The organism is Rhizobium sp. CBN3 (genome assembly GCF_030518245.1).
Lineage (GTDB): Bacteria > Pseudomonadota > Alphaproteobacteria > Rhizobiales > Rhizobiaceae > Rhizobium > Rhizobium aethiopicum_A.
Map to the genome: position 1 here is coordinate 171,888 of NZ_JAULSE010000004.1, position 110,237 is coordinate 282,124.

Sequence of the window (110,237 nt, forward strand, 5' to 3'; positions counted from 1 at the left end):
TGGCATATGTATTCCGGCGTGATCGTCCGCTGCATTATCGCAGCCTCGACCCTGGAAGCGGCAAGGAGAGGCGAAGAAGGTGATCGCCGCCGTCGCCGCGCATCGGGAGCAATTCGAATTCGATCGTCACGCCGGTGGCCCGAACATGGACGTCACGCCAAATCAGATCATTGAGCGTCTGGAGAGCTATAGCGGCGTGAAGCTGAAGGACGCCTTCGCAATCCCGGATCTCGACCGAGAGATCAAATGGCAGTGCAGATATGCCCGGCAAAACGGCGTCCATGTCTCGCCGACAAGCAGCGGCGATGAGGTCGATACCTGGGTGAAGAAGGTACTGAGCCAGTGACGCCGGCTATGGCGTCGGAAAACCATAAGCGCTGTTATTTCGGTGAAACTGGAGCGGGCGAAGGGATTCGAACCCTCGACCCCAACCTTGGCAAGGTTGTGCTCTACCCCTGAGCTACACCCGCTCAATCCGCATCGGTCCGGGGTAGTCGGTGGACCGTGGGCGCCGCCTCGTGGCGACGGGCGCTATATGGCCTAACGGATTTTCAAATGCAACAGGGAAATGACGGAGAAGCGAAGAAAAATTGCGATGTTCGCAGAAGCGGCGCGGAAAGGCGCAAAACTGGGGGCAGAGCGTCGGTTGCGAAGATTGCCAAACATTGTGGACGGACTTAATCAGGACGCCTCGATTTTCCCTCACACGCCGATGGATCGCCCAATGCCCGAAAATGCCCCCAAGACAAGAGAAGAATTGTTCGCCTTTCTCGACGGACTCGGGATCGCTTATAAGACGGTCGATCACGCGCCGGTCTTTACCGTGGCCGAATCGGTTGCGCTGCGCGATGAAATCCCCGGCGGCCACACCAAGAATCTGTTCATCAAGGACAAGAAGGACCGGTATTTTCTGCTGACGGTGGAGGAGAATGCCGAGGTCGACCTCAAGCAGGTTCACACCATCATCGGCGGGTCCGGCCGGGTCTCCTTCGGCAGGGCGGAGAAGTTGATGGAATATCTGGGTGTCATTCCGGGGGCGGTCACCGCCTTCGGCGCGATCAACGATACCGAATCAAAGGTCACCTTCGTGCTCGATGCCGATCTGATGGAAGAGAAGATCGTCAACTGCCATCCGCTCTCCAACGATGCGACGACATCGATTGCGAGCGGCGACCTCATCCGTTTCATGGAAGCGACCGGACATAAGCCGCTTGTCTTGAAAGTGACGTCCTGACATACGATTTTAGCGCTACAATGACGCCGGCAGGATCGGCGCGGCGGGAGATACCAATGAGCGGCAGCAACAACCCCTATAACGGTTCCTTCGGAAATCAGATGTCCGCAACGGCAAGCTTCGGCGCTCAGCCGGAAGCGGCGGCTGCGGCCGGCAGCTACATCAGCGACACGACGACTGCGAATTTCGGCAAGGACGTCATCGAGGCGTCGCGCAAACAGCCGGTGCTGGTCGATTTCTGGGCGCCCTGGTGCGGTCCCTGCAAGCAGCTGACGCCGGTGCTGGAGAAAGTGGTCAATGAGGCCAAGGGCCGCGTTCGTCTGGTCAAGATGAACATCGACGACCATCCCTCGATTGCCGGCCAACTCGGCATTCAGTCGATTCCTGCCGTCATTGCCTTCGTCAATGGCCGTCCGGCAGACGGCTTCATGGGTGCGGTGCCGGAAAGTCAGATCACTCAGTTCATCGACCGTATCGCCGGGCCTGCCGGTGCCGATGAGGCGGCCGAAATCGAAGCCGTGCTGACGGAGGCGGCGGAGCTGCTCGCTGCCGGCAACATCAACGAGGCGGCGCAGCTTTACGGCGCCGTCATGCAGGCCGATCCCGAGAATGCCAAGGCGCTTGCCGGAATGGCCGAATGCATGATCGCTGCAAACCAGCATCAGCGGGCGCGCGAAACGCTGACTGATCTGCCCGAGGAGCTGGCGAAGGACGCCGGCATCCAGGCGGTGCTGAAGAAGCTCGACCAGATCGAGGAGGCGCGCAAGCTTGGCGATCCCGTTGCGCTCGAGCGGGAACTTGCGACCAATCCCGACAACCACGAGGCGCGGCTGAAGCTCGCCAAGATCCTCAATGTCGAAGGCCGGCGCGAGGAAGCCGCCGAACATCTGCTTCTCATCATGCGCAAGGATCGCGCCTTCGACGATGACGGCGCCCGCCGGCAACTGCTGCAGTTCTTCGAGGTCTGGGGTTTCAAGGATCCGGCGACGGTTGCCGCGCGGCGCAAGCTTTCGGCGATGCTGTTCTCTTAAGATGAATATTCGCCCTTGCGTTTTTGGGCAGGGGCACCACATTCTCGTCAGGACGGGCATGCCCGTCTACCAGAATGCGGGACGGTTTCATGCAAGTCGGTAATGCCAGATACCTGAAGCCGGGCGATCTGCCTGATGCGATCGCCGTCTTCCCCCTGACCGGGGCCCTCCTCCTGCCCGCCGGGCAGCTTCCCCTCAACATCTTCGAGCCGCGTTATCTGGCGATGCTGGATGCAGCCCTTGCCGGAAACCGGCTGATCGGCATGGTCCAGCCGGCACTCGGCGAACATGAGGACAAGGGCGGCGAGCACAATCTTGCCGCCGTCGGCTGCCTCGGTCGCATCACCTCCTTTGCCGAGACCGGCGACGGGCGCTATATCGTGTCGCTGACCGGCGTCTGCCGCTTCCGGCTCCTGGAGGAGAAGGTGACCAGCGATCCCTTCCGCACCTTCCGCATCGCACCCTTCATTGCCGATCTCTCGGCTGAGAACGAGGAGGAGGCGGTCGACCGCATGTCGCTGCTGACCGCCTTCAAGGCCTATCTCGATGCCAATAAGCTGGAGGCCGACTGGGAGAGCGTCGAGCGGGCCAGCAACCTGACGCTCGTCAATTCACTTGCCATGATGTCGCCGTTCGGGCCGGCTGAAAAACAGGCGCTCCTGGAGGCGCCGGACCTGAAGACGCGGGCCGAGACGCTGATCGCCATTACCGAAATCGTGCTGGCGCGGGTCTTCGGTGACTCCGATACGGTTCTGCAGTAAACTGCGGTCATGGACGAAAAACTGAGCCGCGTCGATCCGAAACTGCTGGAACTCCTGGTCTGTCCGCTCTCCAAGGGCCGGCTTTCCTATGATCGCGAACATAATGAGCTCGTCTCGGAAAAGGCGCAGCTTGCCTATCCGATCCGCGACGGCATTCCGATCATGCTGGTGTCCGAGGCCCGCCGCCTCGACGAATAGCCTCTCCGAATTCGGCTAAATCGTCTGGCCGGCCAGCAGCCGCGGATTATCCTTTGCCGCTGTTCCGGCCGCCTGGCTGATGAAGAAGGATTTGAGGCGCGGCAGCCGGTCGACGATGCCGAGACCGACATCGCGGGCGATCCGGATCGGCATTGCGTCGTTGGAGAAGAGCCGGTTCAGCACGTCGGTCGTCACGCCCATGCGGAAGGTGTCGAAGCGCCGCCAAGTCTGGTAGCGCTCGAGGATGTTGATCGAGCCGATATCGAGACCGAGGCGGTCGGCCTCGACGATCGTTTCGGCGAGCGCCGCCACGTCCTTGAAGCCGAGATTGAGGCCCTGTCCCGAGATTGGATGGATGCCGTGCGCGGCGTCGCCGGCCAGCGCCAGACGCGGCGCGACGAAGGCGCGGGCAAGCGTCAGGCCGAGCGAAAAGGCGCGTTTGTCGCCGATGACCTTGAGCGCCCCGAGCTTGTGGCCGAAGCGGCGTTCCAGTTCCTCCTCGAAGATCAGATCGTCGGCGGCAACCAGCCTGTCGGCATCATGCGTGCGTTCCGTCCAGACGAGCGAGGAGCGGTTGTTCCGGAGCGGCAGGATGGCGAAGGGGCCGGCCGGCAGAAAATGCTCTTCGGCACAGCCGTCATGCGGCCGCTCATGTTCGACGGTCGCGACAATGCCGGACTGGCCGTAGTCCCAGGTGACGGTCCTGATGCCGGCGAGATCGCGCAGCCTCGAGCGCACGCCGTCGCAGGCAACCACCAGGCGGGATTCCAGCGTGCTGCCATCCGACAGCGTGACGCCGGCATGGCTGTCGTGGGTTTTGAGTTCGGTCGCGCTCAGTCCGTGGCGGATGTCGATACCGAGCCGTTCGCAGGCGCCGCGAAGTGCTCCGACCATCGCGACATTCGGAATCATGTGAGCGAAAGGCCGGCCTTCCGCCACTTCGCCATCGAAGGTGAGGAAAACCGGACGGACCGGATCGGATGCCCGGGAATCGGTCACGATCATCTTGGTGATTGGCTGAGCTTCCGGCTCGATCTCGGTCCAGATGCCAAAGATTTCAAGCATCTTTGCCGCCGCCGCGATGACGGCGGAAGCGCGCGTATCGTTTTTCCAGGCATGCTCGGGCGCGGCCTCGACGACCGTGACGTTCAGATGGGGCGCTGCCTGCTTGACCGCGACGGCCACGGAAAGGCCGACATAACCCCCGCCCACAACCAGCATATCCAGCATCACGCCGCTCCCGTACCTTGTGCCTCAGATGTGATCTATATAGATCATCGCAACTTCACTTCCTACCGCTGGGAGGCATACAAAATGACGCGCGAGACGACCGAACCTTCGGCGATGGAGAGGCTGCTTGCGACGCTCGATCTGGAGCCGATCGAGGTCGATATTTTCCGCGGCCGCAGTCCGCAGGCCGGCTGGCAGCGGGTCTTCGGCGGCCAGGTCATCGGCCAGGCGCTGATGGCGGCGCAGCGCACCATCGGGGCCGAGCGCTTCGTGCATTCGCTGCACGCTTATTTCATGCGCCCCGGCGATCCCTCGGTGCCGATCATCTACCAGGTGGAGCGCATCCGCGACGGATCGAGCTTCAACACCCGGCGCGTCGTCGCGATCCAGCACGGCAAGGCGATCTTCGCGCTGTCGGCTTCTTTCCAGGTGGAGGAAGCGGGCTTCGACCACCAGATCGCCATGCCCGACGTGGCAATGCCCGAAGAGTTGCTCGGCGAACAGCAGATCAAGGAGCAATATCTCGCGCACGCGCCGGAAGCGATCCGGAAGTACTGGGAGCGCGAGCGGCCGATCGAGATCCGCCCCGTCTCGCTGACCCATTATTTTTCCGACAGGAAGCTCGACCCGCGGCAGGACGTCTGGGTGCGCGCCACCGGGCCGGTTCCCGATGACCGGCTCTATCAGGCGGCGGTGCTTGCCTATCTCTCAGACATGACGCTGCTCGATACGTCGCTTTATGCCCACGGAACGTCCATCTTCGACCAGAGCCTGCAGGTGGCAAGTCTCGATCACTCCATGTGGTTTCACCGGCCGTGCAAGCTCGACGACTGGCTGCTCTATACGCAGGACAGCCCCTCGGCTTCGGGCGCCAGGGGATTGACTCGCGGGAGCCTGTTCACGCGAACGGGTGTGTTGATCGCATCCGTCGCGCAAGAAGGATTGATTCGGAAAAAGGCAAATGAATAAATAACAGGCATATTTGCAAATTTGCGCATTATTTGTGCGCTTATTGGTCGGTCAATTGCCTGTTTATTGGCACTCCCAATTATAACATTTATTTTTCAATAAGTTAACTTCGGCTTCGAATCTGGCACGTCCTTTGAATGTATATCGCCGGTCGCTGTTCGGGAACGTCAGCGGCAAGGAGAGTCGGCTCCGCGCCGAGGATAACGAAGGATGGGAAACCAGATGAAAATTGTGATGGCTATTATCAAGCCGTTCAAACTCGATGAGGTCCGCGAAGCCCTTACGGCGATCGGCATTCAGGGCCTGACCGTAACCGAAGTGAAGGGCTACGGGCGCCAGAAGGGACATACCGAAATTTATCGCGGCACCGAATATGCCGTCAGCTTCCTGCCGAAGCTCAAGATCGAAATCGCCGTCGCATCGGAACTCGTCGACAGGGCGGTCGAAGCCATCGCGGCGTCGGCCAAGACCGGCCAGATCGGTGACGGCAAGATTTTCGTCTATTCGATCGATCATGCCGTGCGTATCCGTACGGGCGAAACCGATTCAGAAGCGCTGTAAGCGGCGGTCCAAGGAGCTTTTTTCAATGTCGACTTCGAAGTTTTCTTCCCCCTTTGCGCTGATCGGCGTAGCAACGGCTGCGCTTCTGGCGCCGGTTGTCGCTTTCGCTCAGGAGGCTGCGCCGGCCGCCGCCACCACCGCTGCTGCCGCTCCTGCCTTCACCATGGATAAGGGGGACAATGCCTGGATGCTTATCTCCTCGGCACTCGTCCTGCTGATGACCATCCCCGGCCTTGCGCTGTTCTACGGCGGCCTCGTGCGCGCCAAGAACATGCTCTCCGTGCTGATGCAGGTGTTCATGATCACCGCCGTCGTGGCGCTGCTCTGGGTCACCTACGGCTATTCGCTCGCCTTCACCGACGGCGGCTCGCTGAACAGCTTCGTCGGCGGCTTCTCCAAGGCGTTCCTTGCCGGCGTCAACACATCGTCGCTCGCCGAAACCTTCTCGAAGGGCGTCGCCATTCCGGAATACACCTTCATCGTCTTCCAGATGACCTTCGCCTGCATCACGCCCGGCCTGATCGTCGGCGCCTTCGCCGAACGCGTCAAGTTCTCGGCCGTCATGCTCTTTGTCGTGCTGTGGGTCACCTTCATCTACTTCCCGATGGCGCACATGGTCTGGTTCTGGGGTGGTCCGAGCTCTTACACCTCGCCGGCCGGTCTGATCTTCTCCTATGGCGCAATCGACTTCGCCGGCGGCACGGTCGTTCACATCAATGCCGGTATTGCTGGTCTCGTCGGTGCGATCATGCTCGGCAAGCGCACGGGCTATAAGAAGGAAATCATGGCTCCGCATTCGATGACGCTGACCATGGTCGGCGCCTCGCTGCTGTGGGTCGGCTGGTTCGGCTTCAATGCCGGCTCCAACCTCGAAGCCAATGGCTATGCCTCGCTTGCCTTCATCAACACGTTCGTCGCGACGGCAGCTGCCGCCGTCTCCTGGTGCATTGTCGAAAGCCTCGCCCGCGGCAAGGCCTCGATGCTTGGCGGTGCTTCCGGTGCGGTTGCCGGTCTGGTCGCCATCACCCCGGCTGCAGGTTTTGCCGGCCCGATGGGCTCGATCGTTCTCGGTCTGATCGTCTCGCCGGTTTGCTACTTCTTCGTCGATGTCGTGAAGAACAAGTTCAACTACGACGACAGCCTCGACGTCTTCGGCGTCCACTGCGTCGGCGGCATCCTCGGCGCCCTCGGCACCGGTATCCTCGTCAACCCGGCGCTCGGCGGTGCAGGCATCGTCGATTATTCGACGGCCGATTTCGCTGCCTCCTATGCCGGCACGGCAACCCAGGTGCTGGCCCAGGCCAAGGGCGTGCTGACGACGCTGCTGTGGTCGGGCATCGGCTCGGCGATCCTCTACAAGATCGTGGACGTCGTCATCGGCCTGCGCGTCAGCGTCGAAGCTGAGCGCGAAGGTCTCGACCTTTCGACCCACGGCGAAGCTGCCTACCACTCTTCCTGATCACAGGGGATTGCGGCGCCCGGCAGAAGGGCGCCGCTTCACGGCCCGTCGCGGCCTATCTCGAGCTTGTCCGGGCTAGACCCGGAAATGCTCTAACCATAGACCGCATTTGGCCCGGACCTTTCAAGGTTCGGGCCTTTTTCATTTCCATGTCGGGAATGCATGTCCAGGCACGCATGGTTAACATCGCTTTAACCCGGCTCTGATTAGGTAGAGCGGACGCATTTGGCATGGCGAAGCTTCGGTGATTCGCATGCCCTCAGGCATTGGACGGGTTAGACACATGGCAAGAAGCACGTCGCCGGCAATGGATGGCCGTCCGGATCGGTTCTCCTTCTCGGCATTCATGCTGCGGCAGATCCAGGCACTCATCGGCTTTGCGATCTTTCTGCTGCTGGCTTTCTGCGTTGCGGCGCTGGCGACGTGGAACGTTGCCGATCCGAGCTATTCCTACGCCACCGCCAACCTGCCGACGAATATTCTCGGCTACAGCGGTGCTGCCTTTGCCGATATCGTCATGCAGTTCCTGGGGCTTGCCAGCGTCGTGGCGATGCTGCCGATCGTCGCCTGGGCGCTGACGATGATCTCCGGCCGTCGCTTCGACCGCATCCCCGCCCGCCTCGGCGCCTGGCTTGTCGGCTCGGTGCTTTCCTCCGCCGTTATCGGCTGTTTTCCGCCGCCGCTCACCTGGCCGATCCCGAACGGTATCGGCGGCGTCATCGGCGATATGATCCTGCGCTTTCCCGCACTCTTCGTCGGCGCTTATCCCACCGGCACCTTCGCCATGGTCGTCGGCTGCATCTTTGCCGTGCCGACCGCCTGGATGATGCTCTTCGCATCAGGCCTTGTCGGCCGCAGCGAGGCCGATGACGAAATCGAGGACGATTACGTCGAGACAACAAGCAAGGCGCGGGTGGTCGGAGAAGAGGATGAGGAAGAGGACGAATCGCGCTGGGTTGCGTTCAGCGGCGCCATGACGCATGCCTGGTTCATGAGCCAGGGCCGGTTGCGCCGGCTGTTCGGCATGGGACCGCGCAAGCGGCGCCAGGGCGATTTCGAATCGCCCTATGATTTCAACGACGATGAATTCGGCACGCTGAACGAACCGGTCCGCGCCAAAGCGCCGGTCGTCCGCGGCGAGCGCCTGGAACCATCGATGGAGCCATCAGTGGGGGCAAGGGCGGCTTCGCCCCGCCGCGTCGTCGCCGCGCCGTCGCTTTCCATCGACGATGAGGATGAGGACGACGGTCCGCCCTTCGATACCGACATGCCGCCGCGTCCGGCCGACATTTTGCCCGACGACGATGACGACGACTGGATGATCCGTGCGCCGGCAAAAGCCGCCGCCAAACCGGAACCTCGCGTCGTCCCGGCGATCACGCGTCCGAAGCCCGGCGCCCGTGTCGAGCGGGAAGCGCAGGGCTCGTTCATTCGTCCCGAAGGTTTCCAGCTTCCGTCGATGCATTTGCTCGCCGAGCCCAGGAACGTGGTGCGCGATTCGACACTGTCGGCCGATGCGCTGGAGCAGAATGCCCGCATGCTCGAGGGTGTGCTGGAGGATTTCGGCGTCAAGGGCGAAATCATTCACGTCCGTCCAGGTCCCGTCGTCACGCTGTACGAACTGGAGCCGGCGCCCGGCATCAAATCGTCACGCGTCATCGGTCTTGCCGACGATATCGCCCGTTCGATGAGCGCCATTGCCGCCCGCGTCGCCGTCGTGCCGGGCCGCAATGCGATCGGTATCGAATTGCCGAACCAGACGCGCGAGACCGTCTATCTCCGCGAATTGATCGCGTCGCGGGATTTCGACGGCAGCAAGGCCAAGCTCGCTATGGCGCTCGGCAAGACGATCGGCGGCGAAGCCGTCATCGCCGACCTCGCCAAGATGCCGCACCTGCTCGTTGCCGGCACCACCGGTTCGGGCAAATCGGTCGCCATCAACACGATGATCCTGTCGCTGCTCTACCGCATGACGCCGGAACAGTGCCGGCTGATCATGATCGACCCGAAGATGCTCGAGCTCTCCGTCTATGACGGCATTCCGCATCTGCTTTCGCCTGTCGTCACCGATCCGAAGAAGGCCGTCGTTGCGCTCAAATGGACAGTGCGCGAGATGGAAGAGCGCTACAAGAAGATGTCGAAGATCGGCGTGCGCAACATCGACGGCTTCAACACGCGCGTCGAACAGGCGCTCTCGAAGGGTGAGGTGATCTCGCGCACGGTGCAGACCGGCTTCGATCGCCATACCGGCGAAGCCATGTACGAGACCGAAGAATTCGACCTCAAGCCGATGCCCTATATCGTCGTCATCATCGACGAGATGGCCGATTTGATGATGGTCGCCGGCAAGGACATCGAAGGCGCGGTGCAACGCCTGGCGCAGATGGCGCGTGCGGCCGGCATCCACGTGATCATGGCGACCCAGCGTCCGTCGGTCGACGTCATCACCGGCACGATCAAGGCGAACTTCCCGACCCGCATTTCGTTCCAGGTCACCTCGAAGATCGACAGCCGCACCATTCTCGGCGAACAGGGCGCCGAACAGCTGCTCGGCATGGGCGACATGCTCTACATGGCGGGCGGCGGGCGCATTCAGCGCGTCCACGGCCCGTTCGTTTCGGATGTCGAGGTGGAAGAGATCGTCTCCTACCTGAAGACGCAGGGCTCGCCGCAATATCTCGATGCGATCACCGCCGATGACGACGAGGACGGCGATTATGGCGGCGGCGGTCCGGCCGGCACGTCGAACCTTTCGGATTCGGAAGATCCCTATGATCAGGCCGTCGCCATCGTGCTGCGCGACGGCAAGGCTTCGACTTCTTACGTCCAACGGCGGCTTGGTATCGGCTATAATAGAGCCGCCTCGCTGATCGAGCGCATGGAGAAGGAAGGCATCATCGGGCCGGCCAACCATGCCGGCAAACGAGAAATCCTCGTTCCGACCGAGGGCGATATCCTCGACCGCTGAGACAAGCGCCATATATTTCTGATGTGGCCGCTTTGGCGGAAACGCGGTGGCATCAACGCCGTTGCTTTTCGCGCGCCGATCGCAACGCCTTGAAGACGCCGCCTTTCGGCGGCATGCAGATCGCATTAAGGAGATTTAGATGCGTAACTCCGATTCCTTCCTCTCCGGCCTGGCGATGACGCGCCGCGATCTTCTCGGCGCTTTCGCCGTCGCTGCTATGGCGAGCGCCGTTCCTCTCAGCGCCATCGCGCAGGCGGCCGCGCCCGCCTCCGGCACGGCGCAGGCAATCGCCGATCATTTCTCCGGCGTCACGACGATGCAGGGTGAATTCGTCCAGTTCGGTCCACGCGGCGAACAGACCGGCGGCAAGTTCTTCATCCAGCGTCCCGGCAAGCTGCGTTTCAACTACGACGATCCGTCGCCGATGCGGGTGATCGCCGACGGCAAGAATGTCGCCATCGGCAATATGAAGCTCAAGACCTGGGATCTCTATCCGCTCTCGAAGACTCCGCTCAGCCTGCTCCTGGCGCAGCATATCGATCTTTCGGCCGGCATGGTGAAGGGCGTGAAGGAGGAGTCGGACCTGACGACGATCGCGCTCGGTAACAATACGGTGTTCGGAAACTCGACGATCACCATGATGTTCGATCCGAAGACCTATGATCTGCGCCAGTGGACGATCACCGACAACCAGGGCAAGGATACGTCGGTGATGATCTTCAACGTCAAGACGGGTGTGCAGTTCGACGACCGCGTCTTCCGTGTGCCTTACGAGAGCATTCCGGGTACGGCAGCTTCACGCGACTGAGGGTTTTCGGTTGATCGCCTGAAGCCTTTGCGCGCTGCCGGTTTCCTCCTGCCCGCCTTTGTTCTAAAGCCCTTTCATGAAAGTGTGAAAGGGCTTGGGCATGGGTTTTTCGATTACGACCTGGAATATCAATTCGGTGCGGCTGCGCATGCCGATCGTCGAGCAGCTCGTGCTCAAACAGAGGCCTGACATTCTCTGCCTGCAGGAGACCAAGGTGCCGAACGAGCTCTTCCCTGCAGCACCTTTGCGGGCGTTGGGCTACGATCACATCATCATCCATGGCCAGAAGGGGTATCACGGGGTCGCAATCGCCTCGCGAATTCCGCTGACGGAGGATCACCGGCAGGATTATTGCGGCGTCGGCGATGCCCGTCACATATCGGCGGTGTTCGAGCGCGGCAATCGCCGTGTGCGGCTGCACAATTTCTACGTCCCGGCCGGCGGCGACGAGCCGGATCGCACGATCAATCCGAAATTCGGCCACAAGCTCGATTTCATCGAGGAGATGAAGCTCTTGAAAGCCAATGGCGAGGCCAACACCTCCGCCATCCTGGTCGGCGACCTCAACATCGCACCGCTGGAGCACGATGTCTGGTCGCACAAGCAACTGCTGAAAATCGTCAGCCATACGCCCGTAGAAACCGACGGGCTGCTCGAGGTGATGAAGCGCGGCGCCTGGCTCGATCTCATGCGCCAGCACGTTCCGGCAAGCGAGAAGCTTTATACCTGGTGGAGCTACCGCGCCAAGGACTGGGAGGCGGCCGATCGCGGCCGCCGCCTCGACCACATCTGGTCGTCATCAGATCTCGGTCCGCATCTCCAGCGGATCGAGATCCTGAGGGAGGCGCGCGGCTGGGACCGGCCGTCGGACCACGTGCCGGTAACGGCGCATTTCAACTTCTGATGCAGTGGCTTCTTCAGCAGTTCGAAGACACCCAGAAGCTGGCCGAGGCGCTCGACCGGCTCGGTATCTCCTACACATGGCACAAGGTCGTCCCGTTCGTCGGCGAGCTCATCCCCGAGCCGGTCGTCCCCGATCCCGGCTGCGTGGTGATGTTCGGCTCCTATTCACTGTGGAAGAACGCCGAGGCGAACGGCTACTGGCCGGGCGTATTCAAGCTGCGTCCTTTCGTCCAGGAACAGGTTTGGCATCCCTACCTTCTCAACGGAGCCGACGCGCTGTTCCTGACGCTCCGAGACATCCCCAGGCGCCTGTGATAGGAGGGAATGGTTCCTGCGCCCCGTCGACGACAGCAAGGAAGAGCCCGGCAACGTGAAATCGACGGGCGAGATCATCCGGATGGCGGAGCGGGTGCTTGCGCTTGACGAGGAGGAAATCCCGGCAGGATCGCTTCGCCACGACACGCTGCTGATGCTCACCAAGCCTGTCCGCATCCTGCGCGAATGGCGTCTCTGGGCCGTCGATGATCGGATCGTCACCTATTCGCTCTACAAAGATGGATCGCGTGTCATCCACCGCTACGAGATCGATGACGATGTGCTGGAGTTCGGGCAGCGCATGGTGGACATCAACCCCGGCTACTCGCCGGCCTATGTCATCGACGTCTGCCGTACCGAAGAGGGATTGAAGCTGCTCGAGACGAACTGCATCAATGCCGCCGGGTTCTACGCGTCAGATCTCGTGAAGTTTGCGGCGGCGATCGACGGCCTCGCCCGCGGGTGAGCTTGCGCTCCTGGGCTGCGCTCCATCATTGCCCTGCGCTCTGACAAGATTCAGCTGAATCGATGGAACTGGCTTGCCGCCTTGGCCGCAAGTTCGGCGAGATTGTCGCGAATGCGGTTTTCGATCAGACGGGCCGCATCGGGATATTCCTCGAGCAGCCGATGGAAGAGGGCGCGGGTGATGCGGATGATGCTCGTGTCCTCGCGCGCGATCGCGGTGAACTTGCGCTCCACCAGGGTGACCAGCGCCAGCTCCGAAATCAGTGTTCCCGGTCCGGCGACCGCCTCCGCCCGCTGCATGCCGTCACTGCTCGTCGTGCTGAGTTCCAGCCTGCCGCTCAAGACGACATAGGCGCTCTCGGCCGGCGATCCTTGGCGGAACAGCATCTGGCCGGCGGCGATCATGCGCCGGTCGGCGCCGAAGGCGATCAGCCGCAGCTGGTCCTCGCTCATGTCCTTGAACAGCGGAAGCTGGGAAAGCAGATGAATGTCGTCGGTCAGAGCCATGCCGGCTTTACGCCTTAGAACAATTCCAGCAAAGGTGCCTGGCGGTTTTGCCAGGCAAAGCGTGAAACGCTTTTGCCAGAAACTACGTGAAAACAAAGAGATAGAGCATCTCTTGAGAAAACGGAAATGCTCTAGGGTATGATCTTGTAGCCGCCGTTTTCCGTCACCAGAATTTCGGCATTGGAGGGATCGCGCTCGATCTTCTGGCGCAGCCGGTAGACATGAGTTTCCAGCGTGTGCGTGGTTACACCGGAATTATAACCCCAGACCTCTTCGAGAAGCACGTCGCGGGTGACGACCTTCTGCTCGGCGCGGTAGAGGTAGCGGATGATCGCCGCTTCCTTTTCCGTCAGGCGAATCTTCTGGCCATTGTCGGTGGTGAGCAGTTTCTGGCTTGGCTTGAAGAGGTAGGGACCGACGGTGAAGGTCGCGTCTTCGCTCTGCTCGTGCTGGCGCAATTGCACGCGAATGCGCGCCAGCAGCACAGCGAAGCGGAAGGGCTTGGTGACATAATCGTTGGCGCCGGCTTCGAGGCCGAGGATCGTGTCCGAATCGGTATCGTGGCCGGTCAGCATGATGATCGGCGCCTTGAAGCCGCCCTTGCGCAGGAGCTTCACCGCTTCGCGGCCGTCCATATCGGGCAAGCCGACATCCATGATCAAGAGGTCGACCGGCGTCGAACGGGCAGTCGCAACACCTTTGCCGGCGTTGGCTTCCTGCAGAACCGTGAATTCCTCATATAGCGACAATTGCTCCGTCAGGGTCTGACGAAGGTCCTCGTCGTCATCCACCAGAAGAATGGTGCGTGCGGTCATGCCGTTGCGTCCTCAAAGTTACGTCCCCTAGTCCTACGCCAAATTGCAGCTTTGGCAAGGATCGGCCGGCGGGGCTGTTGCCGCGCAGGTTTTCATATGATTTCAATCAAGGCCTCAGGCAATGCAAGACATGCGAGAAAAATGGAAAAAGCAAGGCGGAGCCGGGGCATGCGGCCATCGACGATCATGGTGCGTCCCGCGCCAGGGAAGAAGAGCCGCGCCATCCTCCGATTCGGCGCAATCACCATCCCTGCCGCGATCGGCCGTTCGGGCCGCACCATCCTCAAACGCGAGGGCGACGGCGCCACGCCGATCGCCGCGATGCGGCTGATTTCCGGTTTCCGGCGCGGTGAACGGAACGGTCAACTCACCACCTCTCTTCCCATTCGCCGCATCCGCGCGGACATGCTCTGGTGCGACCAGCCCGGCAACGCCAACTACAACCGCCTCGTGCGGGCGCCGTTCGGGGCAAGTCATGAGGAGATGCGGCGCAGCGACGGCCTCTACGATATCTGCCTTGTCATGGACTGGAATATTTCCTCGCGGACGCGCAACCGCGGTTCGGCGATCTTCTTCCATCTCATCAGGCCGGGCTACGAGCCGACGGGCGGCTGCGTGGCCGTAAGTCTCCGTGACATGCGCCGCCTTCTACCCTACCTTCGAAGGGGCACGATTGTCCGGGTCCTCTGATTGTCTTCAAGCTGCCGCCACCTATATGGTTCCGGTGACCGGACGCTCCGGCTGAAATGCGTTCCGGGACGTCCGCAGGCGCGGGCGCAATCCATGCCTCGTCCAATTCTTCAAACTCCCGGAGATATATTGTGACCGCTCAACTCATCATCACTTTCCATGACGGACATTCCATTCCCCAGGTCGGTCTCGGCGTCTGGCAGACGCCGCAGGAGATCGCCGCGCCAACGGTACGCACTGCCATTGCCGCCGGCTATCGGCATATCGATACGGCTTCTGGTTACGACAATGAAGAGGGTGTCGGCGAAGGCATCCGCTCGTCCGGCCTCGACCGCAAGGATATCTTCGTCACCACCAAGCTCAGGAATACCGACCAGGGCTACGACAATGCGTTGCGCGCCTTCGACGGCAGCCTGAAGAAGCTCGGCTCCGACTATGTCGACCTCTATCTCATTCACTGGCCGTCGCCGCATCGCGGCCTCTACACCGAGACATGGAAGGCGTTCGTGCGCATCCGCGAAGAGGGCCGCGCCCGCTCGATCGGCGTGTCGAATTTCTATCCCGAACATCTCGAGCGCATCATCGGCGAGACCGGCGTCGTTCCGGTCATCAATCAGATCGAGCTGCACCCCGATTTCCAGCAGAGGGCGGCGCAGGAAGTTCACAAGAAACTGAATATCGTCACCGAATCCTGGAGCCCGCTCGGCCAGGGCAAGTTCATTTCGAACCCCGCCATCGGCGAGATCGCCAGGAAGCATGGCAAGACGCCGGCTCAGGTCATCATTCGCTGGCACATCGATACCGGCCTCGTCGTCATCCCGAAATCGGTCACGCCGTCGCGCATCGAGGAGAACTTCCAGGTGTTTGATTTCAAGCTCGATGCCGATGACATGGCCGCGATCGCCAAGCTCGACAATGCCGGCGCCCGCATGGGACCGGATCCGATGACGGCGGCTTTCTGATCGCCGTTGCTCAATGCCGTCGATCGGTTGTCGGCGCTCCAATATAGAAACCGCCCGATGCGCTGAGACGCATCGGGTGGCTTTATCGTTCATTTCGACGGACGAGTCAGTTCCATTCGCGGATATCGACGAAGTGCCCGGCGATCGCGGCGGCTGCGGCCATGGTCGGGGAGACGAGATGCGTGCGGCCCTTGAAGCCCTGACGGCCTTCGAAATTGCGGTTCGAGGTCGAGGCGCAACGCTCGCCCGGCTTCAGGCGGTCGTCGTTCATGGCGAGGCACATGGAGCATCCCGGCTCGCGCCAGTCGAAGCCGGCGGCCTTGAAGATCTTGTCGAGGCCTTCGGCTTCCGCCTGTTCCTTGACGAGGCCGGAGCCCGGAACGATCATCGCGTTGACGGTTGCGGCGACGGTCTTGCCCTCGACGACCTTGGCGGCGGCGCGCAGGTCTTCGATGCGGCCGTTGGTGCACGAGCCGATGAAGACGCGATCGACAGCGATGTCGGTCATCTTCGTGCCCGGCTTCAGGCCCATATAGTCAAGCGCACGCCACTTGGAGGCACGCTTCGTTTCGTCCTGGATTTCATCCGGGTTCGGCACGATGCCCTGGACGGAGACGACGTCCTCAGGAGAAGAACCCCAGGAGACGATCGGCGGCAGTTCGGCGGCGTTCAGCTTGACGACGCGGTCAAAATGAGCGCCTTCGTCTGATTTCAGCGTCTTCCAATAGGCGATCGCCTGTTCCAGCGCTTCACCCTTCGGCGCGCGCGGCTTGCCCTTGATATATTCGAAGGTGATTTCGTCAGGAGCGATGAGGCCGGCGCGGGCGCCGCCTTCGATCGACATGTTGCAGATCGTCATGCGGCCTTCCATCGACAGCGCTCGGATCGCTTCGCCGGCATATTCGATGACGTAGCCGGTGCCGCCTGCGGTGCCGATCTCGCCGATGATCGCCAGAACGATATCCTTGGCGGTGACGCCTGCCGGCAGCTGGCCGTCGACCTGCACCAGCATGTTCTTGGCCTTTTTCTGGATCAGCGTCTGGGTGGCGAGAACGTGCTCGACTTCAGACGTGCCGATGCCGTGGGCGAGAGAGCCGAAGGCGCCATGGGTGGAGGTGTGGCTGTCGCCGCAGACGATCGTCATGCCCGGCAGGGTGAAGCCCTGTTCCGGCCCGATGATGTGAACGATGCCCTGGCGCTTATCGTTTTCCGAATAATATTCGACGTTGAACTCGGCGGCATTCTTGGCGAGCTGCTCGACCTGAATGCGGCTTTCCTCGTTCTTGATGCCGAGATGGCGATCGGCCGAGGTCGGAACGTTGTGGTCGACGACGGCGAGCGTCTTTTCCGGGGCGCGAACCTTGCGGCCGGACATGCGCAGGCCCTCGAAAGCCTGCGGCGAGGTGACTTCGTGGACCAGGTGGCGGTCGATGTAGAGAAGACAGGTGCCGTCTGCCTGCTCGTCGACCAGGTGGTCGTCCCAGATCTTGTCGTAGAGGGTACGCGGTGCGCTCATGGCGGTAAGTCCGTTTTTGGAAGCTTTGGAAAATCGGAAAAAGCGGATCAGGCTCCGCCGGCCGTCATTCGATCAACGAAGTCGGCTGTTGAGCGCACCGGAGACGCATGCAAAGAACCGCGCCGGCAGGCGATAATGATCCTGCAGCACGAAAATATGCGCGCCAATGCAACTGAACTTGGATTCCATGGCCTGCATATATCAACTTTCCAACGCCTGAGCAATGTTCTGCAAAGTCACAGGGGCCAGTGGATAAGGGGGACTGAACCGAATATTCCTTAGGCGAACTGTCGGCCTCAATTCCAATTACAGATTAGTTCGTCTTGAAAGCAACGATAGCCGACATTGCCTGCCAAGCAGCGTAGGAGTGGTCGATACGATCCCGGGCCTAAAGTGCGGCAGTAGGCAAATGATTTTTCCGAGACGATCGCCCAGTGATCAGCGAGCCTTTTCTTTGCGTCGGCTTCATCCTGAAGGCACTTGTTTGTCTCGGCATTTTTTTCATCCGCATTCAGCATCTTTGAGGTTAGCTGGACACAGTATGAGCCGTCATATTCAGGCAACTCTGCTGCTTCCACAGAATACGGTTCTGCAATAGCGGTTACTAAAAGAAGCGTGGCGGCCGAAAATTCTAGCAATGATATCGTCATAGCGCTTTTCCGCGACAAGTCAGTGTTCCCGAATAACATTTTTGACCAACGAACTCTGAAAGGCATCCCACGAGCTGCTGATAGGACTTAATCTCATTCATGGTTCCCTTAGATTTCATACAGAATTTCATGTCATCGTCGGTGACCAGGAACCAATGTTTCTGCAATTGCTCCTTAAAGCGATTTTCGGAGCGATTGCACTGAATAAGAGCGAGGAAACGGTCGGCGGGCTTTATCGGCCGCTTTGCGATTTCCGTACAAAATTCCCCTTGAAACGCGGGAAATTCGGTGGCTTCCGCCGGAAATGATATTGTGGTGGCAAAAACAAAGATCGCCAGGAAAAGCCGGATAGGCGCGGTCATTTGAAAGACTCCAGGACGTTGTTCACAGCGACTTCATCCATTTTTCCGTCCGCCGCAGCGCCAGCGACAGGCCGATCGTCAGGATCAGATAGATATAGGTGACGATCGAATAGGTCTCGAAAAAGCGGAAGGAGCCGGAGGCATAGACCTTGCCCATCTGCGTGATGTCGGCGACACCGAGGACGGAGACGAGGGATGAATCCTTCACCATCGAGACGAAATCGTTGGAGAGCGGCGGGAGGATGACCCGGATCGCCTGCGGGAAGACGACGAGCCGGAAGCGGCGGTAGCGCGACAGGCCGAGCGACTTGGCCGCCTCGATCTGGCCGATATCGACGGACTGGAAACCGGCGCGGAAGATTTCCGCGATGAAGGAGGAGTAGCCGATCATCAGCGCGAAGATCGCACGCCACATCAGCGACAGGTCGCGCACCAGGATCGGTTCCGTAACACCTGATTTCACCAGGGGTGTGATCATGAAGTTATAGGCCATGACGAAACCGGGCGCACCGACGAAGGCGACGTAAAAGAGCAGCACCAGCATCGGGATGCCGCGGATGATCTCGATGTAGAAGCGGGCGATCTGGCGCAGCGCGACACTGTCCGCCAGGCCGAGCAGCGCGATGCCGAGGCCAAGCACCGTTGCCAGGGCAAAGGCGACGAGCGTCACGAACACGGTGACGCCGACGCCATTCACCACGGTGCGGAAGACCTGGGTGTAAATGTCGTTGGTGATGATGACGACGGCGAGAACGATGCCGATCAGAATGAGGACGGCCAGCCACCACGGGCGGTCGTCCTTCTCCTGTCGCGGGGATGGTTGTGGCGCCATCTGCGATCGCTCGAGGGATTATTCGCCCATCTTGTAGTCGAGGAACCACTTCTTGTTCAGCGCATCGAAGGTGCCGTCGGCCTTCAGCGCTGCGATGGCGGCATTGACGGGAGCGATGAGATCGGAACCCTTCGGGAAGATGAAGCCGAAATCTTCGGTGCCGAGCGGTTCGCCGACCACCTTCAGGGCGCCGTTCGAGGAATCGACATAACCTTTGGCGGCGACGCTGTCGGTAAGGACGAGGTCGACGTCGCCCGTCTTCAAGGCCTGCACGGTTGCACCGAAGGTTTCGAAGAGCTTGATGCGCGGGTTCTGTTCGTTGCCGTCGAGGATTTCATAGACGGCGGTGTAGAAAGGCGAGGTGCCGGGCTGAGCGCCGATCAGGCCGTCCTTGAATTCACCGAAGGACTTTGCGTCGGTGAAGCGCTTCTCATCGCCGCGTACCAGCATGAATTGCTGCGAGCGCATATAGGGATCGGAGAAGTCGACCTTCTGCTTGCGGTCGTCCTTGATGGTGATGCCGGTCATGCCGATGTTGTACTGGCCATCGGAAACCGCCTGGATCATCGCGTCCCAGCTGGTGTTCTGATATTCGACCTTGAAGTTCAGCCGCTTGGCAATCTCGTTCATCGCATCATATTCCCAGCCGATCGCCTTGCCGGATTTCGGGTCGACGAACTGCAGCGGCGGATAGGCATTCTCGGTGACGACGACGACGCTCTTGCCGCCGAGGTCCGGCAGTTCGGCGGCCGATGCGGCTATAGGTGCAAGCACAAGCGCGGCGAAGCTTGCGAGAACGGTGCGACGAAACAGCATAGAACGGCTCCAAAATTGAACGGCAAAAATTGTCACGGATGACCCGCCTAAGGCAAGGCCGTCATCTGCACGGGCACGCAAAAAATAGAAAAGGCGATCCGAAGACCGCCTTTCCAGAAACAGAATTTTGCGCAGATCTTATTCTGCGGCCTTCTCGGCTTCGGCTGCAGCAGCTGCTTCGGCAGCGGCCTTGGCTTCCGCAGCTTCTGCTGCTGCCTTTTCGGCGGCGAGCGCCTGGGCGGCTGCAACCTTCTCGGCTTCGATACGGGCCTTTTCCTCGGCGACGGCAGCGCGCTCGGCGTCGTTGAGCTTGCGGGCGCGAACGCCGGTGTCTTCAACGATACGAGCCGACTTGCCGCGACGGTCGCGGAGGTAATAGAGCTTGGCGCGACGGACCTTACCGCGGCGAACGACGTCGACGCTTTCGATCATCGGCGAGTAGACCGGGAATACGCGCTCGACGCCTTCGCCGTAGGAGATCTTGCGAACCGTGAAGTTTTCCTGCAGGCCGCCGCCGGAGCGGGCGATGCAGACGCCTTCATAGGCCTGAACGCGGGTACGGTTGCCTTCCGTAACCTTCACGTTGACGCGGACGGTGTCGCCCGGGGAGAACTCGGGGAGGGTGCGCTTGGCTTCGATCTTGGCGGCCTGTTCGGCCTCAAGCTGCTGGATGATGTTCATCGTCTTAACCTTTGGTTCTTCTGAAACGGCCAGAGCGCTCGACACTGATCCTTTGGGTTAGCCTCAGGATTTTGCCCTTGCGGGCGGGAGCGGATTCGCCATTCTTTGTTTGCTGGCAGACGGGGCTAACCCCATTTCCGCGTGCGCCAATACACGAAAGGCCGGGGCTTGTCATCCCTCGCACGACATTTTTGTGAAAAGGCCGGCGAAATCAGCCGTTTTTCTCGGTTTTAACGCTATCGAGCAAGTCCGGCCGCCGTTCCCGCGTCAGTCGCACCGCTTCCTGGTGGCGCCATTTCTCGATGGCCCCGTGGTTGCCGGACGTCAAGACGGAGGGAATTTCCCGGCCTTCCCACTCTTGGGGGCGGGTATAATGGGGATGTTCCAGCAACCCGCCCTCGAAGCTTTCGTGCAGGCCGGAAAGATCGTTGCCCATGACGCCGGGCAGGATTCGGATGATCGCATCGAGCAGGATCAGCGCCGCCGGCTCGCCGCCGGACAGCACGTAATCGCCGATCGAGACTTCTTCCAGTCCGCGCGCCTCGATCACCCGCTGGTCGACACCCTCGAAGCGGCCGCAGACGATGATGACGCCGTCACCCGCCGCAAGCTCGCGCACGCGCTGCTGCGTCAGCGGCCGGCCGCGCGGGCTCATCAGCAGGCGCGGCCGGGGATCATTCTCACCGCCGCTGTCGATCGCGCGAGCAAGAACGTCAGCCTTCAGCACCATGCCGGCGCCGCCGCCGGCCGGCGTGTCGTCGACGGTGCGGTGTCTGTCGGTGGCGAAATCGCGAATCTGCACCAGATCCAGCGACCATTGCCCACGCTCCATCGCCTTGCCGGCGAGCGAGAAGCCAAGATGCCCCGGAAACATTTCCGGATAAAGTGTCAGTACGCGCGCCCGGAAAGCCATTACTTCTTCTTTTTCGGCTTGTCCGCGGTGAACTGCGAAAGCTCGGGGTCGTCGACCAGTCCCGCCGCCAGCGGATCGATCAGCAGCGTACCGGCTTCGAGATCGATTTCCAGCACAGAGGCTTCCGAGAATGGAATGAGAACCGGGCGTTTGCCCGGGCCCTTGAGCTCCAGGAGATCGCCGGCGCCGAAATCGAAAACGCCGGTGACCGTTCCGTAGCTGACGCCCTTGTCATCAAGCGCTTCGAGCCCTTCGAGATCGGCATAGTAGAATTCGTCGTCCTCGAGCTCCTCGTCCGGCAGGTTGTCTCGCTCGATATAGAGTTCAAGTCCGTTCAGCGCTTCGGCGGCGTTGCGGTCGTTAATGCCGCGGAAACGGACAACGACGACGTTCTTCATCTCGCGGATTTCGAGGATTTCGAAGCTGCGTCCGTCCATGCTGTGCAGAAGGCCATAATCGCCGAGCGCGGTCGGATCGGCCGTGTAGGCCTTGGCGCGCACCTCGCCCCTGAGGCCCTGTGCGCCGCCGATCGTAGCCATCAAAACCGGGTTTTCAAGCTTTGTCATGGGTTCCTTCATGTGAAGCCGAAAGACAGGTTTCTCATAAACGAAGTGCGGGCGATTGGAAACGAAAACGGGCGGCATGTCGCCATGCCGCCCGCTCGAAAAGGGGATGTCCGGATTATTCCGCGGCGTCAGCAGCAGCAGCTGCGGCGTCGGCGATCTTCTGGGCCTTTTCTGCGGCGCGTTCCTGAGCGCGCTTGCCGGGCTTTGCCTTGACCGGGTTGTTCTTGGCTTCGCGCTTGGCAACGCCGGCTTCGTCGAGGAAGCGCAGAACGCGATCAGTCGGCTGGGCACCGTTGTCGAGCCAATGCTTGATACGCTCGGCATTCAGCTGAACGCGCTTCTCGTCATCCTTGGCGAGCATCGGGTTCCAGGAACCGAGGTTTTCGAGGAAGCGGCCGTCACGCGGGCTGCGCGCATCGGCGAGCACGACGTGGTAATACGGACGCTTCTTGGAGCCACCGCGGGCGAGACGAATTTTCAGTGCCATGTTCTTTACTCCTTAGGCTGTTCTTGACCGCTTCGTAGGGCGGTAGGGTTATCGGGCTGCGGCGCTCTGTTCAGCGTGGTCCGCAGCGATCTGCTCATGATGCCGGATGACTTCCTTGATGACGAAGTTCAGGAACTTCTCGGCGAAATCCGGGTCCAGATTGGCGGCTTTCGCCAGCTGGCGAAGGCGTTCGATCTGGTATTCCTCGCGTGCCGGATCGGCCGGCGGCAAATTGTATTTGGCCTTCAGCACGCCGACTTCTTTGGTGCAGCGGAAGCGTTCGGCCAGCATGTGCACGAGAGCGGCATCGATATTGTCGATCGACTGACGATAGCTCGCGAGCTGGTCTTTGACGTTTGGATCAATCATGGGGCAAGCGATCCTTTCACTTCTTCTTCGGCAAGCCGGGCAAGCCCGGGAAACCACCGCCAAGGCCCGGCAGCTTGGCGCCGCCGAGGCCCGGCAAACCACCCGGCAGACCGCCGAGACCGGGCATACCCCCACCCGGTTTTCCAAGCCCCGCCGCTTCGGCCTGCTTCTGCAAGGCCTCGAGCTGTCGGGGATCGATATTCGAGAGATCGGGCATGCCGCCCATGCCGCCGCCGCCAAGCCCCATCTTGCCCGCAAGGCCGCCCATCATCTGCTTCATCAGGCCGCCTTTGCCCTTGCCGCCCATCATCTTCATCATATCAGCCATCTGGCGGTGCATCTTCAGAAGCTTGTTGATGTCGGCGGCATCGGTGCCGGAGCCCGCGGCGATGCGCTTCTTGCGCGAATGCTTGAGCAACTCGGGATTGGCGCGTTCGGCCTTGGTCATCGACTGGATGATGGCGATCTGGCGGCCGAAAAGCTTGTCGTTGAGACCGGCGGCGGCCATCTTGTCCTTCATGCCGGCCATGCCGGGCATCATACCCATGATGCCGCCCATGCCGCCCATCTTCTGCATCTGGCGCAGCTGATCGGCGAGGTCGTCGAGGTCGAACTTGCCCTTGGCCATCTTGGCGGCCATGGCGGCCGCCTTCTCCGCGTCGATGTTTTCAGCCGCGCGCTCGACGAGCGAAACGATGTCGCCCATACCGAGGATGCGGTCGGCGATGCGGCGGGGATGGAACTCCTCGAGCTCGCTCATCTTTTCGCCGACGCCGATCAGCTTGATCGGCTTGCCGGTGACGGCGCGCATCGAAAGCGCTGCACCGCCACGGCCGTCGCCGTCCATGCGGGTCAGCACGAGGCCGGTGATGCCGACGCGTTCGTCGAAGTTACGGGCGAGGTTGACGGCATCCTGACCGGTGAGACTGTCGGCGACCAGGAGGATCTCATGCGGGTTCGACTTCTTCTTGATATCGGCCATCTCGACCATCAAGGGCTCGTCGATATGGGTGCGGCCGGCGGTGTCGAGAATGACGACGTCATGGCCGCCGAGTCTCGCCGCCTGCACGGCGCGGGCGGCGATATCGGTCGGCGACTGACCTGCGATAACAGGCAGCGTGTCGATACTGGCCTGGGCGCCGAGCTGGCGAAGCTGCTCCTGGGCTGCCGGGCGGCGCGTGTCGAGCGACGCCATCAGCACCTTTTTCTTCTCGCGCGTCGCCAGACGATTGGCGATCTTGGCGGTCGTCGTCGTCTTGCCCGAGCCCTGCAGGCCGACCATCATGACAACGACGGGGGCGGCCGCATGCAGGTCGATGCCAACACCTTCGCCGCCCAGCATCTCGATCAGTTCGTCATGGACGATCTTGACGACCATCTGGCCGGGCTTGATCGACTTCAGGATCTCGGCGCCGACAGCCTTCTCACGCACGCGGTCGGTGAAGGAGCGCACGACTTCGAGCGCGACGTCTGCCTCCAGCAGCGCACGGCGAACCTCGCGCAGCGCTGCAGAAACATCGGCTTCCGAAAGCGCGCCACGGCCTGTCAGTCCATTCAGAATGGATCCAAGACGGTCCTGGAGGTTTTCAAACATCGGCTCTTCCTTGATACGTTTCGGGCGGGTTGATCTGCCCGGAAACGTCGTGCTTTTCCTTGACGAAAACAAGACGCAAAGCCAAAAAGCACCCGAGGGCGCATCGCGCTGTCGGGTGTTGACCTCCGGGATCTCGAAGTCCCGGTCGGCGGCTCGGAGTCATCTGGCTCGTCGCGGATTGGGCGCGATAAACAGGAAAGCGGCGGGAAAGTCAAGGCGAATGCGGGCAGATGACCGCATGGTTGCGGACAGATGACCGCATGGTTGCGGACAGATGACCGCGTGGCGGGCTTTTCGGATGCCGCATATTGTGGCTGCGAGCGGTTAAAATCGCAGCGGGCAGTCCAAATTCGCCATTTGGGCCAGTTGCAAAATGTTCTGCTTGTGATTCTACTTTCTACTTAAGTGCGTCCTGTAAAATGATTCGTGAATATCCTTGATGCCGGATGATCCGGCGGAGATATCGAATGATCAATGCTGATATTGAAAGTTGGGCGCTGGCACGGGCCCATCATATTGTTCTCAACGAAGGCCTTAGTCTTGCAAAAGCGGCACAGGATCTGGATCGCAAACGATCCCGCTCGCTGGTCTACGAGCTGAGGAAGGTCATCACCGCCGCTATCGTCGAGGCGCATGCGGCGTCCTTCGAGGCCGGCGGCGGGCAGCGGTAGAAGACGGAGGGTCCGGCCTCAGTCGGCTGCAAGGCCTGCATGGCACTCACCCACTGGTAATTCCCTCGCGTTTCCGCCATATACAGCGGAAAGACGGACGGAATGATATCATGAGCGCAACGGTCGAATTCGCGAGGATGAACGGGCTTGGCAACAAGATCCTGGTCGTCGACATGCGCGGACGGCCGGACAGGGTGACGCCCGCGGCGGCGGTCGCGCTCAATGCCGATCCGCAGACCGAGTTCGACCAGATCATGGCGATCCATGATCCGAAGGCCGAAGCCACCGACGCCTTCATCGATATTCTGAATTCCGACGGCTCGAAGGCGCAGGCTTGCGGCAACGGCACGCGCTGCGTCGTGCAGGCGCTTGCCGCCGAGACCGGTCGGAAGGCCTTCACCTTCCAGACCGTCGCCGGGATCCTCAACGCCGTCGAGCATGAAGACGGGACGATCTCCGTTGATATGGGAAAGCCGGTCTTCGATTGGGACAGGATTCCGCTGGCGGAGGAATTTCACGACACCAGCCGTATCGAGCTGCAGATCGGCCCGATCGACAATCCGGTGTTGCATTCGCCTTCCGCCATGTCGATGGGCAATCCGCATGCGATCTTCTGGGTGGACAAGGACGTGATGTCCTATGATCTTGCCCGCTTCGGGCCGCTGCTCGAAAACCATCCGATGTTTCCCGAGCGTGCCAATATCACCCTGGCGCAGGTGACGTCGCCGACATCCTTGACGACGCGCACCTGGGAGCGCGGCGCCGGGTTGACGCTCGCCTGTGGCTCGGCCGCCTGTTCCGCCGCCGTCAGCGCGGCGCGCACCGGCCGCACCGGTCGCAGGGTGACGATCAATGTGGCAAGCGCCAAGCCGCCGGCGACACTCTCCATCGAATGGCGCGAGCGTGACGATCACGTCATCATGACGGGACCGGCGGAATGGGAATGGTCGGGCCGGGTCGATCCTTCGACCGGCCTCTGGTCGCGCGATGGTACCCGAGAGGTCGAGGCGCAGTGAGCGGCATCGAGGTCATTACCTTCGGCTGCCGCCTCAACACATATGAATCCGAAGTGATGAAGGCGCAGGCCGAGAAGGCCGGGCTCAACAACGCCATCCTGGTGAACACCTGCGCCGTGACCGGCGAGGCCGTGCGCCAGGCCCGCCAGGCGATCCGTCGGGCGCGGCGCGACAATCCGCATGCCCGCATCATCGTCACCGGCTGTGCCGCGCAGACGGAAAAACAGACCTTCGCCGCCATGTCGGAGGTCGATGCGGTGCTCGGCAACGAAGAGAAGCTTTCTAGCGCCTCTTATCGCAGCCTGCCGGATTTCGGCGTTTCGGCCGAGGAGAAGCTCCGCGTCAACGACATCATGAGCGTGAAGGCGACGGCGCCGCAGATGGTCAGGCATATCGACGGCCATGTGCGCGCCTTCATCCAGGTTCAGAACGGCTGCGATCACCGCTGCACCTTCTGCATCATCCCCTATGGCCGCGGCAATTCCCGCTCGGTGCCGATGGGCGCGGTCGTCGACCAGGCCCGCAGGCTCGCCGACAGCGGTTATCGGGAGATCGTGCTGACCGGTGTCGACGCCACCAGCTATGGCGACGATTTGCCGGGCGCACCGACGCTCGGGCTTTTGGCAAAGACGCTCTTGAAGCAGCTTCCGGATATCCGCCGGCTCAGGCTTTCCTCGATCGACAGCATCGAGGCCGACGCCCATCTGATGGACCTCATCGCCGACGAGCCGCGCTTCATGCCGCATCTGCATCTGTCGCTGCAGCATGGCGACGACATGATCCTGAAGCGGATGAAACGGCGGCATTCGCGCGCCGATGCGCTGCGTTTCATCGAGGACGCGCGCCGTCTTCGCCCCGAAATGAGCTTCGGCGCCGATATGATCGCCGGTTTCCCGACGGAAACGGAAGAGATGTTCGCCAATGCCTTGCGGCTGGCCGAAGAGGCCGGCATCGCGCATCTGCATGTTTTCCCCTACAGCCCGCGTCACGGCACGCCCGCCGCCCGCATGCCGCAGCTCGACCGGTCGCTGGTCAAGGATCGCGCCGCACGGCTGCGCGCCACTGGACATAGGCTGCATCAATCCCATCTCGATGGCATGGTCGGAACCCGGCAGTGGCTGCTTGTCGAAAACAACGGCCTTGCGCATACGGAAAACTTCACGCTGGTGGCAGCCGCCGGGCTTCGTCCCGGCGAACTTGTGCCGGCCACGATCACCGGCCACAATGGCAAGCATCTCGACATGCAATTGACGGCCGCAGCGGCCTGACTTTCACGGAATCCCCATGGCGCTCAGTTTCATCAAAAAGGTCTTCACTTTCGGCAAGCCGGCTGAAGAACCCGTGCCCGAGGCTGTGGAACGGGAGCTCGAGCCGCGTTCGCGCGGCGAAGACCTGCCGATCGCGGAAGATCCGGTTCTTGCCGAGGAGATGGAGACGGCCGGCGGACCGGCTGCGGATGTCGTGCAGGATGCCGAGGAAGAGCGTGACGACGCCGAGCCCGCGATCCTGCCGGCTCCGGACCAGCTGAGCGATATGGGCGTCGTACCATTGTCGCTGCTGGAGGCCGAGGCGGAAGCGGAGGAAGATACCCCCCCTACCCTGCCGGGCGTCCCCCCCACAGGTGGGGGGACTAGGAGTGCGGAAACCGATCGCCAGACAATCGATGGCGAAGATCGCCCTGCTGCCGCCTTGCCGGATTCGGTAGATGCGACGCAAGACATCGCCGCGAGTTTCCCCCCACCTGTGGGGGGGATGCCCGGCAGGGTAGGGGGGGAGGCCGCGGACCTCGACATTTCGGTCGAAACGCCCCTGCCGTCACCGGCGTCAATGGAATCGGCGCCGGCTGTTGAGCCGATTCTCCCCAAAGGCTTCGCCACCGGCCCGAAAGTCGCCGAACCCGAACCCATTGCCCCGCAGCCGAAACTCAGCTGGTTCCAGCGCCTGCGCAACGGTCTCGCGCGTACCTCCTCGCAGCTGACCGGCCAGATCGCCGCGCTCTTCACCAAGCGCAAGCTCGACGACGAGACGCTGCAGGATCTCGAAGATCTGCTGATCCAAGCCGATCTCGGCGTCGAGACGGCGCTGCGCGTCACCGATACGCTCGCTTCCGAGCGCTACGGCAAGGATGTGACCGGCGAGGATGTCAGCCGGATTATGGCGTCTGAAATCGCCAAGGTGCTGAAGCCGGTCGCCAAGCCGCTGCAGCTCGACCTCTCGCACAAGCCGCACGTCATTCTCGTCGTCGGCGTCAACGGCACCGGCAAGACGACGACGATCGGCAAGCTGGCGGCGAAGCTCTCCGGCGCCGGTCTGAAGGTGATGCTGGCCGCCGGCGACACGTTCCGCGCAGCGGCGATCGAGCAGCTGAAGATCTGGGCTGAGCGGACCAATTCCGAATTCATCGGCACCAAGCTCGGCGCCGATGCCGCCGGTCTTGCCTATGACGCCTTCGAACAGGCCAAGGCAAAAAAATGCGATGTGCTGATCGTCGATACCGCCGGCCGGCTGCAGAACAAGGCCGAGCTGATGGCCGAACTCGAGAAGATCGTGCGTGTGCTCGGCAAGCTCGATCCCGATGCGCCGCACACCGTGCTGCAGACGCTCGACGCCACAACGGGACAGAATGCGCTGAGCCAGGTCGAGATCTTCCGCAACGTCGCCGGTGTCAACGGGCTGATCATGACCAAGCTCGACGGCACGGCGCGGGGCGGCATTCTCGTCGCGATCTCCGCCAAGCACAAGCTGCCGGTCTATTTCATCGGCATCGGCGAGAGTGTGGACGATCTGGAGCCCTTTGAGGCTGAGGATTTCGCCCACGCCATTGCCGGGCTTGGGCAATGATGCCACAGATATGCCGCCGAAAGCCTGCAAGGGACGGCCGGGAAACAGGTTTTCAGCAATAGCAGGTTCGAAGAACGCATGACCACCGAAAGCGATATCACCCCGTCCGCGGCCGACCGCCATCATCCGATGCTGAAACTGGCGTTGGAACTCGGGCCGCTGATGATCTTCTTCTTTGCCAATCTGCGTGGCCAATGGCTGGTGGAAAGATTTCCCGCCCTTTCCGAACTGGGCGGGCCGCTGTTCGTCGCAACCGGGCTTTTCATGGCGGCGACGGTGATTTCGCTCGTGGTTTCGAAGATCGTGCTCGGCCATCTGCCGATCATGCCCTTCGTGTCGGGCATCGTCGTCGTCATCTTCGGCTCTCTGTCGATCTGGCTGCAGAACGAGACCTTCATCAAGATGAAGCCGACCATCGTCAACACGCTCTTCGGGGTGGCGCTGCTCGGCGGGCTCGCTTTCGGAAGGTCGCTGCTCGGCTATGTCTTCAACGCCGCCTTCCAGCTTGATGCCCAGGGTTGGCGCAAGCTTACCATCCGCTGGGGCGTCTTCTTCCTCTTCCTCGCCGTCCTGAACGAAGTCGTCTGGCGCAATTTTTCCGACGATACCTGGGTCGCGTTTAAGGTCTGGGGCACGATGCCGATCACCATCATCTTCACGCTGGCGCAGATGCCGCTGGTGCTCAAACACAGCATCAACCTGGAACCGGATGGCGAGAAGTGAGCGCTGCAGACGCTGAATATCGGGTCAGGCACCAGAGCTTCTGGTTCGTCGCGTGCCTTGCCGTCCTGGTCGCCCAGGTCGTCGCCGAGCATCTGATGGGGCGCGTGCCAATCTGCTCCTGCGGCTATGTCAAGCTATGGGAGGGCGGGGTCAATACCAGCGGCAATTCGCAGCATCTGTCGGATTGGTACACGCCATCGCACATCATCCACGGGTTCCTATTCTACGGACTGAGCTATCTGCTCCTGCGCCGCAAGCCGCTGATGGCGCGTCTGCTCCTGGCGCTCGTCATCGAGTCCGGCTGGGAATTGCTGGAAAACTCCCCTCTCATCATCGACCGCTACCGCACCGCGACGATCGCGCTCGATTATTACGGCGACAGCATCCTGAATTCGGCGATGGACACCGTGTTCATGTGCCTCGGCTTCTTCTTCGCCTGGCGCGCACCGGTGGCGCTGACGGTGGCGATCGCCATCTTCTTCGAGATTTTCACCGGCTATGTGATCCGCGACAACCTGACGCTCAATGTGGTGATGTTGATCTGGCCGGTCGAGGCGATCAAGGTCTGGCAGGGCGGGGTTTAGGGTTAAAGAAGGCCCCTCCCCAACCCCTCCCCACAAGGGGGAGGGGTTTGGATGCCGAGCCCGCGTGTTCCACTTCACCGGTTCATCCGCAGGCAGGCCGCCGTTTGGCGCTATGCAGTGCGCCGGATTAGTCCCTCCCCCTTGTGGGGAGGGGTTGGGGAGGGGTCTTTCTTGGGTTACGAGGCCGGCTTGCCCAGCGCCTTTTCCATCGCCGGATACAGGCCTTCCTTCAGGCTGATGTCGTCGAAGGGGCCGACGCGCTTGTAGAGGATGGTGCCGTCGGGGCCGACGAGGTAGCTTTCCGGGATGCCGTAGACGCCCCAGTCGATCGCCGCCTTGCCGTTTGGATCGATGCCGATCGCTTGATAGGGGTTGCCGAGTTCGCCGAGGAAGCGCAGGGCGTTCTCGTTCTTGTCCTTGTAATTGATGGCGACGATGTTCAGCCGGCCGTCTTTCGCGAGTTCTTTGAGAATAGGGTGTTCGTCGCGGCAGGGAATGCACCAGGAGGCGAAGACGTTGACGAGGGTCAGCTTGCCTTTGACCGCCGCGTCGGTCAGCGCCGGCAGGCTGGCGCCTTCGAGCGGTGAAAGGTTCAGCGCCGGCGCCTTGGTGCCGATCAGGGCGGAAGGGATTTCGGCGATGTTCTTGCCGTGGAAATCCTGGTCGTAGAGCATCTTCGCGGCCGTCGCGGCAATACCGCCGAACACGATCAGCGGCAGAAGCGCCAGTGCATAGCGGCCAAATCCGCGTGGCTTGGCTGTGTTGGTGTCGGGCGTCTCGCTCATTCGCCATCCTTTGGCCGCGCCGAGCGGCGGCGAATACCGGCGGCTTCGAGGCTCGCAAGCTCGCGGCGGCGCGCCCGGCCGTCGGCCCAGGTCCACAGGACGATGGCGATCGTCACCAATGCGGCGATGCCATAGGATGCATAGACATAGAAGGCGTGCGTCACGGCCTATTCCTCCCGGCTGGCCATGCGGGCGGCGAGACGGCGCTGGGCGGCGACACGGCGGCGCCAGATCTCGTTCCTGATCGCCGTGATGTGCAGCGTGAAGAACAGCAGCGTGAAGGCGATCGCCATGACGAAGAGCGGGCGCAGGAATTCCGGATCGATCGCCGGGCCGTCGAGGCGCATCACGCTTGCCGGCTGATGCAGCGTGTTCCACCAGTCGACGGAAAACTTGATGATCGGGATGTTGACGAAGCCGACCAGGATGAGCACGGCGCAGACGCGCGCCGCCCTCGAGGGATCGTCGATGGCGCGGCTCAGCGCAATGAGGCCGAGATACATCAGGAAGAGGATGAAGACGGAGGTCAGCCTGGCATCCCAGACCCACCAGGTGCCCCACATCGGCTTGCCCCAGAGCGAACCGGTGACCAGCGCAATCAGGGTGAAGGCGGCGCCGAGCGGAGCTGCTGATTTGGCGGAGACATCGGCGAGCGGGTGGCGCCACACCAGCGTGCCGATCGCCGAGAGGCTCATGATCGTGTAACACATCATCGACAGCCAGGCGGCGGGCACATGGATATACATGATGCGCACGGTCTCGCCCTGCTGGTAATCGCCTTCTGTCGCAAAGCTCAGATAAAGGCCGACCGCAAAACAGAGGGTAGTGATGCCGGCCAACCAGGGAATGACGCGCGCGGCCAGCGCCAGAAACCGCGTCGGGTTGGCGAGATCGCTGATTTTGCTGATGGCAAGGCTGGTTTGGCTCATGAGCGCTTTCCTTACCTTGATCCGGCTTTTCCCGCAATCGAAAGGCATTCAATCCGCCGTGTATCGCAGCGCCAAGGCGGCGGCGGCCGGGCCGATGACCGCGAAGAAGAGCGTCAGTGCGATCAATATGAGGAAGGGCGGCAAGAATGGCGCCGGTTCTTCGACCGCAGCATAGGTGGCGCTGACGCCGAAGATCAGCACGGGGATGGTCAGCGGCAGCACGAGGATCGAGACCAGCAGACCGCCGCGGGGCAGGGCTACGGCGACGGCAGCGCCGACGGCGCCGATGAAGGTGATCGCCGGCGATCCGACGAAGAGCGTCAGCATGGTGGCGCCAATCGCCGTCTCGTCCATGTTCATGAACAGGCCGAGCAGCGGCGAGGCGATGACCAGCGGCAGGCTGGTCGCGGTCCAGTGGGCGAAGCATTTGAGGAGCACCGTGAGCACAAGCGGCGTTTCCTGCATCAGCATCAGATCGAGCGATCCGTCATCGCGCTCCGCCTGGAACAGCCGGTCGAGGCCGAGAAGGGCGGCGAGCAGCGCGCCGATCCAGACGATGGCGGGGCCGATGCGGGAGAGAAGCTTGAGGTCAGGGCCGACGCCGAAGGGGATAACGGCCACGACAGTCAGGAAGAACAACACGCCGATCAGCGCGCCGCCGCCGGCCCGGATCGAGAGTTTGAGATCACGGAGGAAGAGGGCAGTCATGCGGGGTACTTTTCGCTTGTCGGTAAGGAAAACCCCTCCCCAACCCCTCCCCACAAGGGGGAGGGGCTAAACCGCGGTCTCCCGTGGCGACCGAAAGCAGCTAATGCGGGTGCTGTTGTCGTTTCGCTGATTGCGACAATGCGATTGGTATGGAGCGGTGCGGCACAATAGCCCCTCCCCCTTGTGGGGAGGGGTTGGGGAGGGGTGTTCCCATAACGTCCTTGCAAACAACCGCAAACCATCATCCCCATACTCCCTGATCCACGCCGGCACAACCCGTCATCTTCAATTCCTGCGCATTCTTCAGCCCCAGCGGCTGATGCGTCGCCGCGAGCACGATGCCGCCCTTGGCCAGGTGCGCCTCGATCAATCCGGTAAAGAGTCGGTCGGCGCTCGCATCCAGTGCCGCCGTGGGTTCATCGAGGATCCAGATGGGGCGGTGGGCGACGAGAAGCTTGGCGAAGGCGAAGCGGCGCTGCTGGCCGGCGGAGAGATAACCGAAGGGAAGGTGGGTGATCCCTAAGAGGCCGACGGCTTCGGCGGCGTCTTCGACAGGGAGGCCGGCGGTGCCCGGGCTGCTGAGGAAGGACTGCCAGAAATCCAAATTTTCTGCAACCGTAAGTTCATTTTTCATCGCATTGCGGTGGCCAAGGTAGTGGCTGACCTCGCTCGGATGGCGGCCTTGCGGGCTCTCTTTATCGCGGAAGATGACGGTTCCCTTTTCGGGCTTGAGAAGACCGGCGGCAACGCGCAGCAAAGTGGATTTTCCCGATCCATTTTTGCCGGTCAGGACAAGGGCTTCTCCTGCCGTCAAGTGAAAGGAAATGTTTACGAAAATGAGATCCTCACCGCGCCTTGCAGCCAGATTCTCGGCGGTGAGTTGCATGCGTCGGCTCTTTCTTCGTTGCGGCTTGCGGAAGGCTCAAAAAATGTCTGGTTTTGGCAATGCTCGGGTATGGCAAGTTTTTAGGAAATTATCTATAAGACCGGCAACCACGCCAGCGGTCGGCGTGAATTTCATCCTTGCGCCGAACTTGGAGCATCTGCTCCACGTGCGGACAGCGGAAATGGCCGTACCCGCATCCTGATGTGCATTAAGTGCATAGGCGTTCGCACGACTGTGTTGGCTATCAGAACGGGGTCTCTCGTGTCTAAATCTCTTGACAGTTTCAATTGTCGTTCCACGCTTTCCGTGAACGGGAAGGACTATGTCTATTACAGCCTGCCCAAGGCTGAGGCAAACGGTCTGGCCGGCGTATCGAAGCTTCCCTATTCGATGAAGGTGCTGCTTGAAAACCTGCTGCGCTTCGAAGACGGCCAGTCGGTCACCAAGGAGCACATCCTCGCCGTTGCCGCGTGGCTGAACAACAAGGGCGCGGTCGAAAACGAAATCGCCTATCGCCCGGCGCGCGTGCTGATGCAGGACTTCACCGGCGTTCCCGCCGTCGTCGACCTTGCCGCGATGCGCGACGCGATGGTGTCGCTCGGAGGCGATCCCGAGAAGATCAACCCGCTCGTTCCCGTCGACCTCGTCATCGACCACTCCGTCATCGTCGACGAATTCGGCACGCCGCAGGCCTTCGCTAAGAATGTCGAGCTGGAATATCAGCGCAACGGCGAACGCTACCGCTTCCTGAAGTGGGGCCAGCAGGCGTTCAAGAATTTCCGCGTCGTTCCTCCGGGCACCGGCATCTGTCACCAGGTCAATCTCGAATATCTCGGCCAGACCGTCTGGACCAAGGAAGAGGACGGCGAGACGATCGCCTATCCCGACACCTGCGTCGGCACCGACAGCCACACGACGATGATCAACGGTCTCGGCGTTCTCGGCTGGGGCGTGGGCGGTATCGAGGCGGAAGCGGCCATGCTCGGCCAGCCGGTTTCAATGCTTCTGCCCGAAGTCATCGGCTTCAAGCTGACCGGCAAGCTCAAGGAAGGCGTCACCGCGACCGACCTCGTGCTGACCGTCGTGCAGATGCTGCGCAAGAAGGGCGTCGTTTCCAAGTTCGTCGAATTCTTCGGCCCCGGCATGGACAACATGCCGCTCGCCGACCGCGCGACGATCGGCAACATGGGTCCGGAATACGGCGCGACCTGCGGCTTCTTCCCGGTCGACGGCGAAACCATCAACTACCTCACCATGTCCGGCCGTACGCATGACCGGATCGCACTCGTCGAAGCCTATTCGAAGGCCCAGGGCATGTGGCGCGAAGGCGATGGTTCCGATCTCGTCTTCACCGATACGCTGGAGCTCGACCTCGGCGACGTCGTGCCGTCGATGGCAGGCCCCAAGCGTCCGGAAGGCCGCATCGCGCTTGAAAACATCGCTTCCGGTTTCGCGACGTCGATGGAAGCCGACTACAAGAAGCCCGGGCAGCTCAACAACCGCTATGCAGTCGAAGGCACCGATTTCGATCTCGGCCATGGTGACGTCGCGATTGCCGCCATCACCTCCTGCACCAACACCTCCAACCCGTCGGTGCTGATCGCTGCCGGCCTTCTCGCCCGCAACGCCGTTGCCAAGGGGCTGAAGACCAAGCCGTGGGTCAAGACGTCGCTGGCGCCCGGATCGCAGGTCGTCGGCGAATATCTCGCCAAGTCAGGCCTGCAGGCCGATCTCGACAAGCTCGGCTTCAACCTCGTCGGCTTCGGCTGCACCACCTGCATCGGCAATTCCGGCCCGCTGCCGGCGCCGATCTCCAAGACGATCAATGACAAGGGTCTGATTGTTTCCGGCGTGCTCTCCGGCAACCGCAACTTCGAAGGCCGCATCTCGCCCGACGTCCAGGCGAACTATCTCGCGTCGCCGCCGCTCGTCGTCGCCTACGCTCTTGCCGGCACGGTGCAGAAGGACCTGACCAAGGAGCCGATCGGCGAAGACCAGAACGGCAAGCCCGTCTACCTCAGGGACATCTGGCCGACCTCGCACGAGGTGCAGGAGTTCATCCAGAAGTACGTCACCCGCGAGCTTTACGAAAGCAAATATGCCGATGTCTTCAAGGGCGATGTCAACTGGCAGGCTGTTCAGGTTCCTCCGGGCCAGACCTATGCCTGGGACGACAACTCGACCTATGTCCAGAACCCGCCCTACTTCGTCGGCATGGGCAAGAAGGGCACCGGCGTCGCCGACATCAGGGGCGCGCGCGTCCTCGGCCTATTCGGCGACAAGATCACCACCGACCACATCTCTCCGGCCGGTTCGATCAAGGCGGCTTCGCCCGCAGGCGCCTACCTCATTGGCCACGACGTCGCGGTTGCCGACTTCAACCAGTACGGCACGCGCCGCGGCAACCATGAAGTGATGATGCGCGGCACCTTCGCCAATATCCGCATCCGCAATCACATGCTTGGCCCGAACGGCAAGGAAGGCGGCTACACGATCCACTATCCGTCGAAGGAAGAGACATCGATCTACGACGCCGCCATGCAGTACAAGGCCGAAGGCGTGCCGCTCGTCATCTTCGCCGGCGTCGAATACGGCAACGGCTCGTCGCGCGACTGGGCTGCCAAGGGCACCAACCTGCTCGGCGTCAAGGCCGTCATCGCCCAATCCTTCGAGCGCATCCATCGCTCGAACCTGGTCGGCATGGGCGTCATCCCCTTCGTCTTCGAGGAGGGCACGACCTGGCAGAGTCTCGGCCTCAAGGGCGACGAGCTCGTCACCATCGAGGGTCTGGACAAGATCAAGCCGCGCGAGAGGAAGATCGCCCAGATCGCCTATGGCGACGGCACGGTGAAGGAAGTTCCGCTGCTGTCGCGCGTCGATACGCTCGACGAGGTGATCTACCTCAACAATGGCGGCATCCTGCAGACGGTTCTGCGCGATCTCGCTGCCTGATCGTTAAGAGCGTTGATTGATAATGGCCGCCGGAGAGCAGTTTCCGGCGGCTTTTCTTTGCGGCGACAGTCTTTGCCGGCGGCTCACGATGATTTGTTTCAGCTGCGTTCCGGCCGAGCTGCGGTCTCACCCGTTCGTGATTTTTCGTTTGGACCCGGAAGGATTATTCGTACGTTCATATCTCAGAGCCTTCGGTTCCAAAACGCCGCCGGCCCTGAAAAAGAGGTGCAGGTGAATGTCCCCCCGTTTCTTGATTTCGCTGATCGCCGGCGTTGCTTTTGCAGGCTCGCTGCAGGCCGAAGACGGCAAGCCCAAAGGCGTCGTCGAGCTTTTCACGTCGCAAGGCTGCTCCTCCTGTCCTCCCGCTGATGCCGCCTTCCGCAAGCTGGTGAACCAGGGCGACGTCATCGCGCTCGCCTACCACATCGATTACTGGAACTATCTCGGCTGGGCCGATACGCTGAGCTCCAAGGAAAATACCGAGCGACAGTATGGCTATGCCAGGACGATGGGTCGCAGCAACGTCTATACGCCGCAGGCGATCGTCAACGGACGCGGCCATTTGGCCGGCGCCGATCTCACCGGCATCAACAGCAAGATCGACACCTACAGCAGTGAAGGCAATGGGCTGACCGTTCCCATCAGCGCGGCGATGCGCGGCGATGAGCTGGAGATCAAAATCGGCGCCGGGCAGGGCAAGGCCAATGTCGTCATGGTCTATTTCGACAAGGAAAAAACGATCGACGTCGAAAAAGGCGAAAACAGCGGCAAGAAGATCTCTTATCTGCACAGCGTCACCAACGTCGAAACCGTCGGCATGTGGGACGGCAAGGCGACCAGTCTGACGCTGCCGGCGAGCGTCCTGCAGCGGCCGCAGCTCGAGGGCTGCGCGATCCTGCTGCAGTCGGCGACGGCCGACGGCGATCCGGCAGCAATTCTCGGCGCAACCGTGGTGATGGCGGGAAAAAATATCTGATATTTCACCTGTTTACGGGTGAAATGCCGGGCGGCCCGGCCGAGCGTATTCGGGGCTGGGGTTAAGGTCGATACGCTCCGCCGGGCCCTTTGGCGCGCTGGCGCCAAACCGGGATGCATAAATCCCCTGCAAATGAGGCGCTGTTTTGACTGAAATGCGGCACGGGGGAGAAAGCATTGCTTGGTCCCCAGCGAAGGTGCCTGGACGTGCGGCGCTGCGGCACTACCGAATGTGAGGGGCCGCGCTCTTGCAATTTGCGGCAGCTCGGGCAAACTGTCACTCTCCTGTCACAAGCGGAGGCCTTGGAGACCTGATGACAGATCAGCCGGATTTGCGACACGGCGAAAGCCGCTCCGTCGACAATAGTTCCTCGGTCGTCGTCGATCTCAGGGAGTACAAACAAAGCAAGGACTCGCTTCCGGTGACCTTCCACCGGCGCGAGCTGGACGCGATCCTCTGGATCTACGGCCGCATGGTCGGCGAGGGGGAATGGCGCGATTACGCCATCGACCACCTGAAGGACAGAGCAGTCTTTTCCGTCTTCAAGCGCTCCGGCGAGATGCCGCTCTTCCGGATCGAAAAGAACCCGAAGCTTGCCGCCAAGCAGGGCGCCTATTCTGTCATCAACGTCAACGGCATGATCCTGAAGCGCGGGCACGAGTTGAATCAGGTCCTCAAGGTGTTCGACAAGGCCTTGAAACTCGTCGATAAATAATTCTCATCAGCCCGCAAACAGCGTACCGGGATAGGTGGAGGGATCCGGATCGGTCGTCATGCCCTCGCCGAGGCTGCGCTGCATGAGCATCGTGTCCAGCCAGCGGCCGTGTTTGTAGCCGGTACCCTTCATCAGTCCGACCTCCACAAAACCTGCCTTGAGATGAAGCGCGATCGAGGCCGGGCTCGCGCCGCCGATGACGGCTACCATCTGACGAAAGCCAAGCGCGGTGCAGCGGTCGATCAGCACGGCCATCAGGGCCTTGCCGATTCCACGGCCGCGGGCTTCGGGCGCCAGATAGATCGAATCCTCCACCATCCAGCGATAGGCGGGGCGGGTGCGGAAGGCCGACGCATAAGCGTAGCCCAAGAGTTTCCCGTCAGCATCGGCTGCGGCGATATAGGGGTATTGCTGGCTGACGATCGCGGAAAAACGCTGGGCCATTTCGGCCTCGGAGGGCGGCGCGATCTCGTAGCTTGCAACGCCGTTCAGGACCGAGTCGCGATAGATCTCCGTAATGGCGGGGATGTCGGCTTGGGAGGCGTCGCGCAGGAGGAAGGACATCGGGCGGCAGGTCCATCGGAAGAGCAGGCTCCTCTAAAACCACCCCTGCGAAACCGGCGCAACAAAAAAGGCGGCCGAAGCCGCCTTTTCGATCTCAATGCGCCTGTTATCTGCGGTTGCCCATGAACTGCAGCAGGAACATGAAGAGGTTGAGGAAGTCGAGATAGAGCGTCAGTGCGCCCATGATCGCCTTGCGACCGGCGACAGCGACGTCATCGGCTTCGAAGTAGAGTTCCTTGATCCGCTGCGTGTCGTAGGCGGTGAGGCCTGCGAAGATCAGCACGCCGATCACCGAGATCGCGAACTGCAGCGCGGATGATGCCAGGAAGATGTTGACGAGCGAGGCGATGATCAGGCCGAAGAGACCCATGATCAGGAACGAACCCATCGCCGACAGGTCACGCTTCGCCGTATAGCCGTAAAGCGACAGCGCGCCAAAGGAGGCGGCGGTGACGAAGAAGGTCTGAACGACGCTCTGGCCCGTATAGACCAGGAAGATTGACGAGAGCGACAGCCCTACCAGGGCGGCGTAGATCCAGAAGGTGGTCTGGGCGGCGGACACGCTCATCTGATGAATGCGGAAGCTCAGGAAGAAGACGACCGCAAGGGGGGCAAGGATCACGACCCAGCGCAACGGCGACTGGAACAGAAGCGCGCCAAACTGGGTGAGCTGGCCGTCCTGGACCGCGAAGTTGAATCCGAGATATGCGGCCACGCCGGTGATCGCCAGGCCCAGCGCCATCAGGTTATAGACCTTGAGCATATATGCGCGCAGGCCTTGATCAATCATCTCGCCGGTCTGGACGCGGCTTTGATAGTTACGAAGATCAGCCATAGTTTCCTCTTACAAGCTCCGAAGGAGATACGGTGTCGGGGTTCTCGACCCGGGCGCCGCTGCGGAGCTCCAGCATGCCTGCAGACAATATGAGGCTTTCGCCCTTGGCAAACAAGGGCCTTGCAAAGGAGCGGCCGGTTAAATCGCCGTAAGGTGAAGGCTTTGGGGCGGCGCCAGAGCGGTTCAGCTTTTCACGGAAACGCAGAAGCGCTCTAACCTTTTGGATATATGCAATCCCGCAAAAGCGCTTCGCGCTTTGCCTGGGACAACCGCTTCGCACTTTTCCTGGAATTGCTCTCAAAGCTCGCGCAGCACGGGCGCGGCCTTCTGGCCGAGGATGCGCCAGGTGCCGATGAGGCCGATGCCGACTGTGAGCACGAGTGCCGTCACCAGCGTCAGTCCTGCCACATCAGGCAGGAAAGCAGACGGCAGTCGCATGATGCGGGCGACGATGAACCAGGCGGCGATACCGCCGGCAAAGAGTGCGAAGATCGCGGTTGCCAACCCGAGGATCAGATATTCGTAGCTGAAGGCACGAATCAGCATGGCGCGCGTGGCGCCGAGCGTCTTCAGCACCACCGCGTCGTGGGTGCGGGCCCTGTTGCCGGCGGCGAGCGCCCCGGCAAGAACAAGAATCGAGGCGATGAGCGCCACCGATGCTGCTGCTCGGATCGCGGTCGCAAGCTGGGCGACGAGCTGGTTGACGATGTCGATCGCGTCCTTGACGCGCACGCTGGTGATCGTCGGATAGGTATTGGTGACGGATTTGAGGATTGCCGCATCTTCGGCCGGCGTCGAGGAGGGATCGGTCAGCGTCGCCAGCCAGGCATGCGGGGCGCCGCGGAAGGTGTTCGGCGAGAAGACCATGACGAAATTGATCGACAGCGATTCCCACTGAACGCGGCGCAGATTGGCGATCTTGGCCGTGATATTGCGTCCCAGCACGTTGACTGTGACGCTATCGCCGATCTTCAGGCCGAGCTCGTGCGCCTCTTCGGAGGAGAAGGAGACGAGCGGCTCGCCGCTGTAATCCTTGTCCCACCAGCTGCCTTCAGTGAGCGCTGCATTTTCCGGCAGCGTGTCGGCGTAAGTGATGCCGCGATCGCCGTTCAGCACCCAGCGGCCGGCGGCCGGCACATTCATCTTGGCGACGTCCTCGCCGTTGAAGGCGACGATCCGGCCACGCAGCATCGGCACTTCCATCAGCTTGCCCTTCGGCGCCTGTGCCTGGACAAGATTGCGGAAGGCGTCGACCTCGGCACTCTGGATATCGACGAAGAAGAAGTTCGGTGCACCCTCGTTCATGCGGCCGGTCAGCTGCTGGCGCAGGTTGCCGTCGATCAAGGTCAGGGTCACCAGCAATGCCAGGCCGAGGCCGAGCGAGAGCACCACTGATGGCGTCAGCGCGCCCGGGCGGTGGATGTTGCCGATCGCGAGCCTCAGCGCCGGCGAGTGAACGCGCGGGCTGCGGCGCGCGAGCCAGGCGATCAAGGCGGCGACGAGGCGCAGGACGACGAAGGCGAAGACGATTGCGCCGACGAAGACGACGGCGATGAAGCGATCATAGGCGGCGAGGATGGCAAGGCCGGCAAGCGCTGCCATGAAGAGGGCGGCAAGCAGGATATAGGGCCAGGACGGCAGACGGCGGGCCTCGAAGCCCTGCTCGCGGAAGAGTGCGGTCGCTGGCACTTCGCGGGCATGGCCGAGCGGCAGAATGGCGAAGGCGAGCGTCGTCAGGATGCCGAAGAGCGTCGCAAGCAGCAGCGCGCCGGGATAGAGTGTCGGCGCCGTTGAGACCGGCAGGAATTGCACCAGGAACTGCGCCGCAAAGATCGGCGACAGGGCGCCGATGGCGAGGCCGGTCATAATGCCGCCAAGGGCGATGATGGCGATCTGAAAGAGATAGATCAGAACGACGACGGCGGCCGGAGCGCCGAGGCATTTGAAGGTGGCGATTGTGGTGCGCTTGGAATCGAGGAAAGCACGCACGGCATTGGCGACGCCGACGCCACCGACGATCAGCGCAGTCAGGCCGACCAGCGTCAGGAATTGCGAGAAACGGATGATGTTCTCGGTGAGCGAGGGTGCTGCGCGGTCGCTGGTGCGGATCGCCCAGCCGGCGGAGGGAAACTCCTTGGAGGCGCGCGCCTGGATGCCAGACATGGCGCGCTTGTCTTCCAATCGGATCTTATAGGCGTGTTCGACCAGGCTTCCGGTCTGGATCAGCCCCGAGGCTTTGAGCGCCTGGCGGCTGACGAGCAGACGCGGCGCAAAACCAAAGCCTTCCGACAGCGCGTCCGGCTCGGTTTTGACAGTGCCGGTAATGCTGAGCTTGACATTGCCGAGCAGCAATTCGTCGCCGACCGCAAGGCCAAGCCGATCGAGAAGCAGCGGGGCGGCGACCGCGCCATAGGTGCCGCCTTGGCCGGAGAGCAGGGCTGCAAGCGGATAGTCCGGTTCGGCGACGAACCTGCCGTAGAGCGGATAGGCGTCGTCGACGGCCTTGACCTCGACCAGCGCCTGATCGGAACCGTCGGGCTTGCGGGCCATCGAGCGCAGCCCCGTTGAAGCCGAAACGGTTCCCAGGCCCTGAAGGAAGCTCATTTCCTGAGGTGTCGCCTGGCGATTGTTGAGTTCGAAGCGGACGTCGCCCGCCAGCAACTCCTGCCCCTGCGAGGCGATCGTGTCGGTGATCGACTGCGAAACGGAATTGACGGCAGCGATCGCCCCCGTGCCGAGCGCGATGCACGCCAGGAAGATGTAGAAGCCGCGGATGCCACCGCGTAGCTCGCGGAGCGCCAGGCGAAAAGCGAGCGCGACGCGTGGCGTGACCATGCTCATGCGATTGCCGCCTCGCTGCGGCGGGCGGCGCTGTCGCCCTCGATCCTGCCGGAACGGACGCGGATCTGGCGCGAGCAGCGGTTTGCAAGCGAGACGTCGTGGGTGACGAGAAGCAGGGTCATGCCGCGCTCGGCCTGCTTGGCGAAGAGAAGGTCGGCGATCTGTCGGCCCGTCTCGGTATCGAGATTGCCTGTGGGCTCGTCGGCGATCAGCAAGGCGGGCGAGGGAGCGAGCGCCCTGGCAATCGCCACGCGCTGCTGCTCGCCGCCGGAAAGCTGGCCGGGATAGTGGTTCAGCCGTTCGCCGAGGCCGACCGAACTCAGTTCGCGATGGGCGATTTCGAAGGCGTTGCTGATATTGGCGAGCTCCAGCGGCACCGCGACGTTTTCCAGCGCCGTCATGTTGGCGATCAGATGGAAGGACTGGAAGACGATGCCGATGTTGCGGCCGCGGAAATCGGCGACCTCATCCTCACTCAGGGCGTGGAGCGGCGTGTCGTTGATATTGATTTCGCCGCTGTCGAGCTTTTCCAGTCCGGCAAGCACCATCAGCAGAGTGGATTTGCCGGAACCGGAAGGGCCGACGATGCCGACGGATTCGCCGGCGGCGATATCGAGATCGATGCCCTTCAGAACATGGACGGAGGCGGCCGCACTGCCAAGGGTGAGATCGGCACCCTTCAACTCGATGATGGTTTTTGCCAACAGAAATCGCCCTATATTAATCTCTAACGCAATGGCCGCATAACGGCACTTCGCCAATCTAGGGAAGCCAGAATGAGATTTAAAGTTGCCGCGCTTCAATTCACCGTCATCGCGGTGTCGCTGATCTTTGCCGTTGGAGCGAATGCGCGGACGATCAACCTCGTCGGGTTCGGGGACAGCCTGATGGCGGGTTATCAACTGCCACCCGGCGAGGGCTTTCCGGAAAAGCTGCAGGCGGCGTTGAAGGCCAAGGGGCTCGACGTTTCCATTGCCAATGCCGGGGTCTCGGGCGATACCACGACAGGTGGGCTTGCCCGGATCGACTGGTCGGTCCCCGACGGCACCGATGGCGTTATCCTCGAGCTTGGTGCCAACGATGCGCTGCGCGGTATTCCGCCGGAAGAGAGCGAGAAAAACCTCGACCAGATGCTCGCCCGGCTGAAGGAGCGCGGCATTGCCGTGCTGCTTGTCGGCATGATGGCCCCACCCAATATGGGGGCAGACTATGCCGCACGCTTCAATCCGATTTATCGGAAACTTTCGGAGAAATACGGAGTTCGGCTTTACGACTTCTTCCTTGACGGCGTGGTGCTCGATGCAGGGCTCAAACTCAGCGACGGCATGCATCCGAATGCGAAGGGCGTGGATGTCATGGTTCAGAAGATGGAAGCTGATGTCACAAATTTCATCGATACGATTTCTTCTGTGAAGAATTAGGGGCTTGCACGGCAATTGATTGCGTGATTCCGTGTAAGCACCTGCAAAAGATTCGGGGAGTGCTCGTTATGCCGAGACTGTTTACCGCCCTCGAAATTCCGCGCAATGCGGCAATGAGCCTTTCATTGCTGCGCGGTGGCCTCCCCGGAGCACGATGGATCGATGTGGAGAATTACCACATCACGTTGCGCTTCATCGGTGATGTCGACGGCCGCACGGCCGATGAAGTCGTTGAACGCCTCGACCGGATCGATCGGCCGGAATTTCAGTTCCGGCTCGAAGGCATCGGGTCCTTCGGTTCGAAGAAGCCGCATTCGGTCTGGGCAGGCGTTTCTCACTCGCCTGAGATGTACGCCCTGCAGGCCGAGATCGAACGGATCTGCCAGCGCATCGGCCTGCCGCCGGACCCGCGCAAGTTCACGCCGCATGTGACGCTGGCCCGGCTGAAATCCTCGCGGCTCGACGATGTCGTGCAATATCTGAGTGGGCGCGGCAACTTCCACACCGCGACCTTCACGGCGCCGCGTTTCGTGCTGCTTTCATCGCGCGAATCGGTCGGCGGCGGACCCTATCTCACCGAGGAAGTGTTCCCGCTGCACGAAGTACGTTCGGCGACCAGCGTTTCGAGCAGGCTGCTGCAGCCGGTCAAGAGCCTGGTATAGAGCAGCTCGAAACCTTCCGGACCGCCATAATAGGGGTCGGCAATGTCCTCCCCCGTTCCCAGCGCGACATCGCCGAACAGCTGGATATTCGCCTCGGGAGAGGCGATCCTGTTGAGTTCCGCCATGTTGTCGCGGTCCATGGCGACGATCAGATCGGCACTGACGAAATCGATCGAACGGATGCGCCGGGCACGTTGCCCTGCTATGTCGATGCCATGGTTGCGGGCAACAGCGATCGAACGGCGGTCGGGCGGTTCGCCTTCATGCCAGCCGCCGGTGCCGGCGGAATCGATCGTGAAACGATCGGTCAGCCTCGCCTCGGCGACAAGGTGGGTAAAAATTCCCTCCGCAAGCGGAGAACGGCATATATTGCCCATGCAAACGAAGAGGATGCTGATGTCTTTTATCGGTAACCTGCTGACAGATGAGAGGACCATGGCATGAAACAGGAAAGAGTGGAACGGGCCGCGGCCGAGGCACGAATGGCCGAGCTTTCAGGCTGGGCGCTCAACGATGCGGCCTCTTCGATCTCGAAAACGTTCAAGTTTTCAAATTTCATCGAGGCCTTCGGTTTCATGACGCAGGCAGCGATTACGGCCGAGAAACTCAACCACCATCCCGAATGGTTCAACGTCTATTCCCGGGTGGATGTGACGCTGAACACGCATGATGCCGGCGGACTGACGGAACTGGATTTCAAGCTCGCCAGGGCGATGGACAAGGCGGCAGCACGCGGTGCCGTTTGAAAACGAGCGCTGATTGAAAGCCGAAGCGCCATCACCATATGTTCGCATGGACGAAAGGATGTCAGGGATGGACGAGGTCAAATTCGGGGAAATCCTGCTGCCGGGCGATGAGGACACCCAGAGCCGGCGGGAGGAAACCGTACGGCAGAAGTTCTGGCCAACCTTCCGCCGGGCCGTGCGGCAGATTCCCTTCTCGCGCGACGTCGTCGCCGGTTTCTACTGTGCGCTCGATCCGCAGACGCCGACCAAGGTGCGGGGCGTGCTGCTTGCAGCGCTCGCCTATTTCGTCATGCCGGTCGACATGATCCCGGATATTTTCGCCGTCATCGGCTTTTCTGACGACATCGCCGTGCTTTCCGCCGCCTTCGCCATGGTGCGCGGTCATATTCGGCCGAGCCATTACGACGCGGCGGACCGCGTCCTTGCCGACCGGCCCGTGGACACGATGAAAACGATTTGAAGGCCGCGGCGCGGTTCACACCCGAGTTCCTGTTCGGCCTCGCCGGATGTCATCTTCTGGCGCATCAGCCAGCTCTTCACGCGCGGCGCGAAATAGTCGAACAGAATGGAAAAGGCCTGCTGGTCGCGATCGTCCGCGACGGCTTTTGCGAGGGCAGCGAAACGCTGTCTTTCCCAGGCATCCATGTCGTCTCACCAGCCCCCTGCGGCGAAAATTTCGTCCCGGATTTCCAAAGTCTTAATGAGGTACGGCGGATTTTTGAAAGGTCAAACTCTTGCCTGAATCTTTGTGTCTTAAGTTCAGCCGAACGGCCAGCCGTGCCATTGGTGCACCGGCATCGCAGCCGATTTCGGCAAGGGGCAAAAGTGGTAGTCGAGCTGAAATGACACAGGCACATACAAATCGCAGCTATTGTTGACCATTTGGTAACCTGAATTAAGTCAAAATAAAGCAGATCGTGATTATGCGGCGCCCGCTATGATCGCTTCGGGCCTTGAATCGCAAGAACCGGCAGGAATCCATGTTTGTAAGAAGTATCGTATCCGCCCTCGCCCTTACCCTGACAATGGCCGGAGTGGCGGCAGCGCAGCAGGCCGCGCCGACCCGCATTCAGCAGTTCCAGGCATGGGGCGCCTATTCCTATAAGTCGGGCAACAGCACCGTGTGCTACGTGCTGTCGGTTCCAACGGCAAAGCAGCCGGCAAGCGTCGACCACGGTGACAATTTCTTCATCGTTTCGCAGCGTCCGGGCCAGAACATCTCCTATGAGCCGCAGGCGATGATGGGCTATACGGTGAAGGAAAATTCGAAGATCAACGTCGTGATCGACAACAAGACCTTTGTCATGTTCACCAAGGACAAGGCCGGCTGGGTCGAGAATGCTGCCCAGGAGCCGGCCCTCGTCGCGGCGATGAAAACCGGCCATTCGATGACCGTGAATGCGGTTTCGCGCAAAGGCACCGGCACGTCCTACAGCTACTCGCTCTCGGGCATCTCGGCGGCGCTCAAGCAGATCGAAAGCTGCAAGTAAGCGGTTTTGTTGAGAGAGTTCAAAAGGCCGGCCTTGCGCCGGCCTTTGTTATTTCCATCTATAGTGACGCGCAGCCAAAATGATGCTAAAGGCCGCGTAAACAGCGGACAGTTCGCGATATCAGTCGCCGTCCGCGATCAATTTCTGCCAATGTGCCGTCATGCGCCCGCAAGTCTTCCGGATCACACCGTGAAGTCAGCGGCTTGCGGAACGGTTACGTGTTGAATTCGGGTGAAAGACTATGTCCGTCATGGATGCGATCGTCGTCAACAAACCTCAGGCCGAGCGCCCGTCTTCCGGCGCCGAGAAGCCGTCGTTGATCGGGCTCTCCCGGGAAGAGATGGCGGCGGCGCTCCGGGAAAAAGGTGTACCCGAAAAGCAGGTCAAGATGCGCGTCTCGCAGCTCTGGAACTGGATCTATGTGCGCGGCGTCTCCGATTTCGACCATATGACCAATGTCGCCAAGGATATGCGTGAAATGCTGAAGACGCATTTCACCATCGCGCGTCCGGAAATCGTCGAGGAGCAGGTATCGAACGACGGCACGCGCAAATGGCTGCTGCGTTTTCCCGCGCGGGGCGCAGGCCGCCCAGTCGAGATCGAGGCCGTCTACATTCCGGAAGAGGGCCGCGGCACGCTCTGCATCTCAAGCCAGGTCGGCTGCACGCTGACCTGTTCATTCTGTCATACCGGGACACAGCGCCTGGTGCGCAACCTGACGGCGGAGGAAATTCTGTCGCAGCTGTTGCTCGCCCGCGACCGGCTCGGCGACTTCCCGGATCGTGAAGCGCCGCAAGGCACGATCATGCCTGCCGAGGGCCGCAAGGTCAGCAATATCGTCATGATGGGCATGGGCGAGCCGCTCTATAATTTCGACAGCGTCAAGCAGGCGCTGCTGATCGCCACGGATGGCGACGGCCTGTCGCTGTCCAAGCGCCGCGTGACGCTTTCCACCTCCGGCGTCGTGCCGGAGATCTTCCGCACCGGCGAGGAGATCGGCGTCATGCTGGCGATTTCGCTGCATGCGGTGCGTGACGATCTGCGCGATATTCTGGTGCCGATTAACAAGAAGTATCCGCTGAAGGAGCTGATCGACGCGTGCAAGGCCTATCCAGGCCTCTCCAACGCGCGGCGCATCACCTTCGAATATGTGATGCTGAAGGATGTCAACGATAGCCTGGAGGACGCCAAGGGGTTGATCAAGCTCCTGAAAGGCGTGCCGGCGAAGATCAACCTCATTCCGTTCAATCCCTGGCCCGGCACCAATTACCAGTGTTCGGATTGGGAGCAGATCGAGAAATTCGCCGATTTCATCAATTCGGCGGGTTACGCTTCGCCGATCCGTACACCGCGCGGGCGCGACATCCTTGCCGCCTGCGGCCAGCTGAAATCGGAATCCGAACGCATGCGCAAGACCGAGCGCCTGGCCTTCGAGGCGATGATGATCGCCAATCACGGCGCCGACGACTGATCAGCAAGTTTGATCCTCGCTACAATTCTCCTGCATTGATTTAAGCATGCGCTTTTCCTAATAGTGCCGCCAAAATCATTCAGGAGGACACCCATGCGCTCGATTCTGCTCGCTCTTGCCGCCACTTTGGCGCTTTCCCTGCCCGCCAAGGCCGATAATGTGACCGTTGCCGTGACGGCGATCGTCGAGCATCCCGCGCTCGATGCCGCCCGCAAGGGCGTTCTCGACGTGCTGACAGCGGCCGGCTATAAGGAAGGCGAGAACCTGAAATTCGTGTTCGAATCGGCGCAGGGCAATCCGGCGACGGCAGCCCAGATTGCCCGTCAGTTCGCCGGCGACGAGCCCAACGTCATCGTGCCGATCTCCACGCCGTCGGCCCAGGCCGTCGTCTCGGCGACGCGCGACATCCCCGTCGTCTTCACCGCCGTTTCCGATCCGCTCGGCGCCCAGCTCGTCAAGAACATGGAGAAGCCCGGCGGCAATGTCACCGGCCTTTCCGACATGTCTCCCGTCGCCGAACATTTGGCGCTGATCAAGGAGATCGTGCCCAGGGTTAAAACGATCGGTTATCTCTACAATTCTGGTGAGGCGAATTCCGTTTCGCTGCTCGCAGTGTTGAAGGCCGAAGCCGAGAAGGCCGGCTTGACGGTCGTGGAATCGGCGGCCACCAAGTCGGCCGAGGTTCAGGGTGCGGCGCGCGCCATCGTCGGCCGTGCCGATGCGATCTATGTTCCGACCGATAACACCATCATTTCCGCGCTCGAAGGCGCCGTCGCGGTTGCCGAAGAGAGCAAGCTGCCGCTCTTCACCGCCGATACGGATTCGGTATCGCGCGGTTCGATCGCCGCCCTTGGCTTCAACTATTACGATGTCGGCAAGCAGACGGGCGAGATCGTCGTTCGTGTGCTGAAGGGCGAGAACCCGGGCGACATCGCGGTCAAGACCGCTGCCGGCAGCGATCTGGTGGTCAACAAGGCCGCCGCGGCCAAGATGGGCGTCACTTTGCCCGAGAGCGTACTTTCGCGCGCCAACAAAGTCATCGAATAAGCGCTCGTCGTTCCTTCGACCATTCACATTCAGCCGCTCCCGTTTGCACGGGGGCGGCTGAAGTATTAAAAGGCTGCGGTTTCGCGACGGGCGGAACGGAAACAAAAGGGGCTGAAAGCCTTGAGCCAAATCGCATTCTGGGGGGCCGTCGAGCTCGGCCTGGTCTATTCCTTCGTCGCTCTCGGCGTCTATCTCGCCTTCCGCGTCCTCGATTTTCCCGACCTGACGGTGGACGGTTCCTTTCCGCTCGGCGCGGCGGTGACCGCGGTGCTGATCATTGCCGGCGTCAATGCCTGGTTCGCGGCGCTGATCGCGATGGCGGCGGGTGCGGCGGCCGGCATGGTGACGGCGCTGCTCAACGTGCGCTTCAAGATCCTCAACCTGCTGGCCTCGATCCTGACGATGATCGCGCTGTTTTCCGTCAACCTCAGAGTGATGGGAAAACCCAACGTCGCCCTCATCAACGCCGATACGATGATCAGCCCGTTCTTCGGCCATGGCCTGCGCGATTTCTACGTGCGGCCGCTCTTCGTCGGCGTTCTCGTCATCGTCGCGCTGATCCTGGTCTGGCGCTTCCTGGAAAGCGATGCGGGGCTTGCCATGCGCGCGACCGGCGCCAATGCGCGCATGGCCCGCGCCCAGGGCGTCGACACCAGCCGGCAGATCTATCTCGGCATGGCGATTTCCAACGCGCTGGTGGCGTTCGGCGGCGCCTTGTTTGCCCAGACCAACGGCTTTGCCGACGTCACTTCGGGCGTCGGCACGATCGTTGTCGGGCTTGCCGCCGTCATCATCGGCGAGACGCTGCTCGGACGCCGGGGTCTACTGATCGCGCTTGTCGGGTGTGTGCTCGGCTCGATCCTCTATCGCATCGCCATCCAGCTGGCGCTGTCGAGCGACGTCATCGGCCTGCAGGCCTCCGACCTCAATTTCGTGACGGCAGTGCTGGTGACCTTCGCACTCATTCTTCCCCGTCTTCGCCGAGGTGCCGCATCGTGATCAGCGTTAGGGATATCAAGGTCGTCTTCGGACGCGGCACACCGCTGCAGAAGCAGGCGCTGAACGGCGTCAGCCTGACTATCGAACAAGGCTCCTTCGTCACCGTCATCGGCTCCAACGGCGCCGGCAAATCGACGCTGCTCGGCGTGCTCGCCGGTGACGTCATCCCGAGCGAAGGACAGGTGCTGATCGGCAAGAGCGACGTGACGCGCAAATCAACGGCGGCGCGCGCCGGCCTGGTGGCACGCGTCTTCCAGGATCCGCTGACCGGCAGCTGCGGCTCGTTGTCGATCGAAGAGAATCTTGCTCTGGCTGCCAGGCGCGGCGAAAAGCGCGGGCTTGTGCCGGCGCTTGGCGGCAAACGTCGGGACTATTTCAAGGAGCGGATCGCCGAGCTCAATCTCGGGCTGGAAAACCGGCTGAAGGATCGCATGGATCTGCTCTCGGGCGGGCAGCGGCAGGCGGTGTCGCTCGTCATGGCGACACTTGCCGGCTCCGAAGTGCTGCTGCTCGACGAACATACGGCGGCCCTCGATCCCGGCATGGCCGAGTTCGTGATGAACCTCACGCAGAAGATCGTTGCCGAGCGTAGGCTGACGACGATGATGGTCACGCATTCCATGCGTCAGGCGCTTGATTACGGCCACCGCACGATCATGCTGCATGGCGGCGAGATCGTTCTCGACGTGGCGGGTGACAGCAGGAAAGACCTGCAGGTCGAAGATCTGATCGCCATGTTCCGCAAGATGCGTGGCCAGACGCTCGACGATGATGCTTTGCTGATCGGCTGAGCCGACAGCGTGCTGATTGGCTGAGCCGACCGCGTGCCGATCGGCGAAGCCGATAGCGGCCTATCGCGCTTGGGTGAGCAGGATTTTGGCGGCGAAGACCGAGAAGACGCCGGCGAAGGTATAGTCCATGCCGCGCAGAACCTTCTTGTTGTTCTGCAGCCAGGACGCCAGCCAGTCGGCGGCAAAGACGACCGCGGCATTGACGGGCATGCCGATCAGGATGAAGCAAAAGCCGAGAAACAGCAGTTTCTGCGTGACGGCGGGATCGCCGGCGCTGACGAATTGCGGCAGGAAGGTCATGAAGAAGATGATGACCTTGGGGTTCAGGAGATTGACCCAGAAGCCGGATGAGATGTTGGCAAGAGCGGTGCCCTTCTGCGTCTCGGCCTTGGTGACGATCAGCTTCGAGCCGAAGCGGATGGCCTGCACTGCGAGCCAGAACAGATAGGCCGCGCCGCCGGTCTTCAGGATCAGGAAAGCAGTCGGCGAGGCAGTGATCAGCGCCGAAATGCCGAAGGCGACCAGCATGGTGTGGACGACGATGCCGAGGCTGGTGCCGACGACGACGAAGAGGGCAGACTTCTTGCCTTGGGCGAGCGAACGACTGATCGACAGCGTCATATCAGGACCCGGAGTCGCCGCAAGCAGCAGCGTCGCGGCGGCAAAGGCGAGAAGGGTCGGCAGGCTCGGCAGGAAATCCATGGCACGCTCTGAAAGCTGGAAAGTCAGGGTGATTTCTTATCCGGCCTTCAGAAAATTACCAATCAAACCTTCTCATGCGCGTCGCACTAAACTTGATTCATACGACGCGCATTCGCTGTTTGTTTTGTGCATGTCGTTATCCCGGGACCGCTGCACACTTCCGGGCGACATGCAGTGCCACCGATTACTTCTCTTCGAGGAAGGCCTTGAACTTGTCGGCGTAATCCTTGTGCCAGCGCGACAGCGGCGGGCGGTTCTCGATGATGTCGCCGGCCGCCCAGGCCATACGGCGCTCGTCGAGGGGACGGGCGACGTCGTTGTCGGGGCAGAGGATATAGAAATCGCCGCGTTCCAGGCTTTCGACCATGAAGTCGACCGTCTGTTCCGGTGTCCAGGCGCCGGCCGGCTTTTCCGCGCGGTCGCCCTTGGTGAGACCGGTGAAGACGAAGCCGGGGATCAGCAGATGCGCGGAGATCTTCGCGTCTTTGGTGTTGCGAAGCTCATGCTCGAGCGCTTCGGTAAAGACTTTCACGCCAGCCTTGGAGATGTTGTAGGCGGGGTTGCCCGGCGGCGTGGTGATGCCCTGCTTGGAACCGGTGTTGATGATTACACCAGGCTCGCCGTGGGACAGCATCTTCGGCCCGAAGACGCGCGTGCCGTTGACGACGCCCATCAGGTTGACGGCAAGGATATGGTCCCAATTGGCCTGCGCGCTAAAGATCGAGGTCTCCGGACCGATCCCGGCATTGTTCATCAGCACATGCACACGGCCAAAACGCTGGAGCACGGCGCGTTCGAGCGCCTCCAGGGAGTCGCGGCTGGCGACGTCGGTCTCAACCGCCATCACATCCTCTTCGCCGGCAATGGCTTTGAGCTCCTCGGCTGATTTGGCCAGCCGATCGCCGCCGAGATCGGCGATGACGACGCTCATGCCGCGTCCGGCAAAATATTTCGCCGCCGCAAGCCCGATGCCGGAAGCGCCGCCGGTGATGACGGCAACATTGGACTTCTTGAAAATATCTTGAATATTCGTCACGGCTCAGCCTCTCCTGGGAGCATTGTTCGGACGTTGCCGAATATGGTAGTTTCAAAGTGCAAGTCAAACCTGCGAGGTACCCGTACGTGGCCAAGGTCGTGTCCATCAGAATCGATGAACAGATGGAGGAATTTATCGGCAATCAGCTCGATCAGGGAACCTATGGCTCCGCAGACGAGGTGACCGACGCTGGCTTGAGACTTCTGCAGCGCGAGGCAGAGCTTGCGGCAGTCGAGGCGGCCATTATCGAAGGTGAGAAATCCGGCAAGCCACGGCCTTTTGATTTTGATGCTTTTATCCAGAGCAAGCGAGCCCGACACGGCCGCCAATGAAAGTGCTCGTTTTCTCGCCAGCTGCTGTCGATGATATCGACAGGATTTATGACTATACCGAAGAGAAATGGGGCCAAGGTCAAGCGGAGGACTATATCCTCGCGCTCCGGGATGATTGCGAGGCGCTTGCAGCGCAGACAAAGCGGGCCGCCAAATCATTCGCTTGAGAAACGGATACACCGCCCTGTCATTTCGCTCGCATTTCATCATTTACGCAGAGACGGAAGATGTGTTGACGGTTATTCGCATTCTGCATCGGCGCATGAATATTGCTGCCCATCTTTAAACTAGGCTTGCGGTACCCGGCTTGCCCTTGCGTCACGCGCCAATCTCGCTAAAAGTGCCGCGACACCGGGTTTTCGCCGGCCTTTATGCAACGGACCTCATCATCATGGCATCATACAAAGACGTGAAGAAAGTCGTGCTCGCCTATTCCGGCGGCCTCGACACCTCGATCATCCTGAAGTGGCTGCAGACGGAACTCGGCGCCGAAGTCGTCACCTTCACCGCCGATCTCGGCCAGGGCGAGGAGCTGGAGCCGGCGCGCAAGAAGGCCGAAATGCTCGGCATCAAGGAGATCTACATCGAGGACGTCCGCGAGGAATTCGTGCGCGACTTCGTCTTTCCGATGTTCCGCGCCAATGCCGTCTACGAGGGCGTCTACCTGCTCGGCACCTCGATCGCCCGTCCGCTGATCTCCAAGCATCTGATCGATATCGCCCGCAAGACCGGCGCCGATGCGATCGCCCACGGCGCAACCGGCAAGGGCAACGACCAGGTTCGCTTCGAGCTCTCCGCCTATGCCCTGAACCCCGACATCAAGATCATCGCGCCCTGGCGCGATTGGGCGTTCAAGAGCCGCACGGAGCTGCTCGCCTTTGCCGAACAGCACCAGATCCCGGTCGCCAAGGACAAGAAGGGCGAGGCTCCCTTCTCCGTCGACGCCAACCTTCTGCATTCCTCTTCCGAGGGCAAGGTTCTCGAAGACCCTGCTCAGGAGGCGCCGGAATATGTGCATATGCGCACGATCTCGCCGGAAGCCGCGCCCGACAAGGCGACGGTGATCAAGGTTGGCTTCCGCAAGGGCGATGCCGTCTCCATCAATGGTGTCGAGATGTCGCCGGCGACGCTGCTCGCGACGCTCAACACCTACGGCCGCGACAACGGCATCGGCCGTCTCGATCTCGTCGAGAACCGCTTCGTCGGCATGAAGTCGCGCGGTGTTTACGAAACGCCCGGCGGCACGATCCTGCTCTCGGCGCATCGCGCCATCGAATCGATCACGCTCGACCGGGGTGCGGCCCATCTCAAGGACGAGATCATGCCGCGTTACGCGGAGCTGATCTATTACGGCTTCTGGTTCTCGCCGGAGCGCGAGATGCTGCAGGCGCTGATCGACAAGAGCCAGGAGCATGTCGAAGGCGAAGTGACGCTGAAGCTCTACAAGGGCAACGTCATGGTCATCGGCCGCGAGAGCGAAAAGTCGCTCTATTCCGACAAGCTCGTCACGTTCGAGGACGACCAGGGCGCCTACGATCAGAAGGACGCGGCCGGCTTTATCAAGCTCAATGCGCTGCGCCTGCGCACGCTCGGCAAGCGCAACCTCGCGAAGTAATCGCGAATTCGTCTTCGGACGGACATCAGCCCGCCGGCATTGCCGCGCGGGCTTTTTTATGGAATGCGTGGCAAGCGCGCCAATACCTCTCGGGGCATTCAAGATGACCGGATTGCGCCAACAACGGTCATCATCGACTGAATCGCTGTTCCCGCGCCATTCGCCTGCGTCCGGGCTTTGCCGACACCCTCTCCGCGAACGGTCAACAATCCCAGTTGACACGATCGTAAAATAGTGTCACTGACAGAGACATTAATGCATTGTGAGAGACATAATGTCCCAACAGTCGCCCACACGAAAATACAGCTCTCCCTTGCGGGAGTCGCAGGCCCAGGAAACACGGGAGCGCATCCTGCGCGCCACCTCAGATCTTCTCAACGGCAATGCGTTCGCGGACATTTCCATGGACGATGTCGCGCGGTCTGCCGGGGTAGAGAGGCGAACGGTGTTCCGACATTTCGCAACGAAGGAAGCGCTGTTCGACGCGTTCTGGGTCCACATTAATCAAAGCATGAATGCGGCGACCCTTCCGACGACCCTGGAGGAGCTTCTTCGCTCGCCCCTCGACGCCTTTTCGCAGTTCGACAAGAACGAAGGTATCATTCGCGCCAGCCTTCATACGCCCACGGGTCACGCCATGCGGATGCGGACGGTCAAGACACGGCGCATCGCGTTCCGGACGTGCCTTGAAGAGGCTAATCTGGATGTAAATTCCAAGAACGCCCGCAAGGTCGAGGCGCTCTTCCACCTTCTCTACAGCGCCAGCGCCTGGGAAACGCTTAAGGACTACGGCGGATTGACGGGGAAGGACGCGGGACAGGTCGCGTCTTGGGCGATGCAGGCGCTGTTGAAGGCGGTCGAGACCGACGAGAACTGATCACACACATGCCGGCGAGAGCCGGCCTAACGATGGAGACGATGATGGATCAAGCATTCAAGACACGAGACACTGCGGACGCCCTTTGGGTCATTCGCGACAAGGTGCAGTTCATGGGCGAAGTGCCGGAGAAGGGCTTGTCCATCCTGGAGGTGACCGTGCCCCCCGGTTCCGGTACACCGCCGCACAAGCACGAATCCGTGGAGATATTCCGGGTCCTGAGCGGCGAGATCACCTTCACGGTGTTCGACAGCGTACCTCCCTCGCAAATGGTCGCGCGGCCCGGCGACGTTCTCACCCTGCGCTCCTTCCAGCCGCACAATTATGCCAATACCGGAAGCCTCCCCGCGCAGATGATCGCCGTCGTGGAAAACTCGATGAGCCACTTCTTCCGCGACGTCGGCCAGAGCGAAGTCCCGCCAGACGGCCCCCCTTCGGCGGAGGAAATCGGCGCGGTATTGGCGGCGTGCCAGAGGCACGGTATTGAGGTCCTGGGCAGCTGATGGATGGCCGGGCGACGGCACATCCGCCGCCCTTCCAATCGACAACGACCCGTTGCGGAAGCGCCCCGGACGCGGCGGCGGGCTCGAGCCCGGCCGACGCCAACCGGAAGGTGTTGACGACATGCAGATTGCGAATTGGAGCGGTTCAGCTTTTCACGGACGCGCACAACCGCTCCGACCCTTTCATGGCCGTGTCACCGCCCTTGACGGATGCCTGCCATCGCTTAATTTGCTCCGGTTATTCTTCGGAGCATTTCCATGACGCAGTCCCTGCTTTTCGGCGCCTTTCTGGCGGCGCTGTTCTACGTGCTCATACCAGGCCCCGCCTTTCTGCAGCTGCTCGGCATCGGCGCCGGGCAGGGGCGAAAGGCCGGCGCCTTGTTCATGATGGGGCATCTGGTCGGGGATCTCATCTGGTCGTCGCTGGCGCTGATTGCGATCGTCGGGGCAAAGACGATCGGGACCTTCGTCTTCGATCTGCTCGGGCTCGCCTGCGGCTTCTACCTCGCCTGGATCGGCTGGGGCGCCGTCAACGCCAAGCCGAAAGCGGATGGGCAGGCGCTTGTCGTGATCGAGCGGCCGTTCCGGCGTGGCCTGATTTTCGGCGTCACCAACCCGAAGGGTTATCCGGTTGCTCTCGCCACCTTCACCGCGCTGGTCGCAGGCTCGGCCGGCGCGCTCGATTTCGAGGCGCTGCCGGTGCTTCTCGTTGCGTCCTTTCTGGGGTTCGTGACCGCCGACATCATCCTGATCGGCGTCATCGGCGCGGGTGCGGTGCGGCGCTTCTATCGCGCACATGAGCGGCTGATCGTGCGCTCGTCCGGTGTGCTGTTCATGGGCTTTGCCGCCCAGGCGCTATGGCACGCAACGCCAGGCCTCATCGGTTGGCGCAAGGCCTGACTTAGAACCAGATGATCATCCTGTTCTAAACTAGATAATGAGAGCATGATGTCGTCCGAAAATCGCTCAGACTTTTCGGCATCATGCTTTGATCAGCCATCCAGAAAGTTTACGATTGATTTCAGCGTCTGAACCTCATGAGGATCGCCGATCGACATGGCGACTTGCAGCTGGTTCTTATAATAATCGAGGAAATTGAAACTCGTGCCGTCGGTGACGCTGGAGAGATCAATGATATTGCCCAGTGGATCGATCGCATGCATCGGCAACGGTTCGGAGATCGCGGCGTAAGTGTTTTGATCGATCAGGCCGCTATCGAAGCTTTGGCGGGCGTAGTTGCGCAGCTCGCCAGGGCTGACGGCGGTGAAATCCGGCCCCTCGTCGAGATTATCTTCGATGTAGAACGAAACCGGGGCCGGAGCCTTGGTCTCGATTTGAATATCGGCAGTCTTCGAATTTCTTGCGTTATTAGGATTGTTTTTAAATAGCAAACTCTGAGAAGACCGCAGGGAAAAAATTTCCATGGCGCATGTCCCCTGGCAGGAAGATCACCGGAAAACTAGCGCCTGTGCCTGATTCGCGTCAATCGTTAACAAATGGTTAATTTTCAACTGTCAAATCTTGTCAACCGGCTTTGGTTGACGTGCGTCAGATCGCCGAACGAGGCAAAAGGCCCCTTGCGACGACATACCAATTCCGTGATGGCTCTCCTATATTGACCATCCCCGCATACCAAAAGGAATTCTCCGATGGCTTCTCCCCATGATTTCAATCCGGCGCTCGTCAACTGGGACGCTCTCCACGGCCTGCCACGGTTCGATGCCGTTGCTGACGGTGACTTCGCCGCCGCCTTCGACGCGGCGCTCGCCGCGCATGAACAGGAGATCGACGAGATTGCCGGAAACAGCGATGCGCCGACCTTCGACAATACGGTGGTGGCGCTGGAGATTGCCGGCGATGCACTCTCGCGCGTTTCGGCGCTGTTCTGGAACAAGGCGGGCGCACATACCAACGAAGTCATCCAGGCGCTGGAGCGCGAGATCTCGCCGAAAATGTCACGCCACTATTCAAAGATCGGGATGAACGCCGCGCTCTTTGCCCGCATCGACACGCTTTGGGAGACGCGCGAGAGCCTGGGGCTGACGCTGGAGCAGACGCGGGTGCTGGAACGCCATTGGAAGGGTTTTGTCAAATCCGGCGCCAAGCTCGAAAAGCCCGAGCAGGAGAAACTTGCGGCGATCAATGAAAGGCTCGCGGGCCTCGGAACACAGTTCGGTCAGAACGTGCTGGCCGATGAGAAGGCCTGGGCGCTCATTCTTTCCGAGGGCGCGGAACTCGACGGACTGCCGGAATTCCTGCGCGACGCGATGGCGGCGGCGGCGCGCGAACGCGGTGAGGAGGGCAAATATGCGGTGACGCTGTCGCGCTCGATCATCGAGCCGTTCCTGACCTTTTCGGAGCGCCGGGATCTGCGCGAACAGGCTTTCAATGCGTGGGTGGCGCGCGGCGCAAACGGCGGGGAAACCGACAACCGCGCCGTCATCAAGGAAACGCTGGCGCTGCGCCATCAGGTGGCGAAGCTGCTCGGCTACGGCAATTTTGCCGAGCTGAAACTCGACAACACGATGGCGAAGACGGCGGATGCGGTGAACGGCCTGCTGCGGGCGGTCTGGGCGCGGGCGGTGAAACGCGCCGGCGAGGAAGAGGTCGACATCGCGGCGCTGATCGCCGAGGAGGGCCGGAACCACGAGGTAATGCCCTGGGACTGGCGCCACTACGCTGAAAAGATCCGAGCCCGGAAGTTCGATTTTTCCGAGGCCGAGCTCAAGCCCTATCTGCAGCTCGAAAAGATCATCGACGCCTGCTTTGACGCGGCCGGCCGGCTGTTCGGCATCCGCGCCGTCGAGAAGAAGGGTGTCGCGGCCTATCATCCCGACGTCAGGGTGTTCGAAATCCGGGATCGGGACGACAGGCTGGTCGCCCTCTTCCTCGGCGATTATTTCGCCCGCAGCTCGAAACGCTCAGGCGCCTGGATGAGCTCGCTGCAATCGCAGCACAAGCTGCAACTGAAAAACGGCCGCCGTGGCGAGTTGCCGATCATCTACAATGTCTGCAACTTCGCCAAACCCGCTGAAGGCAAGCCCGCGCTGCTGTCGCTCGACGATGCCCGCACGCTGTTTCATGAATTTGGCCATGCACTGCACGGCATGCTTTCAAACGTCACCTATCCCTCGGTTTCGGGCACCAGCGTCTCGCGCGATTTCGTCGAGCTGCCTTCGCAGCTTTACGAGCACTGGCTGACGGTTCCCGCCATCCTCAAGGAATATGCCGTGCATTTCGAGACAGGCGAGCCGATGCCGCAGGTGCTGCTCGACAAGGTGCTGGCGGCTCGCACCTTCAATGCCGGTTTCAACACCGTCGAATTCACCTCGTCGGCGCTGGTCGATATGGCGTTTCATACGCGCGAAGCCGTCGATGACCCGATGGCGGTACAGGCGGAGGTGCTGGCCGAGATCGGCATGCCGAAGTCGATCGTCATGCGCCATGCCACACCGCACTTCCAGCACATCTTCTCCGGCGGCTATTCGGCCGGCTATTACTCCTACATGTGGTCGGAAGTTCTCGATGCCGATGCCTTTGCCGCCTTCGAGGAGACCGGGGATGCCTTCAACGGCGAGATGGCGCGCAAGCTCAAGGAGAATATCTATTCCACCGGCGGCTCGCTCGACCCCGAAGATGCCTACAAGGCCTTCCGCGGCAAGCTGCCGAGGCCGGATGCGATGCTCGTCAAAAAGGGACTTGCGACCTTCGAGGAATTGACAGGCAGCGACGCATAAGACAGTTTGATAACACGTTTCGATGCAGCATGGCGGCAGCCATGCCGCAGCTTTTGCGCGTTCCCCTCTTTCGCAAACGCAAAAAAAACTGTATGGACGCGCCAAACCAATAGGCGCGTCCTCAAGAGCGTGCGCCGCAGCCTCAGAGATTTCACATATGGCACTCCGCAATATCGCGATCATCGCGCACGTTGACCATGGCAAGACGACCCTGGTGGATGAGCTTCTCAAGCAGTCCGGCTCGTTCCGCGAAAACCAGCGCGTTGCCGAACGCGTGATGGACTCGAACGATCTCGAAAAAGAACGCGGCATCACCATTCTCGCCAAGGCGACCTCGGTCGAGTGGAAGGGTGTCCGGATCAACATCGTCGATACACCCGGCCACGCCGACTTCGGCGGTGAGGTCGAGCGCATTCTCTCGATGGTGGATGGCGCCATAGTTCTCGTCGACTCCTCCGAAGGACCGATGCCGCAGACCAAATTCGTCGTCTCCAAGGCGCTGAAGGTCGGTCTTCGCCCGATCGTCGCGATCAACAAGATCGACCGTCCCGATGGCCGCCACGAAGAAGTCATCAACGAAGTCTTCGATCTTTTCGCCAATCTCGACGCGACCGACGAGCAGCTCGACTTCCCGATCCTCTACGGGTCGGGCCGCGACGGCTGGATGAACGTCAATCCGGAAGGGCCGAAGGACGAGGGTCTTGCACCGCTTCTCGACCTGGTGCTCAAGCATGTTCCAGAGCCGACGGTCGAAGAAGGCCCGTTCCGCATGATCGGCACCATCCTCGAAGCCAACCCCTTCCTCGGCCGCATCATCACCGGCCGTATCGCATCGGGCTCGATTAAGCCGAACCAGGCCGTCAAGGTTCTCGGCCAGGATGGCAAGCTGATCGAAACCGGCCGAATCTCCAAGATCCTCGCCTTCCGAGGCATCGAGCGCACGGCGATCGACGAAGCGCACGCCGGCGACATCGTCGCGATCGCCGGCCTCTCCAAGGGCACCGTCGCCGACACTTTCTGCGATCCGGCCGTCTCGGAAGCCATGAAGGCGCAGCCGATCGATCCGCCGACGGTTACCATGTCCTTTATCGTCAACGACAGCCCGCTCGCGGGCACCGAAGGCGACAAGGTGACGAGCCGCGTCATCCGCGACCGTCTCTTCAAGGAAGCCGAAGGCAACGTCGCCCTGAAGATCGAAGAAGCCGAAGGCAAGGATTCGTTCTACGTGTCCGGCCGCGGCGAACTTCAGCTCGCCGTTCTCATCGAAACCATGCGTCGCGAAGGCTTCGAGCTTGCCGTGTCGCGTCCGCGCGTCGTGATGCACAAGGATGAAAGCGGTCAGCTTCTGGAGCCGATCGAAGAAGTCGTGATCGACGTCGATGAAGAACATTCCGGTGTCGTCGTGCAGAAGATGTCCGAGCGCAAGGCCGAAATGGTCGAGCTGCGTCCGTCGGGCGGCAACCGTCTTCGACTGCGCTTCTACGCACCGACCCGTGGCCTGATCGGCTATCAGTCGGAGCTGCTGACGGATACGCGCGGCACGGCGATCATGAACCGCCTGTTCCACGACTACCAGCCCTACAAGGGTGTGATCGGTGGCCGCGTCAACGGTGTGCTGCTCGCCAACGCCTCCGGCGAAGCCGTCGCCTATGCGATGTTCAACCTGGAAGATCGCGGCCCGATGATCATCGAGCCGGGTGAAAAGGTCTATGCCGGCATGATCATCGGCATCCATTCGCGCGACAACGACCTCGAAGTGAACGTGCTGAAGGGCAAGCAGCTCACCAACATCCGCGCCGCCGGCAAAGACGAAGCGGTAAAGCTGACGCCGCCGATCCGCATGACGCTTGATCGCGCGCTCTCCTGGATCCAGGACGACGAACTGATGGAAGTGACGCCGAAGAACATTCGTCTGCGCAAGATGTATCTCGACGCCAACGACCGCAAGCGTTTCGAAAAGTCGAAAGCTGCCCTCTGAGGGCTCGCAAATATGCTTTGAAAACCCCGGCCTTCGAGCCGGGGTTTTTTATTGTGCGCTGCGCTGATTCCGACTTGTGACAATCGTTAAAAAAGCGTTAAATTTTATCCGTCGTCCACATATCAAGTCTGTGGGCAATCGATCACGATGCGCTCGCCGCATATGGTTAATTGCCCGCGGCGGGACCAGAGTAAACGTTATGAAGACGTTGTCGATCGATGTCCGGCGGGCCGAACCGCACGATGCCCGAGCCATTTCGGAAACGCACAGGCTCGCCTGGCAACACACCTATGCGGGCATCATTCCGCATCGCGCGCTGACGCAGATGATCGAGCGGCGCGGCGAAAACTGGTGGCGCAAGGCAACACGCGGACCCGCGACATTGTTGGTTCTCGATGTCGCGGGGACGGTCGCCGGCTATGCGACGCTCGGTCTCAATCGTGCCCGCGCGCTTCCGCAGGAAGGCGAAATCTACGAGCTTTATCTTCGCCCCGAATATCAGGGCATCGGTCTCGGCCACATGCTGTTCGGCGAGGCGCGCCGGCTGTTGAAGTCGCTTGGCTGCAACGGGCTGGTCGTCTGGTGCCTTGAAGAAAACGAGGCCGCCAGCCGCTTCTACCGCCATCATGGCGGGACCGATTTCTGCGAAGGCATGGAAAATTTCGACCACAAGCAGTTGAAGAAGATCGGTTTCATCTGGAACTGATCGGCCTGCTCGATCGTCGCACACCTCTCCTCTAACGTTTTTTGCGGCATCGCGCCGATGTCATCACGCATCGGTGATCTGCCGTGTTGCGTTGCGAGATGAAACTGATTATCTGGCTTCGAGCAATTCAACCCCGCGGGAGTATCCTATGCGCATCGACGCCATTTCAATCGGTAATAATCCACCTGAAGACGTCAACGTTATCGTCGAGGTTCCTGTTGGCGGTCATCCGATCAAGTATGAAATGGACAAGGAGGCCGGCACGCTGGTCGTCGATCGTTTCCTCTACACGCCGATGACCTATCCGGGCAATTACGGTTTCGTACCGCACACCCTGTCTGAAGACGGCGACCCGATCGACGTGCTGATCGCCAGCACCCGGCCGCTGGTTCCGGGCTGCGTCATCAACGTGCGCCCGATCGGCGTCCTGAAGATGGAAGACAATTCCGGCAAGGACGAGAAGATCATTGCCGTGCCGTCGCCGAAGCTGACGCTGCGTTACGAGAAGGTAAAGGACTTTACCGATCTTCCGGAAATCACACTGAAGCAGATCGAGCATTTCTTCGAACACTACAAGGATCTGGAGCCCGGCAAGTGGGTGAAGATCTTCGGCTGGGGCGATTCCAAGGAAGCCGGCCAGCTCATCATCGAAGCCGTCGAGCGGGCCAAGAAGGCGAAGGGCTGAACCCTCAGCCTAATAACGCTTCGAGCTTTTTTATCAAATCCTCCGGGTCGCCTTCGATCCGGAGGATTTTTTTGCGAGCCGTCTCGCCGGAGACGAGACTGATGCTGGATTTCGGAATGCGCAGCGACCGGGCGATCAGCAGGATCAGCGCCTTGTTGGCCTTGCCCTTCTCGGGCACTGATGTGACGCGTGCCTTCAGCAGGGTTTCGCCGTCGCCATCCGCCTCGACGCCATCGATCGCGTCACGCCCGCCATTCGGCGTCAGCCGAACGGCAAGGCGCAGATGATCGTCAAATATCTTCCAAGGACGGTTCACATACGCACGCCGAAGACTGGCGCGACGCTGGTCGCCAGCAGCATGCGGATGAAGAAGATTATCAGCAGCAGAATGATCGGCGAAATATCGATGCCGCCGAGATTGGGCAGAAAGCGGCGGATCGGACGCAGGGCAGGTTCGGTGATGTTGTAGAGGAACGTCCCAATCTGATTGACGAATTGGTTATGGGAGTTAATGACGTTGAATGCGTAGAGCCACGAGAAAATGGCGCTGCCGACCAAAATCCAGATATAAATTTGCAAAGCTAAATCAATAGTGGCCAGCAGTGCATACATCGTCATCTCCAAATTCGTTGTTGACAGACATGTAGACATTGGCGACTAAACGGGCAAGTGCCGTGTCGAAACGCATGGCAGATCATGTTTAACGGGCGGCCTCGCAGCCATTCCGGCGCCCGCTTCCTCGGACAAGGCCCATGTCGTTTTCGCCCACCGGAGACCGTTTCGCCGCGTTTCGGCATTCGTCCTACACGCGCTACTTCTTTGCGCGTTTCCTGCTTTCCTTCTCGCAGCAGATCGTCAGCGTCGCCGTCGGCTGGCAGATGTACGACCAGACGGGCAAGGCGATCTATCTCGGCCTGATTGGTCTCGTGCAGTTCCTGCCGTCGCTGCTGCTCATCCTCGTCACCGGTTCGGTCGCCGATCGGCACAATCGCCGGGCCATCGCCGCCTTCTGCTCGCTGGTGAGCGCGCTCTGCACGCTGGCGCTGCTGATCATGACGGCAACGGAGACCTTCGCGCCCTGGCCGGTCTTTGCGGTGCTCCTTATTTTCGGGATCGAGCGCGCCTTCATGTCTCCCGCGGTGCAGTCTCTCGCACCCAATCTCGTGCCCGAGCACGCCCTTTCCAATGCGATCGCCTGGAATTCGTCGTCCTGGCAGCTTGCCGCGATCACCGGACCTGTTATCGGCGGCCTGCTCTACGGGGTCAGCGCGACGACCGCCTATACGGTGGCGGTCATCTTTTCCATTCTCGGGGCGGCTCTTCTCTTCATGATCCCGAAGCCGGAACAGAAGACGACGGGTGAGGCCAAGAGCTGGGCGATGATCCTCGGTGGCTTCAGCTTCATCCGTGCGGAAAAAGTGGTGCTCGGCGCGATTTCGCTCGATCTCTTCGCCGTTCTGCTCGGTGGCGCCACTGCGCTGATGCCGATCTTCGCACGGGATATCCTGACGCTTGGCCCCTGGGGCCTTGGATTGCTGCGCGCAGCACCAGGGCTTGGGGCTATCGTCATGGCGATCTTCCTCGCCGCCTACCCGCTGAAACACCGCGCCGGTCTCTACATGTTCATCGGCGTTGCCCTGTTCGGTGTCGGCACCATTATCTTCGGCGCCTCGACCAATACCGAAATTTCGATCGCAGCACTGGCGCTGATGGGCGCGGCCGACATGGTGTCGGTCTATGTGCGCGAGAGCCTGATCGCGCTCTGGACGCCGGATCAGCTCCGCGGCCGGGTCAATGCGGTCAACATGGTCTTCGTCGGCGCTTCCAACGAACTTGGGGAGTTCAGGGCGGGCACGATGGCATCGGTCTTCGGCGCGGTGCCGGCAGTGATCATCGGCGGGATCGGAACTCTGGCGGTTGCGGCGATCTGGGCTTCCAGTTTCCCGAAGCTGCGCCGGATCGACACGCTCGACGCGCCCGCCTGACCGCTAAATGGGATTATGCGTGCAGAGTAATAGACGATGTCGCCTTCGCCGACTTTCCCTCGAAGACGAGATCGAGGAATTCTGTCAGCCAGGCTCTCAGCGGCGCGTCGAACAGCATGCGGCCTTCGAGGTGTTCGCGGCCCTGCTGGGCGTTCGGCAGAATGAAGCGGTGCGCGCCGTGCACGACCCAGCGATGCATCATCACCCGGGTGAGCTCGGCATGGAACTGCAGGCCCCAGGCGTTGCCGTCATAATGGAAGGCTTGGTTCGGGTAGGCATCGCCTTCGGCCAGCAGGTCGGCGCCGTGTGGCAGCTCGAAGCCTTCGCGATGAAAATGATAGACCATCTTCGGCCAGTGCATCAGCAGGCGGCCCTTCTCGGTCGGGTGCAGCGGGTACCAGCCGATCTCCGTCGAGCCGTCGGCATTCGGCTGCACCTTGCCGCCGAGATGACGCACCAGCATCTGGGCACCGAGGCAGATACCGAGAAAAGGGCGTTTTTCCCGTAGCGGGACCTCGATCCAGTCGATCTCCTTCTTGACGAAGTCATCCGGATCGTTGGCGCTCATCGGTCCGCCGAAGACGACGGCGCCGGCATGCTCTGCGAGCGTCGTCGGAAGCGGATCGCCGAGGACCGGGCGACGGATGTCGAGGCAGTAGCCTTTTTCGACCAGCAATTGCCCGACACGGCCGGCACTGGACCGCTCCTGATGCAGGACGATAAGGATCGGGCGCCGGTCGCGGTCCGGATTTTGCTCAGTCGGCATCATCTTGCGCAACCTGGATATCCGTGACCCTGGCGGCGGCCTCCTGCCGCTTCTGGATGCGTTCGCGTGAGGAGACCCCGAGCAGATCGGCGATACGCCAGATGACATGGTCTTCCATCTCGCTGCGCTCGCCATCGGCGTAAACGATGTCCCAGAGAATGCCGATCAGCTCCAGCCGTTGCTCGGTATCGAGATGGCGTTTCAGATCGGCGGTGAAGCGATAATAGTCGACGGCGGAGCTTTCGGCTTCGAGGCCGGCGGCCATCAAAGCATCGAGCTGCTTGCTGTCGAGCGAATACTGCTCCTTCAAGAGCTTGCGCAGCCGCTTCTTTTCACTGGCCTTGATCTGACCGTCGGCTTCCATGACCTGCATGCAGAGTGCTGCCACTGCGATGCGCGGGTCATCGGGGGCAAAGCCTTTCTTCGGACGATCGGCGGTGAGATTCTGGAAGAATGCCTGAAAGCGTTCGAACATGCGGGTTTCGTTCCGTGTCAGAAAAGGCGAAGCCGTGTCTTGGGTTCCGGTTCCCTCCTGGGATCGCGAACGCCGGGATCATCCGGCAGTCCGCCGAAAAAGGGCTTTGCTTCGTTCGGTGCCGGCGCTTTGTCGCTGGCGGTGGATTCGACGGGTTTCGGCTTTGCCGGTGCCGGTGCCGGTGCCGGTGCCGGGCGCACGGCCTCGGCGATCGTTGCGGCGCGTTCCAGCTCAATGATGCGGTGATCGTTGACCGGGCTTCCCGGCCTGACGTCACGCAGCGGCGGCAGGGTCTTCAGAGCCGTTTCGATCGAGGCGGGCGCCGAACCGTCTTCGAGCGGCCCCTCGATCTGACCGAAGGGAGCTTTCCATTCGAAGGCGTCGAGACGGCCGGTGACCGGCGACACCGGCAGCCATTTGTCGGAGACGAAACCATCCGCCACCCAGGCGGGATCGCGCGGGGCTTTCAGTGCCTGTGCCAGCCAGTGGCGCACGCGGCCCTGGTCGCCGGTCTCGGCTTCCTCGATGTCGGCCAGGAGCAGGAAGGCGGCTTCACGCGGCTCAATACGCGCCGCTGCTTCCGCCTTGGCGCGCGCCTTGGCGAATTCCTGCGCGTCGAGCGCCGCCTGGGCGACGATGAGAAGAGATTCGACATTGTTCGGGCGCATCGCTTCCAGCCGTTCGGCGCGCTTCAGCCGGTCGAGCGTGGAATCGCCGCTGCGGGCTCTGACATAGGTCTGGCCAATCTCGGGATGAGGCGCCGATTTCCACACCTGTTCGAGGATCGAAGCGGCCTTGCGCAGACCGCCTTCGCGGAACAGTGCCTTTGCGGCAATGAGAGCGGCCGGAACGAAATCGGCGGCGAACTTCAGCGCCTGCAGGGCGTCGTCGCGGGCACCGGCCGGGTTGCCTTCCAGCTTCTCGGCGGCGCGTGCCGTCAGGAGCACGGCGTGCAGGCGGTTGGCCTCGGGTTTTTCGACGACGCGGGCGGCCTTCTGCTGCTCGAGCAGACGGATCGCATCATCCCAGCGGCCAGCCTGGCTGCGATATTCGAGGGTCGCCTGGGCGGCCCAGGGCAGATAGGGCGCGGTGTCGGCGGCCTTTTCGGCATATTGGCGGGCGGCTTCGTTGGCTCCGAGACGGCGGGCTTCGAGATAGAGACCGCGCAGGCCAAGCTCGCGCGTTTCCGGGTCATTGGCCATGGCTTCGAACTTGGCGCGGGCCTCGTCATGACGGCCCTCGATCAGCGCAGCCTGAGCCTCGAGCAGATTGATCAGCGGCTCCTGATCGGCGCGGATGAGGCCGCGCGAACGAGCGGCCATCTTGCGGGCGAGCAACGGATTTCCGGCGCCGGCGGCGATCAAGCCGGTCGACAGCGCCTGATAGCCGCGATCGCGCTTGCGGGCGCGGAAATAGCGGGTCACCGAATGCGGCGAAGTCCACACCAGGCGAACGAACCACCAGGCGATCATCACGGCGGCGATAAGGGCGATGATCGCGCTGACCGCGACGATTAGTTTCGTCTGGTAGATCTGGCCCTCCCAGATCAGCGAGATGTCGCCAGGACGATCGGCGAACCAGGAGAAGCCGTAGGCGAGAGCCAACACGAAGAGGGCGAAGACGACAAGACGGATCAGCATGGTCTTATCCTTCCTTGCCTGTGCCGGAAACCGCTTTCGATAGCGCCCCGCCGACCAGTTCCTCGACACGGATGCGCGCTTCCAGCGACTGCTTGAAGGCGGCGGACGCCTGTTTGCCGGGCGGTGGTAGAGCGTTCCATTCGGCGGAAGCGCCGGGCAGATCGCCGTTCTTCACCTTGTCCTCCAGGCGGGCGGCGATCGCTTCGACGCTCTCACCTTCGATATTGCCGACCGGACGGACCTTGACCAGCGATTTCGCGCTCGCCATCAGCCGGTCCGACCAGCTCTGGTTCGGGTCCGGCTGGTTGACGGTTTCGACGATGGTGGTCGCAACGTCGGGAACCTGGCGCATCAGTTCGGCGCGCGAGGGAACGCCTGTCTCGGCAAAGCCACGCAGGTCGGTGACGGCAGGATCATCGGGCGCGACGCCGGCGAAGGTGTCGAGTTCGGCCATGAACGGGCCGCCGCGATCGATCGCTGCCTTCAGGGCGGCGGCCGCGATCGCCCGCGCGACGGCAACATCCTCGCGCGGTTCGTTGAGTTTCTTTTCGGCCTCGGCGAGGCGCTTGGCGATATCGGCATCGCTGCTCGTCCGCTGGTCGGAGGACTGGGCAAGCATCGAGCGCAGCTGATCGACCTGACTGCTCAGCTCTGCAATCTTCTGGTTGAGCGCCTCGACATTTGCAGGATCCGCCGATGGCGCCGCCGCGGGGTTCTTCGCAGCCGTTTCCAGCGCGGCGATCCGCGTCTCAAGCGCGCCGTCGTCCGCGCCTGCGGGATTGGCGGCAAGGTTGGCGACGGTCTGTTTCAACCCGTCGATCTCGCCGGAGAGATCGGCGCTCTCGGGCGAGGAGATCTCAGGCGCTGAGGAGCCCGGGAGGTAACCGGCATATTGAATGACGCCTGCGCCAAGCAGCGCCACGAGGCCGCCGAAAATGCCGGCCGCGATAAGACCGGAGGTGCCGGCGCCCCGCGGCGCGGGTTGTTCGGCAGGGGGCGTGAAGGAAGGTTCGGCGACTGCCGGCGTCTCCTCCTCCGGCTCCGATTCGGGCTTGCTTTCAGGTTCAGGCTGCGACGCCGCTTCGGTTTCGGGCGGCGGACCGAGATCCGCAGTGGGGCTATCGGCGTCGCCGGAATCATTGTTCACCGGCTTTTCGGTATCGGCTTCGGAGGCGAAGTCCTGTGCATCGAGGTCGATCGTGACCGGCTCATCGGCGCTCTTCGAATGGCGTGGCGGGTTTCCCGATACCATGAGGTCCTCTTTATCCTGCATTGCAACGAAACTAGACAGTGATGCCAATTAAGGGAAGAGGTTAGATCAAATTTGGGCGGTTTGAGCCTTTCCTGGTCAGATTGAAGCATTCTGTTGGCTCAAACGGAGTCGGATGGTCGACCGGCCGGCGCGCGTCGTAGCAAAGCTCTACGGCCAAGCCGGCCGGTCGATCAGGCGGCCCGTTTCAGCCAACCCGAAGGGCCGGGCATCTTTCCGCCAGGATCAAAGGCGATCGGCTCGGACGTACCAAGAGGTATGCCCGTCGCCAATCGCCTTTGCCCTGACGAAAACCTGCTCCGGCAGAATGCTTCAATCTGACCAGGAAAGGCTCAAAAGCCTTCAAAGCAGCGACAAAAGACTTTGCTCATCCGGCATGGATGAGATCGCCACAGTTTTTTTCAGGGACATCGGAATGGCCTGCGCCACCGCTTCGCTCAGGCAGAGAAGACGGATTTCGCGGTGTTCCGACAGGGCTGATCGCAGCTCCGCCAGGTGAAAAAAATCTTCCACCGTCTGCCGGGAATAGAAGAGAACGGCGTTAGGGCGGCGGCCGGAAAAGAGAGCTTCGATCTCGGCCGGGCTCGGAGCGACCGGCGTCATGCGATAACATTCGACGACCGAAAAGCGGATTCCGAGTTGGCACAATCTTGTTTCGAACGTTTCGGCGCGCGGCATGCCGGCGAGGTAGAGTAACTCTTCTGTTGACTGTGCGGCGACGAGATCGGCGAGATCGCGGCCGTTGCCTGCGGCCGCGGCGACCGAGCGGAAGCCGAGACGGCGCGCCTCTTGCGCCGTCATCTCGCCGACCGCAAACAGCGGCCGGAGAAGATGTGGACGAAGTTTCTCGCCGAGCGCGGACACGACCCTGACGGCTTCGGCGCTGGTCACCGCGATCGCGCCGCTGGTGGCTTCGAGCGCGCCTGCGGCTGCGGCACTGTCGTGCTGTGGCCGGCGCAGCGGCAGCAGCAGAGGCTCGTGGCCCATATCGCGCAGACGTTGTGCTGTTCTTGTCGCCGAATGCGCGGGGCGGGTGACGAGCACACGCATGGCCGCTTCAATGCCAGTCGTCGAAGAAGGTGCTGCCGGCTCTTGCGCGCACGTCCTGGCCGGCGCGGGTGCCGAGTGCCGCCGCATCGCGGCGGTGGCCGTCGGTCGTCACCGCATGCTGGCTGCGGCCGTCGGGCGTGAGGATCAGGCCGGAGAAGCGGATCAGGTCGCCCTCGCAGACGGCATAGCCGGCGATCGGCGTGCGGCAGGAGCCGTCGAGAGCAGCGAGGAAGGCGCGCTCGCAGGAGACCGTGTCGAAGGTCGCGGCATCGTTGACTGCCGCCAGCAGGTCATCGATTTTTGTATCGCCGACACGGCTTTCGATGCAGATCGCCCCCTGCGCCGGCGCCGGTGGGAAGGTGTCGGGGTCGAGGATATCGGTGATCACCTCGACCTTGCCGAGCCGTTTCAGGCCGGCCAGCGCCAGCAGGGTCGCATCCGCCTGCCCTTCTTCAAGCTTGCGCAGCCGGGTTTCGACGAGGCCGCGGAAGGTGATGACGTTGATGTCTGGCCGCATGCGGCGGATCAGCGCCTGGCGGCGCAGCGACGAAGAGCCGACGGTGGCGCCATGCGGCAGGTCGATGAGCTTGCGCGCGATGCGGCCGACGACGGCGTCGCGGATATCCTCGCGCGGCAGGTAGGCAGAGAGGTGAAGGCCGTCCGGCAGGTGCGTCGGCATGTCCTTGGCGGAGTGCACGGCATAATCCAGCTCGCCTGACACAAGTTTCTGCTCGAGCTCCTCGGTGAAGAGACCCTTGCCGCCGATCTCGGCCAGCGACCGATCGGTAATGCGGTCGCCCTTGGTGGACAGCACCACGATTTCGAACATCTCTTCGGGCAGATTATGCGCCGCCATCAGCCTGTCACGGGCCTCATGCGCCTGGGCAAGCGCCAGCGGGCTGCCCCGTGTGCCGATCCGGAAAGGTTTTGTTTGCATCCGCTCTGTTCCGTTGTTACCGGAATTCTCGTAAACGGGTTTCCGTTCCATCGCAATGAATGAACAGGCCACATGGTTCCCTTTCTGCGCATCCTCGGCATCGAAACAAGCTGCGACGAGACCGCCGCGGCCGTTGTCGAGCGTGATGCGGAGGGGCATTGCAACGTCCTGTCGGATGTTGTGCTTTCCCAGCTCGACGAGCACAGCGCCTATGGCGGCGTGGTGCCGGAGATCGCCGCGCGCGCCCATGTCGAGGCGCTGGACGAGCTGATCGAGCAGGCGCTGAAGCGCGCCAATGTGTCGCTTGATGATGTCGACGCCATCGCCGCCACTTCAGGCCCGGGCCTGATCGGCGGATTGCTTGTGGGATTGATGACCGGCAAGGCGATCGCCAGGGCCGCCGGCAAACCGCTCTATGCGGTCAACCATCTCGAGGGCCATGCGCTGACGGCGCGGCTGACCGACGGGCTCTCCTTTCCCTATCTGGTGCTGCTGGTCTCCGGCGGCCATACCCAGCTGATCCTGGTGCGCGGCGTCGGACAGTATGAACGTTGGGGCACGACGATCGACGATGCGCTCGGCGAAGCTTTCGACAAGACGGCAAAACTGCTCGGCCTGCCCTATCCCGGCGGCCCGGCGGTGGAGCGGATGGCGCGCGACGGCAATGCCGATCGCTTCGATTTTCCGCGCCCGCTCGTCGGCGAGGCGCGGCTGGACTTCTCCTTTTCCGGCCTGAAGACGGCGGTGCGGCAGGCGGCGCAGGATATCGCGCCGCTCAGCGATCAGGACGTGGCGGATATTTGCGCCTCGTTCCAGCGGGCGATTTCGCGCACGCTGAAGGACCGCATCGGCCGCGGCCTGCAGCGGTTCAAGAGGGAGTTCCCGACGACCGGTGGGAAGCCGGCGCTGGTCGTTGCCGGCGGTGTCGCCGCCAATCTCGAACTGCGCGGTACGCTGCAGGCGCTCTGCGACAAGAACGGCTTCCGCTTCATTGCGCCGCCGCTCAGCCTCTGCACCGACAATGCGGTGATGATCGCCTGGGCGGGGCTCGAGCGCATGGCGACGGGCGTAGCGCCCGATACACTCGACGTGCAGCCGCGTTCGCGCTGGCCGCTCGACGCCAATGCCGAAACGCTGATCGGCTTTGGAAAGAGAGGAGCCAAGGCATGAGCGAAAAGATCGCCGTCATCGGATCGGGTGCTTTCGGGACGGCGCTTGCCGCCGTCATCGCCCTTGCCGGCCGCAGCGCCGTGACGCTCGTCGGACGCAAGCCATCGCTGATGGCCGATCTGAAGAGCGAACGGCTGCATGATGCCGTGCTGCCCGGCATTGTCCTGCCGGAAACGCTCGAATTCTCCGCCGAGACGGAGGCGGTCGCCGGCGCCTCCATCGTGCTCTTTGCGATGCCCTCGCAGGCGCAGGCCGATGCGGCGCGGCAATATGGTCCCTATCTGTCGAGGGATGCCGTTGTCGTCACCTGCGCCAAGGGCATCGAGCGGGCGACCGGCAAACTTTTGACCGACATGCTCGAGCGGGAACTGCCGGATCATCCGGTCGCGGTTCTCTCCGGTCCGGGATTTGCCGCCGATATCGCCAAAGGGCTGCCGACGGCGATGGCGATCGCGGCTGATGACATGGAGACGGCCGAGCGGCTCGCTCAGGCGATCTCCGGGCGGACCTTCCGGCTCTATGCTTCCACCGATCGCATCGGCGTGCAGCTCGGGGGCGCGCTCAAGAATGTACTGGCGATCGCCTGCGGCATCGTCGAAGGCCGCGGCATCGGCGAATCCGCCCGCGCGGCGTTGATTGCCCGCGGTCTCGCGGAAATGTCGCGTTTCATCGTGGCCAAAGGCGGTCAGGCCGATACGGTGCGCGGACTTTCCGGTCTTGGCGATCTGGTGCTGACGGCGACGAGCCAACAATCGCGAAACCTGCGTTTCGGCATTGCGCTCGGGCGCGGCGAAAAGACCGATCCCGCGCACGGCGCGCTGGTGGAGGGTGCGTTTGCCGCTTCCGTCGCCTCCCGGCTTGCCGTGGAGCTTTCGATCAGCATGCCGATCACCGATGCCGTTTCCGCCATCATCGACGGCCGGCTCGATATATCGGACGCCATCGAGCAGTTGATGACGCGTCCAATCACCACCGAATAGGAGAATAGACATGCTTTTCGCCCTGCTCTGCAAGGACAAGCCGGGACATCTGAACGTCCGCATAGAGACGCGGCCGACGCATCTTGCCTATCTCGACAAGCTCAATGCCGAAGGCAAGCTCTCCATGGCCGGCCCTTTCCTTGACGACGAGGGCAAAGCCTGCGGCAGTCTGGTGCTTGTCAAGGCGGAGACGGCACAAGAGGCAAAGGCGCTCGCCGATGCCGATCCTTACGCCATGGCCGGTTTGTTCGAAAGCGTCGATATCAAGCCCTTCAACTGGGTCTTCAACAAGCCGGAGGCGTGAGCATGGCGCATTGGCTCTATAAATCCGAACCTGCCTCCTGGTCCTGGGAGCAGCAGAAGGCCGCCGGCGACAAGGGCACCGAATGGACCGGCGTGCGCAACTATCTGGCGCGCAACAACATGCGGGCGATGCAGATCGGCGACAAAGGGTTCTTCTACCATTCCAATGACGGGCTGGAGATCGTCGGCATCGTCGAAGTCGCAGCGCTGTCGCATCCCGACTCCACCGCCAGGGGCGATCCGAAGTGGGATTGCGTCGATATCCGCGCCGTCATGGACATGCCGAAGCCGGTGACGCTGAAGGACGTCAAGGCGAACCCGACGCTCGCCAAAATGTCGCTCGTCACCTCCATGCGCCTTTCCGTGCAGCCGGTGACGGATGACGAATGGGCCGAAGTCTGCCGCATGGGCGGGCTCGACAATCCGCCGCGCTGACTTTGAAGACCGATCCGGAAGCCTTCATTCGCGCCAATACCAGTCTGATGCCGCCGCCGCATGTGCCGGAGATTTCGCTCAATCTGGCGAGCGAGGCACATGAACTCTGGCTGAAGACCGAAGAGGAGCTGGAAGCCATCGGCCTGCCGCCACCCTTCTGGGCTTTTGCCTGGGCGGGCGGGCAGGGGCTGGCGCGCTACATCCTCGATCATCCGGACATGGTGCGTGGCAAGCGGGTGCTGGATTTTGCCAGCGGTTCCGGCCTTGTCGGCATTGCGGCCGTCATGGCCGGCGCCCGCGAGGTGTTGGCTGCCGATATCGACTCGTGGGCAAAGACGGCGATCCGGCTGAATGCCGAGGCCAATCATGTTGCGCTCGGGTTTACCGGCGCCGATCTGGTCGGTGCGCGTATCGAGGCGGATATCGTGCTTGCCGGCGACGTCTTTTACGACCGCAGCTTTGCCGCTGCGCTCGTTCCGTGGTTCGCGAGGCTGGCGGCCGAGGGCAGGCTGGTGCTGGTCGGCGATCCCGGGCGAAGCTACCTGCCTCGGGACCGGCTGGAATTCTGCGCGGTTTATCAGGTGGCGGTGACGCGGGCGCTGGAGGACAGCGACGTCAAGAAGACGACCGTATGGCGCTTCGCGCCGGGTTGAAGAGAATTTTAAGGCCGGATGACGCAGACATTGGCTTCATAGGAGCAGGGGTCGTCCTGGATGGCGACGTCGATGATCTTCGCCTTCGGCGCCAGCGGCTCAGGCCGGGCTGCGGGATAGTAGCCATAGCCGTTGCCCCCGACATAGGTCCCGCCATCGGTTTCGTAGACATAGGAAGATCCGGCATAGGTGCCGCCGCCATATCTGCCGGCGGCCTGGGGCAGGAGGACGACGAGGCTGCCGCGGGTGACGCGATTGGCCGTCGCCGGCGAAAACCGCTCCAGCATCGGCATCCGCTTTCTGCCGTGTCGATGGCCATAGGCGCTGTCGAAACGAATGCCGCGATCGCGCCAGCTCAGCCTTTCACCGAGATAAAGTCCATCGTGAAAGGTGCGGTGATGACTGTGAAAGCGATGATCGTCGCGGCGCTCGCCCGCCATGGCAGGCACTGCTGCCACCGCGGCAAGGGTGAGCAAGGTAGCTCGCGAAAGAGTGCGAAACATGGATGCCGGCCTCCGGAAATGCAATCGTTAACAAATCATTAACGCCAGATTGCGCCAACAGCGGCAGCTTGTCCATGCGCGCCGGAAAAGGGGTCGAAATATTAAGCCGAAAAGCCCAGTTTCGTCGGCGCGCAAACTTCGCGGTAACCCGAATCGATTAAATTTAAAGCAGACAGCAATTGTGCTTGTCGTATCGCCTTCCGGTGATTAAACGTCGCATTTGATGCAACGCACACAAAGAATTCGTCATTCGTGTGGTTGACTGAGCATGCTCCGAAATCCGGGAGCGCAGAAAAGCCGCCGCGAGGTTCTGATGGCGAACGTGACAAATAACCGGCCCCTGTCGCCGCATTTGCAAGTCTATAAACTTATTCCCACCATGGTCATGTCCATCGTCCACCGCATCACCGGTGGCGCGCTCTACGTCGGCACGCTGCTGGTCGCCTGGTGGCTGATCGCGGCGGCAAGCGGCCAGAGCTCTTATGACTGGGCGAATTGGGTGCTCGGCAGCCTTCTCGGCAAACTCGTGCTGCTCGGCTACACCTGGGCACTGCTGCACCACATGCTCGGCGGTTTCCGCCATCTCATGTGGGACCTCGGCTACGGCTTCGAGAAGGAAGTCTCGACCAAGCTCGCCGTCGCCAACATCATCGGATCGCTCTGTCTGACCGTGCTGGTCTGGGCGATCGGCTTCCTCATTCGCTTCTGAAGGTCCTCTCATGGATATGCGCACCCCCCTCGGCAAGGTTCGCGGGCTCGGCTCCGCCAAGGAAGGCACCAGCCACTTCTGGCGTCAGCGGCTGACCGCGGTCTCCAATATTCCGTTGATCCTGTTCTTCGTCATCTTCATGATCACCTATGCCGGCGCGCCCTATGCGGATGTGGTTCGCGCCCTTTCGAACCCCTTCGTCGCGGTCGTCATGGGATTGATGGTGATATCGGGCGTCATCCATATGAAGCTCGGCATGCAGGTGATCATCGAGGATTACGTGCATGCCGAATTCGGCAAGATCGCTCTGCTGATGCTGAACACGTTCTTTGCGATCGTGATCGCCAGCCTCTGTCTCTTCGCCATTCTGAAAATCGCATTCGTAGGATAAGCTCGACATGGCACCGACTTCACCCGCCCAGAATGGCAAGGCCTACAAATATGTCGACCACTCCTATGACGTGATCGTCGTCGGCGCCGGCGGCGCGGGTTTGCGCGCGACGCTCGGCATGGCCGAGCAGGGTTTCCGCACCGCCTGCATCACCAAGGTGTTCCCGACCCGCTCGCATACGGTTGCGGCGCAGGGCGGCATCGCCGCCTCGCTGCGCAACATGACGCCGGACAGCTGGCAGTGGCATCTCTACGACACCGTCAAGGGTTCCGACTGGCTCGGCGACGTCGACGCCATGCAGTATCTCACCATGGAAGCGCCGAAGGCGGTCTATGAGCTCGAGCATTACGGCGTGCCGTTCTCGCGGAACGAGGAAGGCAAGATCTACCAGCGCCCGTTCGGCGGCCACATGCAGAATTACGGCGAAGGCCCGCCGGTGCAGCGCACCTGCGCCGTCGCCGACCGCACCGGCCACGCCATCCTGCATACGCTCTACGGCCAGTCGCTGCGCAACAATGCCGAATTCTTCATCGAATATTTCGCGCTCGATCTGATCATGTCGGAAGACGGCAGCCGCTGCACCGGCGTCGTCGCCTGGTGCCTCGATGACGGTACGATCCATCGCTTCGCCGCCAAGATGGTGGTGCTGGCGACCGGCGGCTACGGCCGCGCCTATTTCTCGGCAACGTCTGCCCATACCTGCACCGGCGATGGCGGCGGCATGGTGGCACGCGCCGGCCTGCCGCTTCAGGACATGGAATTCGTGCAGTTCCACCCGACCGGCATCTACGGTTCGGGCTGTCTGATCACCGAAGGCGCGCGCGGCGAAGGCGGTTACCTCGTCAACTCCGAGGGTGAGCGCTTCATGGAGCGTTATGCGCCTTCGGCCAAGGATCTTGCCTCGCGCGACGTCGTTTCGCGCTGCATGACGCTGGAGATCCGCGAAGGCCGTGGCGTCGGCAAGAACAAGGACCACATCTTCCTGCATCTCGACCATCTCGATCCGGCCGTTCTGCATGAGCGGCTGCCGGGGATTTCCGAGAGCGCCAAGATCTTCGCCGGCGTCGACGTCACGCGCGAACCGATCCCGGTTCTGCCGACCGTGCATTACAATATGGGCGGCATTCCCACCAATTATTGGGGCGAAGTGCTGAACGCCGATGGCGCCAATCCGGAGCGGATCATCCCTGGCCTGATGGCTGTGGGTGAAGCCGGCTGCGCCTCGGTGCACGGCGCCAACCGCCTCGGCTCCAACTCGCTGATCGACCTCGTGGTCTTCGGCCGCGCCGCTGCGATCCGCGCCGGCGAGGTGATCGACCGCGCAGCGCCGATCCCGCATCTCAACGTCGCTGCCTGCGACAAGATCATGGACCGCTTCGACGGTCTGCGTCACGCCAGCGGCGGCACGCCGACGGCTGTGCTGCGCGAGAAGATGCAGCGCGCCATGCAGGAAGACGCCGCCGTCTTCCGCACGCAGGAATCGCTGGAATCCGGCTGCCGGCGTATTTCGGCGATCTGGGGCGAAATGAAGGACATCAAGGTCACCGACCGATCGATGGTCTGGAACTCCGATCTCGTGGAAACGCTCGAGCTGCAGAACCTGATGGCAAACGCCATCACGACGATCTACGGCGCCGAGGCCCGCAAGGAGAGCCGCGGTTCGCACGCTCGCGAGGATTATACCGAAGGTGCATTCGCCGGCCGCGACGACGTCAACTGGCGCAAGCATACGCTCGCCTGGGTGAGCGAGGCAGGCGAGGTGAAACTCGACTACCGGCCTGTTCACACCGAGCTGATCGCTGAAGGCATCGATCCGCACAAGATCGAGCCGAAGGCGCGCGTCTACTGATCTCAAGAGGAACCTGGCATGGTTGAACTCGCTCTCCCCAAAAACTCCCAGATGCGCGAAGGCAAGGTCTGGCCGAAGCCGGCCGGTGCGACCAACACGCGCGAATTTCGCGTCTACCGCTGGAGCCCGGATGACGGCCAGAATCCGTCGGTCGACACATTCTACATCGATGTCGACGATTGCGGTCCGATGGTGCTCGACGGCTTGCTCTACATCAAGAACAAGATCGATCCGACGCTGACGCTGCGCCGTTCCTGTCGCGAAGGCATCTGCGGTTCCTGCGCGATGAACATCGACGGCACCAACACGCTTGCCTGCACCAAGGGCCTCGACGATATCACGGGCGCGGTGAAGATCTATCCGCTGCCGCATCTGCCGGTCGTCAAGGATCTGGTGCCCGATCTCAGCAATTTCTACGCCCAGCATCGCTCAATCGAGCCCTGGCTGAAGACGGTTTCGCCGACGCCGGCCAAGGAATGGAAGCAGAGCCATGAGGACCGGCAGAAGCTCGACGGTCTTTATGAATGCATCCTTTGCGCCTGTTGCTCGACCTCCTGTCCGAGCTACTGGTGGAACGGCGACCGCTATCTCGGTCCAGCCGTTCTGCTGCAGGCCTATCGCTGGCTGATCGACTCCAGAGACGAGGCGACCGGCGAACGTCTCGACAATCTCGAGGACCCGTTCCGCCTCTACCGCTGCCATACGATCATGAATTGCGCGCAGACCTGCCCGAAGGGCCTCAACCCAGCCAAGGCGATCGCTGAAATCAAGAAGATGATGGTCGAGCGCCGGGTCTGATCACTGCGGGAGTTCACCAGGGAGTCGGGCGGAGATACGGCGCGCAACACCTTCCTGACAAAATTCATGTGCAGGAAGTTTTGCAGCAGGGCAATTGAACTGTATCGTTTTTCGGTTAGGTGTTGTCGCAGGCAATTTCTGCAACCCGACTTGATTAACCAAAGCGAATTACGATAATCGAACTTGTCTCACGCCCGTTCTTTGCGGCGATAGCCGAATTCAGGAGTATGATGATGCAGTTGCGATATGCGATGACAGGTCTGGTGGTGGCTCTCGCGCTAGCCGGTTGTCAGCGTACGGCATATGATTATAGCTCCAACTCGAACGCCGGACCGGCGCCGTTGACGGCGCAGCCTGTCCCCTCCGTGCAGGGCGGTCAGCTTCCGCCGCCGACCGGCAGCTCGCAGTTTCCGGCCGCGCCGACGGCGACGGCGCCGTTGCCCGGGGCACAGTCCGGCGCCATGGCTGCGAATGCGCTCGACGTCACCAAGGAATCGATGGTCGGAAGCTGGCGCGTCAACGGCAGCTGCGATATGTTCCTGACGCTCACCAATCTCGGCAGCGGGTCGCGTGGCGGCACGCGCGGTTGCGTCGGCGAGCTGACGGCGATGGGCTCCTGGGAGGTCGCGGGCAAGCAGGTGCTGCTCAAGGATCGTTCGGGCAACCAGATCGGCAGCGTCTACAAGACAGCCGACAATCGCTTCCAGGGCCAGACGAATACCGGTCAGCAGATCAGCCTCAGCCGGTAAACCAGCTGCGCGGTAAACGATCCGGCGGCGCGCCGCTGATGACTGACAGGCGGACGTGCCCTCATGCAGCCAATGCCAGATTATACGCTCAGCGTTTGCGAACAGCTTAAATCGCTGACGCTTGCCGGTGCATTGCAGGTCGATTCCGCCCAGATGGAGGTGGCCAAAAGCCTGGATCGGGTGCTTGCCGGGCTGAAGCAACTGCGGCCGGCGGCCAAAGCGAGCGCGCTGGGTTGGTTGTTTGCCAAGAAGAAGAAAGCCGCCGACGGCATTAAGGGGCTTTACATTCACGGCAGCGTCGGACGCGGTAAGACCATGCTGATGGACATGTTCTTTGCCATGGCGCCGTGCAGGAAGAAGCGCAGGGCGCATTTCCATGAATTCATGGCGGATGTGCACAACCGTATCGCGGCACACCGGCTGAAGCTCAAGAACGGCGAGACGAAGCAGGCCGATCCGATGCCGCCGGTCGCCGCAACCCTTTACGAGGAAGCGGAACTGCTCTGCTTCGATGAATTCACCGTCACCGACATTGCCGACGCGATGATCCTATCGCGGCTGTTTTCCGAACTCTTCGCGCGGGGATGCGTGCTGGTCGCGACCTCGAACGTCGAACCGGACAATCTCTACAAGGATGGGCTCAATCGCGGCCTGTTCCTGCCCTTCCTCGCTCTGCTCAAGCAGCATGTCGATGTCGTCACGCTGGATTCGCCGACCGACTACCGGATGGAGAAGCTGAATAGCCAACCGGTCTATCTCGTGCCGATCAGCGAACATAACGACATGGCGATGGAGGCGTCCTGGACGCAGGCGCTGCATGGGCGCAAGGCGCAGCCGCTCGATATTCCGATGAAGGGGCGCTCCATCCACGTGCCGCTTGCCGCCGACCGGATGGCGCGCTTCTCTTTCGCCGATCTCTGCGACAAGCCGCTCGGGGCCGCCGATTTCCTGGCTATCGCCGAACGCTTCGATACAATCTTCCTCGATCACGTTCCCTTGCTCGGGCCGGAAAAGCGGAACCAGATCAAGCGTTTCATCATTTTGGTCGATACGCTCTACGATCATGCCGTGCGGCTTTACATATCCGCGGCGGCGTTGCCGGAGAACCTGCTCGTCCATCGCCGGGGCACCGAGGGCTTTGAATTCGATCGCACGGCCTCGCGCCTGTTCGAGATGCGGAGCGCGGAATATCTTGCGCTGCACCATGAGAAACGCGCCGCAGAGTAACACTGCAGTGGCAAAATCTCTTACGTTTACGTAAGAGATTTTGTATCTAAACGATTGAAAATGCTGCATCAAAATTAATGGATTGCCATTTTTAGCCTTTGGGTCTATGCGAGTGCGGCATTGGGCGGTGCCTTCAAGCGTCGTTCGACGAATTTGATCGCAAAGGAAACAGCGAAATGGCGCGTAACAAGATCGCACTCATTGGTTCTGGCATGATTGGTGGCACGCTGGCGCATCTCGCCGGCCTGAAGGAGTTGGGCGACATCGTCCTCTTCGACATCGCCGACGGCATCCCCCAGGGTAAGGGCCTCGACATCGCACAGTCCTCTCCGGTCGAAGGCTTCGACGCCAATCTGACCGGCGCCAGCGACTATTCGGCGATCGAAGGCGCCGACGTCTGCATCGTCACCGCCGGCGTCCCGCGCAAGCCGGGCATGAGCCGCGACGACCTTCTCGGCATCAACCTCAAGGTCATGGAGCAGGTCGGCGCCGGCATCAAGAAATATGCCCCGAACGCCTTCGTGATCTGCATCACCAACCCGCTCGATGCCATGGTCTGGGCGCTGCAGAAGTTCTCGGGCCTTCCGGCCAACAAGGTCGTCGGCATGGCCGGTGTTCTCGACTCTTCGCGCTTCCGTCTCTTTCTCGCCAAGGAATTCAACGTCTCCGTTCAGGACGTGACGGCCTTCGTGCTCGGCGGCCACGGCGATACGATGGTGCCGCTCGCCCGCTACTCCACCGTCGGCGGCATTCCGCTCACCGACCTCGTCACCATGGGCTGGGTCACCAAGGAGCGCCTCGAAGAGATCATCCAGCGCACCCGTGACGGCGGCGCCGAGATCGTCGGCCTGCTGAAGACCGGTTCGGCCTATTATGCGCCGGCTGCCTCGGCGATCGAAATGGCCGAATCCTACCTCAAGGACAAGAAGCGCGTCCTGCCTTGCGCGGCCCATCTGACCGGCCAGTACGGTGTCAAGGACATGTATGTCGGCGTTCCCACCGTCATCGGCGCCGGCGGCGTTGAGCGCGTCATCGAGATCGACCTCAACAAGACCGAGAAGGAAGCCTTCGACAAGTCGGTCGGCGCCGTCGCCGGTCTTTGCGAAGCCTGCATCAACATCGCGCCTGCCCTGAAGTAATCGGCGCTGAAGTAATCGAAACAGGGATAGACCCATGAACATTCATGAATATCAGGCCAAGGCTCTGCTGAAGGGCTATGGCGCACCGGTTGCCGAGGGTGTGGCAATTCTCAAGGTTGAAGAGGCCGAGGCGGCTGCCAAGTCGCTTCCCGGCCCGCTTTACGTGGTCAAGAGCCAGATCCATGCGGGCGGCCGCGGCAAGGGCAAGTTCAAGGAACTGTCGCCGGAAGCCAAGGGCGGCGTACGTCTCGCCAAGTCGATCGAAGACGTCGTTGCCAACGTCAAGGAGATGCTCGGCAACACGCTGGTGACTGCGCAGACCGGCGTAGCCGGCAAGCAGGTCAATCGCCTTTATATCGAAGACGGCGCCGACATCGAACGCGAACTCTACTGCTCGCTGCTGGTCGACCGCTCGGTCGGTAAGGTCGCCTTCGTCGTCTCCACCGAAGGCGGCATGGACATCGAAGCCGTTGCCCACGATACGCCCGAGAAGATCCAGACCATCGCCATCGATCCGGAAGCCGGCGTGACGGCTGCCGACGTCGCCAAGATCTCCGCCGCTCTCAAGCTCGAAGGCGCTGCCGCAGAAGACGCCAAGTCGCTCTTCCCGCTGCTCTACAAGGCCTTCAACGAGAAGGATATGTCTCTTCTCGAAATCAATCCGCTGATCGTCATGAAGAATGGCCATCTGCGCGTCCTCGACGCCAAGATGTCGTTCGACGGCAACGCGCTCTTCCGTCACGACGACGTCAGGGCGCTGCGCGACGAGACCGAAGAAGACGCCAAGGAAATCGAGGCTTCCAAGTGGGACCTCGCCTATGTTGCGCTCGACGGCAATATCGGCTGCATGGTCAACGGCGCGGGCCTCGCCATGGCGACGATGGACATCATCAAGCTGTACGGCAAGGAGCCGGCCAACTTCTGCGACGTCGGCGGCGGCGCCGGCAAGGAGAAGGTCGCTGCGGCGTTCAAGATCATCACCGCAGACCCGAAGGTCGAGGGCATTCTCGTCAACATCTTCGGCGGCATCATGAAGTGCGACGTCATCGCTGAAGGCGTCATTGCCGCGGTCAAGGAAGTCGGTCTCAAGGTTCCGCTCGTCGTGCGCCTTGAAGGCACCAATGTCGAGCTCGGCAAGAAGATCCTGAACGAGTCGGGTCTCGCGATCACGGCGGCTGACGACTTGGACGATGCGGCCAAGAAGATCGTCGCGGCGATCAACGGCTAATTTTGAGGGATCGGAAAGAATGTCTATTCTCGTCAATAAAGACACCAAGGTCCTTGTTCAGGGTCTGACCGGCAAGACCGGCACGTTCCACACCGAACAGGCGCTCGCTTATTACGGCACCCAGATGGTCGGCGGCATCCACCCGAAGAAGGGTGGTGAAACCTGGACCGGCGCAAAGGGCGAAAGCCTGCCGATCTTCGCGACCGTTGCCGAGGGCAGGGAAAAGACCGGCGCCGATGCGACCGTCATCTATGTTCCGCCGGCGGGCGCTGCCGATGCTATCATCGAAGCGATCGACGCCGAGATACCGTTCATCACCTGCATCACCGAAGGCATTCCGGTCATGGACATGGTGCGCGTGAAGGCTCGCCTCGACCGCTCCAAGTCGCGCCTGCTTGGGCCGAACTGCCCGGGCATCCTGACGCCGGAAGAATGTAAGATCGGCATCATGCCGGGCTCGATCTTCCGCAAGGGTTCGGTCGGCATCGTGTCCCGCTCGGGCACGCTGACCTATGAAGCCGTCTTCCAGACCTCCAACGAAGGTCTCGGCCAGACGACGGCCGTCGGCATCGGCGGCGATCCGGTCAAGGGCACCGAGTTCATCGACGTGCTCGAGATGTTCCTCGCCGACGAAGCCACGACCTCGATCATCATGATCGGCGAAATCGGCGGCTCGGCTGAAGAAGACGCGGCTCAGTTCCTGAAGGACGAAGCCAAGAAGGGCCGCAAGAAGCCGATGGCCGGCTTCATCGCCGGCCGCACGGCGCCGAAGGGCCGCACCATGGGCCATGCCGGCGCCGTGGTATCCGGCGGCAAGGGCGATGCTGAATCGAAGATCGCGGCGATGGAATCGGCTGGCATCAAGGTGTCTCCGTCTCCGGCCCGCCTCGGCAAGACGCTGGTGGAAGTCCTGAAGGGCTGAAGCCACCTATAGACCGGGCGGAGGAACGGCATCTGCGCCTTCCGCCCGGCTCGCATACGAGAGCAGCAGATGCGCCGCGGACAGGCGGCGATCGGAATGCGGCAGCCGGCGATCGATCCGGCAAATTCATCAAAGTCAGGAGGCGGACCGAAGCGTCCGCATATCACCATGGCACGGCAAGAAGCCAACGAGCAGTTTCAGATCACCTCGTTTCTGGATGGCGCCAACGCGGCCTATATCGAGCAGCTCTATGCGCGCTACGAAGAGGATCCGGCGTCGGTCGACGATCAATGGCGCGCCTTCTTCAAGGCGCTGGAAGACGATCCTGCCGATGTGAAAAAGGCGGCCAAGGGAGCTTCCTGGCGCAGGAAGAACTGGCCTCTGGCAGCCGGCGGCGATCTGGTATCGGCGCTCGACGGCGACTGGGGCATCGTCGAGAAGGTGATCGAGACGAAGGTGAAGGCCAAGGCCGCAGCCGAGGGCAAGCCTGCCGACAGCACCGACGTGCTGCAGGCAACGCGGGATTCCGTGCGCGCCATCATGATGATCCGCGCCTACCGCATGCGCGGCCACCTGCATGCCAAGCTCGACCCGCTCGGCATCGCCGCCGCCGTCGACGACTATCGCGAACTGTCACCGGAAAATTACGGCTTCACATCAGCCGATTACGACCGCAAGATCTTCATCGACAACGTGCTCGGCCTGGAATACGCGACCATCCGCGAGATGATCGAAATCCTCGAACGCACCTACTGCTCGACGCTCGGCGTCGAATTCATGCATATCTCCAACCCGGAAGAGAAGGCCTGGATCCAGGAGCGCATCGAAGGTCCTGACAAGGGCGTGGCCTTCTCCCCCGAAGGCAAGAAGGCGATCCTTGCCAAGCTCGTCGAAGCTGAAGGCTACGAGCAGTTCCTTGACGTCAAGTTCAAGGGCACCAAGCGCTTCGGCCTCGACGGCGGCGAATCGCTGATCCCAGCGCTGGAGCAGATCCTGAAGCGTGGCGGTCATCTCGGTCTGAAGGAAGCCGTGTTCGGCATGGCCCATCGCGGCCGCCTAAACGTGCTCTCCCAGGTCATGGGCAAGCCGCACCGCGCCATCTTTCACGAATTCAAGGGCGGCTCCTACGCACCCGATGAAGTCGAAGGCTCGGGTGACGTCAAGTACCATCTCGGTGCATCCTCCGACCGCGAATTCGACGGCAACAAGGTACACGTGTCGCTGACGGCAAACCCGTCGCATCTCGAAATCGTCGATCCCGTCGTCATGGGCAAGGCGCGCGCCAAGCAGGACATGAGCGCTACGGTGTGGGAAGGCGACATCATCCCGCTTTCCGAACGCTCCAAGGTTCTGCCGCTGCTGATCCACGGCGATGCGGCCTTCGCCGGCCAAGGCGTCATTGCCGAAATCCTCGGTCTTTCCGGTCTGCGCGGCCACCGTGTTGCCGGCACCATGCACGTCATCATCAATAACCAGATCGGCTTCACGACCAATCCGGCCTTTTCGCGCTCGTCGCCCTATCCGTCCGACGTCGCCAAGATGATCGAAGCGCCGATCCTGCACGTCAACGGCGACGATCCGGAAGCGGTCGTCTACGCAGCCAAGATCGCGACCGAATTCCGCATGAAGTTCCACAAGCCTGTGGTGCTCGACATGTTCTGCTATCGCCGCTACGGCCATAATGAAGGCGACGAACCGTCCTTTACGCAGCCGAAGATGTACAAGGTCATTCGCGGTCACAAGACCGTGCTGCAGCTCTATGCGGCGCGCCTTGTCGCCGAGGGCCTGCTCACCGAAGGCGAAGTCGAGAAGATGAAGGCCGACTGGCGCGCGCATCTCGAGCAGGAGTTCGACGCCGGCCAACACTACAAGCCGAACAAAGCCGACTGGCTGGACGGCGAGTGGTCGGGCCTGCGCACGGCCGACAATGCCGACGAACAGCGCCGCGGCAAGACCGCGGTGCCGATGAAGACGCTGAAGGAGATCGGCCGCAAGCTCTCGGAGATCCCGGCGGGCTTCAATGCGCACCGCACGATCCAGCGTTTCATGGAAAACCGGGCGAACATGATCGCGACCGGCGAGGGCCTCGACTGGGCGATGGCCGAAGCGCTCGCTTTCGGCGCGCTCTGCCTCGAAGGCCACAAGATCCGCCTGTCCGGTCAGGATTGCGAACGCGGCACCTTCTCGCAGCGCCATTCGGTTCTCTACGATCAGGAGACCGAAGAACGCTACATTCCGCTCGCCAATCTTTCGCCGACGCAGGCCCGCTACGAAGTCATCAACTCGATGCTTTCGGAAGAGGCCGTGCTCGGCTTCGAATACGGCTACTCGCTCGCCCGCCCGAATGCGCTGACGCTCTGGGAGGCGCAGTTCGGCGATTTCGCCAACGGCGCGCAGGTGGTCTTCGACCAGTTCATCTCGTCGGGAGAACGCAAGTGGCTGCGCATGTCCGGCCTCGTCTGCCTGCTGCCGCACGGCTATGAAGGCCAGGGTCCGGAGCACTCCTCGGCTCGCCTGGAACGCTTCCTGCAGCTCTGCGCGGAAGACAACATGCAGGTCGCCAATGTCACGACGCCGGCGAACTACTTCCACATCCTGCGCCGGCAGCTGAAGCGCGACTTCCGTAAGCCGCTGATCCTGATGACGCCGAAGTCGCTGCTGCGTCACAAGCGGGCCGTTTCGACTCTTGCGGAACTCGCCGGCGAATCGGCCTTCCATCGCCTGCTGTGGGACGATGCCGAGGTGATCAAGGACGGCCCGATCAAGCTGCAGAAGGACAACAAGGTCCGCCGTGTCGTCATGTGCTCCGGCAAGGTCTATTACGACCTTCTGGAAGAGCGTGAAAAGCGCGGCATCGACGACATCTATCTCCTGCGCGTCGAGCAGCTCTATCCGTTCCCGGCAAAGGCGCTCATCAACGAACTGTCGCGCTTCCGCAATGCCGAGATGGTCTGGTGCCAGGAAGAGCCGAAGAACATGGGCGCATGGTCGTTCATCGACCCGTTCCTCGAGTGGGTGCTTGCCCATATCGACGCGAAGTACCAGCGCGTCCGTTATACCGGCCGCCCGGCCGCCGCCTCGCCGGCGACGGGCCTGATGTCCAAGCATCTGTCGCAGCTCGCCGCATTCCTCGAGGATGCATTGGGCGGCTAAATAAAGGGGGGCGCAATGGCTTATTTCTTTTTGAGACTGCTGCCGCCGCGCCCCACTTTTCCGCATGACGGCACGGGGGAAGAAATGGCGGCGATGAAACGCCATGTCGAATATTGGCATCGGCAGGCCCTTGCGGGATCGGCAATTGTTGTCGGTCCCGTGTTCGAGGGTCAAGGCGCCTTCGGCATGGCAGTCGTCGAAGTGGAGGATCAGCCGGCGGCGCAAGCTCTTGCCGACGGCGATCCGATCATCGCTTCCGGTCTCGGTTTCCGTTTCGATATTCTGCCGATGCCCTCGATCATTTTGCGGCCGCCCGCCGTCTGAAACGCATAAACGAAAACACACGAAATCAGGATTTGAACAATGGCCACAGAAATCCGCGTTCCAACTCTCGGTGAATCCGTCAGCGAGGCAACCGTCGGCACCTGGTTCAAGAAGGTCGGCGACGCCATCAAGGCCGACGAGCCGATTCTGGAGCTTGAAACCGATAAGGTGACCATCGAAGTTCCCGCGCCCGTCTCCGGCACGCTGTCGGAAATCGTCGCCGCCGCCGGCGAGACCGTCGGTCTCGGTGCGCTGCTCGGCCAGATCGCCGAAGGTGCCGGTGCTGCCGCCCCGGCTGCTGCCGCACCGGCCGCCGCTCCCGCTCAGCCGGCCCCGGCTGCCGCGGCCCAGCCGGCTGCTGCTGCCGCTGCATCGTCGTCGAGCGCTTCCGTCTCCACCATGCCGCCGGCACCAGCGGCTGCGAAGATGCTGGCTGAAAGCAATCTTTCCGCCGATCAGGTCGACGGCAGCGGCAAACGCGGCCAGGTGCTGAAGGGCGATGTCATCGCCGCCGTCGCCAAGGGCATTTCCACCCCCGCCGCGGCACCCGCCGCTCCAGCCGCCGCGCGCGGCCCGTCGACGGTAGAGGATGCCTCGCGCGAAGAGCGCGTGAAGATGACGCGCCTGCGCCAGACGATCGCCAAGCGCCTCAAGGACGCGCAGAACACCGCCGCCATGCTGACCACCTATAACGAGGTGGACATGAAGGCGGTCATGGACCTGCGCAACAAGTACAAGGACATTTTCGAGAAGAAACACGGCGTCAAGCTCGGCTTCATGGGCTTCTTCACCAAGGCGGTGACGCATGCCCTGAAGGAACTGCCGGCTGTCAATGCCGAAATCGACGGCACCGACGTCATCTACAAGAACTACTGCCATGTCGGCATGGCCGTCGGCACCGACAAGGGCCTCGTCGTTCCTGTCATCCGCGACGCTGACCAGATGTCGATCGCCGAAGTCGAGAAGGAGCTCGGCCGTCTTGCCAAGGCAGCCCGTGACGGCTCGCTCTCCATGGCCGATATGCAGGGCGGCACCTTCACCATCACCAATGGCGGTGTCTACGGTTCGCTGATGTCTTCGCCGATCCTCAACGCGCCGCAGTCCGGCATTCTCGGCATGCACAAGATCCAGGAGCGGCCGGTTGCGATCGGCGGCCAGGTGGTCATCCGTCCGATGATGTATCTGGCGTTGTCCTACGATCACCGCATCGTCGACGGCAAGGAAGCGGTCACTTTCCTCGTGCGCGTCAAGGAAAGCCTCGAAGATCCGGAACGTCTGGTTCTCGATCTCTAAGGGAGCATTTCGATGCGGAACCGGATGATGCGAGCGGCGCGCCTTCTTCTTTGCGCTGCCGCCGCGCATGCCCCGGTCTCCGCGTCGGCTGCCGGCTGGGATGTCGGCAAGGCCAGCAGCAATTTCGAGCTGGTGGCGCTCAGCGATGGGGAACTTGCCGCGAGATTGATCAGCGTGATCCACATGGGCAATGTCGAGCTGACCTCTGGCCGCATCGTCGCCGCCGATCCGCTCGCCCAGCCAGATCGCCCGGCATTGACAAGAACGGTTGCGCCCGGGGAATACCCGGTCGCCCTTTACCAAGCCTCAGGTCGCATCGCGGCGGCCGGCGTGCGGTTTGCCGAGGGCAAGCCCGATCACTGGGAACTGGCGGTCGTGCCCGGCCAAGATCCGGCGACACTGAAGGACGATGAGATCTTCGGCTATCCCGTCGATGCCGGTCTCGGCTGCTATATGGATGCCGATACGCTGGCGCGGATCGACGAGCGGCAAGCGCAGGTCCAGGCGCAGAAGCCGGATGCCGACATCAATTATTACGACGACGTGCTGGCTTCGGAGCTCGATGCCAACAAGAACCACTATGCGCTGCACCGGCCGATTGCCGGCAAGAAGGGTAATGTCGCCGTGTTCTGGAGTGGCTGGGGCGACGGTGTCTATCCTGTCTTCTGGGGCCTCGACAAGGACGGCCGTCCATTGGTGCTGTTGACGGATTTTGGTGTGATCGAGAATGCCGACGGACGGCGAGAGCCGAAGGTGCAATGAGCGGGACGATCGGGATCATGGCAGGACGGAGAGGTGCGGCTGCGATTGCAGCTGCCGCGGTTTTCGCCATTCCGGTTGTTGCGTTCGCCGCCGACTGCAAACAAGAGCAGGCCGTCTACGTCGATCGTGACGGCGCCTATGAACTGCGTTTTACGCCGCTGAATTCTCCCTCGGCGGCCGCCAGCAACCAGTTCAAGGTCAATGCGCTCAAGACATCCGTCGTCATGGAAGGCTACGTGATGCCATTGGAAGATCCGGTGCGGGCGATCGGCATCCTGATGTTCAACTGCCCGGAGGGAGACGCGACCGGCGCCGACCTCGATGCATGCACCATCTGGCAGGGCGCCGTCTACAGTATGAATGCCAAGGGCGAGATGGACAATCTACAGCCGGAGGGTGCGGCGGCGGCCGAAAAGATCGTGCTTCCCGGCCTTGGTCCCGCCATTCGTGAATCGAGCGCCTGGGGCGAGGGCAAGGCTTCGGTGGCGCCATGGGATGTGCTGACTTTCAAGGAGTGTGCGACATGAGTGATGCACCTGTTGTTCTCGTAACCGGCGGAAGCCGAGGTATTGGCGCCGCGGTCTGCCGGCTCGCCGCGCGCCAGGGCTGGCGCGTCGCCGTGAATTACGCCTCCAGCCGACAGGCGGCGGAGGCTGTCGTTGCGGCGATCACTGAGGCCGGCGGCGAGGCCGTGGCGATCCAGGGCGATGTCGGCACGGCTGCCGATATCGTCGCGATGTTTGCCGCGGTCGATCGCCATTTCGGCCGGCTCGACGGGCTGGTCAACAATGCCGGCATTGTCGATTATCCCCGGAGGGTCGACGAGATGGCGATCGAGCGGATCGAAAGGATGCTGCGCGTCAATGTGACCGGCTCCATTCTGTGCGCGGGAGAGGCCGTTCGCCGCATGTCGAGCCGTTACAGTGGGCGGGGCGGGGCGATCGTCAACGTTTCGTCGATGGCGGCAATCCTCGGCTCGGCGACGCAGTATGTCGATTATGCGGCCTCGAAGGCGGCGATCGATACCTTCACCATCGGGCTCGCGCGTGAGGTCGCCGCGGAGGGTATTCGTGTGAATGCCGTCAGACCCGGCATCATCGAAACCGATCTGCATGCTTCGGGCGGACTGCCGGACCGGGCGCGCGAAATGGCGCCGTCGGTCCCGATGCAGCGTCCAGGCACCGCCGAGGAGGTGGCGGACGCTATCCTCTATCTTCTTTCTCCTTCCGCCTCCTATGTCACGGGCGCGATCCTCAATGTGAGCGGCGGCCGCTAGAAGGACGGGGCAAAAAAAACAGCATGCAGTATATTCTCGAATTCCTCGCCTTGATGGCCGTCTTCTCGATCTTCCTCGTCGTGTCGGGCGCCGATTTCGCCGCCATCATGACCCGCCTCGGCATGGGCTGGTTTGCCGGCGTCTCCTATTTCATCACGGTCAAGACGATCCGTGACCGCTTCATTGCCAGCGGCAAATGGTTCAACCGCATTACCGGAGCGGCACTCGTCGCCTTCGGCTTCCGCCTGGCGCTATCGCGCGCAGCCGACTAAACGAAAAATTCAAAGGGAAAGAAGCAATGTCTTATGATGTGATCATTATCGGAACCGGCCCGGGCGGCTACGTCTGCGCCGTCAAGGCAGCCCAGCTCGGCCTCAAGGTCGCCGTCGTCGAAAAGCGCGCGACCTATGGCGGCACCTGCCTGAACGTCGGCTGCATTCCGTCGAAGGCGCTGCTGCATGCTTCCGAAATGTTCCATCAGGCCGGCCACGGATTAAGCGCGCTTGGCATCGACGTGCCGGCGCCGACGCTCAACCTCGGCAATATGATGGCTCATAAGGATGCGACGGTGAAGTCGAATGTCGACGGCGTCGCCTTCCTGTTCAAAAAGAACAAGATCGACGCTTTCCAGGGTACCGGCAAGATCGTTTCGGCCGGCAAGGTTTCCGTCATCGCCGAGGACGGCTCGGTGCAGGAGATCGAGGGCAGGAACATCGTCATCGCCACCGGCTCCGACGTCGCCGGCATTCCCGGCGTGCAGGTCGAAATCGATGAAAAGACCATCATCTCGTCGACAGGCGGCATTGCGTTGGAAAAGGTGCCGGAAACGCTGATCGTCGTCGGCGGCGGCGTCATCGGCCTCGAACTCGGCTCGGTCTGGTCGCGTCTCGGCGCCAAGGTGACCGTCGTCGAATATCTCGACACCATCCTCGGCGGCATGGACGGCGAGGTCTCCAAGCAGTTCCAGCGCATGCTCGCCAAGCAGGGCATCGATTTCAACCTCAGCGCCAAGGTCACCGGCGTCGAGAAGGGCGGCAAGGGCGCCAAGGTCACGTTCGAGCCGGTCAAGGGCGGCGACGCGGTGACGCTCGACGCCGAAGTCGTGCTGATCGCCACCGGCCGCAAGCCCTACACCGCAGGCCTCGGCCTGGAAGAGGCAGGCGTGGCCCTCGACAATCGCGGCCGCGTCGAGATCGACGGCCACTTCAAGACTAATGTCGCCGGCATCTATGCGATCGGCGACGTGGTGAAGGGTCCGATGCTGGCGCACAAGGCGGAAGACGAGGGTGTGGCGCTCGCCGAAATCCTCGCCGGTCAGCATGGCCACGTCAATTATGAGGTCATTCCGAGCGTCGTTTATACCCAGCCGGAGATCGCTTCGGTCGGCAAGACCGAGGAAGAGCTGAAGGTGGCGGGCATTGCCTACAAGGTCGGCAAGTTCCCGTTCACCGCAAACGGCCGCGCCCGCGCGATGCTGGCGACCGACGGCTTCGTCAAGATCCTCGCGGACAAGGAGACCGACCGCGTGCTCGGCGGCCATATCGTCGGCTTCGGCGCCGGCGAGATGATCCACGAGATCGCCGTGCTGATGGAATTCGGCGGCTCGTCGGAAGATCTCGGCCGGACCTGTCATGCACATCCGACGATGTCCGAAGCGGTCAAGGAGGCTGCACTCGCGACCTTCTTCAAGCCGATCCATATGTAATCTTACATCTTCGTAATGAAGCGCGCAGCCGCTTGCCGAGAGGCAAGCGGCTGTTTTAGTTGTCTCATATCGCAGAGTTCGAGCATCCGGGGGAGATCAGGAATGCAGCAGCCGTCCATCCTGAGTTACAGTCTCAGCCAACGTTTCCTCCACTGGGCGGTGGCGTTGCTGATCTTCTTCAATCTGCTGTTTCCCGACGGGATGAATATCTGGCACCATCTCGTTCGCAGGGGCGAGGTGCCGACGCCCGAGCAGATTGCCTCGGCGAATATTCATGCCTATGTCGGCATCGCCATTCTGCTGCTTGCCGTGCTCAGGCTCTGCCTGCGTTTTATGCAGGGTGTGCCGCCCGAGGTTTCGCAGGAGCCGGCGATCTTTCGTCTCGGGGCAAAGTTCGCCCATGCCGGGCTTTATATCCTGCTCTTCGCGCTGCCGCTTTCCGGCATCGCCGCTTACTATTTCGGCATCAATCCCGCCGGCTTCGTTCACGCGGATGTCTTGAAGGTCATTCTTTGGGGGCTGATCGCTGCCCACGTCGCAGGCGCGCTCGTCCATCAGTTCTATTGGAAAAGCAATGTGCTGCGCCGCATGACCCTCGGCTGACGAAAACGAGTTCAGTTCACGGCGGTGACGGTGAAGCCCTGCTTGCGCAGTAATTCGATGACGCCGTCCTTGCCGGGCAGATGCAGGGCGCCGACGGCCATGAAGACGTTGCCGCCGTCGAGAATGGGGGCGGCGCGTTCCGCCATCACCCTGTTTCGATCGAGGATGACCCGCTGTTCGAAGGTGGCATAGTCGCTGCTTTCGCCTTCGTTCTCCGGTGTCACTGTCTTCAGCATCGGCATGGTCATGCCGATATCGCCGGAGAGGTAGAGATCGGTCATCGTTTCGACGACATCATTCATCTTGGCTCCGAGTTCCAGCGTCTCGATCAGCGACTTCATATGGAATTCGACCGGCAGATCGGCCATGGCCTGGATCTGCTCCGCAAGGGTTTCCAGCCCCTTGACCTCCTTGCCTTCGGCAACGGCGTCGGTGGCGATTTTCTGGTCGAGAAACTGCACACCTCTGGCCTTGCGGGCGAGTTCGCAGACCGGAAGGGCGACGGCGCTGGAGATCATCCATGGCCGCATGCGGGAGACGGCGCTGAGCGGGATGCCGCGCTGCTTGAGGCCGGCTTCCAGGCGCTTGTAGTCCTCGGCAGAGAGCAGCTTATCGATCGTCGTGCCGTCGGTGAACATCGTCAGTTCCGGCCGTGCGAGCAGGGCGGCGGTCGCCTTGCGCTCATCGAGGATCTCGTCGGATTCGATGATGATCGTCTTGGCTGCGTCGTGGGCCGCCTGGGCGCGCGGCGGCAGGGCAAGCACGCGGGGATCGGTCACATGCATGCTGCCAAGCAGCCATGAGGGGGCAAGTCCGGGCTTTTCGATCTTCCAGAAGATGCCCTTGCCGTTCGGCGTTGCCTCGGCTTCCTTGACCGCCTCAGCATATCGGGCGGGGTCGCTCTGCTGCAAGTCGACTATGAGATTGCGGCCGGTGCAGGCTGTGTCTTCGGCCGCCGCCGGCCTTGCGGCGAGGAGGGCGACAAACAGAGCCGCAACAAGCAGCATGTGGAAGGCTGCAATCAGCCAGAGCAGCAGATTGCCCGGTGCTGCGAGGAAAAAAACCCGGCGGTTGATCGAAGTCGTCATCATGGTGTTCCCCACATGCCCTATCGCTTCTGCTCTACGCTCGGCTTGCGCATAATCCTTTAAGAGATTGCGTTAACGAAAACTTAGCACATTGCTTCAGGCGGATTCATGGGCGCTGAGCTTGTCGACAATATGGGATGCCGTCGTCACAAGCGCTGCGCGTTTTGGACGACATCCATCAAGCGCGCGGATGGGCTCGATCATACACCTCAAGCAACCGCGATGCATCGACGCCGGTATAGACCTGTGTTGTCGAAAGGCTGGCGTGGCCGAGCAGTTCCTGGATGGTGCGCAGATCGCCGCCGCCGGCGAGCAGATGGGTGGCGAAAGAGTGGCGGAGCGCATGCGGCGTTGCCGTCTCCGGCAGGCCGAAGGCGCCGCGCAGCTTCTGCATGGACCGCTGGATGATCGCTGCCTGCAGCTTGCCGCCGCGGGCGCCGCGAAACAGCGGCTCACCGCTTTCGAGATCATATGGGCAGAGCGCGTGGTATTTCTCGACCGCGTCGAAAACGACGGGCAAAAGCGGCACCAACCGTGTCTTGTTGCCCTTGCCGGTGATGCGCAACGTCGTCGAGCCCTTTTGCAGGTCGGCGGGAACGAGATCCAGCGCTTCGGAAATGCGCAGGCCGCAGCCGTAGAGCAGGGTCATGACAGCCGCATCGCGCGCGGCGATCCAGGGTTCGTCATGCAATTGGGCTTGATCGCTGACGATGGTGATCGCCTGCGTGTCCGACAGCGGTTTGGGGAGCGACTTCGGCTGTTTCGGCGAACGGATCGCGCCGGCGCCGGCGGCATTGACCAGGCCCTTCTTTTCCAGGTGGCGCAAAAGCGAACGAAGGCCGGCGAGATTGCGGCCGAGCGAACGGGCGCCGGAGCCTTGCCTGCGCCGAGCAGCCAGGAAGGCGCGGAAATCGGCGGGGCGCAATTCCCTGATATCGCCGAGCGTTGCCGGGCCGGCGAGATGAACGGTCAGGAAGGTCAGAAACTGGCGGGTGTCGCGCTCATAGGCATCGAGCGTATGCTCGGAAAGACGGCGTTCACTAGCGAGGTTTTCGAGCCACGCAGCGCGTTCCGCCATCAGGCGCGGGTCGGCGATTACAAGCAGTTCATTCACGTTGCTGGCCTTGAATTTGCCTTTAAGTCCGCCAATTTGAAGCAGGAACGGTTATGGAATTGCTAATGCCGGCCAAGCCTTTGTCATCCTTCGATCATATTGTACTGCGATAGCTTACAGCCCATAGACAGGATCTTTCATGGCACGGCGCGATTCCATGACGGCTTTCGGACAACTCGCGGAAGCGATCGCTCTTGTTTCGCAGGGAAAGCCCGGTCACATCGTCGATACGCTGATTGCCGAACGCGGCCAAAGGATCGTGAAACATCCACTTTGGCCGATCATGCGACCGTTCCTCTACACGCTTCTGCGCTACAACAAGGCGATCGAATTCGCCAATGCGGTTGCCAACATGCCGGGTTTCCAGTCGTTCGAATATCTGAGCGACGTGTTGAAGCTCGACATCGGCGTCGCCAACGGCGAACGCATTCCTGAGAGCGGCGGCTTCATCCTCGTCAGCAATCACCCCACAGGCATTGCCGATGGGGTCGCCGTATTCGACCTGCTGAAAACGCGCCGGCCCGATATGATGTTCTTTGCCAATCGCGATGCGATCCGCGTCAATCCGCGTTTTGCTGAAATGGTCATCCCCGTCGAATGGCGGGAGGAGCACAAGAGCAAGCTCAAGGCGCGCGAGACGCTGCAATTGACGAACCACGCCGTGCGGGAAGGCAAGGCCACCGTGCTCTTTCCATCGGGCCGCATCGCCTATTGGGCCAATGGCCGGCTCAATGAGCGCCCATGGAAAACGTCGGCGGTTGGGCTGGCGCGCAAATACAATCTGCCGATTCTTCCGGTCCACATGACGGCCCGCAATTCCGGCCTTTTTTATTGGCTGGCGAAGTGGTCGACGGAGCTGCGCGACATGACGGTTTTCCACGAACTCTTGAACAAGCGCGGCGACCGTTTCGATTTCGTGATCGGCAGTCTCATTCCCGCCGAACATCTCGATGGCGATGTCAACGAGGTGACGAAGGCGCTGGAGAAACATACGGTCCACGACATGGCCCGCGATGGGGACGCGACCTTCGTGCCGGTCGCCGGGCCGGCTGCGGCGATGCCGCGCGAGATGTCGGTTCTGGCCGTCTAGAACCGTGACGATCGACATTCGCATCTTCCGTGATCGTTTGCCGGAGGCGATGATGGGACTTGCGCACGACGCCCGGCAGGAAGGCCATCTCCATATCGGCCGGCTTATCGATGAGTGGGCAGCAGGCGACATCCGCTTCGCGCGTGACGGCGAAAGGCTGCTCGGCGCCTTTGTAGGCCAAGCACTCGTTGGTGTTGGTGGCATGACCATCGAACCCGCCATGCCGGAAGCGTTGCGGATGCGGCGTTTCTACGTTCGCCCCGCGATGCGCGGTCGCGGCGTCGGCCGGATGCTTGCTCTGGCGCTTGTGGATCACGCGCGACGCTTCTGCCGTTGTGTCACCGTCCATGCGGGAAACGACGGTGCGGCGAAATTTTGGGAGTCGCTCGAGTTTCGTCCCCTTGACCAGGATGGCTATACCCATGTTCTCGATCTGCGCGGTTGAGGCGAGATCGCACACCATCATGCGCCGATCTCCTGGAGGCGGACGGCCTGGCGGGCCAAAAGCCGCTCGACATCGGCAATGTCGAGCGCCGAAAGTCTAGGCCCCGGCTTGCGCAAGGCGGGGGACTTGATGACGCCGCGCTTGGCCAGCACGTATTTGCGGCAGGCAAGGCCGATGCCCTGTTGCTGTTCATAGCGGGCGAGCGGCAGATAGGCATCGAAGATTTCGTGGGCGCGCTCGGCATTGCCGGCCCTATAGGCGTCGACGACGCCGATCATCATCTCGGGATAACAGAAGCCGGTCATGGCGCCATCGGCGCCGCGGCCCATCTCCTCCGGCAGGAAAAGCCCGCCATTGCCGCAGAGGATGGAGATGCGCCGCATGCCGCCCTTGTCGCTGGCTGCGCGAAGCGCGGTGATTTTCGACAGGCCCGGCCAATCCTCGTGTTTGAGCATGACGCAATTGGGCACGTCCCTGACGATGCGCTCGATGACCGCGGGTGCGATCGTCACATTGGTGGTGAGCGGGTAGTCCTGCAGCACGAAGGGCGTATCACCCAGGGTTTCACCAACCGACTGGTAGAAGGCGAAGACCTGATCGTCGGTCCTGATGGTCCAGGGCGGCGCAACCATGACGCCGGCGGCACCTTCGCCCATGACGGCCTTGGCGAGCTCACTCATCGGGGCAAGTCCGGGCGCCGACACGCCGACGACCACCGGCAGGCGCCCATCGAGGCGCTTCAGCACACGCTCGACCACGATCCGCGATTCCTCGGCAGTCAGCTTCGGGGCCTCGCCGAGCTGGCCGAGCACCGTCAGGCCGGTGACGCCGGCGCCTTCATAGAAATCGACCATGCTGTCGATGCTTTCGAGATCGAGCGCGCCGTCATCGGCAAAGGGAGTTACGGCAATAACGTAGACGCCTTTGGCATTCTCGGTCAGTCTGGCCATTCAGTCTCCGATTCAGCTGTCGAACAAATCTTTCGGCAATCTTGGCGGCCAATTGCTTGCCCCGCAACCTTTTCGTCAAGGCGCGGTCCATCTTGGCGAGTCTTCGTTATCCACGTTGTCGCCCGACGAACCATCGCGTCTTTGCGGTTCCAATTCCATCGATTTGCGGGCATGGTCTCGCGCGATGAGCATAGATTCGTCCGATCTCTTTGGCGCGCTTTTCGAAGCACCGCCCGTGAACCGAACGGTTCCGGTGCTGGTGCCGATGCCGGCGCCGAAACCCTATTCCTACTCGGTGCCGGAGGGCATGGCGATCGAGCCCGGCTCGGTCGTGCAGGTGCCACTCGGGCCGCGGCAGGTGATCGGCGTCGTCTGGGACGGCGGCGAAGATGGCGTCGATCCGAAGAAGCTTCGGCCGATCAGCCATGTCTTCGATTGCCCGCCGCTTTCCAAGGAGATGCGGGATTTCATCGATTGGGTGGCGAGCTACACACTCTCCCCGCCCGGCCTCGTCGCGCGCATGGCGCTCAGGGCGCCGAACGCCTTCGAGCCGGAGCCGATGGTGGAGGGGCTGAAATTCGTCGGCGGCGAACCCGAGCGGATGACACCGGCGCGTGCGCGCGTGCTCGCGGCCGCTTCCGACGGCCTGTCCTGGACGCGCAGCGGTCTGGCGCATGCGGCCGGCGTTTCGACGAGCGTCGTCGATGGGCTGATCACGCTCGGCATTTTCGAAACGGTGTTCCTGCCGCCGCCGCCTGTTGTGGCGATGCCGGATCCCGATTTTGCCGCCGCGCGCCTCGAAGGGCCGCAGAAAGAGGCGGCCGTGGAAATCGTCTCCGACGTCTGCCGGGGCGAATTTTCGGTGTCGCTGATCGACGGCGTGACCGGCTCCGGCAAAACGGAAGTTTATTTCGAGGCGATCGCCGAGACGCTGAAACGCGGCAAGCAGGTGCTGATCCTGCTGCCGGAGATCGCGCTGACGGCCAGTTTCCTCGAGCGTTTTCAGGACCGCTTCGGGGCAAAGCCGGCCGAATGGCATTCCGATCTCGCCCCGCGCATGCGCGAAAAGGTCTGGCGCCAGGCGGTGACCGGCGAGGTGCGCGTCGTCGCCGGCGCCCGCTCGGCGCTCTTCCTGCCTTTCGAGGACCTCGGCCTCATCATCGTCGACGAGGAGCACGATCCCGCTTACAAGCAGGAGGATCGCGTCTTCTATAATGCTCGCGACATGGCCGTCGTGCGCGGCCGCATCGGCGATTTTCCCGTCATCCTGGTCTCTGCGACACCGTCGGTCGAAAGCCAGGTCAACGGGCAGAACGGCCGCTACAGCACCGTCCACCTGCCCACGCGGTTCGGCGACGCGGCGCTGCCGGACCTGCATCTCATCGATATGCGCAGGCACGCGCCGGAGCGGGGCGGCTTCCTGTCGCCGGTGCTGATCCGGGCGATCGGCAAGACCGTGGAGAGGCGCGAACAGGCGCTGCTCTTTCTTAATCGGCGCGGTTATGCGCCGCTGACGCTCTGCCGGGTCTGCGGCCACCGCTTCCAATGCCCGCAATGTTCGAGCTGGCTGGTCGAGCATCGCTTCCGCAAGCAGCTGCAGTGCCATCAATGCGGCCATGCCGAGCGCACGCCGGAGGCATGCCCGGAATGCGGGACGCTCGATCATCTGGTCGCCTGCGGGCCCGGCGTCGAGCGCATCGCCGAAGAGGTGGAACGACATTTCCCCGAGGCGCGGACGATCGTTCTCTCCTCGGACATGATGGGCGGCGTGAAGCGGCTGCGGCTGGAGCTTGATGCAATCGCTAAGGGTGAGGCCGATATCGTCATCGGCACACAGCTCGTAGCCAAGGGGCATAATTTTCCGCTGATGACGCTGGTCGGCATCGTCGACGCCGATCTCGGCCTTGCCAATGGCGATCCGCGCGCGGCCGAGCGCACCTTCCAACTCCTGTCGCAGGTGACGGGCCGCGCCGGACGCACCGGTCTCAAAAGCCATGGGTTGCTGCAGACCTACCAGCCGCAGCATCCGGTCATGCAGGCCATCGTTTCCGGCGATTCGGATGCCTTTTACGAGCGCGAAATTACCGAGCGCGAACGCGCGGCATTGCCGCCCTTCGGCCGGCTCGCCTCGATCATCGTTTCGGCCGAAACGCGCCATGACGCCGAAAATCATGCGCGCGGCATGCGCAACGCAGCACCCCAGGTCTCCGGCATCTCGGTGCTCGGCCCGGCGGAAGCGGCGCTTGCCCTGGTGCGCGGCCGCCATCGCTTCCGTCTTCTGGTCCACGGGCGGCGCAATTCCGACATGCAGGGGTTTCTGCGGGCAATGCTGTCGCAATCGCCCAAGGAGCGCGGATCCGTACAGGTGCAGCTCGACATCGATCCGCAGAGTTTTCTCTAAAACATAACGCCGCCATTTCTTCCTTTTCCGGCGCATGCCATAAAGCAGCGATTTCTCCGGGTGATTTGGGGTTGATGCATGGAATTTTACTTTCCGACCGAGCTCGGTGAGCAGCTGGCGTTCTGCTCCGCCGCTTTCACGGCGCTGGCCGGTTTCATCATGATGTTTGCGCCGGGGCATGCCTTCCGTCTTCTTGGCCTCCAGGTGCAGGAGGGACGGCGGGAAGGCTTCGGCGAGGGGCGCTCGATGGGCGGCTTCTATCTCGGCTTCGGGCTTTCGGCGATCATGCTCGCGCAGGACTGGATCTATATGGCGCTCGGCGCCTCCTTCAGCATGGCTGCCTTTGCGCGGCTCATCTCGATCCTGTCCGATAAGGGGAGCAATCTGGTCAACTATTTACTTCTGGTTGTGCAGATCGTGCTGGCTGCGCTGCCGCTGCTCTATGTATTCGGCTTCATTCAAACGTGAATTTCACCGCCGGCGGGCCGCCTTGGCGGCCTGTCCGCAAGCCTTTGCGCACTTTTGCGAACAGAAATTCATGCGAAAGGCGTATTCGGACGTTACGCGTGTTGCGAGTCCGAACATCCTATGTTAGACGGACCCCGAATTTCGGAAGAAGCAAGAGGCTTCTCTTGTGATTTCTGGGGGAAATCAAAACGAATTCAAGATCATAGGTTCGGCGCCCGCCGAGAGCCGGATTTTGGATTGAAATCAGGGAAATTTGTGCCAGTGGCAGACACGTCCCAGCTTACTTCTGGTGTTGCCGAGCGCTATGCCTCGTCGCTTTTCGAGCTGGCGCTCGAACAGGGCGCCGTCGACAGCGTAACCGCCGATCTCGACCGTTTCCAGGCGATGCTGGATGAAAGCGCCGAACTGAAGCGCTTCGTCGCGAGCCCGGTTTTCTCCGCCGAGGACCAGCTGAAGGCGATCGTCGCCATCAGCGAGAGGGCCGGCATCGGCGGCTTCTTCGCCAATTTCCTGAAGGTCGTGGCGCGCAACCGCCGCCTGTTCGCCCTGCCGGGCATGATCAAGGCCTTCCGCGTCATCGCCGCGAATCACCGCGGTGAAATCTCCGCCGAGGTCACCTCGGCCCATGCTCTGACCGCAGAGCAGGAAAATGAATTGAAGGCGGCGCTGAAGGGCGTCACCGGCAAAGACGTGGCGATTGCCGTCACGGTTGATCCGTCAATTCTTGGTGGTCTGATCGTCAAGGTCGGGTCCCGTCAGATTGATACGTCTCTTCGTACCAAACTCTCTACCCTTAAGCTTGCATTGAAAGAGGTCGGCTGATGGATATCCGCGCCGCGGAAATTTCCGCAATTCTCAAAGACCAGATCAAAAATTTCGGCAAAGAGGCAGAAGTCTCGGAAGTCGGCCAGGTTCTCTCCGTCGGTGACGGTATTGCTCGCGTTTACGGTCTGGACAACGTCCAGGCCGGTGAAATGGTCGAGTTCCCCGGCGGCATCCGCGGCATGGCTCTGAACCTGGAATCTGACAACGTCGGTGTCGTTATTTTCGGCTCCGACCGCGACATCAAGGAAGGCGACACCGTCAAGCGGACCGGCGCCATCGTCGACGTTCCGGTCGGTCCGGAACTGCTCGGCCGCGTCGTCGACGCGCTCGGCAACCCGATCGACGGCAAGGGCCCAATCAATGCGACCCGCCGTTCGCGCGTCGACGTCAAGGCTCCCGGCATCATCCCGCGCAAGTCGGTTCATGAGCCGATGTCGACCGGTCTCAAGGCCATCGACGCCCTCATCCCGGTCGGCCGCGGCCAGCGCGAGCTTGTCATCGGCGACCGCCAGACCGGCAAGACCGCCATCCTTCTCGATGCCTTCCTCAACCAGAAGGCCATCCACGACAACGGTCCGGAAGGCGAGAAGCTTTATTGCGTCTACGTCGCCGTCGGCCAGAAGCGTTCGACCGTTGCCCAGTTCGTCAAGGTGCTCGAAGAGCGCGGCGCGCTGAAGTATTCGATCATCGTTGCCGCGACCGCTTCCGATCCGGCGCCGATGCAGTTCCTGGCTCCGTTCGCCGGCTGCGCGATGGGCGAATATTTCCGCGACAACGGCATGCACGCGCTGATCGGTTACGACGACCTGTCGAAGCAGGCCGTGTCCTACCGCCAGATGTCGCTGCTGCTGCGCCGCCCGCCGGGCCGCGAAGCCTATCCGGGCGACGTTTTCTACCTGCACTCGCGCCTGCTCGAGCGCGCTGCGAAGATGAACGACGACAAGGGCGCCGGTTCGCTGACCGCTCTGCCGGTCATCGAAACGCAGGGCAACGACGTGTCGGCCTTCATTCCGACCAACGTGATCTCGATCACCGACGGCCAGATCTTCCTCGAAACCGACCTGTTCTATCAGGGTATCCGTCCGGCCGTTAACGTCGGTCTCTCGGTTTCCCGCGTCGGCTCGTCGGCACAGATCAAGGCGATGAAGCAGGTCGCCGGCTCGATCAAGGGCGAACTTGCCCAGTATCGTGAAATGGCCGCCTTCGCCCAGTTTGGTTCTGACCTCGACGCTGCAACGCAGCGCCTCTTGAACCGCGGCGCACGCCTGACCGAACTCCTGAAGCAGCCGCAGTTCTCGCCGCTGAAGACGGAAGAGCAGGTCGCCGTGATCTTCGCCGGCGTCAACGGCTACCTCGACAAGCTGCCGGTCGCTCAGGTCGGCAAGTTCGAACAGGGCCTGTTGTCCTATCTGCGTTCGGAAGGCTCCGCCATCCTCGATGCGATCCGCACGGAAAAGGCTATCAGCGATGACACGAAGGGCAAGCTCGTTGCTGCTCTCGACAGCTTCGCCAAGTCTTTCCAGTAATCGGGCCCTAAGTTAGGACGGATCACGGATGCCTTCACTCAAGGATCTGAAAAACCGGATCGCCTCCGTCAAGGCGACGCAGAAGATCACCAAGGCGATGAAAATGGTCGCCGCGGCGAAGCTTCGGCGTGCGCAGGAGGCGGCCGAGGCCGCCCGGCCTTATTCGCAGCGCATGGGTGCGGTTCTGGCGAACATCGCCAAGGCCGTCACCGATGCGGATGGCGCACCGGCGCTGATGACCGGCAGCGGCCAGGACAAGGTCCATCTTCTGGTGGTCTGCACGGCCGAACGCGGTCTCTGCGGCGGCTTCAATTCGCAGATTGCCCGCTTTGCACGCGACCATGTCCGCAAGCTGCTGGCCGAGGGCAAGACGGTGAAGATCTTCACCGTCGGCAAGAAGGGTTACGACATCCTTCGCCGCGAATTTGCGCCGTTGATCATCGAGCGCAAGGAACTGCGCGAAGTCAAGAAGATCGGTTTCGAGAATGCCGACCAGATCGGCAAGCGCATCATCGACATGTTTGCCGCCGGCGAGTTCGACGTCTGCACGCTGTTCTACTCCGAATTCAAGTCGGTCATCTCACAGGTTCCGACCGCGCAGCAACTGATCCCGGCCAAGGCTCCGGAAGCGGTCGCTGAAGATGCCGCTCATGCCGGCGCCGTCTATGAATATGAGCCGGATCCGGCGTCGATCCTCGACGATCTGATCCCGCGCAACATCTCCGTCCAGATCTTCCGCGCGCTTCTTGAGAACGTCGCAGGCGAGATGGGCGCCAAGATGAGCGCTATGGACAATGCCACGCGCAATGCCGGTGAGATGATCAACAAGCTGACGCTGAACTACAACCGTCAGCGTCAGGCTCAGATCACCAAGGAACTGATTGAAATCATTTCGGGCGCGGAAGCGCTCTGAATTAGGGAAAGAGGGTAAGAAAATGGCTGAGGCAGCTACCCGCTCTGTCGGCAAAGTCACCCAGGTTATCGGCGCCGTCGTCGACGTTGCTTTCGAAGGCGAACTGCCGGCGATTTTGAACGCGCTTGAAACCGACAACAACGGCAACCGCCTGGTTCTCGAAGTCGCTCAGCATCTGGGCGAAAACGAAGTCCGCACGATCGCGATGGACTCGAGCGAAGGTCTCGTTCGCGGCCAGCAGGTCACCGATACCGGCGCTCCGATCATGGTTCCGGTCGGCAACGAAACGCTCGGCCGCATCATGAACGTCATCGGCGAGCCGGTCGACGAAGCAGGTCCGCTGGTCACCGCGCACAAGCGCGCCATCCACCAGGATGCGCCGGCTTATGTCGATCAGTCAACGGAAGCACAGATCCTTGTCACCGGCATCAAGGTCGTCGACCTTCTGGCTCCCTATGCGAGGGGCGGCAAGATCGGCCTGTTCGGCGGTGCCGGCGTCGGCAAGACCGTTCTGATCATGGAACTGATCAACAACGTCGCCAAGGCGCACGGTGGTTACTCGGTCTTCGCAGGCGTGGGTGAGCGTACCCGCGAAGGCAACGACCTTTACCATGAAATGATCGAATCGAACGTCAACAAGCATGGCGGCGGCGAAGGCTCCAAGGCCGCGCTGGTTTACGGGCAGATGAACGAACCGCCGGGCGCCCGCGCCCGCGTCGCTCTGACCGGCCTGACCGTCGCTGAACATTTCCGCGATCAGGGCCAGGACGTTCTGTTCTTCGTCGACAACATCTTCCGCTTCACCCAGGCTGGTTCGGAAGTGTCGGCTCTGCTCGGCCGTATTCCTTCGGCCGTGGGCTATCAGCCGACGCTCGCAACCGACATGGGTCAGATGCAGGAACGCATCACGACGACGACGACGGGCTCGATCACCTCGGTCCAGGCCATTTACGTTCCGGCCGACGACTTGACCGACCCGGCACCGGCAACCTCGTTCGCCCACCTGGACGCAACGACGGTTCTGTCGCGCTCCATTGCTGAAAAGGGCATCTACCCGGCCGTCGACCCGCTCGACTCCACCTCGCGCATGCTCGACCCGATGGTCGTCGGCGAAGAGCACTACGAAGTTGCCCGTAAGGTTCAGTCGACGCTGCAGCGCTACAAGGCCCTGCAGGACATCATCGCCATCCTGGGCATGGACGAACTGTCGGAAGAGGACAAGATTGCCGTCGCCCGCGCCCGCAAAATCGAGCGCTTCCTGTCGCAGCCGTTCTTCGTCGCAGAAGTCTTCACCGGTTCGCCGGGCAAGCTGGTTGCTCTCGAAGACACGATCAAGGGCTTCAAGGGCCTCGTCAACGGCGAATACGACAATCTGCCGGAAGCCGCCTTCTACATGGTCGGTTCGATGGACGAAGCTATCGAGAAGGCCAAGAAGCTCGCTGCTGCTTGATGAGCGACGCTCAGGACGAGATATTCTGCTGCGACTCCCTCAAAGGGGTCGTGGCGGAACTTCCGGAACCGGCCGCGCCGACTGTCTATCGTGCCGATAACGGCGTGCTGATGATGGTCGTCGGACTGGTTCAGACCGAGGAGGGCCTCGGATATCTCGACCAGGCCATACTGCACTGCCCGTTCTGCGGGACAAAATTGCAAGATGCAAAAGCCATAGCCGAGAAGGTAAGTCACTGATGGCTGACAATTTCAACTTTGAGCTCGTTTCGCCGGAGCGTCTGCTGCTGTCGGAGATGGTGACGGAGGTCGTCGTTCCCGCGACCGAGGGCGAGATGACCGTCATGGCGAACCACGCGCCGACGATGACGACGATCAAGCCGGGCGTGGTGAGCGTGCGTTCGGCGTCCGGCAAGAAGCAGGACTACGTGGTGTTCGGCGGTTTTGCTGATATTCTGCCGACGGGTTGCACACTGCTGGCCGAATCCGCCGTTCCGGTCGAGGAACTCCATAAGGACGAGCTGACCCGCCGCATCGAGGCTGCCCGCAAGGAGCTTGAACATGCCGAGCTGAACGAGCATAAGTCGAAGCTCGAGCACTTCATCATGGAACTGACGCATCTTCGCGGCATCGTCCAGGATTGATCACACCGACAGCATCACTGAAAGGCGGCCCTCGAAGGCCGCTTTTTTTGTTTTTGCCGTCTTCGAGCGAAGATCGAAGCCACATCATCGAAGAGCTTGAAAGAAAGAGTGGGCGTTCAAAGCCGCTTTTGCCCGGCTTATAACGGAAAAGCCACACTTGCAGCGCCGTCCGCCCCCAAGGCGCGCAAAGGCGCTGCGGCCCTTAATAAACCCATAGTGTTTTTCTGATTTGGGTCGATGTGCTGAAGCACGTCGCGATCTTTCAGATTCGCTTGTCGTGCTTCAGCGCCTTGTTTTGCCATGTCGTTTTCGTGGCCGCACATCTTTGCGCGCCATGCTTTGAACCGGGTAGACTCTCACTAGAAGCCGGTGCCGCCGCGCAACTCGATGACCAGCGTCTTGAACAGAATTTTCAGGTCGAGCAGCAGGCTGAAATTCCTGACATAATAGATATCGCAGGCGATGCGAGCCCGGGCTTGCAGCGGGCGCGCCGTCGGTCCGCGCCAGCCGCGTGTCTGCGCGAGGCCGGTGATGCCGGGGCGCATGATGTGGCGATGGTGGTAGTTCGGCACCAATTCTTCGTAGAGCCTGCCGGCTGCGCGCATGTTGATGGCATGACAGCGCGGACCGACCAGTGACATGTCGCCCCTGAGGACGTTCAGAAGCTGCGGCAGCTCATCAATGTTGGTCCTGCGGAGCAGAGCGCCGATGCCGGTCACCCGTCTGTCGCCCTTGACGGTCTGCTGGATGCCGCTGGGATCGCAAGCGTCGGTGTGCATCGAGCGGAACTTGAAGACGGTGATCTTCCGGCCGTTCAGGCCCCAACGGATCTGACGGAAGAATACGGGGCCACCATCGTCGAGTTTGATGAAAAGAGCGATTGCCAGGAAAAGCGGCGCCAGCACGAGGAGAGCGCTGGCCGACATGACGATGTCGATCAGCCGCTTTACCGCCAATCGCAGAGCGGCCTTTCTGTCGGAATCGAAAAAGCTCTCCGGCTGGCGAATGTTGGAGTTCGCTACAACCAGGGTCCGGATTTTGTTCTGACGCTGAGACGAATCGAAGCGTGAACTTATCTTCGAAGTAAAAGCATTCATTACTCAAAGCCCAGAAGTTTAGATGCGATACTGAACAGCGGGGAGACAGATACATGCTTACGTATGGTTTGTCATCGTTATAAATAAGAAATCGCTAAGCATAAAGACGCCAAAAATGGGAGTATTTCGCGTTAACCTTAATGCCTCTAGTTGAGTGGTGTTCGAAATTATACTTCTAAAGGAGTAGCCCGATTACGCGGGCGCGATGTCAGGCGGTTACCCAAATCGATTACCGGTCGTTCCAACAGATAATAACTGAGGCTTGCCACCAGAAGAACCAGCGCCGCCGTCAGTGTGCAGGATTGCAGCCAACCGGTGACCACATTCTCCGAGGAGGCCCCGAACGAGCCGGGGGCGAGTCTCTGAATCAATGTCAGGATGATCTCCTGCCAGATATAAATGCCGAAGGAGATCTTGGCGACGTAGCGGACAGGAGCGTTATCAAGCAGCCTGCCCAGACGCTGCGAATGGCTGAGTGAAATCAGCGCTGTTGCGACCGCCAGTGGAAAGACCGGAAATCCATAGGGGATGTCAAGCCAGCCGTAACCTTCGGGCGAGCCGCCGGGGGATATGAGAAGGCGGTAACCGGCAATCGCAAGGGCGAGGAGTGCCGCGGCGTCGAACCAGGGGGAGCGTCTTGCGGGCAACATCACTTCGATGCCCGCGGCAAGCGCGCCGAGCGCGAAGACGGCAAAGAAGCCGATCGGATTATAGTTGGGCATCCATTCCTTCGCCCCACCCTGAAGGCCATTTGCCCAGCCGCGCCCGATATCGTCGAGCGCAAAGAGCCTCAGGATCGTCAGATGGGCAAGAAGGACGACGGCAATGAAGCAGAGCCAGGCGGCGCGGGCGAAGAACGGACGTTGCCGCAGCAGCGGCAAGCGAAACAGCAGGAAAAAGCCGACCGGCAGGAGCACATAGCTGGTCACCTCGAAGGGAATGGACCAGAGCGGCCCATCGGCTTCGACGGGAAAAAACGTGCGCCAATGCCACTGGCTCATGAACAGCAGTCCCGAGACGTAGCGGACGACGAGTTCCGGCGTCAGCGGCAGGGCAAGCAGCGTCAGGCTGAGGACGAAGCTGACGCTGGCGGCGAACCAGAAGCCCGGAGCGATGCGCGCCAACCTGCGGATGGCGTAGTGCCCAAGGCTCGGCACGGCGCCGCCGGCGTCGAGAGCATGCCAGAAGGGGCGGGCAAGCAGAAAGCCGCTGAGCACGAAGAAGATGGCGACGCCGAAATTGCCGAAGCGGAGGACGTTTGCCGTCGGCGCCAATTCATCCGGAATTCTGCGCATATCCAGCCGGAGCGCGAGATGATGAGCGAGCACCAACAAGCAGGCCATCGCGCGCAGAAAGTCGGCTCCGGCCAGTCTGTTCTGTGCTCGCATGTCGTTCCCCGCCCTGCCCGATTCGGCTCAAACCGCCCAGGCTCGAAGCATTGCCGCGGAAGACCGCCTCGGCAAGGCCGGGCGGGCTCAGCCGAGGAGTTCGTTGGTGTAATAGGTGGAAAAGTCCGGCTTCTCCTTGAGCACGACGCCATTCGCATCGACGAGGATGCCGTTCTCGACCAGGAAGCCGCCGATGGCATCGGCCTTTGCCGGGTCAAGGGTGCCGATCACGCCGGTTTCGGATCTCAGGAAATGGCCTTCGATCAACGCCTTCTGAGATGCTTTTACCAGTTCCGTGTTCATCAGCGCACCGTTGCTTCCTGATATCAGCAGGTCGCAGGCTTCGTCGGGATGGTCGATGGAGTAGACATAGCCTTGACGTGTGGCCTGGATGAAGGCGCGCGCGTGTTCTCGACTGGCCGAGAGATAGGCGTCGCTGGAAACGATGACCGTCGTCTGCTCGTCGGGAATGCCGTAATCGGAATAGTGGAAGCGGCTGATCTTCCGGTTTTCCAGCTCGGCGGCGATGCCCTCCCAGGTGTAGATCTCCAGCGTGAAGTCGATCGAGCCATTGTCCAGCGCCTCATAGGCGGAGGTGCCGAGGGTGACGGTCTTGACGTCGCCCTTGCCGCCGTCGTTGCGGATCATCGCCGAGACCAGCGCGCTCTCCCAAGTGCCGCCGAAGCCGCCATAGGTCTTGCCGTCGAGATCTCTAGGGCTCTTGATGTCGTCGCGTCCGCCCTTGAAGATCAAGCGGGCGGTTTCCGTCTGGACGACGCCGTAGACCATCTTCACGTCACCGCCGCCAGCCCGCTGCGTGAGGGCCTCGATCTCGCTGCTGATGCCGAAGTCGGCGACCCCGTTCGACACCAGCGTGCCGGCGCTGGTGTCGGTAAAGGGTAGAATTTCGACGTCGAGGCCGGCGGCCGTGTAGAAGCCCTTCGCCTTGGCGACATAGATGCCGATATGGTTGGTGTTGGGCGTCCAGTCGAGCGCGATACGAACCTTTGCGGGGGCCGATTGGGCGAAGGCGGCGCGGCCGGCGAGGCTTGTTGCAA

General features: G+C 61.6%; 118 protein-coding genes, 1 tRNA gene and 3 pseudogenes (2 of these 122 cut by a window edge). 76 read left to right on the forward strand and 46 right to left on the reverse strand.

Annotated features, from left to right (window positions below):
- Positions 1-346 (forward strand): annotated as a pseudogene (locus QWJ46_RS08550) (thioredoxin); it begins 125 nt to the left of the window's first position.
- A 49-nt stretch (positions 347-395) separates the two neighbouring features.
- Here QWJ46_RS08550 and QWJ46_RS08555 read toward each other — a convergent pair.
- Positions 396-470: transfer RNA gene (locus QWJ46_RS08555), tRNA-Gly, on the reverse strand.
- Positions 471-724: 254 nt separating this feature from the next.
- Between QWJ46_RS08555 and QWJ46_RS08560 the strand changes: the two genes are divergently transcribed.
- From QWJ46_RS08560 to QWJ46_RS08575, 4 genes are all read left to right on the forward strand, one after another.
- Positions 725-1,234 (forward strand): prolyl-tRNA synthetase associated domain-containing protein, encoded by a 510-nt coding sequence (locus tag QWJ46_RS08560; RefSeq protein ID WP_302750663.1) that lies wholly within the window; start codon positions 725-727, stop codon positions 1,232-1,234.
- A 56-nt stretch (positions 1,235-1,290) separates the two neighbouring features.
- Entirely contained in the window at positions 1,291-2,265 is a 975-nt protein-coding gene (gene trxA, locus QWJ46_RS08565; RefSeq protein WP_302750665.1) for a thioredoxin, read from the forward strand.
- A gap of 74 nt (positions 2,266-2,339) precedes the next feature.
- Positions 2,340-3,026, forward strand: a complete 687-nt coding sequence (locus tag QWJ46_RS08570; RefSeq protein ID WP_302750666.1) for an LON peptidase substrate-binding domain-containing protein — start codon at positions 2,340-2,342, stop codon at positions 3,024-3,026.
- 9 nt (positions 3,027-3,035) lie between these two features.
- Positions 3,036-3,224, forward strand: a complete 189-nt coding sequence (locus tag QWJ46_RS08575; protein WP_003567459.1) for a Trm112 family protein — start codon at positions 3,036-3,038, stop codon at positions 3,222-3,224.
- A gap of 15 nt (positions 3,225-3,239) precedes the next feature.
- Here QWJ46_RS08575 and QWJ46_RS08580 read toward each other — a convergent pair whose 3' ends face one another.
- Entirely contained in the window at positions 3,240-4,454 is a 1,215-nt protein-coding gene (locus QWJ46_RS08580; RefSeq protein WP_302750672.1) for a ubiquinone biosynthesis hydroxylase, read from the reverse strand.
- Between the two features lie 84 nt (positions 4,455-4,538).
- Here QWJ46_RS08580 and tesB point away from each other — a divergent pair, with 84 nt between their 5' ends.
- From tesB to QWJ46_RS08615, 7 genes and pseudogenes are all read left to right on the forward strand, one after another.
- A complete protein-coding gene (tesB, locus tag QWJ46_RS08585) occupies positions 4,539-5,423 on the forward strand; it encodes an acyl-CoA thioesterase II (RefSeq protein ID WP_302750674.1) in 885 nt (294 codons plus the stop codon).
- A 210-nt stretch (positions 5,424-5,633) separates the two neighbouring features.
- A complete protein-coding gene (locus QWJ46_RS08590) occupies positions 5,634-5,984 on the forward strand; it encodes a P-II family nitrogen regulator (RefSeq protein ID WP_003543684.1) in 351 nt (116 codons plus the stop codon).
- Between the two features lie 25 nt (positions 5,985-6,009).
- On the forward strand, positions 6,010-7,443 hold the full coding sequence (locus tag QWJ46_RS08595; RefSeq protein WP_184454700.1) for an ammonium transporter: 1,434 nt from the start codon (positions 6,010-6,012) through the stop codon (positions 7,441-7,443).
- Positions 7,444-7,726: 283 nt separating this feature from the next.
- A complete protein-coding gene (locus QWJ46_RS08600; RefSeq protein ID WP_302750681.1) occupies positions 7,727-10,411 on the forward strand; it encodes a DNA translocase FtsK in 2,685 nt (894 codons plus the stop codon).
- Positions 10,412-10,550: 139 nt separating this feature from the next.
- Positions 10,551-11,219, forward strand: coding sequence for an outer membrane lipoprotein carrier protein LolA (locus QWJ46_RS08605; RefSeq protein ID WP_064805551.1), 669 nt, complete (start codon positions 10,551-10,553; stop codon positions 11,217-11,219).
- A gap of 100 nt (positions 11,220-11,319) precedes the next feature.
- Positions 11,320-12,123 (forward strand): exodeoxyribonuclease III, encoded by an 804-nt coding sequence (locus QWJ46_RS08610; RefSeq protein WP_302750682.1) that lies wholly within the window; start codon positions 11,320-11,322, stop codon positions 12,121-12,123.
- Positions 12,123-12,903 (forward strand): annotated as a pseudogene (locus QWJ46_RS08615) (ATP-grasp domain-containing protein). The gene QWJ46_RS08610 and the pseudogene QWJ46_RS08615 overlap by 1 nt, the downstream one beginning before the upstream one ends.
- 50 nt (positions 12,904-12,953) lie before the next feature.
- On the opposite strand, the gene QWJ46_RS08620 reads toward QWJ46_RS08615, so the two are convergent.
- Together QWJ46_RS08620 and QWJ46_RS08625 are read right to left on the reverse strand one after the other, a co-directional pair.
- Positions 12,954-13,409, reverse strand: a complete 456-nt coding sequence (locus QWJ46_RS08620; RefSeq protein WP_184454708.1) for a cyclic nucleotide-binding domain-containing protein — start codon at positions 13,407-13,409, stop codon at positions 12,954-12,956.
- A 131-nt stretch (positions 13,410-13,540) separates the two neighbouring features.
- Complete coding sequence (locus QWJ46_RS08625; RefSeq protein WP_011427159.1) at positions 13,541-14,224, reverse strand: response regulator transcription factor; 684 nt, start codon at positions 14,222-14,224, stop codon at positions 13,541-13,543.
- Between the two features lie 168 nt (positions 14,225-14,392).
- On the opposite strand from QWJ46_RS08625, the gene QWJ46_RS08630 reads away from it, so the two are divergent.
- Together QWJ46_RS08630 and QWJ46_RS08635 are read left to right on the forward strand one after the other, a co-directional pair.
- Positions 14,393-14,914, forward strand: a complete 522-nt coding sequence (locus QWJ46_RS08630; RefSeq protein ID WP_302750684.1) for a L,D-transpeptidase — start codon at positions 14,393-14,395, stop codon at positions 14,912-14,914.
- Positions 14,915-15,045: 131 nt separating this feature from the next.
- Positions 15,046-15,876 (forward strand): aldo/keto reductase, encoded by an 831-nt coding sequence (locus QWJ46_RS08635; RefSeq protein WP_302750685.1) that lies wholly within the window; start codon positions 15,046-15,048, stop codon positions 15,874-15,876.
- Positions 15,877-15,982: 106 nt separating this feature from the next.
- On the opposite strand, the gene leuC is transcribed toward QWJ46_RS08635, so the two are convergent.
- The 12 genes from leuC to ffh all read right to left on the reverse strand — a co-directional run bounded on the left by leuC (position 15,983) and on the right by ffh (position 24,662).
- On the reverse strand, positions 15,983-17,392 hold the full coding sequence (gene leuC / locus QWJ46_RS08640) for a 3-isopropylmalate dehydratase large subunit (protein ID WP_302750687.1): 1,410 nt from the start codon (positions 17,390-17,392) through the stop codon (positions 15,983-15,985).
- 72 nt (positions 17,393-17,464) lie between these two features.
- The gene (locus tag QWJ46_RS08645; protein WP_302750903.1) at positions 17,465-17,590 is read right to left on the reverse strand and encodes a hypothetical protein; all 126 of its coding nucleotides are present in this window, start codon (positions 17,588-17,590) and stop codon (positions 17,465-17,467) included.
- 98 nt (positions 17,591-17,688) lie between these two features.
- Positions 17,689-18,042 carry a hypothetical protein gene (locus QWJ46_RS08650; RefSeq protein WP_302750695.1) on the reverse strand — a complete coding sequence of 118 codons (354 nt, stop codon included), beginning with the start codon at positions 18,040-18,042 and terminating at the stop codon, positions 17,689-17,691.
- Complete coding sequence (locus QWJ46_RS08655; protein WP_302750697.1) at positions 18,039-18,404, reverse strand: hypothetical protein; 366 nt, start codon at positions 18,402-18,404, stop codon at positions 18,039-18,041. Before QWJ46_RS08655 ends, QWJ46_RS08650 begins: the two co-directional genes overlap by 4 nt.
- A 22-nt stretch (positions 18,405-18,426) precedes the next feature.
- Complete coding sequence (locus QWJ46_RS08660; RefSeq protein WP_302750699.1) at positions 18,427-19,236, reverse strand: amino acid ABC transporter permease; 810 nt, start codon at positions 19,234-19,236, stop codon at positions 18,427-18,429.
- Positions 19,237-19,254: 18 nt separating this feature from the next.
- Entirely contained in the window at positions 19,255-20,052 is a 798-nt protein-coding gene (locus QWJ46_RS08665; RefSeq protein WP_302750701.1) for a basic amino acid ABC transporter substrate-binding protein, read from the reverse strand.
- Between the two features lie 138 nt (positions 20,053-20,190).
- Positions 20,191-20,733 (reverse strand): 50S ribosomal protein L19, encoded by a 543-nt coding sequence (rplS, locus tag QWJ46_RS08670; RefSeq protein ID WP_064805537.1) that lies wholly within the window; start codon positions 20,731-20,733, stop codon positions 20,191-20,193.
- Between the two features lie 211 nt (positions 20,734-20,944).
- Positions 20,945-21,646, reverse strand: coding sequence for a tRNA (guanosine(37)-N1)-methyltransferase TrmD (gene trmD / locus QWJ46_RS08675; protein WP_302750704.1), 702 nt, complete (start codon positions 21,644-21,646; stop codon positions 20,945-20,947).
- Positions 21,646-22,212, reverse strand: coding sequence for a ribosome maturation factor RimM (gene rimM / locus QWJ46_RS08680; protein ID WP_184454719.1), 567 nt, complete (start codon positions 22,210-22,212; stop codon positions 21,646-21,648). The genes trmD and rimM overlap by 1 nt, the downstream gene beginning before the upstream one ends.
- A gap of 115 nt (positions 22,213-22,327) precedes the next feature.
- Entirely contained in the window at positions 22,328-22,699 is a 372-nt protein-coding gene (gene rpsP / locus QWJ46_RS08685; RefSeq protein ID WP_064696593.1) for a 30S ribosomal protein S16, read from the reverse strand.
- Between the two features lie 48 nt (positions 22,700-22,747).
- Positions 22,748-23,068, reverse strand: coding sequence for a chorismate mutase (locus QWJ46_RS08690; protein ID WP_184454721.1), 321 nt, complete (start codon positions 23,066-23,068; stop codon positions 22,748-22,750).
- Positions 23,069-23,084: 16 nt separating this feature from the next.
- Positions 23,085-24,662 (reverse strand): signal recognition particle protein, encoded by a 1,578-nt coding sequence (gene ffh / locus QWJ46_RS08695; RefSeq protein ID WP_184454723.1) that lies wholly within the window; start codon positions 24,660-24,662, stop codon positions 23,085-23,087.
- 446 nt (positions 24,663-25,108) lie between these two features.
- Here ffh and QWJ46_RS08700 point away from each other — a divergent pair, with 446 nt between their 5' ends.
- The 6 genes from QWJ46_RS08700 to QWJ46_RS08725 all read left to right on the forward strand — a co-directional run bounded on the left by QWJ46_RS08700 (position 25,109) and on the right by QWJ46_RS08725 (position 30,497).
- Positions 25,109-25,333, forward strand: coding sequence for a hypothetical protein (locus tag QWJ46_RS08700; protein WP_184454725.1), 225 nt, complete (start codon positions 25,109-25,111; stop codon positions 25,331-25,333).
- A gap of 110 nt (positions 25,334-25,443) precedes the next feature.
- Positions 25,444-26,349, forward strand: coding sequence for a diaminopimelate epimerase (dapF, locus tag QWJ46_RS08705; protein WP_184454727.1), 906 nt, complete (start codon positions 25,444-25,446; stop codon positions 26,347-26,349).
- Positions 26,346-27,617 (forward strand): tRNA (N(6)-L-threonylcarbamoyladenosine(37)-C(2))-methylthiotransferase MtaB, encoded by a 1,272-nt coding sequence (gene mtaB, locus QWJ46_RS08710; RefSeq protein WP_184454729.1) that lies wholly within the window; start codon positions 26,346-26,348, stop codon positions 27,615-27,617. The genes dapF and mtaB overlap by 4 nt, the downstream gene beginning before the upstream one ends.
- 16 nt (positions 27,618-27,633) lie before the next feature.
- Positions 27,634-29,190 carry a signal recognition particle-docking protein FtsY gene (ftsY, locus tag QWJ46_RS08715; protein ID WP_184454731.1) on the forward strand — a complete coding sequence of 519 codons (1,557 nt, stop codon included), beginning with the start codon at positions 27,634-27,636 and terminating at the stop codon, positions 29,188-29,190.
- Between the two features lie 78 nt (positions 29,191-29,268).
- Positions 29,269-29,913: a septation protein A gene (locus QWJ46_RS08720; protein WP_302750711.1), complete on the forward strand. Its 645-nt coding sequence runs from the start codon at positions 29,269-29,271 to the stop codon at positions 29,911-29,913.
- Complete coding sequence (locus QWJ46_RS08725; protein WP_184454735.1) at positions 29,910-30,497, forward strand: DUF2585 domain-containing protein; 588 nt, start codon at positions 29,910-29,912, stop codon at positions 30,495-30,497. Before QWJ46_RS08720 ends, QWJ46_RS08725 begins: the two co-directional genes overlap by 4 nt.
- 176 nt (positions 30,498-30,673) lie before the next feature.
- On the opposite strand, the gene QWJ46_RS08730 is transcribed toward QWJ46_RS08725, so the two are convergent.
- The 5 genes from QWJ46_RS08730 to ccmA form a co-directional block, all read right to left on the reverse strand.
- Entirely contained in the window at positions 30,674-31,282 is a 609-nt protein-coding gene (locus tag QWJ46_RS08730) for a DsbE family thiol:disulfide interchange protein (protein WP_302750712.1), read from the reverse strand.
- Complete coding sequence (gene ccmD / locus QWJ46_RS08735; protein ID WP_302750714.1) at positions 31,279-31,446, reverse strand: heme exporter protein CcmD; 168 nt, start codon at positions 31,444-31,446, stop codon at positions 31,279-31,281. Before ccmD ends, QWJ46_RS08730 begins: the two co-directional genes overlap by 4 nt.
- A 3-nt stretch (positions 31,447-31,449) precedes the next feature.
- Positions 31,450-32,211 carry a heme ABC transporter permease gene (locus QWJ46_RS08740; protein WP_302750715.1) on the reverse strand — a complete coding sequence of 254 codons (762 nt, stop codon included), beginning with the start codon at positions 32,209-32,211 and terminating at the stop codon, positions 31,450-31,452.
- Positions 32,212-32,259: 48 nt separating this feature from the next.
- Complete coding sequence (gene ccmB, locus QWJ46_RS08745; RefSeq protein ID WP_302750716.1) at positions 32,260-32,919, reverse strand: heme exporter protein CcmB; 660 nt, start codon at positions 32,917-32,919, stop codon at positions 32,260-32,262.
- A 241-nt stretch (positions 32,920-33,160) separates the two neighbouring features.
- Complete coding sequence (gene ccmA, locus QWJ46_RS08750; protein WP_302750717.1) at positions 33,161-33,805, reverse strand: heme ABC exporter ATP-binding protein CcmA; 645 nt, start codon at positions 33,803-33,805, stop codon at positions 33,161-33,163.
- A gap of 261 nt (positions 33,806-34,066) precedes the next feature.
- Between ccmA and acnA the strand changes: the two genes are divergently transcribed.
- The 3 genes from acnA to QWJ46_RS08765 all read left to right on the forward strand — a co-directional run bounded on the left by acnA (position 34,067) and on the right by QWJ46_RS08765 (position 38,448).
- Positions 34,067-36,757, forward strand: a complete 2,691-nt coding sequence (gene acnA / locus QWJ46_RS08755) for an aconitate hydratase AcnA (RefSeq protein ID WP_302750718.1) — start codon at positions 34,067-34,069, stop codon at positions 36,755-36,757.
- Positions 36,758-36,992: 235 nt separating this feature from the next.
- The gene (locus QWJ46_RS08760; RefSeq protein WP_184454745.1) at positions 36,993-37,733 is read left to right on the forward strand and encodes a thioredoxin family protein; all 741 of its coding nucleotides are present in this window, start codon (positions 36,993-36,995) and stop codon (positions 37,731-37,733) included.
- A 313-nt stretch (positions 37,734-38,046) separates the two neighbouring features.
- Positions 38,047-38,448: a DUF2794 domain-containing protein gene (locus QWJ46_RS08765; protein ID WP_184454747.1), complete on the forward strand. Its 402-nt coding sequence runs from the start codon at positions 38,047-38,049 to the stop codon at positions 38,446-38,448.
- 6 nt (positions 38,449-38,454) lie between these two features.
- On the opposite strand, the gene QWJ46_RS08770 is transcribed toward QWJ46_RS08765, so the two are convergent.
- The 4 genes from QWJ46_RS08770 to QWJ46_RS08785 all read right to left on the reverse strand — a co-directional run bounded on the left by QWJ46_RS08770 (position 38,455) and on the right by QWJ46_RS08785 (position 43,392).
- Positions 38,455-39,012, reverse strand: coding sequence for a GNAT family N-acetyltransferase (locus QWJ46_RS08770; RefSeq protein ID WP_184454749.1), 558 nt, complete (start codon positions 39,010-39,012; stop codon positions 38,455-38,457).
- Between the two features lie 106 nt (positions 39,013-39,118).
- Positions 39,119-39,847, reverse strand: a complete 729-nt coding sequence (locus tag QWJ46_RS08775) for a Bax inhibitor-1/YccA family protein (protein WP_085860654.1) — start codon at positions 39,845-39,847, stop codon at positions 39,119-39,121.
- Between the two features lie 297 nt (positions 39,848-40,144).
- Positions 40,145-42,688, reverse strand: a complete 2,544-nt coding sequence (locus QWJ46_RS08780; protein WP_302750719.1) for an ABC transporter permease — start codon at positions 42,686-42,688, stop codon at positions 40,145-40,147.
- Positions 42,685-43,392 carry an ABC transporter ATP-binding protein gene (locus QWJ46_RS08785; RefSeq protein WP_064805499.1) on the reverse strand — a complete coding sequence of 236 codons (708 nt, stop codon included), beginning with the start codon at positions 43,390-43,392 and terminating at the stop codon, positions 42,685-42,687. The genes QWJ46_RS08780 and QWJ46_RS08785 overlap by 4 nt, the downstream gene beginning before the upstream one ends.
- Before the next feature lie 72 nt (positions 43,393-43,464).
- Between QWJ46_RS08785 and QWJ46_RS08790 the strand changes: the two genes are divergently transcribed.
- A complete protein-coding gene (locus QWJ46_RS08790; protein ID WP_302750721.1) occupies positions 43,465-44,109 on the forward strand; it encodes an arylesterase in 645 nt (214 codons plus the stop codon).
- A 68-nt stretch (positions 44,110-44,177) separates the two neighbouring features.
- Positions 44,178-44,771, forward strand: a complete 594-nt coding sequence (thpR, locus tag QWJ46_RS08795; RefSeq protein WP_184454755.1) for an RNA 2',3'-cyclic phosphodiesterase — start codon at positions 44,178-44,180, stop codon at positions 44,769-44,771.
- Here the strand turns inward: thpR and QWJ46_RS08800 are convergent.
- Positions 44,678-45,178: a low molecular weight protein-tyrosine-phosphatase gene (locus QWJ46_RS08800; protein WP_302750884.1), complete on the reverse strand. Its 501-nt coding sequence runs from the start codon at positions 45,176-45,178 to the stop codon at positions 44,678-44,680. The two genes, thpR and QWJ46_RS08800, sit on opposite strands and share 94 nt — an antisense overlap.
- A 33-nt stretch (positions 45,179-45,211) precedes the next feature.
- Between QWJ46_RS08800 and QWJ46_RS08805 the strand changes: the two genes are divergently transcribed.
- Complete coding sequence (locus QWJ46_RS08805; RefSeq protein ID WP_184454758.1) at positions 45,212-45,517, forward strand: 4a-hydroxytetrahydrobiopterin dehydratase; 306 nt, start codon at positions 45,212-45,214, stop codon at positions 45,515-45,517.
- A 67-nt stretch (positions 45,518-45,584) separates the two neighbouring features.
- Complete coding sequence (locus tag QWJ46_RS08810) at positions 45,585-45,977, forward strand: YkvA family protein (RefSeq protein ID WP_184454759.1); 393 nt, start codon at positions 45,585-45,587, stop codon at positions 45,975-45,977.
- 29 nt (positions 45,978-46,006) lie between these two features.
- On the opposite strand, the pseudogene QWJ46_RS08815 reads toward QWJ46_RS08810, so the two are convergent.
- Positions 46,007-46,162 (reverse strand): annotated as a pseudogene (locus QWJ46_RS08815) (RNA polymerase subunit sigma); the annotation flags it as partial.
- A gap of 335 nt (positions 46,163-46,497) precedes the next feature.
- On the opposite strand from QWJ46_RS08815, the gene QWJ46_RS08820 reads away from it, so the two are divergent.
- The 5 genes from QWJ46_RS08820 (at position 46,498) to QWJ46_RS08840 (ending at position 51,315) form a co-directional block, all read left to right on the forward strand.
- Positions 46,498-47,007: an invasion associated locus B family protein gene (locus tag QWJ46_RS08820; protein ID WP_064805485.1), complete on the forward strand. Its 510-nt coding sequence runs from the start codon at positions 46,498-46,500 to the stop codon at positions 47,005-47,007.
- 241 nt (positions 47,008-47,248) lie between these two features.
- Entirely contained in the window at positions 47,249-48,478 is a 1,230-nt protein-coding gene (gene rlmN / locus QWJ46_RS08825) for a 23S rRNA (adenine(2503)-C(2))-methyltransferase RlmN (RefSeq protein ID WP_302750723.1), read from the forward strand.
- A gap of 93 nt (positions 48,479-48,571) precedes the next feature.
- Positions 48,572-49,525, forward strand: coding sequence for an ABC transporter substrate-binding protein (locus QWJ46_RS08830; protein ID WP_302750724.1), 954 nt, complete (start codon positions 48,572-48,574; stop codon positions 49,523-49,525).
- A 120-nt stretch (positions 49,526-49,645) separates the two neighbouring features.
- Complete coding sequence (locus QWJ46_RS08835) at positions 49,646-50,524, forward strand: ABC transporter permease (protein ID WP_302750725.1); 879 nt, start codon at positions 49,646-49,648, stop codon at positions 50,522-50,524.
- The gene (locus QWJ46_RS08840) at positions 50,521-51,315 is read left to right on the forward strand and encodes an ABC transporter ATP-binding protein (RefSeq protein WP_302750726.1); all 795 of its coding nucleotides are present in this window, start codon (positions 50,521-50,523) and stop codon (positions 51,313-51,315) included. The genes QWJ46_RS08835 and QWJ46_RS08840 overlap by 4 nt, the downstream gene beginning before the upstream one ends.
- 60 nt (positions 51,316-51,375) lie before the next feature.
- Here QWJ46_RS08840 and QWJ46_RS08845 read toward each other — a convergent pair whose 3' ends face one another.
- Positions 51,376-52,017, reverse strand: a complete 642-nt coding sequence (locus QWJ46_RS08845; protein ID WP_302750728.1) for a LysE family translocator — start codon at positions 52,015-52,017, stop codon at positions 51,376-51,378.
- A gap of 184 nt (positions 52,018-52,201) precedes the next feature.
- Positions 52,202-53,053 carry an SDR family NAD(P)-dependent oxidoreductase gene (locus QWJ46_RS08850; RefSeq protein WP_302750730.1) on the reverse strand — a complete coding sequence of 284 codons (852 nt, stop codon included), beginning with the start codon at positions 53,051-53,053 and terminating at the stop codon, positions 52,202-52,204.
- Between the two features lie 86 nt (positions 53,054-53,139).
- Here QWJ46_RS08850 and QWJ46_RS08855 point away from each other — a divergent pair, with 86 nt between their 5' ends.
- From QWJ46_RS08855 to QWJ46_RS08885, 6 genes are all read left to right on the forward strand, one after another.
- Complete coding sequence (locus QWJ46_RS08855) at positions 53,140-53,385, forward strand: type II toxin-antitoxin system ParD family antitoxin (RefSeq protein WP_302750732.1); 246 nt, start codon at positions 53,140-53,142, stop codon at positions 53,383-53,385.
- Positions 53,382-53,552 carry a type II toxin-antitoxin system RelE/ParE family toxin gene (locus QWJ46_RS08860; protein ID WP_302750734.1) on the forward strand — a complete coding sequence of 57 codons (171 nt, stop codon included), beginning with the start codon at positions 53,382-53,384 and terminating at the stop codon, positions 53,550-53,552. Before QWJ46_RS08855 ends, QWJ46_RS08860 begins: the two co-directional genes overlap by 4 nt.
- 224 nt (positions 53,553-53,776) lie before the next feature.
- A complete protein-coding gene (locus QWJ46_RS08870; RefSeq protein WP_038692790.1) occupies positions 53,777-55,000 on the forward strand; it encodes an argininosuccinate synthase in 1,224 nt (407 codons plus the stop codon).
- A gap of 274 nt (positions 55,001-55,274) precedes the next feature.
- Entirely contained in the window at positions 55,275-55,877 is a 603-nt protein-coding gene (locus QWJ46_RS08875) for a TetR/AcrR family transcriptional regulator (RefSeq protein WP_302750738.1), read from the forward strand.
- Positions 55,878-55,918: 41 nt separating this feature from the next.
- A complete protein-coding gene (locus QWJ46_RS08880) occupies positions 55,919-56,380 on the forward strand; it encodes a cupin domain-containing protein (RefSeq protein ID WP_245422890.1) in 462 nt (153 codons plus the stop codon).
- A gap of 258 nt (positions 56,381-56,638) precedes the next feature.
- A complete protein-coding gene (locus tag QWJ46_RS08885; protein ID WP_302750742.1) occupies positions 56,639-57,280 on the forward strand; it encodes a LysE family translocator in 642 nt (213 codons plus the stop codon).
- A 92-nt stretch (positions 57,281-57,372) separates the two neighbouring features.
- Here QWJ46_RS08885 and QWJ46_RS08890 read toward each other — a convergent pair whose 3' ends face one another.
- Positions 57,373-57,804: a hypothetical protein gene (locus tag QWJ46_RS08890; protein WP_302750743.1), complete on the reverse strand. Its 432-nt coding sequence runs from the start codon at positions 57,802-57,804 to the stop codon at positions 57,373-57,375.
- A 225-nt stretch (positions 57,805-58,029) separates the two neighbouring features.
- Here QWJ46_RS08890 and QWJ46_RS08895 point away from each other — a divergent pair, with 225 nt between their 5' ends.
- The 4 genes from QWJ46_RS08895 to ppa all read left to right on the forward strand — a co-directional run bounded on the left by QWJ46_RS08895 (position 58,030) and on the right by ppa (position 63,486).
- Positions 58,030-60,117 carry a M3 family metallopeptidase gene (locus QWJ46_RS08895; protein ID WP_302750744.1) on the forward strand — a complete coding sequence of 696 codons (2,088 nt, stop codon included), beginning with the start codon at positions 58,030-58,032 and terminating at the stop codon, positions 60,115-60,117.
- Positions 60,118-60,274: 157 nt separating this feature from the next.
- Positions 60,275-62,095 carry a translational GTPase TypA gene (gene typA / locus QWJ46_RS08900; RefSeq protein WP_184454774.1) on the forward strand — a complete coding sequence of 607 codons (1,821 nt, stop codon included), beginning with the start codon at positions 60,275-60,277 and terminating at the stop codon, positions 62,093-62,095.
- A gap of 199 nt (positions 62,096-62,294) precedes the next feature.
- On the forward strand, positions 62,295-62,801 hold the full coding sequence (locus QWJ46_RS08905) for a GNAT family N-acetyltransferase (RefSeq protein ID WP_011427107.1): 507 nt from the start codon (positions 62,295-62,297) through the stop codon (positions 62,799-62,801).
- A gap of 148 nt (positions 62,802-62,949) precedes the next feature.
- Positions 62,950-63,486 (forward strand): inorganic diphosphatase, encoded by a 537-nt coding sequence (gene ppa, locus QWJ46_RS08910; RefSeq protein ID WP_064805467.1) that lies wholly within the window; start codon positions 62,950-62,952, stop codon positions 63,484-63,486.
- Positions 63,487-63,490: 4 nt separating this feature from the next.
- Here ppa and QWJ46_RS08915 read toward each other — a convergent pair whose 3' ends face one another.
- Together QWJ46_RS08915 and QWJ46_RS08920 are read right to left on the reverse strand one after the other, a co-directional pair.
- Positions 63,491-63,802, reverse strand: coding sequence for a DUF167 domain-containing protein (locus QWJ46_RS08915; protein WP_302750749.1), 312 nt, complete (start codon positions 63,800-63,802; stop codon positions 63,491-63,493).
- Positions 63,799-64,098 (reverse strand): YggT family protein, encoded by a 300-nt coding sequence (locus QWJ46_RS08920; protein ID WP_184454776.1) that lies wholly within the window; start codon positions 64,096-64,098, stop codon positions 63,799-63,801. Before QWJ46_RS08920 ends, QWJ46_RS08915 begins: the two co-directional genes overlap by 4 nt.
- A gap of 140 nt (positions 64,099-64,238) precedes the next feature.
- Here QWJ46_RS08920 and QWJ46_RS08925 point away from each other — a divergent pair, with 140 nt between their 5' ends.
- Positions 64,239-65,471, forward strand: coding sequence for an MFS transporter (locus tag QWJ46_RS08925; RefSeq protein ID WP_302750751.1), 1,233 nt, complete (start codon positions 64,239-64,241; stop codon positions 65,469-65,471).
- 13 nt (positions 65,472-65,484) lie between these two features.
- On the opposite strand, the gene QWJ46_RS08930 is transcribed toward QWJ46_RS08925, so the two are convergent.
- From QWJ46_RS08930 to hemC, 6 genes are all read right to left on the reverse strand, one after another.
- Positions 65,485-66,249: a glutamine amidotransferase gene (locus QWJ46_RS08930; protein WP_184454778.1), complete on the reverse strand. Its 765-nt coding sequence runs from the start codon at positions 66,247-66,249 to the stop codon at positions 65,485-65,487.
- The gene (locus QWJ46_RS08935; protein ID WP_085779719.1) at positions 66,227-66,712 is read right to left on the reverse strand and encodes a TerB family tellurite resistance protein; all 486 of its coding nucleotides are present in this window, start codon (positions 66,710-66,712) and stop codon (positions 66,227-66,229) included. The genes QWJ46_RS08930 and QWJ46_RS08935 overlap by 23 nt, the downstream gene beginning before the upstream one ends.
- 17 nt (positions 66,713-66,729) lie before the next feature.
- A complete protein-coding gene (locus QWJ46_RS08940; RefSeq protein ID WP_302750754.1) occupies positions 66,730-68,352 on the reverse strand; it encodes a heme biosynthesis protein HemY in 1,623 nt (540 codons plus the stop codon).
- 4 nt (positions 68,353-68,356) lie between these two features.
- Entirely contained in the window at positions 68,357-69,625 is a 1,269-nt protein-coding gene (locus QWJ46_RS08945; RefSeq protein WP_302750755.1) for a COG4223 family protein, read from the reverse strand.
- Positions 69,626-69,964: 339 nt separating this feature from the next.
- Complete coding sequence (locus QWJ46_RS08950; RefSeq protein WP_302750757.1) at positions 69,965-70,672, reverse strand: uroporphyrinogen-III synthase; 708 nt, start codon at positions 70,670-70,672, stop codon at positions 69,965-69,967.
- A gap of 7 nt (positions 70,673-70,679) precedes the next feature.
- Entirely contained in the window at positions 70,680-71,609 is a 930-nt protein-coding gene (gene hemC / locus QWJ46_RS08955; protein ID WP_302750759.1) for a hydroxymethylbilane synthase, read from the reverse strand.
- Between the two features lie 72 nt (positions 71,610-71,681).
- Between hemC and tsaD the strand changes: the two genes are divergently transcribed.
- Genes tsaD through QWJ46_RS08980 form a run of 5 tightly spaced genes read left to right on the forward strand, consistent with a single transcriptional unit; the run spans position 71,682 to position 75,150 of the window.
- The gene (gene tsaD, locus QWJ46_RS08960; RefSeq protein ID WP_184454783.1) at positions 71,682-72,779 is read left to right on the forward strand and encodes a tRNA (adenosine(37)-N6)-threonylcarbamoyltransferase complex transferase subunit TsaD; all 1,098 of its coding nucleotides are present in this window, start codon (positions 71,682-71,684) and stop codon (positions 72,777-72,779) included.
- Positions 72,776-73,759, forward strand: coding sequence for an NAD(P)H-dependent glycerol-3-phosphate dehydrogenase (locus QWJ46_RS08965; RefSeq protein WP_302750761.1), 984 nt, complete (start codon positions 72,776-72,778; stop codon positions 73,757-73,759). The genes tsaD and QWJ46_RS08965 overlap by 4 nt, the downstream gene beginning before the upstream one ends.
- A gap of 10 nt (positions 73,760-73,769) precedes the next feature.
- Positions 73,770-74,063, forward strand: a complete 294-nt coding sequence (locus QWJ46_RS08970) for a YciI-like protein (protein WP_064805448.1) — start codon at positions 73,770-73,772, stop codon at positions 74,061-74,063.
- A gap of 2 nt (positions 74,064-74,065) precedes the next feature.
- Entirely contained in the window at positions 74,066-74,497 is a 432-nt protein-coding gene (locus QWJ46_RS08975; protein WP_184454785.1) for an EVE domain-containing protein, read from the forward strand.
- 2 nt (positions 74,498-74,499) lie between these two features.
- Positions 74,500-75,150: a methyltransferase gene (locus tag QWJ46_RS08980; RefSeq protein WP_302750886.1), complete on the forward strand. Its 651-nt coding sequence runs from the start codon at positions 74,500-74,502 to the stop codon at positions 75,148-75,150.
- An 8-nt stretch (positions 75,151-75,158) separates the two neighbouring features.
- Here the strand turns inward: QWJ46_RS08980 and QWJ46_RS08985 are convergent, their stop codons facing one another.
- Positions 75,159-75,653 (reverse strand): hypothetical protein, encoded by a 495-nt coding sequence (locus QWJ46_RS08985; RefSeq protein ID WP_302750766.1) that lies wholly within the window; start codon positions 75,651-75,653, stop codon positions 75,159-75,161.
- A 313-nt stretch (positions 75,654-75,966) separates the two neighbouring features.
- Between QWJ46_RS08985 and sdhC the strand changes: the two genes are divergently transcribed.
- From sdhC to QWJ46_RS09075, 18 genes are all read left to right on the forward strand, one after another.
- Complete coding sequence (gene sdhC / locus QWJ46_RS08990; RefSeq protein WP_184454788.1) at positions 75,967-76,362, forward strand: succinate dehydrogenase, cytochrome b556 subunit; 396 nt, start codon at positions 75,967-75,969, stop codon at positions 76,360-76,362.
- 10 nt (positions 76,363-76,372) lie between these two features.
- Entirely contained in the window at positions 76,373-76,753 is a 381-nt protein-coding gene (gene sdhD, locus QWJ46_RS08995) for a succinate dehydrogenase, hydrophobic membrane anchor protein (protein WP_064805439.1), read from the forward strand.
- Positions 76,754-76,760: 7 nt separating this feature from the next.
- Positions 76,761-78,602, forward strand: a complete 1,842-nt coding sequence (gene sdhA / locus QWJ46_RS09000) for a succinate dehydrogenase flavoprotein subunit (protein WP_184454789.1) — start codon at positions 76,761-76,763, stop codon at positions 78,600-78,602.
- Between the two features lie 18 nt (positions 78,603-78,620).
- On the forward strand, positions 78,621-79,400 hold the full coding sequence (locus QWJ46_RS09005) for a succinate dehydrogenase iron-sulfur subunit (RefSeq protein WP_302750772.1): 780 nt from the start codon (positions 78,621-78,623) through the stop codon (positions 79,398-79,400).
- Positions 79,401-79,633: 233 nt separating this feature from the next.
- Positions 79,634-80,149 (forward strand): protease inhibitor Inh/omp19 family protein, encoded by a 516-nt coding sequence (locus QWJ46_RS09010; protein ID WP_184454790.1) that lies wholly within the window; start codon positions 79,634-79,636, stop codon positions 80,147-80,149.
- 63 nt (positions 80,150-80,212) lie between these two features.
- Positions 80,213-81,376, forward strand: coding sequence for a cell division protein ZapE (gene zapE / locus QWJ46_RS09015; RefSeq protein ID WP_302750775.1), 1,164 nt, complete (start codon positions 80,213-80,215; stop codon positions 81,374-81,376).
- 176 nt (positions 81,377-81,552) lie between these two features.
- Positions 81,553-82,515, forward strand: coding sequence for a malate dehydrogenase (mdh, locus tag QWJ46_RS09020; RefSeq protein ID WP_010034465.1), 963 nt, complete (start codon positions 81,553-81,555; stop codon positions 82,513-82,515).
- 34 nt (positions 82,516-82,549) lie between these two features.
- A complete protein-coding gene (gene sucC / locus QWJ46_RS09025) occupies positions 82,550-83,743 on the forward strand; it encodes an ADP-forming succinate--CoA ligase subunit beta (RefSeq protein WP_064805431.1) in 1,194 nt (397 codons plus the stop codon).
- Positions 83,744-83,762: 19 nt separating this feature from the next.
- On the forward strand, positions 83,763-84,665 hold the full coding sequence (sucD, locus tag QWJ46_RS09030; RefSeq protein ID WP_302750778.1) for a succinate--CoA ligase subunit alpha: 903 nt from the start codon (positions 83,763-83,765) through the stop codon (positions 84,663-84,665).
- A gap of 168 nt (positions 84,666-84,833) precedes the next feature.
- Positions 84,834-87,818, forward strand: a complete 2,985-nt coding sequence (locus tag QWJ46_RS09035; RefSeq protein ID WP_302750779.1) for a 2-oxoglutarate dehydrogenase E1 component — start codon at positions 84,834-84,836, stop codon at positions 87,816-87,818.
- 15 nt (positions 87,819-87,833) lie between these two features.
- Positions 87,834-88,142 carry a YciI family protein gene (locus QWJ46_RS09040; protein WP_184454793.1) on the forward strand — a complete coding sequence of 103 codons (309 nt, stop codon included), beginning with the start codon at positions 87,834-87,836 and terminating at the stop codon, positions 88,140-88,142.
- A gap of 39 nt (positions 88,143-88,181) precedes the next feature.
- Complete coding sequence (gene odhB / locus QWJ46_RS09045; RefSeq protein WP_302750781.1) at positions 88,182-89,435, forward strand: 2-oxoglutarate dehydrogenase complex dihydrolipoyllysine-residue succinyltransferase; 1,254 nt, start codon at positions 88,182-88,184, stop codon at positions 89,433-89,435.
- A 12-nt stretch (positions 89,436-89,447) separates the two neighbouring features.
- The gene (locus tag QWJ46_RS09050; protein ID WP_302750783.1) at positions 89,448-90,197 is read left to right on the forward strand and encodes a DUF4241 domain-containing protein; all 750 of its coding nucleotides are present in this window, start codon (positions 89,448-89,450) and stop codon (positions 90,195-90,197) included.
- The gene (locus QWJ46_RS09055; RefSeq protein ID WP_302750785.1) at positions 90,194-90,724 is read left to right on the forward strand and encodes a hypothetical protein; all 531 of its coding nucleotides are present in this window, start codon (positions 90,194-90,196) and stop codon (positions 90,722-90,724) included. The genes QWJ46_RS09050 and QWJ46_RS09055 overlap by 4 nt, the downstream gene beginning before the upstream one ends.
- On the forward strand, positions 90,721-91,473 hold the full coding sequence (locus QWJ46_RS09060; RefSeq protein WP_302750786.1) for an SDR family oxidoreductase: 753 nt from the start codon (positions 90,721-90,723) through the stop codon (positions 91,471-91,473). Before QWJ46_RS09055 ends, QWJ46_RS09060 begins: the two co-directional genes overlap by 4 nt.
- Positions 91,474-91,496: 23 nt before the next feature.
- Positions 91,497-91,745, forward strand: a complete 249-nt coding sequence (locus tag QWJ46_RS09065) for a hypothetical protein (RefSeq protein WP_302750787.1) — start codon at positions 91,497-91,499, stop codon at positions 91,743-91,745.
- Positions 91,746-91,771: 26 nt separating this feature from the next.
- Complete coding sequence (gene lpdA / locus QWJ46_RS09070; RefSeq protein WP_302750788.1) at positions 91,772-93,178, forward strand: dihydrolipoyl dehydrogenase; 1,407 nt, start codon at positions 91,772-91,774, stop codon at positions 93,176-93,178.
- Between the two features lie 102 nt (positions 93,179-93,280).
- Positions 93,281-93,781, forward strand: coding sequence for a cytochrome b (locus tag QWJ46_RS09075; protein ID WP_302750789.1), 501 nt, complete (start codon positions 93,281-93,283; stop codon positions 93,779-93,781).
- Positions 93,782-93,792: 11 nt separating this feature from the next.
- Here QWJ46_RS09075 and QWJ46_RS09080 read toward each other — a convergent pair whose 3' ends face one another.
- Positions 93,793-94,869, reverse strand: a complete 1,077-nt coding sequence (locus QWJ46_RS09080) for a TraB/GumN family protein (RefSeq protein WP_302750887.1) — start codon at positions 94,867-94,869, stop codon at positions 93,793-93,795.
- Between the two features lie 178 nt (positions 94,870-95,047).
- On the reverse strand, positions 95,048-95,983 hold the full coding sequence (locus tag QWJ46_RS09085; RefSeq protein WP_302750791.1) for a tyrosine recombinase XerC: 936 nt from the start codon (positions 95,981-95,983) through the stop codon (positions 95,048-95,050).
- 139 nt (positions 95,984-96,122) lie between these two features.
- Between QWJ46_RS09085 and QWJ46_RS09090 the strand changes: the two genes are divergently transcribed.
- Entirely contained in the window at positions 96,123-97,073 is a 951-nt protein-coding gene (locus QWJ46_RS09090) for a GNAT family N-acetyltransferase (protein WP_184454802.1), read from the forward strand.
- Positions 97,074-97,077: 4 nt separating this feature from the next.
- Positions 97,078-97,518, forward strand: a complete 441-nt coding sequence (locus tag QWJ46_RS09095; RefSeq protein WP_302750793.1) for a GNAT family N-acetyltransferase — start codon at positions 97,078-97,080, stop codon at positions 97,516-97,518.
- Positions 97,519-97,535: 17 nt separating this feature from the next.
- Here QWJ46_RS09095 and QWJ46_RS09100 read toward each other — a convergent pair whose 3' ends face one another.
- On the reverse strand, positions 97,536-98,468 hold the full coding sequence (locus QWJ46_RS09100) for a dihydrodipicolinate synthase family protein (RefSeq protein WP_302750795.1): 933 nt from the start codon (positions 98,466-98,468) through the stop codon (positions 97,536-97,538).
- 184 nt (positions 98,469-98,652) lie between these two features.
- On the opposite strand from QWJ46_RS09100, the gene QWJ46_RS09105 reads away from it, so the two are divergent.
- The 8 genes from QWJ46_RS09105 (at position 98,653) to QWJ46_RS09140 (ending at position 106,694) form a co-directional block, all read left to right on the forward strand.
- Positions 98,653-100,869 (forward strand): primosomal protein N', encoded by a 2,217-nt coding sequence (locus QWJ46_RS09105; RefSeq protein ID WP_302750797.1) that lies wholly within the window; start codon positions 98,653-98,655, stop codon positions 100,867-100,869.
- 78 nt (positions 100,870-100,947) lie between these two features.
- Positions 100,948-101,337: a DUF4345 domain-containing protein gene (locus QWJ46_RS09110; RefSeq protein WP_302750799.1), complete on the forward strand. Its 390-nt coding sequence runs from the start codon at positions 100,948-100,950 to the stop codon at positions 101,335-101,337.
- A gap of 255 nt (positions 101,338-101,592) precedes the next feature.
- A complete protein-coding gene (locus QWJ46_RS09115; RefSeq protein ID WP_302750889.1) occupies positions 101,593-102,159 on the forward strand; it encodes a F0F1 ATP synthase subunit delta in 567 nt (188 codons plus the stop codon).
- On the forward strand, positions 102,159-103,688 hold the full coding sequence (gene atpA, locus QWJ46_RS09120; RefSeq protein WP_064683772.1) for a F0F1 ATP synthase subunit alpha: 1,530 nt from the start codon (positions 102,159-102,161) through the stop codon (positions 103,686-103,688). The genes QWJ46_RS09115 and atpA overlap by 1 nt, the downstream gene beginning before the upstream one ends.
- 28 nt (positions 103,689-103,716) lie before the next feature.
- Positions 103,717-104,601, forward strand: coding sequence for a F0F1 ATP synthase subunit gamma (locus QWJ46_RS09125; RefSeq protein WP_184454807.1), 885 nt, complete (start codon positions 103,717-103,719; stop codon positions 104,599-104,601).
- 22 nt (positions 104,602-104,623) lie between these two features.
- On the forward strand, positions 104,624-106,051 hold the full coding sequence (gene atpD, locus QWJ46_RS09130; RefSeq protein ID WP_302750801.1) for a F0F1 ATP synthase subunit beta: 1,428 nt from the start codon (positions 104,624-104,626) through the stop codon (positions 106,049-106,051).
- The gene (locus tag QWJ46_RS09135; RefSeq protein WP_064696517.1) at positions 106,051-106,290 is read left to right on the forward strand and encodes a hypothetical protein; all 240 of its coding nucleotides are present in this window, start codon (positions 106,051-106,053) and stop codon (positions 106,288-106,290) included. The genes atpD and QWJ46_RS09135 overlap by 1 nt, the downstream gene beginning before the upstream one ends.
- A complete protein-coding gene (locus QWJ46_RS09140; RefSeq protein ID WP_302750802.1) occupies positions 106,290-106,694 on the forward strand; it encodes a F0F1 ATP synthase subunit epsilon in 405 nt (134 codons plus the stop codon). Before QWJ46_RS09135 ends, QWJ46_RS09140 begins: the two co-directional genes overlap by 1 nt.
- A gap of 137 nt (positions 106,695-106,831) precedes the next feature.
- Here QWJ46_RS09140 and QWJ46_RS09145 read toward each other — a convergent pair whose 3' ends face one another.
- From QWJ46_RS09145 to QWJ46_RS09160, 4 genes are all read right to left on the reverse strand, one after another.
- Complete coding sequence (locus QWJ46_RS09145) at positions 106,832-106,996, reverse strand: hypothetical protein (RefSeq protein WP_302750803.1); 165 nt, start codon at positions 106,994-106,996, stop codon at positions 106,832-106,834.
- Positions 106,997-107,053: 57 nt separating this feature from the next.
- Positions 107,054-107,791, reverse strand: a complete 738-nt coding sequence (locus QWJ46_RS09150; RefSeq protein ID WP_184454810.1) for a sugar transferase — start codon at positions 107,789-107,791, stop codon at positions 107,054-107,056.
- Positions 107,792-107,958: 167 nt separating this feature from the next.
- On the reverse strand, positions 107,959-109,179 hold the full coding sequence (locus QWJ46_RS09155) for an acyltransferase (protein WP_302750805.1): 1,221 nt from the start codon (positions 109,177-109,179) through the stop codon (positions 107,959-107,961).
- An 87-nt stretch (positions 109,180-109,266) separates the two neighbouring features.
- Positions 109,267-110,237, reverse strand: partial view of an ABC transporter substrate-binding protein gene (locus tag QWJ46_RS09160; protein WP_302750806.1) — the 3' portion only. Its footprint extends 40 nt past the window's final position; 971 of the gene's 1,011 nt are visible here — the last part of the coding sequence; the start codon falls outside the window, past its right edge; it ends in the stop codon at positions 109,267-109,269.

What these genes read in the sequence shown, in the direction of transcription:
- ftsY (WP_184454731.1), top strand. Translation starts at nt 27,634, where the DNA reads ATGGCGCTCAGTTTCATCAAAAAGGTCTTCACTTTCGGCAAGCCGGCT.
- rpsP (WP_064696593.1), bottom strand. Translation starts at nt 22,699, where the DNA reads ATGGCACTGAAAATTCGTCTCGCCCGCGGTGGCTCCAAGAAGCGTCCG.
- QWJ46_RS08870 (WP_038692790.1), top strand. Translation starts at nt 53,777, where the DNA reads ATGGCATCATACAAAGACGTGAAGAAAGTCGTGCTCGCCTATTCCGGC.
- QWJ46_RS08700 (WP_184454725.1), top strand. Translation starts at nt 25,109, where the DNA reads ATGATCCGGCGGAGATATCGAATGATCAATGCTGATATTGAAAGTTGG.
- ppa (WP_064805467.1), top strand. Translation starts at nt 62,950, where the DNA reads ATGCGCATCGACGCCATTTCAATCGGTAATAATCCACCTGAAGACGTC.
- QWJ46_RS08760 (WP_184454745.1), top strand. Translation starts at nt 36,993, where the DNA reads ATGTCCCCCCGTTTCTTGATTTCGCTGATCGCCGGCGTTGCTTTTGCA.
- QWJ46_RS09135 (WP_064696517.1), top strand. Translation starts at nt 106,051, where the DNA reads ATGAGCGACGCTCAGGACGAGATATTCTGCTGCGACTCCCTCAAAGGG.
- sucD (WP_302750778.1), top strand. Translation starts at nt 83,763, where the DNA reads ATGTCTATTCTCGTCAATAAAGACACCAAGGTCCTTGTTCAGGGTCTG.
- ffh (WP_184454723.1), bottom strand. Translation starts at nt 24,662, where the DNA reads ATGTTTGAAAACCTCCAGGACCGTCTTGGATCCATTCTGAATGGACTG.
- QWJ46_RS09105 (WP_302750797.1), top strand. Translation starts at nt 98,653, where the DNA reads ATGAGCATAGATTCGTCCGATCTCTTTGGCGCGCTTTTCGAAGCACCG.
- rplS (WP_064805537.1), bottom strand. Translation starts at nt 20,733, where the DNA reads ATGAACATCATCCAGCAGCTTGAGGCCGAACAGGCCGCCAAGATCGAA.
- QWJ46_RS08570 (WP_302750666.1), top strand. Translation starts at nt 2,340, where the DNA reads ATGCGGGACGGTTTCATGCAAGTCGGTAATGCCAGATACCTGAAGCCG.
- QWJ46_RS09035 (WP_302750779.1), top strand. Translation starts at nt 84,834, where the DNA reads ATGGCACGGCAAGAAGCCAACGAGCAGTTTCAGATCACCTCGTTTCTG.
- QWJ46_RS09145 (WP_302750803.1), bottom strand. Translation starts at nt 106,996, where the DNA reads ATGGCAAAACAAGGCGCTGAAGCACGACAAGCGAATCTGAAAGATCGC.
- QWJ46_RS08880 (WP_245422890.1), top strand. Translation starts at nt 55,919, where the DNA reads ATGATGGATCAAGCATTCAAGACACGAGACACTGCGGACGCCCTTTGG.
- QWJ46_RS08770 (WP_184454749.1), bottom strand. Translation starts at nt 39,012, where the DNA reads ATGTCCTTCCTCCTGCGCGACGCCTCCCAAGCCGACATCCCCGCCATT.
- QWJ46_RS08645 (WP_302750903.1), bottom strand. Translation starts at nt 17,590, where the DNA reads ATGCAGGCCATGGAATCCAAGTTCAGTTGCATTGGCGCGCATATTTTC.
- typA (WP_184454774.1), top strand. Translation starts at nt 60,275, where the DNA reads ATGGCACTCCGCAATATCGCGATCATCGCGCACGTTGACCATGGCAAG.
- sdhD (WP_064805439.1), top strand. Translation starts at nt 76,373, where the DNA reads ATGGATATGCGCACCCCCCTCGGCAAGGTTCGCGGGCTCGGCTCCGCC.
- QWJ46_RS08600 (WP_302750681.1), top strand. Translation starts at nt 7,727, where the DNA reads ATGGCAAGAAGCACGTCGCCGGCAATGGATGGCCGTCCGGATCGGTTC.
- ccmA (WP_302750717.1), bottom strand. Translation starts at nt 33,805, where the DNA reads ATGCAACTCACCGCCGAGAATCTGGCTGCAAGGCGCGGTGAGGATCTC.
- QWJ46_RS09075 (WP_302750789.1), top strand. Translation starts at nt 93,281, where the DNA reads ATGCAGCAGCCGTCCATCCTGAGTTACAGTCTCAGCCAACGTTTCCTC.
- sdhA (WP_184454789.1), top strand. Translation starts at nt 76,761, where the DNA reads ATGGCACCGACTTCACCCGCCCAGAATGGCAAGGCCTACAAATATGTC.
- QWJ46_RS08780 (WP_302750719.1), bottom strand. Translation starts at nt 42,688, where the DNA reads ATGAGCATGGTCACGCCACGCGTCGCGCTCGCTTTTCGCCTGGCGCTC.
- QWJ46_RS08610 (WP_302750682.1), top strand. Translation starts at nt 11,320, where the DNA reads ATGGGTTTTTCGATTACGACCTGGAATATCAATTCGGTGCGGCTGCGC.
- QWJ46_RS08935 (WP_085779719.1), bottom strand. Translation starts at nt 66,712, where the DNA reads ATGTTCGAACGCTTTCAGGCATTCTTCCAGAATCTCACCGCCGATCGT.
- QWJ46_RS08630 (WP_302750684.1), top strand. Translation starts at nt 14,393, where the DNA reads ATGCGGCCATCGACGATCATGGTGCGTCCCGCGCCAGGGAAGAAGAGC.
- rimM (WP_184454719.1), bottom strand. Translation starts at nt 22,212, where the DNA reads ATGACAAAGCTTGAAAACCCGGTTTTGATGGCTACGATCGGCGGCGCA.
- QWJ46_RS08580 (WP_302750672.1), bottom strand. Translation starts at nt 4,454, where the DNA reads ATGCTGGATATGCTGGTTGTGGGCGGGGGTTATGTCGGCCTTTCCGTG.
- QWJ46_RS08665 (WP_302750701.1), bottom strand. Translation starts at nt 20,052, where the DNA reads ATGCTGTTTCGTCGCACCGTTCTCGCAAGCTTCGCCGCGCTTGTGCTT.
- QWJ46_RS09065 (WP_302750787.1), top strand. Translation starts at nt 91,497, where the DNA reads ATGCAGTATATTCTCGAATTCCTCGCCTTGATGGCCGTCTTCTCGATC.
- QWJ46_RS08765 (WP_184454747.1), top strand. Translation starts at nt 38,047, where the DNA reads ATGACAGATCAGCCGGATTTGCGACACGGCGAAAGCCGCTCCGTCGAC.
- QWJ46_RS08860 (WP_302750734.1), top strand. Translation starts at nt 53,382, where the DNA reads ATGAAAGTGCTCGTTTTCTCGCCAGCTGCTGTCGATGATATCGACAGG.
- QWJ46_RS08845 (WP_302750728.1), bottom strand. Translation starts at nt 52,017, where the DNA reads ATGGATTTCCTGCCGAGCCTGCCGACCCTTCTCGCCTTTGCCGCCGCG.
- trmD (WP_302750704.1), bottom strand. Translation starts at nt 21,646, where the DNA reads ATGGCTTTCCGGGCGCGCGTACTGACACTTTATCCGGAAATGTTTCCG.
- QWJ46_RS08940 (WP_302750754.1), bottom strand. Translation starts at nt 68,352, where the DNA reads ATGCTGATCCGTCTTGTCGTCTTCGCCCTCTTCGTGTTGGCTCTCGCC.
- QWJ46_RS09150 (WP_184454810.1), bottom strand. Translation starts at nt 107,791, where the DNA reads ATGAATGCTTTTACTTCGAAGATAAGTTCACGCTTCGATTCGTCTCAG.
- QWJ46_RS08875 (WP_302750738.1), top strand. Translation starts at nt 55,275, where the DNA reads ATGTCCCAACAGTCGCCCACACGAAAATACAGCTCTCCCTTGCGGGAG.
- thpR (WP_184454755.1), top strand. Translation starts at nt 44,178, where the DNA reads ATGCCGAGACTGTTTACCGCCCTCGAAATTCCGCGCAATGCGGCAATG.
- tesB (WP_302750674.1), top strand. Translation starts at nt 4,539, where the DNA reads ATGACGCGCGAGACGACCGAACCTTCGGCGATGGAGAGGCTGCTTGCG.
- QWJ46_RS09040 (WP_184454793.1), top strand. Translation starts at nt 87,834, where the DNA reads ATGGCTTATTTCTTTTTGAGACTGCTGCCGCCGCGCCCCACTTTTCCG.
- QWJ46_RS08775 (WP_085860654.1), bottom strand. Translation starts at nt 39,847, where the DNA reads ATGGCTGATCTTCGTAACTATCAAAGCCGCGTCCAGACCGGCGAGATG.
- QWJ46_RS09005 (WP_302750772.1), top strand. Translation starts at nt 78,621, where the DNA reads ATGGTTGAACTCGCTCTCCCCAAAAACTCCCAGATGCGCGAAGGCAAG.
- odhB (WP_302750781.1), top strand. Translation starts at nt 88,182, where the DNA reads ATGGCCACAGAAATCCGCGTTCCAACTCTCGGTGAATCCGTCAGCGAG.
- QWJ46_RS08805 (WP_184454758.1), top strand. Translation starts at nt 45,212, where the DNA reads ATGAAACAGGAAAGAGTGGAACGGGCCGCGGCCGAGGCACGAATGGCC.
- leuC (WP_302750687.1), bottom strand. Translation starts at nt 17,392, where the DNA reads ATGAGCGCACCGCGTACCCTCTACGACAAGATCTGGGACGACCACCTG.
- dapF (WP_184454727.1), top strand. Translation starts at nt 25,444, where the DNA reads ATGAGCGCAACGGTCGAATTCGCGAGGATGAACGGGCTTGGCAACAAG.
- lpdA (WP_302750788.1), top strand. Translation starts at nt 91,772, where the DNA reads ATGTCTTATGATGTGATCATTATCGGAACCGGCCCGGGCGGCTACGTC.
- QWJ46_RS09010 (WP_184454790.1), top strand. Translation starts at nt 79,634, where the DNA reads ATGCAGTTGCGATATGCGATGACAGGTCTGGTGGTGGCTCTCGCGCTA.
- QWJ46_RS08655 (WP_302750697.1), bottom strand. Translation starts at nt 18,404, where the DNA reads ATGACCGCGCCTATCCGGCTTTTCCTGGCGATCTTTGTTTTTGCCACC.
- QWJ46_RS09090 (WP_184454802.1), top strand. Translation starts at nt 96,123, where the DNA reads ATGGCACGGCGCGATTCCATGACGGCTTTCGGACAACTCGCGGAAGCG.
- QWJ46_RS09060 (WP_302750786.1), top strand. Translation starts at nt 90,721, where the DNA reads ATGAGTGATGCACCTGTTGTTCTCGTAACCGGCGGAAGCCGAGGTATT.
- QWJ46_RS08905 (WP_011427107.1), top strand. Translation starts at nt 62,295, where the DNA reads ATGAAGACGTTGTCGATCGATGTCCGGCGGGCCGAACCGCACGATGCC.
- QWJ46_RS09055 (WP_302750785.1), top strand. Translation starts at nt 90,194, where the DNA reads ATGAGCGGGACGATCGGGATCATGGCAGGACGGAGAGGTGCGGCTGCG.
- sdhC (WP_184454788.1), top strand. Translation starts at nt 75,967, where the DNA reads ATGGCGAACGTGACAAATAACCGGCCCCTGTCGCCGCATTTGCAAGTC.
- QWJ46_RS08975 (WP_184454785.1), top strand. Translation starts at nt 74,066, where the DNA reads ATGGCGCATTGGCTCTATAAATCCGAACCTGCCTCCTGGTCCTGGGAG.
- sucC (WP_064805431.1), top strand. Translation starts at nt 82,550, where the DNA reads ATGAACATTCATGAATATCAGGCCAAGGCTCTGCTGAAGGGCTATGGC.
- QWJ46_RS08965 (WP_302750761.1), top strand. Translation starts at nt 72,776, where the DNA reads ATGAGCGAAAAGATCGCCGTCATCGGATCGGGTGCTTTCGGGACGGCG.
- QWJ46_RS08925 (WP_302750751.1), top strand. Translation starts at nt 64,239, where the DNA reads ATGTCGTTTTCGCCCACCGGAGACCGTTTCGCCGCGTTTCGGCATTCG.
- QWJ46_RS08895 (WP_302750744.1), top strand. Translation starts at nt 58,030, where the DNA reads ATGGCTTCTCCCCATGATTTCAATCCGGCGCTCGTCAACTGGGACGCT.
- QWJ46_RS08595 (WP_184454700.1), top strand. Translation starts at nt 6,010, where the DNA reads ATGTCGACTTCGAAGTTTTCTTCCCCCTTTGCGCTGATCGGCGTAGCA.
- QWJ46_RS09050 (WP_302750783.1), top strand. Translation starts at nt 89,448, where the DNA reads ATGCGGAACCGGATGATGCGAGCGGCGCGCCTTCTTCTTTGCGCTGCC.
- QWJ46_RS08605 (WP_064805551.1), top strand. Translation starts at nt 10,551, where the DNA reads ATGCGTAACTCCGATTCCTTCCTCTCCGGCCTGGCGATGACGCGCCGC.
- QWJ46_RS08810 (WP_184454759.1), top strand. Translation starts at nt 45,585, where the DNA reads ATGGACGAGGTCAAATTCGGGGAAATCCTGCTGCCGGGCGATGAGGAC.
- QWJ46_RS09080 (WP_302750887.1), bottom strand. Translation starts at nt 94,869, where the DNA reads ATGACGACTTCGATCAACCGCCGGGTTTTTTTCCTCGCAGCACCGGGC.
- trxA (WP_302750665.1), top strand. Translation starts at nt 1,291, where the DNA reads ATGAGCGGCAGCAACAACCCCTATAACGGTTCCTTCGGAAATCAGATG.
- atpD (WP_302750801.1), top strand. Translation starts at nt 104,624, where the DNA reads ATGGCTGAGGCAGCTACCCGCTCTGTCGGCAAAGTCACCCAGGTTATC.
- QWJ46_RS08590 (WP_003543684.1), top strand. Translation starts at nt 5,634, where the DNA reads ATGGGAAACCAGATGAAAATTGTGATGGCTATTATCAAGCCGTTCAAA.
- rlmN (WP_302750723.1), top strand. Translation starts at nt 47,249, where the DNA reads ATGTCCGTCATGGATGCGATCGTCGTCAACAAACCTCAGGCCGAGCGC.
- QWJ46_RS08830 (WP_302750724.1), top strand. Translation starts at nt 48,572, where the DNA reads ATGCGCTCGATTCTGCTCGCTCTTGCCGCCACTTTGGCGCTTTCCCTG.
- QWJ46_RS08730 (WP_302750712.1), bottom strand. Translation starts at nt 31,282, where the DNA reads ATGAGCGAGACGCCCGACACCAACACAGCCAAGCCACGCGGATTTGGC.
- QWJ46_RS09110 (WP_302750799.1), top strand. Translation starts at nt 100,948, where the DNA reads ATGGAATTTTACTTTCCGACCGAGCTCGGTGAGCAGCTGGCGTTCTGC.
- QWJ46_RS08970 (WP_064805448.1), top strand. Translation starts at nt 73,770, where the DNA reads ATGCTTTTCGCCCTGCTCTGCAAGGACAAGCCGGGACATCTGAACGTC.
- QWJ46_RS08890 (WP_302750743.1), bottom strand. Translation starts at nt 57,804, where the DNA reads ATGGAAATTTTTTCCCTGCGGTCTTCTCAGAGTTTGCTATTTAAAAAC.
- QWJ46_RS08985 (WP_302750766.1), bottom strand. Translation starts at nt 75,653, where the DNA reads ATGTTTCGCACTCTTTCGCGAGCTACCTTGCTCACCCTTGCCGCGGTG.
- QWJ46_RS08885 (WP_302750742.1), top strand. Translation starts at nt 56,639, where the DNA reads ATGACGCAGTCCCTGCTTTTCGGCGCCTTTCTGGCGGCGCTGTTCTAC.
- mdh (WP_010034465.1), top strand. Translation starts at nt 81,553, where the DNA reads ATGGCGCGTAACAAGATCGCACTCATTGGTTCTGGCATGATTGGTGGC.
- QWJ46_RS08560 (WP_302750663.1), top strand. Translation starts at nt 725, where the DNA reads ATGCCCGAAAATGCCCCCAAGACAAGAGAAGAATTGTTCGCCTTTCTC.
- QWJ46_RS08920 (WP_184454776.1), bottom strand. Translation starts at nt 64,098, where the DNA reads ATGTATGCACTGCTGGCCACTATTGATTTAGCTTTGCAAATTTATATC.
- zapE (WP_302750775.1), top strand. Translation starts at nt 80,213, where the DNA reads ATGCAGCCAATGCCAGATTATACGCTCAGCGTTTGCGAACAGCTTAAA.
- atpA (WP_064683772.1), top strand. Translation starts at nt 102,159, where the DNA reads ATGGATATCCGCGCCGCGGAAATTTCCGCAATTCTCAAAGACCAGATC.
- QWJ46_RS09140 (WP_302750802.1), top strand. Translation starts at nt 106,290, where the DNA reads ATGGCTGACAATTTCAACTTTGAGCTCGTTTCGCCGGAGCGTCTGCTG.
- ccmB (WP_302750716.1), bottom strand. Translation starts at nt 32,919, where the DNA reads ATGACTGCCCTCTTCCTCCGTGATCTCAAACTCTCGATCCGGGCCGGC.
- QWJ46_RS09100 (WP_302750795.1), bottom strand. Translation starts at nt 98,468, where the DNA reads ATGGCCAGACTGACCGAGAATGCCAAAGGCGTCTACGTTATTGCCGTA.
- QWJ46_RS08950 (WP_302750757.1), bottom strand. Translation starts at nt 70,672, where the DNA reads ATGCGTGTGCTCGTCACCCGCCCCGCGCATTCGGCGACAAGAACAGCA.
- QWJ46_RS08790 (WP_302750721.1), top strand. Translation starts at nt 43,465, where the DNA reads ATGAGATTTAAAGTTGCCGCGCTTCAATTCACCGTCATCGCGGTGTCG.
- QWJ46_RS08575 (WP_003567459.1), top strand. Translation starts at nt 3,036, where the DNA reads ATGGACGAAAAACTGAGCCGCGTCGATCCGAAACTGCTGGAACTCCTG.
- QWJ46_RS08620 (WP_184454708.1), bottom strand. Translation starts at nt 13,409, where the DNA reads ATGGCTCTGACCGACGACATTCATCTGCTTTCCCAGCTTCCGCTGTTC.
- QWJ46_RS08740 (WP_302750715.1), bottom strand. Translation starts at nt 32,211, where the DNA reads ATGAGCCAAACCAGCCTTGCCATCAGCAAAATCAGCGATCTCGCCAAC.
- QWJ46_RS08945 (WP_302750755.1), bottom strand. Translation starts at nt 69,625, where the DNA reads ATGCAGGATAAAGAGGACCTCATGGTATCGGGAAACCCGCCACGCCAT.
- QWJ46_RS08625 (WP_011427159.1), bottom strand. Translation starts at nt 14,224, where the DNA reads ATGACCGCACGCACCATTCTTCTGGTGGATGACGACGAGGACCTTCGT.
- QWJ46_RS08690 (WP_184454721.1), bottom strand. Translation starts at nt 23,068, where the DNA reads ATGATTGATCCAAACGTCAAAGACCAGCTCGCGAGCTATCGTCAGTCG.
- QWJ46_RS09125 (WP_184454807.1), top strand. Translation starts at nt 103,717, where the DNA reads ATGCCTTCACTCAAGGATCTGAAAAACCGGATCGCCTCCGTCAAGGCG.
- hemC (WP_302750759.1), bottom strand. Translation starts at nt 71,609, where the DNA reads ATGCAAACAAAACCTTTCCGGATCGGCACACGGGGCAGCCCGCTGGCG.
- QWJ46_RS09155 (WP_302750805.1), bottom strand. Translation starts at nt 109,179, where the DNA reads ATGCGAGCACAGAACAGACTGGCCGGAGCCGACTTTCTGCGCGCGATG.
- tsaD (WP_184454783.1), top strand. Translation starts at nt 71,682, where the DNA reads ATGGTTCCCTTTCTGCGCATCCTCGGCATCGAAACAAGCTGCGACGAG.
- QWJ46_RS08720 (WP_302750711.1), top strand. Translation starts at nt 29,269, where the DNA reads ATGACCACCGAAAGCGATATCACCCCGTCCGCGGCCGACCGCCATCAT.
- QWJ46_RS08650 (WP_302750695.1), bottom strand. Translation starts at nt 18,042, where the DNA reads ATGACGATATCATTGCTAGAATTTTCGGCCGCCACGCTTCTTTTAGTA.
- QWJ46_RS08820 (WP_064805485.1), top strand. Translation starts at nt 46,498, where the DNA reads ATGTTTGTAAGAAGTATCGTATCCGCCCTCGCCCTTACCCTGACAATG.
- QWJ46_RS08660 (WP_302750699.1), bottom strand. Translation starts at nt 19,236, where the DNA reads ATGGCGCCACAACCATCCCCGCGACAGGAGAAGGACGACCGCCCGTGG.